Raw genomic sequence first — 88,085 nt, 5'->3', positions numbered from 1 at the left:
AGCACCAAAGCTAAAACAGCCCAATGATAGGAACCGTGTACCTATTAATAAAACAATCCCTGCCGAAATCAAGCGAGGAGACAGATGAAAACAAAACAAGTAAAACCAGTGAAAGCCGAACAACTTAGCAGTTATTATGAAGAAAGCCGTGGCTTAGAACGTGATCTTATCAATGAATTTATAAAGTCACGCAGAACGGCATGGCGTGTAGCAAGTACTGTTGGTCTTTTTGGCTTATTCGGTATGATATGTGGAGTCGTTGGATTTTCTCAACCAGCTCCAACTCCCTTAGTATTGCGCGTTGATAACACAACGGGTGCAGTTGATGTTATCTCAATCATGCGTGAACACGAAGAAAGCTATGGTGAAGTTGTAGATAGATATTGGCTAAACCAATATGTGCTTAACCGCGAAAATTACGACTACGATACCATTCAACTGAACTATGACACAACAGCACTTTTAAGTGCGGCATCTGTTCAACAAGAATATTATAAAATCTATGATGGAGAAAATGCACGGGACAAAGTGCTTTCCAATAAAGCACGTATCACAGTCAAAGTACGATCAATCCAGCTTAATGGACTCGGTCAAGCAACTGTACGTTTTACGACTCAGCAACTTGACAGCAGCGGTGCTACTACCGGACCAAAACAGCACCAGATTGCAACAATTGGTTACACCTATGTCGGTGCACCCATGAAATCATCTGATCGATTGCTTAACCCCCTTGGTTTTCAAATAACAAGTTACCGTTCTGACCCAGAAATACTGTTAAATGATTAAGGAATTGATTGTTATGAAAAAACTTGCGTTCGTTGTTCTATTGTCTTCGTTTTCTTCTCTTTATACGGTACCTGTGCAGGCGCTCAAAAGTCCATCAAATTCACAATATGATCACCGCATTCGCTATATAACATATAACGAAGCCGATGTGGTTCAAATTGAAACAGTTCTTGGTGTAGCAACACATATTATTCTTGAAGAAGGTGAACAGTATATCACTCATGCCTTTGGCGATTCAGAAGCCTATGCCTTTGCTCATAAAGGGCGGCATATTTTTATTAAACCAAAAGCAGAACTTGCCAATACCAATCTCATCGTTGTAACGGACAAACGGAGTTACAAATTCCGACTACAATTTCGAAATGACCGTGCAGGATCAACATATGAATTAGCTTTCCATTATCCCGATTCAAATGATGAAAAGTCAGAAGAAAACAACCGACGCCTTGCGATTGAACATGGTTTTCACCAAAGCGTCAAAGGCTATAATCTCAGTTATACTATGAGCGGTCACCAAGATATTGCTCCGATAAATGCTTGGGACAATGGGCGTATTACTTACTTCAAATTTCCCGCTAACATGGATATGCCATCGATTTATGTCGTAGATGCTGAAGGCAATGAAAGCTTAATACCACGCACCGTTATCGGCAGTTCTAATGATATTATCGCCGTTCATAAGGTCAATCCTAAATGGCTCATACGGCTTGGTAAACGCGCTCTAGCTGTTTTTAATGAAGCCTATGACCCCAATGGCGTACCAAACACAACAGGGACAGTATCTTCGGTGGTTTATCGTATCAATAAAGGAGGAAAATGATGTTTGACAATAAGGAAGGAGAGGGAAAAGGTACAAAACTGGACAACGTCGAGCAAAAACATATTGAAGGTACTTATGGAGGGTCGGAACTAGGTTCTGAACGTCGTCCGACAATTCCAGGTACCCGTGCATTGTTAGTGGTAGGACTTATTGTCATAGTAACGATACCGATTGCCTTGACTTGGAAAGCTTTTAAAATGCGTAATACCGTGGAAGTTGAGGAAGAAAAACCACAACAAATAGTACAGCAAATTATACCAAACTATGTCCCTCGGATTATAGAAGAGCCAAAGACTGTAGAAGAAGCAGAAAAATCAACACAAATAGAAGATTCAAACCTAGATATTCCACCGGCCTTGAGTAAGCTTCTTCAAACAGCCATTCCTCCACATATGCTCCAAGATTCTGAAGAATTAGCACGCAAACGTATGCTCAGTTCTAGCCTTAACAACGGTGGTAGCGAAGGATCTACAGATACAAATAATAAAGCATCGAATAAAGATAGAGGTAGTGGCGTATTATTTGATAACCTTCAGCCCGTGCGTTTAGGTCAATCACGTGCGATGCAACTTCGTAACCGTGACTTTTTGATTACGCAAGGAACGCAAATAGATTGCACGCTAGAAACAAAGATCATTACATCACAACCCGGAATGACGACATGTCATTTAACACGCGATATTTATTCCACAAGTGGTCGTGTTGTTTTGCTTGACCGTGGTTCTAAAGTCGTTGGTTTTTACCAAAGTGGCATACAACAAGGACAAACGCGTGTGTTTGTGCAATGGTCACGCATCGAAACGCCTTCTGGTGTTGTTGTCAATCTTGACTCACCTGGCACAGGTCCTTTGGGTGAAGCGGGTATTGGTGGCTGGGTTGACAGACGCTTTTGGGAGAGATTTGGTAGTGCAATTATGGTAAGCATTATCGGTGATTTAGGAGAATGGGTAAGAGGAAAAGTTAGTAAAATCAGTAAAGAAAATAAAGAGAACTCACAAAATAAAGGTGCTCAGAATGCTGAATCTATAGCAATCGATGTTCTTCAAAATTCCATCAATATCACACCAACACTTTACAAAAACCAAGGCGAACGAGTAAATATTTTTGTTGCTCGTGATCTGGATTTCAGCGATGTCTACAGTCTTGTCACACGTTAACCCGATACAGAAAGATCAAGCAGTTTTTCAGCTTCTACAACCGCTTGATTGTTTCTTAGAAGATCCCTCGATCACTGAATTATCGATTTGCCGCCCCTGCGAAGTATGGACGAAAAGCTTTAAGGGTTGGCAAGTACATAGCGTACCAGAATTAACAACCACTTTTTTGCAAACGCTCATTACAGCTATTATCGTTTATAACGGTATGGCTCCCAAAAGTATTAATTATGTGCTATTGCCTGGTGGACAACGTGGTACAATTATACAAACGCCAGCTGTCGTTGATGGTGCTCTTTCCTTTGTAATTCGTAAACATTCTCTTATAGTTAAGACGTTAGAAGAACTCAAAGAAGAAGGTGCATTTGATGATTTCTCCGACGTAAGTTTTAACAAACCTTCGGAAAAAGAAGCAAATAACTTGTTATCGAAGCAGGACTTCACACGGTTGGAGCCATTTGAAGTTCAACTTTTGCAACATAAACGTGATGGGAAAATTCTTGAATTTTTACAAGAATGTGTCTCTCACAAACGCAACATTATTATTGCAGGCAAGACAGGATCTGGTAAAACAACATTTGCTCGCTCTTTAATTGAAAAGGTCCCTGTAGAAGAGCGTATCATCACAATTGAAGATGTTCATGAGCTTTTTCTACCCAATCATCCCAATCATGTACATATGATTTATGGTAACAATGTAGGCCGTGTTTCAGCTGAAGAATGCCTAGATGCGTGTATGCGTCAGTCGCCCGACCGAATTTTTCTCGCTGAATTGCGAGGTAATGAAGCATGGGAATATCTCAATTCACTCAACACTGGTCATCCCGGATCGATTACAACAACGCATGCCAACAGCGCTTTGCAGACATTTGAACGATGTGCCACCTTGATTAAAAGATCAGAAGTTGGCCGGCAACTCGAGTTAGAAATGATAAAAATCGTCCTCTATACAACAGTTGACGTAGTGTTGTTCTTTAGAGATAGAAAACTCTCTGAAGTCTTTTACGACCCGATTTTTGCCAAATCAAAAATCGCTTAAGGGGAACTTCCTCTCTCGGTAATATGATGCAAACAAAAATAGCCGTCACTAATTATTACGGCTATTTTTTAACTTTTCCTATTCTCTTTACTTCTCCAATGCATTTTCTACACTCTTCATGAATAAAAGAAGAAAAAAGTTAATAGACAAAAACTTTACGAGAAAACCAAATTATACATAAGGCTCTCTCTATTTTCTTACCTTTAATCATTTTTTCCATTTATCTTTTGATAAAGGTATGTTTGATGCAAAAAAAATAGCTATAAAATAAATATTTCAACAAAAGAAAAGAATAAATTTTGAATCGCCTATCAATGAAAGCTTTGTAAAATAGATACTTTCGATCATCACAAACAATTATCGTCATCAAGACCAAAACTTATCGTTTAAAAATTCTAAGTGCTATTTTCAAGTGATTAATAAATGTGTTTTTTAATCAAACAATCTCCAGATACGGAAAACCTCATACGAAATAAACTATCATTTCGATTTAGCATCTATAAACCACTTTCTATTTGGTAATAAAAAGTATAGTGGCATATCAACGTCTTCTTCGGACGAAGAAAGATTCTTAACCTCCGGCTGTTCGTAAACAACCAAATTTCTCTTAAGCAAGCTTTGCTAACCATATCACGTGGCTTGTGTCCCTATCCTAAAGACGATATCCATAGATTACACAAGGTAAGCTCTACTCTGAATATTCCTGCTCTCTTCTCTGCACCTCAAAAAACGAAAATTCCTAAAAGCACAGATTTAAAATCCCTCTTCTTAAGATACATCACATTGATTTATAAAGAGTATTCATTATTCTGCATGTTGAATAAAAGATCTTAGTACCGTAGGATTCTCTCATTACATGTCTCTTGCACATTCCAAATAAATAAAACCGTGTAGAATGAAACTGTATAAAAAAGCACTAAAAATGCCTCTTATAAACCGTCCCAAATGCCAAAAACTGTCGCAACATTGGGAGTTGGCAAAGTGTATAATGGCGCCCAGCTTGCTCTTTTATGAAGTGTAAAGATAGAAATGCTCTACAAATTTTATATTGTTCATCGGGACTTTACCCTTATACCCTCCACAAGCCCTGTCGCGAAATGAGCTTGGGAACTTTAAAGAGAGGGTTCTTTAAAACAAGCACGTAAATTGACAAGCCAAATGTATTTGGTTTGGGACGTTCTGTTTTGCATAAGGGTTGTGATCTTTTTAAAGAACGAGAGAAACAAAAGCGTGAAGCAATGCGTAATCTCTATTATTTAAAAGGCATTACTCTAGACGCTTTTGAAAGTCATAAAACTGAACTAAAAATGACAACCAAAATGCAAACTGGTTTGCACCTTTACAGCTTCATATTCCCCAAAAATTAGGAAGCTGTATACCGGTTTCAGAGATTACGCCAACAGAGAGATACGTAATACTCTTAACTCCCATCTGATAGGTAAAAGCTACAACAGCAAAAGCTCTTTTAGAGAAACAACGCCATAAAGTCATTAATAAACCGACAATGAATTGGAGAAATGTTCTAGATTTTTATCAAACACTCTGCAAAGCAACAATAATGATACAACTGGCTTTGCGTCTGCTTATTCTTACAGGTGCTCGTACCCATCTCCTGCATCAATTCGTGAAGATCAGATTGAAGGGGATATATGGACAATTCTTGGCTCGAAAATATGAACGGTCTGCGTGATACTACAGGAGATTTTCGCGTGCCCTTATGATCAGAAGCATTAAAAATTTTAAAACAAGCACGCTTGTTTTTTCGCAATGATTTCTTTTTTCTGTAACCGGTCGTGGTCCTTATTAATGTGAATTTCCTATCACAATATATAAGAGAGATTAGACTAAAAACCTGTCCACGTAGATTTCGCTCTCATTTACGTAATTGGCTAACAGACTCCACCCATCACACCTCAAAGGACGAAACCTCTTAACACGCAAACTAATCTGCAAACAATCCGCCCCCTCGCCTAGAAGATTTCAGACCACTTTAATTACCACATCCTAAATACGATAGTGTTTTATAGCACAACAGAATAAATACCAAAACAATGACTGATTATACCGTTAATACTTGGAAACCTCTTTTTCATGTTAAGAAATATCTTTTATGCTGAAAAATAAAAAACACTTTTACTGCTTAAACAACTTTCTTAAGCATACATACAAGAACAATGAAATACCCTAACATAATAAATAAGATCTAAACCTAGAAATCTCTATTTTTGATAGATAAAAACATATAACATCAAAACCTCCGAAACTCGTCAAAATACAACATATTTTCTTTGATGATTGAATTTATTCAACTCAAACGAACCTACAAACACCGCTTATTCCACATTCGCAACATGTGTTCTTAGAATTCTTACTATCGTTTTCTAAATTTTTAGAGAAACCTATAAATTTGCTATTTTTTCAAACGTCTTATCTGCTCTTTAATGAATTTAAATCTATGACGTTACAATAATTTTAAATTACTTCCCCCTTAACTGTATGATCTATCTCTACAATAAATAGGAATTTTAAGTTCTCCATTTTTTAAGAACTATAAATTTTGTTTTTTAATGCTATTAACAATCCAATCTTTAAAATAAAAAATATGACCTTTAAATATATAAATGATGTTATCAAAAATTCCTAATCCCTGAATATTCGCAATGTTTTCGATATTATAATAAACGTATCGTAAAATGACAAACTGTCATAATGATCACTTCTTTGTATTTCATATGAATAATTTACATGCGTTATAATATTTGCATCAGCATTTATTTTTTGTGCTCTATTTATACAGAGTTATCTTTTTATAAAAATGATTAATTGAATCTGCATTAAAATGAAAATTTTGATACGAATTTAATAAAAATAAAAACACATGGCATATTGATTTTATTGTTTTTACACAGAACACTATTTAAAGTATAGTTTACCCGAAAGACTAATGCCTTTTTAAAGGCAATAATAACTATGGTAACCACCTCATAAAAGCCAATAAATTTTTAGAGATTAAACCTCAAGAAGCGCAAAAAACACGCACAATTTTCTGTTTTTCTTTTTACTGTTCGTTAATCGGTCAATTTTCAAAGTAATATCCAACTATGAGTTTTCTGCTCAGCCATTGCAAGGATTGCTTCTACAAGGATTGCTTAATTTTTAGAGATTACTTCGCTTTTAGAATGATTATAGCTACTGCACCCTCATAAGCAGCCGATCTTCTTTTAGAGATTTAATTGCTAAAAGGAGATACAATTTTTTACCTTGCGCTTCATTTTCATCAAGCAATAAATTTTCAAAGGCGGCGTTCAACCATGAGTTTTTTAATTTCAGCAATCGCTTTCGCTGGATTTAATCCCTTTGGACAAGTTTGCGCACAATTCATAATCGTATGGCAACGATAAAGACGGAAAGGATCTTCTAAATTATCAAGACGTTCACCACACATCTCATCACGTGAATCCGCAATCCAGCGATAAGCTTGAAGCAAAACAGCGGGTCCCAAATAACGATCACCGTTCCACCAATAACTTGGACATGAAGTCTGACAACACGCACACAAAATACACTCATAAAGGCCATCGATTTTTTGGCGATCGGAGTGACTTTGTAACCATTCTTTTGCTGGTTCAGGAGAAACTGTTTGCAACCAAGGCTCAATGACTCGGTGTTGCGCATAAAAGCGCTTCAAGTCAGGAACCAAATCTTTAACAACAGGCATGGAAGGCAAAGGATAGACTTTAATGGGGTGTTTTACATCATCCATCCCTTTGGTACAAGCCAATGTATTGGTTCCATCAATATTCATCGCACATGAACCACAGATGCCTTCACGGCAAGATCGACGAAGTGTCAAAGTTGGATCAATATGGTTTTTAATAAACAAAAGCCCATCAAGAATCATTGGACCACAAGCAGAACGATCTACGTAATAAGTATCCAGACGAGGATTATTCTCATCATCAGGCGACCAACGGTAAACATGAAATTCTATCAGCTTTGTCGCACCTTCAGGTTTAGGCCAAACCTTCCCTGGTTTGACTTGAGAGTTTTTGGGAAGCTTAATTTGTACCATAATTCGTGTCTCCCCTTAATAAACCCGTTTTTTAGGTGCAATGCGTTTTAAATCGATCCCACCATCAGCTTCAGATGTTAACGGGTCTACATGGACAGGTCGATATGATAACGTCACCTTACCCTCTTTTGACAAATGTGAAAGCGTATGTTTACGCCAGTTTTTATCATCACGCTCTGGATAATCTTCACGAGCATGAGCGCCACGGCTTTCTAGACGGGCTTGTGCAGAATGAACAGTCATGATTGCATTCGCCATGAGATTTTCAAGCTCTAATGTTTCAACCAAATCAGAATTCCATATCAGAGAACGATCTGTGACTTTGAGGTCAGACAATTCCCCCCAGATTTTATTCATCCGTTGACATCCTTGTTGCAAAGAATCTTCTGTACGAAATACAGCCGCATCTTCTTGCATCGTACGTTGCATTTTTTCACGCAATAGAGCTGTTGGTATCGCCCCTTGCGCAAAACGTAAACGATCAAAACGCGCTATAATTTCATCAACAGCTTCTTCATTGATGGGTGGAATTTCTGCATTCCGATCAATAACTTCACCCGCGCGAATGGCAGCAGCACGACCAAACACCACAAGATCAATTAATGAATTTGACCCTAAGCGATTAGCTCCATGAACAGAAGCACATCCTGCTTCTCCTACCGCCATCAGCCCTGGTTGAATACGATCAGGCGAATCAACCGTTGGATTGAGAACTTCCCCATAGTAATTGGTAGGAATCCCACCCATATTATAATGAACCGTTGGCAAGATGGGGATAGGCTCTTTTGTTACATCCACACCTGCAAAAATCCGTGCTGATTCCGAAATTCCCGGTAAACGTTCGTGCAAGATTGCAGGATCAATATGATTGAGAACCAAATGAATATGGTCCTTCTTAGGTCCAACGCCACGTCCTTCACGAATTTCAAGTGTGATACAACGCGAAACCAAATCACGTGAAGCCAAATCCTTAAAGGAAGGTGCATAGCGCTCCATAAAGCGTTCACCTTCAGAATTGATTAAATAGCCTCCTTCACCACGAGCTCCTTCTGTAATTAAGCAGCCAGAACCGTAAATCCCTGTAGGATGGAACTGCACAAATTCCATATCCTGAAGTGGCAATCCAGCGCGTGCGACCATTCCACCACCATCACCCGTACAGGTATGCGCCGATGTCGCGGAAAAATAAGCCCGTCCATAACCACCGGTTGCAAGAACAACCATTTTGGCAGAAAAACGATGTATTGTACCATCATCGAGATCCCATGCCACAACCCCCGTACAAACCCCATCAGTCATGATAAGATCGAGTGCAAAATATTCAATAAAAAATTGCGCATTATGCTTTAAGCTTTGTCCATAAAGCGTATGCAAAATGGCATGGCCTGTACGGTCAGCTGCTGCACAAGTACGCTGAACAGGTGGACCTTCACCAAATTGTGTCGTATGTCCACCAAAAGGACGTTGATAAATTTTGCCTTCTTGCGTCCGCGAAAAAGGAACGCCATAATGTTCTAATTCGTAGACAGCAGCAGGTGCATTACGCACCAAATACTCCATTGCATCGGTATCGCCCAACCAATCAGAACCTTTCACGGTATCATATAAATGCCACTGCCAATTGTCAGGTCCCATATTTGAAAGCGATGCAGCAATCCCCCCTTGTGCTGCAACCGTGTGTGAGCGAGTTGGAAAAACCTTCGTAATACAAGCTGTCTTTAATCCTTGTTCCGCCATACCAAGTGTTGCACGTAATCCTGCACCACCTGCCCCAACAACAACAACATCAAATTTATGATCTACAGTGCGATAAGGGGCGTTACCTGCTTTAGCGCCCAGAGATGATCCTGTACCCGCCATACTTGTTTAACCCCCTAATGCAATTTTCAAAAGAGAAAAAATAATGACACCACCTATGAGAAAACAAAATGAAATATTTAACGTCAAAAAGAATATCCGAAAACCTTCACGTGGAATATAATCTTCAATGACCACTTGCATACCAAGCTTCATATGATAAAGGACTGAAAAAGTCATTAATCCCATCAAAATAGCCACAACAGGATGTGCAAGCCGTGCACGCACAATGCTATAATCCTTGCCTACAAGCGAAAGAATAAGAACAATAAAAAATATCAAAAGCGGCAGATTGACAAGCCCAGTCAAACGCTGTAGCCAAAAATGCTCTGTTCCTTCATGAGCACTCCCACGCCCCCGTACTTTTCCAAGTTCCGTTCGAAAATCTTTTTTCATATCTCTTTTCACCCCCAGCTAAACAACGCTATATCCAATAATCCAAATTACAAAAGTAACAATAAGAGAGATAAACACTGTCGCCCAAGCAGTGACTGTTGCCTTTTCTTTTGCCAAAAGGCAAGGCATCATATCCCAAACAATGTGGCGAATACCACCAACCATGTGATGAACCCCTGCCAAAGTATAAAGAAACAAGATACACAATCCAAACCAAGAACTATAAATCTCGTGAACCGTTCTGAATGTCTCCTCCCCACAAGCAATAGCAATCAACCAAACAGCAAGAAAGACCATTCCAACATAAAGTGCCATACCCGTAACGCGATGCGCAATGGACATAGCCATAGTAATTGTCCAACGATAAATACTTATATGAGGGGAACGAGGGCGCTCTTTTATCCTAGTTGTCTCTGTCATAAAATATCCTGACCTGGTTTTTACTGCAACCGCAATGAACGAGAAAGTCCGCATAAAACGACTAAATATATTATCTCGTTTTTACTTGTTTGGCATCTCAAGATACCAATATTACAGGTCGGTTGTCTCAAATAACGGATTAAAGGTCACGCATAAAAAAAACCGATTACTCCACGGATATAATCCGCAAAACTCGCCTTAATCTAATACAATTTTATCTTCACGTCAAAGGTCTAACATCTTTTCTCAGATATAAATAGGCATTTTTTCAGATTAAACTTATCTTTTTGATTATCCACGATACATGCAATGATATCTAAATTCACCCGTTATTAAGAATAAAAAGAAGCAAAAATTGATAGATTAAACATTTTTATGTCCCCTCCAAGCCTTTTAAAAGACAAAACGAATCACAAAAGATACAAAAAAGCGGCATAAAAGCCGCTTTTGCATAAAGTTTAGCCGACATAATCTTTACTCAGCAACTTGCTTTTCAACATCTGTGCTTACAGCTGCTGCTTCTACTTTCGCAACAACCTTTTCAGCTTTTTTCCGATAATCTCTCTTTTCAGCGATACGTGCAGCTTTACCTCTCAAACCACGAAGATAATAGAGTTTTGCACGGCGCACTTTACCACGGCGCACCAGCTCAACACCTTCAACCAACGGAGAATAAACAGGAAACACCCGTTCCACCCCTTCACCATAAGAAATCTTGCGTACTGTAAAGGTCTCATTCAACCCACCGCCTGAACGCGCAATACAAACACCTTCGTAAGCCTGAACACGCGTCCGCGTACCTTCCGTCACACGCACCATGACACGGACTGTATCTCCTGGCTGAAAGGCTGGAAATTGGCGCTTTTCTTCAATTTTTGCACATTGTTCAGCTTCAAGTTGTGCGATAATATTCATTTCTTTTATCCTTCATGTTCTTTATCGAACAGTCAGAGCGCTCAACTCTTACCAAAAAAGCCTTTATTAAGAATAAGGAGCTCTTTAGGCTATGCCTTACACAGGAGCGAATACACCATTCCTTCATTTTAATTTTGGAACTACAGAAAACCTTTTATAAAAAACTCTCTAAAAAGAGAGCCATGCAATACACCACCTTATCATATGAATCAAGTTTTCTGATGATTTTTATCATAACGCGCATAAAGATCAGGGCGACGTTGACGTGTTAACAATTCGGCTTGACTTTGACGCCAATCTGCGATCGCTTTGTGATGACCTGAGAGCAACACAGGCGGAATACCCCGCCCTTCGAAAAGAGAAGGGCGTGTATATTGCGGATGTTCCAGTAAGCCATTTTCAAAACTTTCACTCTTCGCAGAAGCTGCATTCCCCATCACTCCAGGCAGAAGACGTATAACAGCATCTAAGATAACCAATGCGGCTGTTTCACCCCCTGAAAGAATATAATCACCAATAGAGACTTCTTCTAATTCTCGTGCTTCTATGACTCGCTCATCAACCCCTTCAAAACGTCCACAAACTAACGTTACACCCGTATCACGAGCCAAGCTATGCGCATAAGCTTGGTCAAAAGGGCGCCCACGTGGACTCATCAATAGTCTTGGCGAATCCTGTGGACAAAAATCAAGAGCAGCCGCCAATACATCCGCCCGCATTACCATACCAGCCCCCCCACCAGCAGGTGTATCATCAACGCTATGGTGTTTGTCCAAAGCAAAATCCCTAATCTGCACCGTCTCCAGTGACCAAATTCCGCGCTCTAAAGCTTGCCCTGCTAAAGAATACCCTAAAAAACCAGGAAACATTTCAGGATAAAGGGTTAAAACGCGCGCCTGAAATTTCATTTTATTTCTCATCCTTATTTTCTTAAACAGACTCTTAATAGCAAAAATAGCACAAACAAGACTTTTAACGTTATAGCGTTAGTCTGAATCTCCTTGATCTGCGCCATATTTAATACGATCCTTCTAAATACTTGCACTAAAAAAAGACTCTAAAAATTCAAGACTATCTCGAGATAAAGTGCTTACAATATCTGCTCAAAGGTGCATTTTTAATATTTCCACACTCTCCACTTTTTATTAACGAAATTCATCAGTTATTTTTACCTTCATCTTTATTTTTAGATTCAAGCTATTTCCTTTTTATCATTGTCTCCCCCATCACTTAAACCAGCTGCCATGGGATCAACAACAAGAAAACCAGAATCCATACAAATTTCTGGTACCACCGCCTTACTAAAGGGAATAAGAACTCTTTTACCTGTATTCAAACGTATTTCAAGCAAATCACCAGCCCCGAAATTAAAGAAACCACACACTTCCCCTACGACTTTTCCCCCACAGTCTTGAACACGCAAGCCTATTAAATCAACTTGATAAAACTCATCCTCATCCAGATCATCAATTAATTGATCACGCATTACATAAAGGCGAATACCTTTTAAAGACTCAGCAACATTACGATTTTCTACCCCTTTAAAACGTACAATCGCCTTATTTTTTTGTATGCGAAGAGTTACAATTTCATAAGAACGCCCCATATCATCATAAAGAGTGCTGTAGGACTTGAAACGCTGTGGCTCAGCACTTAGAATTTTAACAAAAACATCTCCTTTTATACCATGAGGCATACCAATAATGGCAAGATAGACTTTATTTTTAAGCTTTTCTTTATTATACTTCATGCGAAAATATTATCTCTCAAAAATGAACCCTTCAATCTTATAGTTTTCTATTCAATCTTGTTGCCATATGAGACAATCTTCTAAAAGACCTTTCTTGGTAACAAAAAACAAATTAATAAAGGAGAAAGTCTTATGGCAAATATTATGCTATTTTACAAAGATATCACACCAATCAACAAAGTTTCCCATAAAAATCTAAAATTTGCTCCTCCAAGTGATATGTCTTTTGCCAAGGATACTCACTGGGTTCCTTTAGCAAGTACTGAATATTTTCAAGCAGCACTAGACTATCCTATTTTATTTATGTGCGCCGAAGATGAACAAAAAAAACGGCACTACACATCCGCGGCTCTTGTCGGTCTTTCTAATGACGAAAATGACTATATCGCTTCTGATAAAAGTTGGAAAACCAATACTTATGTCCCTGCTTTTGTCCGTCGCTATCCTTTTGTTCTAGCACAAATTAGCAATGAAAAAGAACTTTCTGTTTGCTTTGATCAACAGTCAGGTATGTTTAATGAAGTTGCAGGAACAGAACTTTTTAATTCCGACGGCTCTATTTCTCCTTTTATGGAAGAACGTATTCGTTTTCTTGAAAGTTTTAAAATCGCTATGGAGAAAACCTCTGAGTTTATTGATGCTCTTGTGGAAATGGATCTTCTAAGCCAAAAATCCATCAATGTGAAAAACGATAAAGGACTCTCAGCGCAATTGGAACATTTTTGGGTTGTTGATGAAGAAAAATTGAATAAATTATCAGCAAGCCAACTTGCCAAACTTCATAAAAATGGCTTTTTAGGATTAATTTTTGCGCATTTGATGTCAACGCACAATCTCTTAAAAATACTCTCTCTCAAAGGTGAAAAGCAACTTATCAATCGTGAAGAGCAACCCCAAAACAAGAATGGTCATTCTAACGATGAAAAATCTAAAAAGAAAGAAACTCTCAACTAGATAATGCCTATCAAAAACGACAAGAGAAAAGATGAAAATATTCCTCTCATTCCAGCAGACCATGCAATTTTAAACGCAAGGAAAAATTGGTTAGAGTGTCTCGTCCAAACACGTCGTATGTCGGCACAAACAGTGCAAGCCTATGAACGTGATACGCGGCAATTTTTGTCTTTTCTCTGTCAACACTTAAGCCATACACCAACCCTTACAGATCTTGCTCATTTACGCATCAGTGACTTGCGTGCTTATCTTGCTTATCGGCGTACAAACAATGTAAGTGCTCGCTCTTTAAGCCGCGGAGTGGCAGGCATACGTTCTTTTTTCAAGTACCTATCACGTGAAGGAATCGTCAATGTTCCCGCGGCTCAACTTATCCGAAGCCCCAAACACCCAAAATCACTCCCAAAACCTTTAGCGATCAAATCAGCACTTCACATAGTCAAACAAGAAAACCAGCTAGAAAATGAACCTTGGATTAGTGCTCGTAATGCGGCTGTCCTCATGCTTCTCTATGGCTGTGGAATGCGAATATCAGAAGCCTTAAGCCTCACACCAGAACAATTTTCTGATCCTGAAAAAACAAGTTTATTTATAACAGGAAAAGGCGGAAAAACACGCCTTGTTCCTCTCATCAAAATTGTTTACGAAGCTGTACAAAATTATGTCAAATGTTGCCCATATCCTTTAGTGAATAACCAACCCATATTTCGCGGAGCACGAGGCGGTCCCCTACAACCCGCCATTATTCAGAAAACTGTACGCAACTTACGAGCAAGCCTTGGTTTACCAGAAACTGCAACGCCTCACACACTGCGTCATTCTTTTGCCACCCATCTTTTATCACGGGGGGGAGATTTGCGCACAATTCAAGAACTTCTTGGGCACGCTAGTCTTTCCACCACACAAATCTATACCCATGTCGATACAGACCATTTGTTAAAAATTTATCAAAAGGCCCATCCCCGTTCCTAAAAAACGCCTCATTAAAAAAATTAAAGAGTTTCAACCTCAAGTGCCAAAGCATGGACACAAGTAGCTAACTCTTCTTGTAAAACTTTATAAATCGCGCGATGTATTTCTACGCGTGTCATATTAGAAAAAGAAGAAGATAAAATTTTCACTCGAAAATGTGTTTCTCCTTTACCATCAAAAGCATGTTCATTATGAGGATGCCCCTCATGAAGATGACTTTCGTTAATCACTTCAAGCTTTTGCGGATGAAAAGCATCCTGAAGCTTTCTCTTGATTATTGTTTCTATAAACATTTTTCATTCCTCAAACAAAATGAACGTGCAAAAATACACCTTTTTCATAATAAAATAAGTGTGAAAACAAATTTTTCAAAAGTCAATTCTTGTAAAATTAATCAATTTTGCATAAACACAAGAGTATGACAATAACATCTAAATTATTCGATTCAATTCGCATAAGCTCAAATAAAAAACAAAAAGCTGAGCCAGAAGCGCAGCAGTGTCAGTGGGAAGGTTGTGAAAAAACAGGGTCCCATAAAGCACCAGCAGGTCGAAATCACGAAGGACAATATCTATATTTTTGTATTGAACACGTACGCGCCTATAATAAAAATTTTAATTACTTCTCTGGTCTTAGCAATAAAGATATCGCAAAATTTCAAAAGGATGCTCTCACAGGACATCGTCCGACATGGCCTACAGATCTGAGCAATGGTACATCGAAAAAAACAGCCGCTAATTATGCAAAAATTCGCTCTGGAACAGCTGCCTATCAAAATCGCATACGCGATCCCTTCACGCTTTTTACTGAGCGGCATTCAAGCAATAATTTCTCACGAAAATTAAAGCCCTTAGAAGCAAAAGCTTTTGATACACTGGGACTACAGGCAAACGCTTCAGCAGAAGACATCAAAATGAAATATAAAGAGTTGGTAAAAAAGCACCATCCTGATTCCAATGGTGGTAATCGTGCTTCGGAAGAGCGCTTTCGTGATGTTTTACATGCTTATAATTTGCTAAAAAAGTCTGGTTTGTGCTAAAAACATGTACTTGTATGAGCCCATTTTCATTTAGACCATCATTATTTGCGCAAGATATTATCTTTTTTTTGCAAAACATTATAGAATACGTAAAAATCTTCCTTCACATCTAAGGCTCTCATTATAGAGCATTGCATAAATGCTCTAACTCTTGTATCGTTTTCTGATGAATAAATAGCGTCCCTCCCTTCCAAAAACACAATGACAAATTTTACCGTTGAAAATTTACCCGATATTACACTTTGTGCTCGCGATCTATTTCATATTGAAACAGATATGGAAATCCCTGCTTTTAGCACAAAAAGTTCCCATGTTCCTGATATCGATCCTGATTATCTTTTTGATCAGCAAACAACTTTAGCGATTCTCGCAGGTTTTACCTTTAACCGTCGTGTAATGGTTTCTGGCTATCACGGTACAGGGAAATCAACGCATATTGAACAAGTTGCTGCACGTCTCAACTGGCCTTGTCTTCGCATTAATCTCGATAGTCATGTAAGTCGTATTGATCTTGTAGGAAAAGACGCTATCGTTTTAAAAGATGGCTTACAAATCACTGAATTTAAAGAAGGCATTTTACCATGGGCTTATCAAAATAATATTGCTCTTGTTTTCGACGAATATGACGCTGGGCGTCCCGATGTTATGTTTGTCATCCAACGCGTTCTTGAAACCTCTGGAAAACTAAGCTTACTTGATCAAAGCCGTGTCATCTCTCCACATCCAGCCTTTCGTCTTTTTGCAACAGCAAACACCATTGGTCTTGGTGATACAACCGGTCTCTATCATGGTACCCAACAGATCAATCAAGCTCAAATGGACCGCTGGTCTATTGTTACGATACTCAATTATTTACCCCATGATAAAGAGGTTAATATCATTTGTTCAAAGGTCAAATCTTTTCAAACGGCTGAGGGGAAAAAGACAATTTCACAAATGGTTCATGTTGCTGATATGGTACGCCAATCTTTTATCAATGGAGATCTTTCAACTGTCATGAGTCCACGTACCGTCATTACTTGGGCAGAAAATACAACAATTTTTCAAGATGTCGGCTTTGCCTTCCGATTAACCTTTCTCAATAAATGTGATGAACTCGAACGTGCCACTGTTGCAGAATTTTATCAACGCGCCTTTGGACAAGAACTTCCCGAATCACTCGTTCATGGTGTTTCGCCTTAAGGAATCTGTCACTCATGGCTACCGACATTAGCGACAACAAAAATCTGGCAAAGGACTCTTCCAACAACACTCTTAATGCTGAAGCTTTTAAAAAAGCACTTTCCACCTGTATGCGTGCAATTGCAGGCACAAACAACCTTGAAGTTTCCTTTAGTCATAACCGACCATCTTTAAGCGAAAGTTGTGCGCGTTTACCAGAATTACCTCAATACGCAACGAATAAAGACATCACCATTACCCGCGGATTAGGTGATTCCATGGCTCTACGCAAAGCATGGCATGATAACCGTATTCACATGCAATTTGCTCCACTAGAATCAGAAGCACGTGCTGTCTTTGATGCCCTCGAACAAACACGTGTTGAAGCAATTGGCACTTTAGCCATGGAGGGACTTGCAAAAAATCTTGATATCATGCTCGCCGATAAATACAAAAGAGCCCATTATCATAAAATTAGCAACCAAAGTGAAGCCCCCATCCAAGAAGCGATTGCACTTTTATTGCGTGAAAAAATAACAAAGCGCACAGCTCCAAAAGAAGCAGGTCCTGTCTTAGAATTGTGGCGTCAAGAACTCGAACAAAAAGCAGCAGCAGAACTCAATGAACTCCCACATCATATTTACAACCAACAAGCTTTTGCACAGATTGTTCGCCAAATGCTTGCTACACTCAAAATGACAGTGCAACAAGCTAAAGCTTCTGACAGTGAAAACAATAAAAAATTAAAAAACGAATGTGAACCTCAAGACCAAGCAGAAGAAGAGAGTAAAAACAAAAAACACGCTCAAAGTGAAGAACAAACCAGCACTGAACAAGAAAGTGATGTGCAAGACGACGGAAAAACACAAGCGACACAATCAAACAACAATGATCAAGCTGACGGCGAGCAAAAAAATGGACCTTGGCAAGAAAAGCCGAGCAGACCCAAACGCCTTTTTTCCGATTCGGAACAAATGGAAAGACTTGGTGATTATAAAATCTTCACTCGTCAATTTGATGAAATTTTGGAAGCAACAGATTTTTGTTCTGAAAACGAGTTAGATCACTTACGCCGTTATCTTGATAAGCAAATCAATCATCTTCAAAACATCGTTGGCCGTTTAGCAAACCGTCTCCAGCGCCGCTTGATGGCGCAACAAAATCGCAACTGGAACTTTGACCTTGAAGAAGGATATCTTGATACAGCACGGCTTCCACGTCTAATTATTGATCCTATGCAACCCCTTTCTTTTAAAATGGAAAGCAACACCCAATTTCGGGACACGGTTGTTTCACTCCTCATTGATAATTCGGGCTCAATGCGCGGACGCCCCATTAGCGTTGCCGCAAGTTGTGCTGATATTTTGGCACAAACTCTTGAACGTTGTGGTGTCAAAGTTGAAATTTTAGGTTTTACCACTAAAACTTGGAAAGGAGGAAAATCGCGCGAACAATGGCTTACCCAAAACAAACTTCATAATCCTGGACGCCTCAATGATTTATGCCATATCATCTACAAAAGTGCTGATACCCCATGGCGTCGCGCACGACGCAATTTAGGTTTAATGATGCAAGAAGGATTATTAAAAGAAAACATCGACGGAGAAGCTTTAATTTGGGCTCATCAACGCCTTTTATCACGGCGTGAACAACGTCGCATCCTCATGGTCATTTCTGATGGTGCTCCTGTTGACGATTCAACATTATCGGTCAATGCCAGCAATTATTTAGAAAAACACTTACGCGCAGTGATTCAAGAAATCCAAACACATTCCCCCATTGAACTCATTGCCATTGGAATTGGTCATGACGTCACACGTTATTATCAGCGTGCTGTAACAATTATGAATGCTGAAGAACTCGCTGACGCCATAACAAAACAATTAGAAATACTTTTTAGTGATAAAATGCCTCATATTCATAAGAAATAAACCTACCTTGAAACAGCCAACAGTTACATCTTAAAAAAATTATCTCTATCATTAAACCATTGGAATTTGATGACTAACAACCTGAGAAGATAATCCCACAAATTGAATATCGAACTTTAAGGAAGCTTCTACTTTACTGGATGCATTATGAATTCTAAAAGAAATGCTCCAACCATCTTCAAAAATTATAATGAGTTTGTTTTTACTTTCTGGTTTTATTGCAACTGATAAAATTTTGCTTGGAATTTTCCATTTACGACCATATCCCAGAGTGCCATTCAAATTAAAAGACTGAATAATAACCCGTTTTTGTTTAGATCTTGTATCTATCATAATCTTATAAAAATCATAAGAACCTATAACATACTGAAACAATAGCTTTACAAATTTATCTTGATAATCTAAACAAAGCCTTTGAAGTTCTTTAGAAAAAGCTTCTAGGATTGGAAGATAAACTCTGCTGTCTTTATCCTCTATATCTCTAAAGAACATTTTCTTGTCTCTGAGCTCTGCTAAATAATCAAAAATAGGTCTAACTTCATTGAAATAAAGGCTGCTACACGGGGTAACCTGCCCATTCTTTACCAAAATCTATTTTACCAAAAAGGTGAGGATGTTTGATAGCGCTATGATTATGTTTTGCAGAAATACCAATAGGATTTTCAGGAACTTTTAAAATAATATCACAGACATCTCCTTTGATTCCAACAAAATCTTCCTGAAGAACAATAGTTTTCGTGTTTCTAATATTTTTATCATGTAACTGTAAGAAAACAGCTGCTTCAATAGAAGCGAGATTTAAAAGCCTTTTTTCAGTATCATTAAATAAATTATAAAAAGACTCCGCTATTTGAAAGGACGAGTTAAACTCTACAGAAGCTTTTGTTGCTTTTTTAAACCCCATGGCCAAAGCATATTCAAAGGCTTTTCCATTTTCTACCTGATTCATACAATTTCCTAAAGATCCTTACTCAAAATTACGAGTTCATTTGATTTTTTATTGTTTCCCATACCGTAAGTCCATTCAGGATTAAGTATTGTATGTCCTTTATAAAGTTCTCTAACTTCCACACAATCATTATAAGATAAAACCCATCCTTGACGCTTTCTCAAAAGTTCAGCAAGAGCTTGATGATCAAAAGAATTATGTTTATCGCCTTTGTGACCGTAAAGTTTTTGATTAATAAGATATGGAGGATCACAATAAAGAAAATCGTTAAAGTGTTTAGGAGTACTTTTTGAAAAATCTCTGTGTTCCACTGTGAAATTTTCAATCTTAAAATCTTTAAGTCGTTCAATAGAATGATAATTGAATCGAGGATGTCCTAAAGACATACCGCCAGAAAGTGTTGTTCCGAAAAAAAGAGCAATTAAGAGTAAGAAAAAACGGCAGCAATTTCTAATTGATTTTTAATATTCCCAAAAGTTTTGTGGAGATTATAAAACATTACGGGAGTCATATCTTCATATTCTCTCACTTTTTCTGCAAGAGCTGAAGCATCCCTCTAAAGCATCTGCCAAAAAACAACAAGCGGCTTAAAAAGTATCATAAGCATAAACTTTTGTTCCTCTTTTTGCTAAGGTTAATTCAATTGATCCCCCTCCTACAAAAGGAGAACATAAAGTTTTTTGCTTCCTTATATAGTTATTAATAATCATAGGAACAGCACGACTTTTCCCTCCCAGATAACGAAGAGATAATTTTACAACAGGCAACTCCCTAGTCTCTCTCTGTTTTTTCGAGGAAGTTAAGACCAAATTATCCAATAAAGCTTTATATGATCTCTTTGATTTATCATTTTGTTCATATTATCAGCTCCAAGTATCACATTTTCTAACCTACAATTATCTAAAATAAATACTCGAAGCGTTTGCCAAATTCTACAGAGATCGCATTATAACAAATTGTAAATTCATTAACATATCTGCACAAACATTTGTTACTAAAATAATGATAAATACCAGTATAACCAAATTTTAAAACTGTCAAAAAGGACTTGATACCATTGGTATTTATTTTTCTATTTATATACTACCCAAATGTATATCGAAATATTTTTTCCTTTATAAGAACCAAGTTTCTTATAGCTCAAATAATCATAAGTAAGACATCACAATTCTTAACAAGACATTTTTTGGCCTTTATAAGAGCTTTATTACCTGTTTTTAATACTGATAAGATGCTCTTATCTCATACTGAATCAGTCAAAACTATCTCCTTACACATCATAAGCATAGATGATGTATGGATAAATACAACTTGAGAAAAGAAGCAAAATCCCTTTTTTGAATCCACTCAAATTCTGTTCTTAGAAGACATAACGCACAACCTTCTCTGCTTTAGCAAAACAAAAGGACAAAGATCATTATTTGTTACAAACAAAAGAAGAATCATCCTTTGAATGACTTTGATAAAGAGGAAGCTTTACAATATTAAGAATTGTTCCATAGGGAATCAACATAAACAGGCTCATAACAATTTTTACCGAAAAATCACCAAAAGCAAGCGAGAGCCAAACTGGCATGCCTATCCCTCCCAAAACAGTACTCTCCACCAGTGAACTATCAGCATAGCCTGTTATCTTATCAAGAACAGCAAAAGAGCTAGAAAAAGCAAGAGCAAAAAACAGCACTGTATCCAAAGCCGAACCAACCAACGCTGCTGCTAAAGGTGCTTTCCACCATGTTTTACGTCGCAAAGGAGTAAAAACAACAATATCAAGGAGTTGCCCAAATAAAAATGCAAAACTAGAAGCAAGTGCAAGCCGTGGTGTCGCCAATATCCAAGAAACAAAGATACCCGCAAAAAAACCAGCATAAACCACACGCCGCGCAGCAGATGGACCATAAAAACGATTGGTCAAATCATTAATCAGAAAAGCAAATGGATAGGTAAAAGCCCCATAAGTCAACAGCTCATTTAAATCAAACCAGTAGACAGGATATTGAACAAAAATATTAGAAGCAGTGACAGCAAGGCACATTGCTAAAATAGAAAAAACAATATACCTCTTCTTTTGCTGTTCTCGTAAAGGACTGCTTGAGGGCATTTTTTTAACCTATAATACGGAACCAATAAAATTAAACGATCAACCTGAAAAAAACTTAACTTCTAGAACAAAAAAACCGGAATAAAAGCGCCAATAAATCAAAAAGAATGGCGCTAACAATTACGCTGCTTGTTCAGCCTTTTGCTCACCTTCTTGCTCAGCTTTTTTCTTAATGATTTGTCGTTTTAGCAAACGCGCACGTTGCGACAACTCTTTATCGTCTGCTTTGACTAAAAAACCATCAAGTCCACCACGATGCTCAACAGAACGCAACGCACTTGCTGAAATGCGCAAGCGATAACTTTGCTGCAACACTTCTGAAATCAATGTCACATTGCAAAGATTTGGTAAAAAACGACGCCGAGTCTTATTATTCGCATGGCTAACATTATTACCATACAGAACCGTCTTCCCTGTCAATTCACATGCACGAGACATAAACTTCACCCTTAAACTCTAAGAAACTTTCAAATCCCCATACCCAAAGGACACAATGAACGTAAAACACGCACAATGCAACCTTGAACGGGCATCATTGGGAAGTCTCTTTCTAATAGGGGGTCGACAACAAAAGGTCAAGTCTTTTATAAAACCTTTTTCATATCTTACTGGCTCATTCTTCATCTTTTTCCTCAATAAGGCGTGCAAATTCCACCAAAAAGCGTACAAAATGTTTTTTTTAAATACATACCATGTTAGAATAAAAACTTATTGTCCCGAAAGGAAGCATAAATCATGAGCAAAAAAGAGCCCCCCATGACAAAGCTTCAGGAAGATTCTTGCCGTTTTTCTTCTTTTTTGTTTGGGACTTTATGTATTTGTTTTTTTCTTCTCTTCAGTGCATTAGGTATATGGCAAGTACAACGGTTAAACTGGAAAACAAATCTCATCACCAGTGCCAATCAGCGCATTCATTTGCCCCCCATAAAAGCCCCCCCAAAAAATCAATGGTCAGATGTTACTTTTGAAAAAAACGAATATCAACCTGTTGTTACCACAGGAAAATTTTTAACAGATAAAAATATTTTAGTCACTGCTGCCGCTCAAAATACTACAGGCTATTGGGTTTTGACTCCTTTACAAACTGCTGATAATACACTGATCTTTATCAACCGTGGCTTTATCCCCATGGATGAACGTAACAATTTTCAAAACTCAGAGCAATCGCATACAAATGCCTCATCTCAGCAAAATTCGACCACAGACACAGAACAAACAACAATTATAGGTTTATTACGCATGAGTGAAAAAAATGGATTTTTCCCGCGTAAAAATAATCCGGACAAGAATTTATGGTATACGCGCGATCTCCCTGCTATGGCACAAAAACTTGGTCTGTCCACTGTTGCCCCCTATTTCATTGATGCCAGAAAAACATCTCCACAAGCAAACCTTCCCGTCGTTGGTCTTACGATTGTCCATTTTCGAAATAATCATCTCGTTTATGCAATCACGTGGTTTATTTTAGCTGCTGGTGTGTTAGGAGCTTTTCTTTTTCTGCTACGGCAAAAAAACTAAAAAAAGACCTCTTCCATCTCAAGTAACAAAAATTTTTAGAATCTTGGAAACTGATAAAGAGAACAGAATCTACTAACTTGCGCCTTTGTTAAATAAAGATCATAGGCATACAATGAATCTTTATACCATCCACAAAAGATTTACGCGACACTCTTCAAAAAACCATCATAAAACGAGGGATGATTCATTAAAAATGTAATGCCCAAAAATGTGAAACAATGCATTATCTCCACTCTTAAAAAAAATTCATTCTAAAAAAACATTGTCATAAACGCTTTTGAAAAACATACAGCCAAATTTAAAAATGATAGGAAAGATAGGCACTCATTTTTGCCTTTATAATTTTATATTCTTGCTTCATTAGATTGTTTCCCATCTCAGAGATTACTCCAATTGATATACGCAATACTTTCGCCTTCATCTAGTATAAAAGCTAATATAGCAGAGAACATACGGATGCATTTTTTGTTTCAAAACTGCTATGAAGATGAGATGTTGAGTTATAAGCAACAAAAAAACATTTAATGTCTCAATGAGACTTTATACCTATCACCACATCTCAAATGAGAGTGTTTTTACAGGATAATAAAAAAAGGTGAGTCACCCTATATTCTAAAAAGACAGTTTATCCTTTCAGTGTATTTTGCTAAAGGCTTATGCTATAAATCTATAAGCTTGTTTTACTAGAATTTTAACTCTTTCATTTTTAAGGCTTCTGTTATGGGTGTTATTGCCAAAAATTTTCCCATACCTGATCTTCATCGGGTTCGTCGTGTTCTCTTTTCTGTGTCTGATAAAACGGATGTGGTTGCTTTTGCACAAGCCCTTCATACTACTTACAATGTTGAATTGATTTCAACAGGGGGAACAGCCAAAACCCTCATAGCAGCTGGTTTACCGGTAAAAGATGTTGCTGAAGTTACCGGATTTCCTGAGATAATGGATGGGCGTGTAAAAACACTCCATCCTTTGATTCATGGTGCTTTGTTAGGGGTAAGAGAAGATCCTAGCCATAGGGAAGCTATGGAAAAGAACAGCATTCATGGAATTGATCTTTTGGTGGTGAATCTTTATCCTTTTGAAGAGACGATCCTATCGGGAGCCGATGGGCAAACGATTCTTGAAAATATTGATATCGGTGGACCAGCGATGATTCGCGCCGCGGCAAAAAATTATGCTTATACTGGTGTTGTAACAACGATAAAAGATTATGATTCGATTCTAGCTGAATTAAAGCAGCATAATGGATGTTTAAGCTTATCTATGCGTCATCAGCTAGCAATGCGCGCTTATGCACACACCGCCGCTTATGATACGGCAATAGCATCGTGGTTTGCACGGGATTTAAAAATTGAAATTCCATCGTGGCAGAGTTTTTCTGGTCATCTTGAGAGTGTTATGCGCTATGGGGAAAATCCACATCAACAGGCAGCATTTTATCGCAATAATGAAAAACGTTTTGGTATTGCAACAGCAAAACTTTTACAAGGCAAAGCGCTTTCTTATAACAATCTGAATGATACAGATGCAGCCTTTGAGCTTGTGGCCGAATTTGATCCGCAAAAAACCGCTGCTGTCGCTCTTATTAAACATGCCAATCCTTGTGGTGTTGCGGAAGGAGAAAATTTGAAAGAAGCTTATTTGAAAGCTCTTATGTGTGATAATGTATCGGCATTTGGTGGAATTGTTGCTTTAAATCAAACCCTTGATGAGGAATGTGCTGAAGAGATTGTTAAAATTTTCACAGAAGTGATTATTGCTCCTGATGCCACAATGGCGGCACGTGAAATTATTGCCAAGAAAAAAAATCTTCGTTTGCTCATTACAGGTGGAGTTCCTGATCCACGCTGTGGAGGACTTCTTGCGAAAACACTTGCAGGAGGCATTTTAGTGCAATCGCGTGATAACGTGGTGGTTGATGATCTTAAATTGCAAGTAGTGACAAAGCGGGCACCAACTCAAGATGAAATGCGTGATCTTCAGTTTGCTTTTCGTGTAGCAAAACACGTTAAATCAAATGCTATTGTATACGCGAAAAATAGCGCAACAGTTGGAATTGGAGCCGGACAAATGAGCCGCATCGATTCAGCAAAAATTGCCGCAAGTAAAGCAGCAGAAAGTGCGCAAAGAGCAGGCTTAACAGAAACTCTCACAAAAGGATCGGTTGTTGCATCAGATGCATTTTTTCCTTTTGCAGATGGTTTATTAGCAGCAGCTGAAGCAGGAGCAACAGCAGTTATTCAACCAGGAGGCTCCATGCGTGATGAAGAAGTTATCACGGCTGCTGATGCGCAGGGTTTAGCGATGGTTTTCACAGGAACACGACACTTCCGCCATTAATAATTTTGCTGATTCTCTCTATTATATGAGACAAATGTTTCAAGGAACTGTTCATAATCATCGTATGACTATTGATAACTGTTGAAATGGAAGCAGTTATTCAATCCAAAGAATCTACTCGTGAAGAAGTTTATCACCACAGAAAATGCACATAATTTAATCATTATTTAGGGATAGGATATTGTCGTTGTTAATATTTTTAATGGTTTCCCTTTCACATGAGCAAAATGTTAAAGGGGTATTATCTTGTATGTAGATGCATACCTGTTATGATATTATAACACAACTCTTTTTAGTAATATGCTCTATTCTTAAACCAAAGAGTGAAATGAAAAGTTTGAGTAGAGGATATGAATATTCTACGTTTTTATAGTAATTGGCGCCGTTATCGTCGAACCGTTAATGCATTAAGTTGTCTTTCAACATATGAACTCAGCGATCTTGGAATTTGTCGCGGTGATATTGATTCGATTGCACGACGTTATTCGCGTAAATCTTTATAAAAGTTGTTTGAAGCATTTGAGAGAGTGCTTTGCTATGAAAAAGCACGCATTTTGTGGTTTGTTATTATGACTTCATTTTTAGTATAATAACAAAGAGTAGAAGGGTTGTCTTTCTCGGGCATTGCTATGTATTGTTTCTCGAACTCTCAGTGCTTCTATGATGTAAAACTTTTGATTTATAATGATAATTTAGCGTTATTCATATTGAATTAGAACCCCGAATACCGTAAGATTCTCCCATTCAAAATCTATGTATGTTGAATCAACCAAAACCATTCGCTTGCACGTTACAAGCGAGGGATCCTGTGTGGATAAAAACTATTAAGAAAAGGCTAAAAATGCCTCTTATGAATCATCTCTAGTGCCAAGAGCTGTTCAAAACATTAGGCACTAATAAATAGTGTGATGGTGCTGAATTGCTCCTTGCGTAAAGATGAGGTGCTTCATGGATTTACCGTTATACCCATCACAGACATCGTCGCGAAATAGGCTTGGAAGTATTAAGGGATTTTTCTTTAATATAAGTCCGTGAATATGCAATAAATAGCGCTCTGTTTTTCGTGAGGAACGTAACCCTATTAATGCAACTCTCTCAGAGATAAATATTAATCCCAACAGCACACTTAAGAACTTATAGAAGATAAGCAACAGCTTTATTTTCTCTCCACATCTTTAAAGAATGAAGATCCTTAACCAGTACTCATCTGTCAACAATGGTCTATTAAAAACTCTTTTTTCGAGAGCCAATCCCTCTTAGCATCACCTCATGAGATTCTATGAGCAAACCTTGCCTAAAAACATCCAACCTATACTCTAATAAAATGCTTCATGTATAAAATTTATATGATCTTCAAATTTTGAGAATATTACCACAATAAACGATGATGTTTTGCGACACGAAGATAAAACGCAATATACTATGGGTTGGAATAATGTTCTGATTTTTTATCAAACGCTTTACGGATAAAACGCCAACGAACTTTTTCCTGAAATGCAGGACGAAAATATAAAACAATCTGTTGTGTCCGCTGTGGACCTGTTAATTCTGCAAAATCAATCGAATCTTCAAGACAAATATCTGCGTCAGGCGACATAAAATACCATACTTGTTCGCTCTTCACGTTCTCGTTCTTTACAGCTAAACACACACGTTTGCCATCATAGTTAACTTCAACTTGTGGATGAAGATGAAACCGAACAGCAACATGATCTTGTTCATTTTGCACACTCTTGTGTCTCTTTCCCCCTTTATTTGGCATAAAAAAGCGATCAAAACCTTCGATCATATCTCCATTTGTTGCCAAAATAAGACCACGCTCATGAATAAGATTAAAGGGTCGCACATAACCATTATGACTCGCAATAAAACCCGTCTTCTCTGAATCCTCTATACGGCGCACTTGAACATCCGTTGGTCCATCAAACAAAAATGGCGCGCCATTTTTCTTTTTCTGATAAAAAGCACCCACTGAACAATCATTAAGCGTAGCTGTTGAATGTGCTGCAGTAACACGCCCTAAATGTCGATAATCTTCCCGACCATCAGGATTAACACCAGTATTGATAATAAAACGGTGCCCTTGTGAAGACATTTCAAAAGACAAACATCCCGAACAAGCCTGCTGTGCTACAAAGCGGGGTGGAAACTTTCCTGTATCTGCAAGCACTGTTGTTTGATTGGCTTTTAAGCGCTGAAATCCTGAATAACGGGCATAACTAAAAGGATGCCCTCCTGTTTCATCAAGCTCCAAAAGGGACGATAACCGTTCCGACACAAGGGGACCAACCCCATTAAAATGAGCCAACGTTTGATCCTCATGGATAAAGAATCGTAAAGCTGGCAACATACGCTCAACAGAATCAATCAAAATACGTGGTGCTGTTTCATTGCTACGCATAAAAAGATGCCGTAACGACAATAAATCCGATAACAAATTCAGCAAAATAACAGGACTACGAGAAATATGCCCACCATCAACTAGGATTTGACGGGAAAGCTCTTTTATAAGTGTGGTTTGTACCTTTTTTTTCACTGCCACAGAAACAGGCAAAGCAAGAGATGCGAACGTCAAAGCCGCTGCTGCTTGTAAACGTCGGTCATCATGCTCCATACTGCAAATTGTTACGCGCAAATAACGAAATTGCAAACCAAGCGCACGTAAAAAGCGTTTTTCAAACCGCTCACTTGCTCCTTCTAACAACATTTTCGAGTGACAAATCCATGAAATCAAGCGCCGCGCCACAACAGGACCACTCCAAGCAAGCCCTTTTACCTTCTTGCCAGCATGGTCAAACCAATCTTCTAAAAGAGAACGTGCGTGTGCAGAAGCTAAATCACTTCCTGCTGCCTCCATATGGCGCAACCAATGAAAATCATGTAGAGCTGCTTCCCATTCTAGCGTTGGTGGAACCAATGCAAATGGCGAAACAGCACCAGAATGAACAATGTGACCAGCAAAAGCAAAACGACCATGATAAAATTCATGCGCCATCATAGGATCAGCCACATGCAAATCCATGGGATGCGCTAAAATTTTATGAGGACGAAACCCTGAAAACCGCCAACGAAACAATGGTCCAACCCATAAACGCCGCATAACATTCTGTATCGTATCGATACAGGCTGCCACTTTTACCTGAGGAGCTTTTACCGCAACCGCCAAAATTTCATCTCCATTTATGCTGATTCAAATACAATTTCGACCATTTTTGTAAATGAAGAGTTAATTAAGCAATTTTTCGTAAGCGTGCAGCAAAAAAACCATCCATTCCTAAAAATGCGGTTTTCTCAGCATCAAAATTTTTATGACAAAAATCCGCAGGCGTTGTACGTAACATCCCCCCACAAAGCAAATGTGCCAGTGCTCCCATTTCCTCTGGATAAATAGGTTCTAAAACAATGTCATTGCGTGTCGATAAAATTTTTTCAATAAGATCTTCACCTTCTTCTCTTGCCAATGAACAATTGGAAAAAATAATCCGTCCCCCCACCTTTACCAAGGAAATTGCTGCGACAAGTAAATCATTTTGCAACGCCGCTAACTTGACAATATCATCCCTCGATTTCGTCCATAAAATATCTGGATGACGACGGATCGTTCCAGTAGAAGAACAAGGAGCATCGAGAAGAACCGCATCAAAAAGCTGTGTGGGATGGAAATTTCTCACATCGCCCTGCCAAATGTGAACTGAAAAATGAAGCCGTTCCATATTTTCTTTTAAACGCTTTACGCGGTTAGCAGAAAGCTCAATTGCTGTCACCTGCGCTCCTTGTAAAGCCAATTGTGCTGTTTTTCCCCCAGGGCTCGCACAAAGGTCAGCAACTCGTTTACCCCGAAGTGTTCCTAATAAACAAGCAGGCAACGCTGCAGCAAAATCTTGAACCCACCAAGTTCCTTCACTATAGCCTGGTAAATCAGAAACAGAACACTCCAGACGATTCAATCGAACAGAACCATTGGGCAACACCACACCGCCAAGCCTTTCAGCCCATCCAACACTATCAGATTTCACTGTCAAATCAAAAGGGGGTTCCACACTTTGAATTGCTATAATCTGATGCGCCTTTTCTGTTCCATAAGCTGACATTAAAAGCTGTCTAAACCACGCTGGCACACCTTCAATGGAAGGAATTTGTTGGCGTAAAGACACCGCCTCACGTGCAATATTGCGTAAAAGAGCATTCACCACCCCTGAAAAACGGCGCATTCGAGGGTCAAGTTTCGCCACACGCACAGCTAAATCAATAGCCGCATGATCTGGAATATCAAGATAAAGAATTTGTGCAACACTGATATGCAAAAGATGCTGGAGTGAAAGTGCTTGTGAAGGCAAAGGACGCGCTAAAAGGCGTGAGAGAGCTGCCGTAATCTGCCCTCGATGACGCAATGAAGCTGTTAAAATAGCCCGACATAACAAACGATCTCGTTGTGAAAGCTTTAAATATTGTGGATGTCCGTGTTCATTATCCGTCAAACCAGACAAAGGCGTGTGCTTATCAACTACCGCCCCCAAAAGACGCACACACACCTGCCGAACAGCTAATCCTGGAACATTTTTTTCAGACACATGCCCCGCTTTTTTGTGTTTCAAAACACCACCTTTATATCACTGTTTCCTTAAAAACTCCCTCAATAACTCTATGAACGAGATCTTTTTGAATTTTCATAACGAAGCCAAGAAGGACGTTTTGTAACACGCTGAAAAGAACTGTTTTCTTGCTCACCTAATGCATGAGCCTGACCACTATGAAAATCTCCATAGTTCATCCCGTTGCTTTTTTCATGTATAGTGTCTTCTTTATTCCATCCCACACTTTTGGCAAGAGCCCCTTTCATCTCTTCTGCTTGCTGATAAAGAGCAGCAATACGATTTGCAGTTGCTGGATGTGTAGAAAAAAGACTATCCGCTCCCTCACCACTCAAAGGATTAATAATAAACAGATGCGCAGTTGCTGGATTATGCTCTGCTTCTTCATTATATACTCCACGTCCCCCATCAGCAATCTTACGCAATGCCGAAGCCAACCATAAAGGATTACCACATATTTCAGCCCCTCTCCGATCCGCAGCATATTCACGCGTACGACTAATCGCCATTTGCACCAGCATCGCTGCAAAAGGTGCCACAAGCAGTGCAATAAATCCTCCAATTGCCCCAGCGCCATGAGAATCTTCTGAAGAGTTACGCGGTCCTCCCATAAAGAAAGCAAAATTACCAAGCATTGAAATTGCCCCTGCAATCGTTGCTGTTAGAGTCATTGTTAAGGTATCACGATGCTCAATGTGTGCGAGCTCATGCGCCATAACGCCGGCAATTTCCTCTGAGCTCAACCGCTCTAACAATCCAGTACTTGCAGCAACAGCAGCATTTTGCGGATTACGTCCCGTCGCAAAAGCATTTGGCTGTGCATTCTCAATAACATAAACCTTTGGTTGAGGAAGAGAAGCCCTTTGCGCTAAATCGCTTACAATCTTATAATAAACTGGTGCTGAATGCTGATCAACTTCACGCGCCCCGTACATGCGTAAAACGATTTTATCCGAATTCCAATAAGAAAAAAAGTTTAAACCACTTGCCATCAAAAGAGCAATGACCATGCCACCGCCCCCTCCAACAAGATAACCAACTCCCATAAAGAGAGCAGTTAAAAAAGCCAAAAGCATGGCTGTACGCATTATATTCATTACTCAAAAAACTCCATGATAAAAGTCAATCAATATTATATGATGGTGTTTTCTTTCTGCTTCTTCAATGGAATAGGTGTAAAATGAATAAAAAAGATGAGAATACAAGCAAAAAAAATGCAACTGTCGTTAAACAGCAATCTCTTTCTCCCGCAGCACAACGCGCCCTTAAAGAAGCTGAAGAAAGGCGAAAAAGCGCAGCAAAAAAAGAACAACCTTTAGAAAACGGCGGACGCGGCGGAAAAGACCCTTCCCGCTATGGAGACTGGGAAATTAAAGGCCGCGCTATTGACTTTTAAAACCATTGATTTTTAAAAAACCAGCGCTGTTTAAACAAGCAGCTTTTTAAAGAAAATCCGTTTTTGATAGACAAAAACGGATAATATTTATTTTTCTAAAGCTTTTAAAGACACGTTGATTAAACAATCATGCTTCTCATGCTGAAGCAGATTCTGCTTCAGCCGCTGCCGCTGCTTCTTCTGCCGCTTGCTTTGCTGCTGCTATACGTTCTTGTGCTTTTTTACCCGGTTCACCTTTATGTGGATTATTACGGGTTGGACGCTTTTTCAAACCAGCTGCATCTAAAAACCGTAAAACGCGATCTGTTGGTTGTGCCCCTTGCCCAAGCCAATATTGAATACGTTCTTCATTAAGTTTTACCCTCGGTCCATCTTTAGGCAACATTGGATCCCATGCACCAACACGTTCAAGAAACCGCCCATCGCGCGGACTACGAACATCTGCAACGACGATATGATAGTAAGGACGTTTTTTTGAACCTCCACGGGACAAACGAATTTTCAATGCCATATTTTATCTCCTATTGTCAGCTCTGGCTTTCGTTTAAATTAACTTTTTTTGTTTTTTGCTCTTCAGCAATAACTTCATGATGACGCACAACTTCTTTAATAATAAATTTTAAAAATCTTTCAGCAAAATCAGGATCAAGATGACTATCTATAGCCAATTGCCGCAAACGCTCTACCTGATATTGCTCACGCAGAGGATCTACTTTAGGCAAATCATAACGCGCTTTTAAGCGCCCAACAGCTTTCGTACAACGAAAACGCTCTGCTAAGATATGAATCAAAGTTGCATCAAAATTATCAATAGATGCTCGTAAATGTGCCAATTCGTTTAATACTGTTTCCTGCATCATATTCCTTTCCCTCTTTACATCTTATTTTTTCTTAGGATGCTGAGGAAATTTTCCCCTATCAGCAATGTCATTGGAAAGACCAGGAAATGTAGGTCCACGCTTGGGAAGTCCGGGCAAGAGCTTCCCTCCATTACCATTTTCAATTTGCTTTTGAAGTGTTGAGAATTGCTTTGGATCCAATCCCGACAAATCAGGCATAGCTGGAGAATTCCCCCCAAAATTTCCCATACCACCAAAACCCATTTTGGAACCAAGTCCTCCGAACATTTTTCCCATAAAACCACTTTTTCCTTTACCACCCATAGCTTTCATCATATCAGCCATTTGGCGATACATTTTCAAAAGTTTATTAATATCAGCTGCCGTTGTACCAGATCCCTTAGCAATTCGTTGTTTGCGGCTATGTTTTAAAAGCTCTGGATTCGCCCGCTCTTGCGGTGTCATAGATGAAATAATGGCCAATTGACGATCAAACAAACGATCATCAAGCCCCGCAGCCGCAATCTGCTCTTTGACCTTCCCCATTCCTGGCAACATGCCCATAATACCGCCCATTCCACCCAGTTTTTTCATTTTCTGCAACTGTTCTGCAAGATCATTTAGATCAAATTTTCCGGCTTGCATTTTTTTTGCAAAAGCAGCAGCTTTCTCATGATCCATTGTTTCAGCAGCTTTTTCAACCAAAGAAACAATATCCCCCATTCCGAGAATACGATCAGCAATACGGCTGGGATGAAACTCTTCTAAAGCATCTATTTTTTCACCAGTTCCAATTGCTTTAATTGGTTTACCTGTAACCGCACGCATAGAAAGAGCAGCACCACCACGCCCATCACTATCCATACGTGTTAAAATAATCCCTGTAATCCCTACACGCTCATCAAAAGAACGAGCAAGATGAACGGCATCTTGCCCTGTCAAACTATCAGCCACCAACATAATTTCATGAGGAAGGGAACATGCTTTAATTTCAGCCAATTCGAGCATCAAAGCTTCATCAATATGATTACGTCCTGCTGTGTCAAGAAGAAGCACGTCATAACCACCCAATTTAGCAGCCTGCACGGCACGTGATGCAATATCAACGGGCAGCTGTCCCGCAATAATAGGCAAGCTTGCAAGTTTCGCCTGTTCTCCCAATTGGCGCAACTGCTCCTGTGCAGCAGGACGACGTGTATCTAATGACGCCATAAGAACTTTTTTATTGTGCTTATCAGTGAACCGTTTCGCAAGCTTTGCTGTTGTAGTTGTTTTTCCGGAACCTTGCAAACCAATCATCATGATAACAACTGGAGCTGGTGCATTTAAATCACTCAGAACGCTTTCATTTCCAAGAATATGAACCAATTCATCATGAACAATTTTAACCACCATCTGGCCTGGTTTAATTGATTTAACGATTTCGGCCCCAACGGCTTTTTCCCGAACCCTATCGGTAAAAGAGCGTACAACATCAAGAGCAACATCAGCTTCCAATAAAGCGCGACGAATTTCACGCAGCGCCTCTACAACATCCTGATCCGATAAAGCGCCACGTCCCGTCAAATGAGACAGGATAGAACCAAGTCGCTCTTGCAAGGATTCAAACATCATTTACCTCATTGTTGCATAACAAACAAACCAAAATAGCATCCGAGAACGCATCGCGCCGTCGGATGTTGACCTCTGAGATCTCTTTATACCCTTAAACTGGGGTCTCAGTCGGTGGCTCCAAGTTAATTTTGTCACTGAAAGCTTGCTCCTTCAAACAATAAAACCCCAGCTTTGTCAAGTTTTATCATAAAATGTCTTTTTATACGAAGAAATAAAAACAGCAAATACTATACTTCAAAACTTTCAACTTCAACACGCATAAAACAACCTGTTTCCTGTTCCATACTCCATAATTTCCCGCTAGAGATATCAAACCAAACCCCGTGTAATGTCAAAAAACCTTGATCTTTGCGAAGCTTTATCCACGGAAACGTCTCTAAATTTCTCAACGAATGGCGAATAGAAAGCTGCTCTAATGCCGTCTGTTTTTCTGGCCAAGACAGCGACTTATTATTCAAAACGATTTCTGCTGCTGGTGCTAAGAGACTTATCCATTGACCAATAAAATCATTTGATGATAAAGATTTACATGTCTCTTTAAGAGCAGTACGAATGCCTCCACAATGGGCATGACCAAAAACGACAATATGTTTCACCTCGAGCAATTGCACAGCATATTCAAGAGCTGCTGATGTTGCGTGATATTGATCATCAGGAGAAAAAGGAGGAACCACATTTGCCACGTTGCGCAAAGTGAAGATTTCCCCTGGCTTAGCATCAAAAATCATTTCTGGCACTGCACGCGAATCACAACAAGCAATGACCAAAACTTCAGGTTTCTGCCCTTCAATCGCCAATTGCTGATAATGTGCTATTTTATATAAAAAATGATTGTTTATAAAATTTTGGTAACCACTTAAAAGTCTTGCTGGTAAACGCGCCATTCTCTCTTTACTTCTGCTTCTTTTTTTACTTTACATTTTGTATATTTAAAAAAACAAACTATTAACATACAAAAATACTAAAAATGCCCTTTCTCTGACGCAAAATATTTCTTTAAAGTACAAACTATTACTAAAAAATAGCAAAAACAAACTCATTCTTTCCAAATAAAGAGCTGTTTTCTTCAGGAAGAAGGTGTTACAGTATACAAAAATATGATGGTCTGCTTTAAAAAAGAGAAGGCCCCTAAGAGCAAAAAGGGAGAGTGGATGTGTTGCAACCAAAAAAAACAGAGACAAAAAACACCCAAGATAAAATAGAACAAATCCTTTTTGCTCAAACCGATGAAGAAGATATTGTTTATTACGAAAATAAAGAACTTCAAAAAGCCGCAGCCGTCGCAGTAAAAGCTTTTAATCTCCATCAGACGGGAAAAAATACTATCTACTTTGAACAAAATTTGACCCGTAATAACAAGCCTATAACCGCTATCACACTTGTCAATGATAACAAACCCTTCCTTCTCGATTCTATTTTAAATGTTTTCAATCAACACAAAAACCATATCTATTTGATTGCGCACCCTATTCTTGATTGTGCTTCTGGAAAACGCATCAGTCTGATGCAAATTCACATCGAGTCATTAAACAAACAGCAAATACAAAAACTTGAAAATGAACTCACCTTAGTTCTTGAACAGGTTAATGCTGCTGTACAAGACTGGAAGCCTATGCTTGAAGAAGTTAAAAAGCATATTCATGCCTACCAAATAAGTCTTCCCCCGCACTACAAACAAGAAGGCGAAAAAGCTATTGAATTTCTTCACTGGCTAATGGACGATAATTTCATTTTCCTTGGTATGCGCACCTACAACTTCATCAAAGACCAAAAACCCCTTAAATCCTTTACAGCGAGTAATATTGAACTTGGTATACTCACGGATGCTTCTATTCATATTGTTGACGATGAAAGTATGAAAGAACCTCCTCAAGAAGTTTTATCCTTCATGGAAAGCGATAATCTGTTTATCGTGACAAAAGCTAACAGCCGCTCCAAAATTCACCGTTCTGTCTGGCTCGATTATATTGGTCTTAAAATCTTTGATAAAGAAAAACAACTCTGTGGAGAATTACGCATTGTAGGGCTTTTTACCTCCTCAGCTTATACACGTTCTATTTTGCAAATTCCTTTCTTAAAAGAAAAAGCCCAAACTATTATTCAACGTCTTGGACACAATCACGCCGATTATTCAGGAAAAGCACTCATCAGTGCTTTAGAAACCTATCCAAGAGATGAAATGTTTCGCTCTGATGTTGATACATTGACAGAAAACACTAAACTTATTCTACAATTAGATGAGCGCCCACGTTTACGGGTTCTTGCCCACACTGATTCTTTTGGGCGCTTTGTTTCTATCCTTGTCTACGTACCGCGTGACCAATATAGCAGCAGCCTGCGTGAAAAAGTTGGCGAACATTTTGTTGAGCTCTATAAAGGCGACTTTTTTGAATCTTATCCGCTATTTTTGGAAAGCACCCTTATACGTGTCTATTATATCATCCATCGCAAAGGAAACGAAACTGTTCCCCTTCACGAGCGCTCCACACTTGAACAACATGTACGTTCGATTGCACGAAGTTGGGAAGACAGCGTTCAAGCCATCGCTCTTGCCCAGAAAACAACAGAGCAACAAACACGTCTAGCCAGCGAATTTCCCAACAGTTATCGTGATTTATTTTCAGCTGAAGACGCTATTAACGATGCCGGACATATTTTAAATCTTCATGATGAGAAGCCCCTTTTCGTGAACTTTTATCACGCACAAAACAAAGAAAAACGTACCATTTCTCTTCGGCTTTTTCACCGCCATGAAGCTCTTGCCCTTTCCAAACGTGTACCACTCCTTGAAAACATGGGGTTTCGCGTTATTGCCGAACAAACCCTTGAATTACCAGATGGCTATGGGCACTCTGTGTATCTTCATGATATGCAGCTGGAAAGCACTTTCCAGCTCTGTATCAATTTTGAAAAAAACGGTCAAAAACACGCCGAAACCTTTGAGGCCATTTGGGCACAAAATGCTGATAATGACGCTTTTAACGCGCTCACCCAAACAGCTGAACTTGATTGGTATGAAATTGTTATTTTGCGCCATTATGGGCGCTATCTCCAGCAAGCTGGTATTCCTTATTCGCAAGATCGCGTTGCCCAAACTTTAAATGCTTATCCTGACATTACCCAAGATCTTTATGCTTTATTTCATTTAAAATTTCACCAAAGCCATACAGAAAAAGAACGGGAAAAAAGCCAACAGGTTATTCAAAAGCGTATTGGAGAAAAATTACGGAAAGTATCTGGTTTAGATGATGATCTCATCTTACGCCGTTATTGCAACCTTATCGATGCAAGTTTACGAACGAATGCCTTTACGCCTCTTGACGATGGAAGTCCTCGACGTATTTTAGCCACCAAATTAAATCCGCGCCAAATTGAGGGTTTGCCTGAACCACGCCCTTACCGAGAAATTTTTGTTTATGGACCGGAAGTTGAAGGGGTGCATTTACGTTTTGGACCTATCGCTCGTGGCGGAATTCGTTGGTCTGACCGTGCATTAGATTATCGCACCGAAGTCCTCAGCTTAGTCAAAGCCCAACAAGTTAAAAATGCGGTTATCGTTCCTGCAGGTGCAAAAGGTGGTTTCTATCCCCATCGGCTTCCCCAAACAAATGACCGTGCTCTCATCGTAGAAGCAGCACGACAAGCTTATACAGACTTTATCACAGCTTTGCTCTCAATCACAGACAATCTGATTAACGGCAAAATCAGTTCTCCCCCCAATGTCATCTGTCATGATGACCCTGACCCCTATTTTGTTGTCGCAGCAGACAAAGGAACAGCAACTTTTTCTGATACCGCCAACGCCATCAGCCAAGCAAATCACTTTTGGCTCGATGATGCTTTTGCCTCTGGAGGCTCAGCAGGTTACGACCACAAAGCCATTGGTATTACAGCCAAAGGTGCATGGGAAGCTGTCAAAAGACATTTTAGAGAAACATTTGATCAGGATATTCAAACAACGCCCTTCACCTGTGTCGGTGTTGGAGACATGTCTGGCGATGTCTTTGGTAATGGAATGCTGCTTTCCAAACAAACAAAATTGATTGCCGCTTTTGATCACCGCGATATCTTTATTGATCCAGATCCAAGCATAGACGAAAGCTATGCAGAGCGTATGCGCCTTTTTAAACTTCCTCGCTCCAGCTGGCAAGATTACGATCAAAGCAAATTATCAAAGGGCGGTGGTATCTTCTCACGAAAAGAAAAAACCATTACTCTCTCACCTGAAGCAGCACAAGCCATTGGTTTTGAAAAACAAACAGGAACACCCTTTGAAATTATCTCTGCTCTTCTCAAAGCCCCTGTTGATCTTTTATGGTTCGGCGGCATTGGTACTTATATCCGCGCTGCAACAGAAAATGATGCCCAAGTAGGTGATCGTGCAAATGATGCGATACGCATTACCGGAGAGCAAGTGCGTGCAAAAATTATTGGCGAAGGGGCTAATCTTGGTGTTACACAACGTGGACGGATTGAATATGTCTTAAATGGTGGTCGATGCAATACGGATGCCATTGACAATTCTGCTGGTGTGAATTGTTCTGATATTGAGGTCAATCTCAAAATTGTTCTTGCATCAGCACTACGCGCCAAAACATTAACCCGCGAAGAACGCAATAAGCTCTTGAAAAAAATGACACCTCAAGTCGAGCAACTCGTCTTGCGCAACAATTATCTACAACCCCTTGCTCTTTCTTTGGCGGAAAATCAAAGCACTACTGATTTGCCCTATCAAATACGCTTTATGCACGATTTGGAACAAAAAAAGCTTCTAGATCGTAGAGTTGAAATACTCCCTGATGAGCAAATTTTACGACAAAGAACAACCCAAGGCAAAGGTCTTCTCCGTCCAGAACTCGCTGTTATTTTTGCATATGCTAAATTAACCTTAAAAGAAGAAATTGCTAATAGCCCCATTGTTGATGATCACTATTTCAATACAACCTTGCTGAACTATTTTCCAACACAAATTCAAGAAAATTTTAAGAAGGAAGTCATTAACCATCAATTGCGTCGTAATATTATAGCAACACTGATTGCCAACGATATTGTAAATCGTGGAGGCCCCACTTTTGTTAATAGACTACACGATGCAACAGAACAAAAAGCTGAAAATATTATTCGCGTTTTCATTGCCATTCGCGATGGTTTTGAAATTCCTCAATTGTCTGAGCAAATTGATAAGCTTGATAATAAAATACCCGGTCTTGTCCAAAACAAATTCTACGCAGCAATGACCCCAATGCTCTTTGAAACAACCAGTTGGGGTTTACACAACATAGATCTCTCACGTCCATTAGAAGAAATTGTAAAAACAATAAAGCAAGCCCGTAGCGTTATTGAAAAAGAGCTTATGCATTCTCACGACAACGATATTAAGCAAAAAATTGAAGAAAAAGCATTGCACTACAGCGAAGATGGAGCACCAAAAGCATTAGCGAAACAATTAGCTCTCTTAGAAGCTGCTTCAACAATCTGTGATATTTCTTTAATTGCAAAAAAAAGCAACAGTGATCTTATTAAAACCGCAGAGATCTATTTTTCACTTGCGCAAATCATTCGTATAAACCGCATTAACGAAGCAAGTCGTATAATTCCTGTAGTAGATTATTATGATAGTATGGCTTTAAGCCAAGCCAAAGAAAATGTTTCTGAAAGCTTACGGCAAATCGTTATGAAAATCCTCAAAAATTATGGAAAGAAAAAAGATCCTTTTGACACTTGGAAAAAAACAGAAGAAGATCATATTCACAAAATTACAAACCACATTAGTGCCCTTATTGAAAATGATCTCAATATTTCTCGTTTTACTTTTGCAGCAGGATTGATTTCTCAACTACAAAATACTGGCTTTCAAACCTAAAGCAAATACAAAACGACCCATTCAATCTCCCGTTCTATCCATCCATGACTAATCAGTAAGGAAAGAACGGAAGCGCTATCCCGCATTTTTAGACAAAGCACTTAAAATAAAAAATAAATTCAAATTTTACTGTCAAACATCCTTCAACATAAAAATATAATATATTGATTTACAATCATAATTTTATTATTTTTATGTTGAAGGAGAAGCTGATATTCTAAGTTTGTCTCATTTCAAATCTGTTTATATTCAATCAATTAAACGTATTTCCCCTTGCATATTGCAAATGGGAAAACCGTATAGATAAAAAACATTAAAGAAAGAACTAAATGCCCCTCATAACCACCTCAAATGCCAAAAGCTGTAGAAACATTAGGAGTGGGAAAATATAAATATGATGGCGCCCCCCTTAGCTTCTTACTCCATAAACGAAAAGATGGTGGTGCTTAATGGCTTTATCATTATACCATTCATAGGCAACATCGTGAAATAGGAAACACTGAGAAATATTTTTTTAACAAATGCGTAAAATCGAATAAAAAATGACAGTAAAAACGGACGTCCATTCTCCTCTTTACAACTTCATATTCTCATCCAACTAGGCTGTTTTACCTATTTCAAAGGTCACTCTAAACAGACATATGCAATATGCTCAAAACTCCATACATAAAGAAAAAAGGTTCCTAACACGGCACCACACTACCTGCACACTACCTGTATAAAAAGGCAATTCAGCATACTTTAAAATGCCACTTTTTCCACACAAACACTGTTGCTATATGTAGTTTGACATAAGATTTTGTACTAAGTGAAAAGAGGTGGGATTAGTTAGGAGTAAGTGGTAATTTTTTATTTTTACAGCTATTTTTTACCATTAAATACGCATTTTGTTAAAATAGATTTTGACACTCTAAAATTGCAAAAAAGTGTGAAAATCAGAAAAAATCGAAATTTGGTGGTAAAAATGAAAAAAGGCTTGGGTACAAAACCTAAAGTGGAGCGAGACGACCAAGTTTTAAAAAACCTAATTTTACCCACCCATTGTTAATGAGCAAGGGGAGAACGGGAGCGCCATCGGCATTTTTAGGCAGTGCACCCAAAATAAAAAATAACGCTTGAAGATTATTGTCCTGCGCGGGAAATAAGCGCTGCAAAGTGTTAAGAAGCTTCATGGGCTGAATATGGACAAGTTCGAATTCTGCTGTCAAATATCCTTCTTCATCAAAAGAAAAAGGTCCACTAATACGTAACCCACCACCTGTATGAAAAGTCAATTCACCTTGCTTTAAAAGCCCACTTTTTCCATACAGTCGCTGTTGCCAATTTTTTCCTTCATCTTCAGACAAAAAAGAGATGTCATTTAAAATCACTTTCAAGTTACCATCAATTTTTGGGACATCAACAAAAGAAGATGTAAAAACTAGAGAAACATCAAAACCGTCAAAAGTTATATTTCCCAATAAATCATTATTTTCATGTTTCAGATCAAAGCGCAAAAATTCTGCCGTTATTTTTTGAGGCGTATCTTTTGTCTCTACCGACTGAGTAATCATGTCATGCGTATTTTGCAAAGATGCTTGATCTTCTACATTTTCCTGTGTCGTTTTTTTATCTGTTGTTTGTGCTCCTAATGCTTCTTGAGGCTTTTGATCTTCAAGGGAAGAGGAAAGAGGTGAAATTTCAAGCCCTTCAGCTATAAACTTCAATGTTTTACCCGTTTTCCAATAAGGTTCTGTTTCAATAACCAAATTGCGCCAACGCGATACTATGGAAGTTTGTCCGGAAAAAACAATTGATGCAGGAGAATGAACATTAAACTCGACCAAATGAGGTGCATAAATTGGTGCACCAGCTGTCAAACGCCCCGTCGATACAGAAACCCCATGTAAAGGCCAAGAAAATTGAAAATTGTCGCAAACAACACCGATACGTAAAGGATAACCATCCTTGCGCACATTCTCACATACCGCCGCCATGTTATAGGAAGACGCTTTTGCAAATATATCAGAAACTTGCTCTTCTATTTTACGTGAAAAAAAAACCAGAGTGCGCTATAAATAAATATCAGAGCAAGACAAACGAGCCCACAAATTAAATAGCTCAAAGAAAATCTCTTTTGTGATGACGGTATTTGAAAGGATTTAGACAACATTAAAACTTTCTTTATCTCTTAACTTCCTCCCCACCCTAAAAAGGACAAAGATTCTTAACCACAGTCAGTTTATAAACAATCCAACTTCTTAATCGACCGGATTTTATCTACTGATCACTTCAAGGAGTTCCTATACATCGTTCTAAAGTACAGTATCTCATAAGTCCACCCACCAAGATCTTTTTAAGAAAATCCATTACACTTTCTAACAAAAAATACCTCATGTGTAAAGTTTTACATGAGTTTTCTATCTCTGCCTTAAACGATACTGTTTTACAGCACAACAAGAACGATAATAAATAGTGTTTCTAACACTCACACAAATGCGGTCGGTACACAAAAAATCTGTCGTAATGCACCTTCAAACCATTGGCTTAAAGCTTGATCATAAATTAAACGACCTTTCAAATGTGCACAAGCAGGTTGAGCACCTTTTTCAGTCAATTTATGTGCCGAACGCACGACCAAACGCCGCATCATAGCACGTGTAAACTCAGCATGAAATTGCAAACCCCATGCATTGTTTCCATAACGAAAAGCTTGTGTAGGATATGTATGCCCTGTTGCCAAAAGCATTGCCTCTTTCGGTAAATCATAAATACCTTCATCATGGAAATGGTAGACCATTTCTGGCCAATTCATCAATTCCTTCCCTTGAGGGGTTGCTTCTAGTGGATACCAACCGACTTCAACAGTCCCATCACTTCTTGTACCAACGCGCCCCCCTAGATTTCGCGCTAACATTTGTGCTCCAAGACAAATACCCAAAAAAGGCTTATTTTCCTTTAGTGATAACGAAATCCAATCAATTTCCTCACCAATATAGGCTTCGCTGTCATTCACACTCATCGGCCCCCCTAAAATAACAACACCGGCATAATGCTCTAATGTATCAGGGAGTTTTTGTCCAAAAATAGGACGATAAATATCAAGAACAAAACCATTTTGTTGTAAAAATTTTCCTAAACGACCAGTATAGGTAGACCGCCGATGAATAACAACAGCAATCCTTGGTTTGTTATTTTTTTGTTTTTTATCAAGACATCTCTGATTTAAAAACATTTTTTAACCAATCACCTCTGCAACCAAGCAAAACTTCATTTTTAAAGCATAAGAGAATAATTTTATTGGACAAGACTAACGATGTTTTTTCTTCTAGGTTAATTATTTCTTCTGAGAAAACACTCATATATCACATTGGCGCAATTTAAAATAAACGAAATTTTTTCCTCGATAAAGATGTTTCTTCTTCTGTTTTCACCCCTGGATCATCAACATTTAAGTGAGTTTGACTGAACATTTTTACATCTTGTTCTTTTATATCTTGTTTCTCCACCTGCACATTATGCAAAAGAGAATCGTCTATAGGTGTTAATTTTTCAAGCTTCTTATCTTCAACACCATCACTTTTTCCCGTAACATACTCTTTGTCTTGCTTTTTCGACACAATATTGTCCGCCTCTAATGTGAGAGAAGGCATACAGGGAGGCGCCTTCCATTCAAAACCGCCCAAACGTCCACTGATTGGAGAAACCGCTGACCAAGAAGAAAAAATTGACCCATCACACATCCATACTGGATCACGTTCAGCACGAAGTGCTAAAGAAAGCCATTGACGCACAGCACCTTGATTGTTTCCCTGTGCCTCTTCAATATCTGCCAACAATAAATAAACACTTTCCCGTGGATGATACTGTAATGCTTTTTTTGCCTGCTCTCTCGCTAATGCTGTTTCACCAGCATCTAAAGCTGCTTTAGCAATAAGGAAAGCCGATTCAAATGCATCTTTATTATAAGAAGCAAGCGTCTTAGCCCTTTTCAATCGCCCAATGGCTCCCTCTTCTCTTTCGAGATAAAGGGACGCCAAATCAGGATGAGGATCCTTTTGCCAAGCCGCTATAATCATTTTATCCGCTTTACGCGTTTCATTTAACTTATAAAGAATATCAGCAGCAATAACTATTATTGGAACAAAATCAGGCGCCAATTTATGGGCTTTCAAAATGGCTTCACGTGCTTGTACAGGATGTGTATCAAACAAAGAAAGTGCCTGCCCACTTAATAGTAAAACCTGTATATGCTGCCGCTCTGGAGTCGCGCGAACAGAACGCGGGAGAGCTTTTTGCGCTCTTTCAAAAATAGTAAGTGCCTTATCCCATTTACCCTCAGTACTTAACCGATCAAGCACCGCCTGATGCGCCCATAAAAGTGCTGGCGATAAAGTCAGTGCCTCTTCGGCATATTGTTGCGCTGCCTCATAAGCTTTACTCTTCATCGCTTCACGAAACAAACCATAAAGTCCAACCAATTTTGTCGAATCTTCCTTTCTCATCTCCTCATAAAGACCGATGGCGCGAACAGAATTATTTTGTAAAGACAAGGTTCGCGCTTGTAAGAGTTTTACCAATGGCTCTTGTTTTCCTGCAAGATATTTAGCAACCTGTGCTTCCATTTTTTGCGCAACCATACTATCACCAGCAAAAGTTGCAAGAATCCCCTTTGAAAGAGCTTCATAACCGCGCTTTTTATGGCGTTTATACAAATAATTGGAAAGAGCACTCGGTAAGGAAAAAAAGAAAGACAATAACCACCATAAAAGCACCAGCGTTACAAAAAGCAAAATAAGCACACTTAACACTGTAAGCAATGAAGCAGAAAATCTGAAATGCAAAAATGTAAGAACAAAAATACCATTGTGATTAGCAACCCACGCGAAAGCTAAACCGAGGATACAAACAACAAAAGTATAAATAAAAACACGTATCATCTTGGGCCTATTTACATCTTTGTTGCCTTAAAAGATCCTTGTTGCACAGACAATAACAATTGCTGCAACAACTGTTGAATAGCAATATGTCTTTCAAGCTGCTTAACAAAATCCATTGAAACATCTTTTGCACTTTGTGGCAATGATTGCCATTCGCTCAAAGCCTTTTCGTAATCACCAGCTTGAATAGCAACTTCCATGCGTGCCGCAATAGCCCCCAGCGTTGTCCCTTCAACATTGCCAATCGGTCGCGAAACAATAAGCCCTTTTATCCACGCTAAAATTCGGTCGAAAAAACCAGCATCTGACGCAACAATATTTTGCGTACCAACAATTGCATCGGCAACATGAGAAAAATCAACAGAAAGTTGTGCTGAACTTGGAAGACCCACAGTAGCTGTTTTTTGCAACACATCAAGTCCATCAATTGAAGGCGATAATTGCTGTAACAGCTTTAATTCATTATTATAAGATCCCCCACGCTCTATAGCATTTTTTAATGAACTAATTGCTGTAAAGAGTGCGGTATCTATTTCTCTTTTCTCACTATTTTTAACAGCAGTTTCTTCCTGTATAGCTTCTAACTGTTGTTTTAACGCAGCAAGATCATTTGCATTGCTCTGCCCAACAGACAAAGCCGTCTCTATCTCTTTCGAGTCTCTAACAAAAGTTTGTACAGTTTCTTCAAGAGCTTTTACTTTTTCCTCTAAAATCGCAAAAGCTTTTTTGCTTTCTTCTTTCGATAGTTCATCGTTTTTCGTTGTTTTAAACTGTTGTGCTGAGAAAGAAGAAAACTCTGTTTTTAACGCATCGATTTCTTGAAGTACCCGCCTCAATTGTTCCTTTGTGTCTTCACCTTGACTTTTTGCGGCTTCAGCAATCTGCAAAGCTTTTTCCCCCCCAACAGAATTTGCCACAAAAGGAGAAGGAAAAAGACCAGCCCATTGAAGCCCCATAAAAATTCCCAAAGCAATGAATCCCCCCAAAATTCCAGAAAGGGACAAGAAAAGCCAAGTTGTACTAGAGCTACTTTTATCCTGACCTTGCATATTCTGTTTTTCTCGCGCATGAGACTCTACAGAATCGTGGATTTTTTCCTCTGAATCATGGGGAACAGCTTCATGTTCAATAACTGGTTTCTTACGGCGCGTACCAGCATAATGTGGTTTAACTTTTGGTTTTGAAGAATCGACCATCTCTGTCACTTTTTGTGCACACTTTTTTTAATGATAAAATAATAAAATGAAAAAAGTTTTAAAAATGAAGCTTTTCTCAAATATCTTCGTTTGTTTTACATTCTTTTTATAAAGAGTATAACTTTATAGAAATTTTCCAAATATCATTTTGCTCAATAATATTTACAATTATAGACTTTAATAGACAAGTTTTAAAAAACACATTTGCATTTTATACTCAAAAATACAGCTTTATTTTTTAATCAACAATATCATGAAATTCAAAGAAAATGCCAAAACACATATTTTTTCATAGAAAAATCAATTCTAAGAGAAATACTTTGCATCTTTTTCTGTTCATGGTACGCACGCAGGAAAGAAGCTTCAATATAAGGTTTTGTTTAAAATGCGTCTGCTGGGAATAGAAACAAGTTGTGATGAAACGGCAGCGGCTGTCATTGAATATAACAATGAATCAAACAGCCGAATTCTTTCCAATGTTGTTTGGAGCCAAATTGATCACCATGCACCTTACGGCGGTGTTGTTCCTGAAATTGCTGCTCGTGCCCATGTTGAAGTTCTTGATCATTTAATTCTGCAAGCACTAACAGAAGCAAACACAAAATTAAAAGATATTGATGGCATTGCAGCCACCAGTGGACCAGGTTTGATAGGAGGATTGTTGGTAGGCGTTATGAGCGCAAAAGCTCTCTCTCTTGCCACTGGCAAACCATTTATTGCGGTAAATCACTTAGAGGGACATGCTTTAACAGCTGTGTTAACGCACAACGTTAGCTTTCCTTATTTATTACTTTTAGTTTCAGGGGGTCATACACAAACAATCATTGTTCATGGAGTAGGCAACTACCAACGTTTAGGAACCACCATTGATGATGCATTAGGAGAGGCCTTTGATAAAACTGCAAAACTTTTAGGTCTTCCTTATCCTGGTGGACCAGCACTTGAAAAAGCAGCTTTATTTGGTGATAAAAATCGCATCCCCCTTCCACGCCCTTTAAAAGGTGAAAAACGGTTAGATTTTTCTTTTTCAGGACTCAAAACTGCTGTTCGACAAGCCGCAACAGCCATAGCTCCTCTTACGGAAAATGATATTGCTGACATTGCCGCAAGTTTTCAAGCCGCCGTGACCGATACAGTACATGATCGTATTCACCTAGCCCTACAACACTTTACCCACCAATATCCTCTCTCTCATGATCAAGGAAAGCGTTCTCCTGCTTTGGTTGTCGCAGGCGGTGTTGCTGCAAACCAAGCCATTCGTTCTACGTTGCAAGAACTTGCCTATCAACATGGTTTTGAATTTATAGCTCCTCCTCTTTCCTTGTGTACCGATAATGCTGCAATGATTGCTTTTGCCGGTGCACAAAAACTCGCACGAGGAGAAACAAGCTCTCTTGACATTGCACCCCGCTCACGCTGGCCATTAGATGAAAAAGCCACGCCCTTGATCGGGATGGGACGCCGTGGAACAAAAGCATAATAAAACTGACACCCCCACACACATCTTAAAGAACGAAGATTTCTACTCAATCCGGTCTGTAAATAGTCCGAATTCCCTATCGAGCGGAATCCACCTGCTTCCCACTCACACAATTCACTTAACCCAAAGCTCGACAAGCAAACCTAAATATTCACCACACATTCTAAAAAATTTCATGTTTCAAAAAACTGCCTTATATCATTACACTTCAAATGACGGTATTTTACGGCATAATAAGATCTACTCTCTCCCACGAAGTATAGATATGAAAGCCATTCTTTGACCTCATCATCTTTGATCATCTATTCGTTTCGTTGCCATTGTGATCTTGAAGCTTTTTAGAATCAATTTTCTTAATTTTCTCCAACAAACTCTTATAGTGACCGCATTTCAAACCATAGCTGAAAAGATAAGCAAAGAGCAAAATACCCTTATACAACATGAAATATCAATGGATCGCGTTTCTCTGCTACACGTTATTTTGAAACAAGAAAAAACAGATAATGCCCGTTCTTTACCCCATTTTAAAAATCATCGTTGATGGTGTTACAAAGATGCTTATAAAAATGCACATGATGAATGCATAACAGTCTATGAAAAAGGAGAACTCATGGCTTATTGGCTTTTTAAATCTGAACCCCATAAGTGGTCATGGGAGATGCAAAAGAAAAAAGGAGCTGATGGCGAACAATGGGATGGTGTACGCAATTATCAAGCCCGTAATAATATGCGCGCCATGAAATATGGCGATAAAGGTTTTTTTTATCACTCAAATAAAGGTTTAGAAATTGTAGGCATTGTAGAAATATGTGCTGAAGCACACCCTGATTCTACAAGCTCTGATCCACGCTGGGAATGTGTGGATATCCGTGCACTTTGTGACATGCCAACACCTGTTTCATTAAAACAAATTAAAGCCAATCCCAAACTAGCAAATATGGTACTGGTTAAAGCCAGCCGCTTATCAGTACAACCCGTGACAGAAGATGAATGGAAAGAAGTTTGTTTGATGGGGAACCTTAAGAGGGAAATGCTTGTATCTTAAAACAATAATTTTTATTCATTAACTCATATAAAAAATGCTTCATAGCATTGCACAAAAAATCTCTTTATGATGCATCTTTTCGGCATTGCTAAATGCAAAGCTTACTCAACGATTATAATAAGCAACACCACGAACATCACACACAAAAACCCCTCGCACACAAATGCAACGAAAAAACAAAACTGAACGTGGATAAAAAACAATAAAAATGACCGTGAAATTCTCCTAAACAGTGCATATGTGTTAGGTGTTGCACAGTTCTCTTCAGGCTTAAACAACGCATCATATTGAGTGTTCATTGTTTTACATGTTGGATGGGAGCCCCTCATACCGCAGGATTCTCTCATTCCCAACCTATTTATATTGAATCAATCAAAATCTATTTTTTTGCACATTACAAGCAGAAAAAGTCCCGTATAGATAAAAAACGTGAAAGAAAGGACTAAAAATTCCTCTTATGAAGAGTCTCAAGTGCCAAAAACTGTCCGCAACACCCACGAACTGGCAAAGTGTATAATAGTGCCGGCTTTGTTTCTCCATAAACGTAAAGATGATAACACTCAATAGCTAAAACACGTTCTAAAGCATAAAAAAACACCTCCAACCAATACGTCAAATACTCTGCAGACGGAAATACCTTCTTTCCAGCAAGCAATCATAGAAATTATAAATGTGTATTTTAGAGACGCTCTTTTTAACTTTCCTCTTTTAATTTTTCTTGCATGAAATCTCATTTTTCACGAAACTACTCTTTACCAATCAGTGCATCAACATGCCTATAAGGAAAAACATGAACCACTATACTCTTTTAATTGTTGAAGACGACGATCTACGCCCCGTTTTAGTAGAACAATTGCAAATGCATCAAGAGTTTGAAATTTTCCAAGCAAAAACAGCAGAAGAGGGAATGAAAATAATCCAAGAAGAAAATATTGATCTCGCTATTTTGGGACTTAAATTTCCTGATCTTGATGGTTTCAAAGCCGTGAAAAAATTACGCATCCAAGGATTTCGTGCCCCCATTATTATGATAACAAATCATGATACAGACAGCGATAATATTTTAGATCTTGAAACAGGCGCCAATGATTATGTGACAAAACCCTTTCGCTTTGCGGTGTTATTAGCGAGAATTCGAGCACAGTTGCGCCAATATGAACAAAATGAAGACACAACCTTTCATATTGGCCCCTATACTTTTAAACTGAAACAAAGACTTCTTCTTGATCAATGCAACAATAAAATCTGTCTCACAGAAAAAGAAGCAGCAATTCTTAAATGTCTCTATTATGCCAATGATAAAATTGTCAGCCGTGAAACATTGTTAGAACAAGTTTGGGGTTATAATGAAAATATTGTCACCCATACTTTAGAAACCCATATCTATCGTTTGCGACAAAAAATCGAAAAAGATCCCTCCAATGCACAAATTCTCATGACAGATCAAAATGGTTATCGTTTAAATCTTTAATTCGAGATTTACTGTTTCAAAAATAATTTTAATATCTTAAATGAAAACAAAAACGAGATGAAAAAAACCTTCACATATAATGTGCAAAAATTGAAATAAGAAAATCCTTCTATATTTGCGGTTCTTATGCCAATGGCAAAATGATTAATTATCTTTATAAATTAAAATATTTCTCACTTGTGGAGATAAAGCAGGAATAAAAACACGTCGCGATTGACGACGCTGTACCAGCAAACCCTGATAAACACGTTTTTGTGCCTGACACATTAAGAGTCCCCCAAAATAAGGCAAAAGATAGCGTGCAAATGGCTCATAAAAAAATGAGAACAACCGCGAAACATAACCCGTAGAGGGCATATAATGTACAATTTCTTGTATTGACCCAGAAACAAAATTTGTTTTTTCGAACAAACGAGTAATTTGTTGCCGACTATAAGGCTCGCCATAACCAAAGGGCGTAGTAATATTGCGCGCCCAAAAACCAGAGCGATTAGGTACAATAACGATCAAGTGGCCATTGGGTGCTAAAACACGCCATATTTCATTCAACGTTTCAAATGAATTTTCTGTATATTCTAATGCATGTACCAATAAAATACAATCAACTGACGCATCAGGAAGCGGCAAATCTTCTTCAAAAACAAGCGCTGTAGCAACTTGCTCAGCACAAGGCCAAGGCGAAGCACCCTGGGAAGCTGGCATAAAAGCAAAACATTGTTGGGCACGTTCACGCAATGTAGAAAGATAAGGAAGTGCATAACCCAACCCCATAATCCGTTTATCTGTAAGATCAGGCCACCATAAATTCAATTGGTCACACAGCGTCTTTTGCACACGCAGCCCAAGTGCAGAAGCATAAAAATCTTTCAGCGTAACGATATCCAACTCAACATACCATGTAGAAACAAATTTCAAACATTACAGATTTTCATATACCAAACTTATATGGACTTCTGCTCTTTTTCCGCAACAGCGAACATTTCAATATTTCATATTTTAAACTTAAATGATTAAAAAATCAGTACAAAAGGATGATTATTGCATTACAAGCGCTTTAATCATTTTCTTGGAGATGAACCCCATAGAGGTTCTTCATACACTGTTTCTGACATCAATTAAGAAAAAAGCCAACACTGGTTAATTAAAATGAAGCAATCTTTCAAGATAGTTTTTTTCTTCTTCTGGAATATGCTCTTTACCAAGACGCTTGCGAATTTCATCCAAAATCTGCCGCGTACGCATTTGATCACTTTTTTGTGGTAGTGCCTCACCTTCTTGTTCTTCACCTTTTTTTGAAGAAAGTGGACGTCCTAACGGATCTTTAGGACCAGAATCAGCATTTTGATCATTTCCCGTTTCTTTAAGTGTTTCGCGCATTTTTTTCAAAACATTTTGTGCACCTTGCCTCAAAGATTCCAAAGCGTCAGACTGATTTTGTATAGATACCTGATGATTTCCATTATCAAGAGCATTTTCCGCAGAACTCATTTTTTCTTCTGCCCTTTTCAATGCGCCCCCTGTTTCAAATCCTTGTTCTGATAATTCTTTTTCTAATGTTGATAATTCAGACTGCAATTCAGCTTGACGTTTTTTTAAAGATTTTTTCTGTGTTTCCGGCACATTTTCTCCGCGTTTTTGTTCCATCTCTAACTGATGTGTTTCATTGAGAATTTCTTGCTGACGACGCATTAAATCTCCAAGCTGGTCCATCTTTTCTTTCATTTGTGCAGATTGGCTTTTTTCTCCCTCATTTTGATTGCCTTTTTGCACATGCAAATGATCAAGCGTCTGTTCAACTTCCGCCAAGAGTTGTTCAGCTGCTAAAGAAGAGCCCGTTTTAGCCATTTCCTCAATTAAATTTAGCTTTTCTTGTAATGTAGCTTCAGAAAGATTGGAGCTTTTTGAGCTTTTAGAATTTTTAGAAACTTGACTATCTGGTGCTTTTTCAGCCAAAGCACGAATATACTCATCCATAGCTTGACGTAAATCTGCCATAAGCCGTTCAATTTCTGCCGCTGAAGCACCGTAACGCAATGCATCACGTAAAGCAGCTTGTGCTTGTTTTAAATTTTTTTGCACGGATTCAAGCTGATTATCTTCAATACCCAAAGCAATTTGCCATAAATAATCCACCACACCACGCAAATCATCTTCTGTTTGTGCTAAAGAAAGTCTTGTCCACGCACTTTGTAGAACAAGAAAATGCTTTACATTTTGCAAACCTTTTTCTGGACGCACAAGCAAAGCAGAAAGCATATCCAATACACGCTCTCTCGCAGAAGCATCAAGCGCTAATAAACGACGCAATTCACTCACCGCACGCGCGACAGGATTTGAAAAAACGTGTTGCGGTAATGTCATAACAAAAGTTTTGCTACGCCCTTTCTGCCCAGCACCATCTTCTGCCACCAAAGTAATTTTGGCTTGCGAACCTGCCCATGGATGCGCTGATATATCTTGCACCATCCGCATTTTCCCCTTTCCACCACGCGGAAGAAGAAGCTCTATTTCCGGAGCATTATAAAGAGAAGAAGCACTTTTGTTCTGAGAAAGAAAAGGCTCTATTTCAACAAAAGCCTTTGTCACACCATAATCATCATCCACCACATATCGTAACTCTAACGATCCCGTTAAAATCCGCCCTGGTTTTTCCAGCCAATGAATTGTCGGAAGCGTATCCTTGATCATCTGCAAATGCCACTGCTGTTTTTTACGACGTGATGATACAAATAAATTCATTGAATGATTTAAATGTGTTTCAAAATGAGCGATTGGATCATTCAAAGCTGTTTGTTCCTTTTTCTCTGAAAACGAAACTTCCCTCCCATCTTCTACAGACTTTGCTTTTACTGTAACGCCAGCCCCATTGACAACACGCACAACAACATTACTCCCTTCAGGGATTTCTAGTTGTGTTTTCTCATCTTTTGTCAAATAAATCGGTGCCACACCGGTATAAGCCGGTGGTGTTACCCAAGCATCAATCCGCATGAATTTTTCATCAACAACAGGACGAAAATCAAAGGCATCAGCCAAATGCCCCCCTTGTGAACCAAAAGAAAAACTAAAAGCGCAAACAAAAAGAAGAACACACAAAGCCCTTAAAGCTAAAGGATCATAATCCGCACTATTAAGAGAGATAAATCCAGTTTTTAAATGGTATAATTGCTTTGCCATTCGGCGTTGATGTTCACGCCAAATAACAGCACTAAAATCTTCATCATTTTCAGAACATAAACGATCTGTCTGAATATTCAAAGGCTGGTGTCTAAGATCATTGACGCGTTCAAGACGGCAATTCACTTCCCGTATTGTGGGAAACCGAAAACGAACAAGAAAAAATAAACTCGCCCCAGCACAAACAAGTATAACCCCAAGTAAGAGCAAATGTGACCAATAGCCCAAAATGCCAAAAAGTCCCAACCAGCTAAACGAACAAAAGAGACTAACAACGAGGAAAAATGGCAACAACCGTACCCACATCCGTTCAAATGAAAGGATTCCCCACATCAAAATGCGCACACACAAAAGCTTCATTGCAAAGCCTTTGATGTTTTTATTTTTCATAAACAAGCATTTATCCCCTTTTATCGTGGTGCATTAAGATCATAAACCCCATACAAGACAATTTCTAGAAAATAAATTGTTTCATCAAAGTTTAGTAAAAATAAGACCAAAAACACTTAAGAATTCTCAACCCAATCAGGAATATGATCACATCCCATCAATTGAGCATAATCAAGACGTGGACGAATAACCGCATAACACGTATCTTGAACGAGAACTTCTGGGACCAAAAGTCGGCTATTATAAGTACTCGCCATCACAGCACCATAAGCTCCAGCTTGCGTAATTGCTAAAAGATCACCAGGTGCCAAAATCGGCAAGTAACGATCTAATGCTAAATAATCGCCAGTCTCACAAACAGAACCAACAATATCTGCACGAATAAGGGGAGCGTCTTTTGCTGCTTTTTTCACAAGGACGACATTTTGCCAAGCATCATAAAGCGTTGGACGCATCAGATCATTCATCGCCGCATCTACAATAACAAAATTCCGCCCTTGTCCCCTTTTTAAATAGAGAACAGATGTCATCAGTACACCAGCTTGACCCACAATGCTCCGCCCCGGCTCCACAACAATATTAATCCCTAAAGGAGCAATATATTTCTTTACCAGCGCAGCATAATCAAAAGGAGAAGGTACAGTATGTTGTTCACAACCATAGGCAATACCAAGCCCACCACCGATATCTATATGCGTTATTGCATAGCCATCGCTCCACAATTGACGCACACAATCTGCAATAAGAAAGAATGCCTCTTCAAATGGCTTTAAGTCACAAATCTGACTGCCAATATGCATATCAATACCGCAAACCTGCAATCCAGGTAAAGAGTCCGCTTTTTTATAAGCCTCTCTTGCCAACAACAATGGAATACCAAATTTATTTTCAGATTTTCCTGTTGTAATTTTCTTATGGGTCTTTGCATCAACATCTGGATTAATGCGTAATGAAACACGTGCTATCTTTGAAAGGGCAACAGCACGTTGAGATAACTGTTCAAGTTCCGGCTCTGATTCAACGTTAAAACAATAAATATCCTGAGCAAGAGCAAAATCTATCTCTCTCATGGTTTTACCAACACCAGAATAAACAATACGATGTGCCGGAATACCAACAGCAAGGGCGCGCCGTAATTCCCCTTCTGAAACCACATCAGCTCCCGCTCCATTGTTCGCTAAAAGCCGTAAAACTGCTTGATTAGAATTGGCTTTAACCGCATAAGCAAGCAGACTAGGCATCCCTTGAAATGCCTTTTTATAGTCTTTAAAACGTGTAACCAATGCATTGGCGGAATAACAATAAAAAGGAGTCCCCACCTCCTGCGCAAGAACAGCAAGTGAACAACCCTCAGCATGAAGCATACCTTGATGGTAAGAGAAAAAATCCACACTTTCCTCCTACTTTATCAAACGATCAAGAATAAAAGGTTTATCATCTTCACTTTGAGTAACAGATGTTCCTTGCACAGACTTTTCCACACTTGTAATAGGCATTTCCAATGACCCTTTACGCCCACACCCAGCGACACAAACGCCTCCTAAAAGGACAATCATCAACCCCTTTAATATAATTTTCATCTGTCCTCTTTCCTCATCTCGATCTCTTTTTTACCTTTAAAATACAATCACTCAAGCGCTCACAAGACGCTTTTTCCAATACGCAATTTGCCGAAGAACCTCTGAAGGTGCTGTTCCCCCAAAGCTTTTGCGACTTTCAACAGATTTTTCAACGGTCAAAACATCAAAAAGTGTCGCATTGATATTAGAACAAATTGCTTGAAGTTCATCTAATGATAAATCCTGAAGGCGACACTGTTTTTTTTCTGCCAATGCCACAGCACACCCTGTAATATGATGTGCTTCGCGAAAAGGAATCCCTGATTCGCGTACAAGCCAATCAGCAAAATCTGTAGCTGTTGCATAGCCAGAATCAGCGGCTTGTTTCATAGCTTCTTTATTAACTTGTAAATCACCAATAATCCCTGTCATTGCCGCTAAGGATAATTCTAAACTCATAGCCCCATCAAAGACATATTCTTTATCTTCTTGCATATCCTTTGAATAAGCAAGGGGTAACCCTTTCATCACCGTTAACAACCCCATCAATGCACCATTCAACCGTCCTACTTTAGCCCGCACAAGTTCGGCAGCATCAGGATTTCGCTTTTGCGGCATAATAGAGGAACCCGTTGAAAAAGCATCTGATAAACGAATAAAATAAAACTGTTCACTTGACCAAAGAATTATTTCTTCTGCTAAACGTGAAAGATGTGTTGCACAAAGAGCGCCAGCGCTTAAAAATTCCAATGCAAAATCACGATCAGAAACACTATCAATCGAATTGCGTGTGGGTTCTCGAAAGCCTAGCGCTTTTGCTGTCATAAAACGATCAATTGGAAAGCCTGTCCCCGCTAAAGCAGCCGCCCCTAAAGGCGATTCATTCATGCGCTCAAGAGCATCACGCATCCGCGATAAATCTCGACCAAACATTTCAACGTAAGCCATCATATAATGGCCAAATGTTACCGGTTGAGCCAATTGTAAATGCGTAAAGCCTGGCATAAAGGTATCAACATGTTGTTCTGCTCGAATAAGTAATTGCTCTATCAATCCTTTTAAAGCTTGTGCTATCTTTTGCGTTGCTTCACGCACCCACAAGCGAAAATCAACAGCAACTTGATCATTGCGTGAACGCGCCGTGTGCAAACGCCCTGCGACAGGACCAATCAATTCGCTCAGCCGCGCTTCAATATTCATATGAATATCTTCAAGCTTTCGTGAAAAAACAAATTTACCGTCTTCAATTTCTTGGCGAATAAGTTTCAAACCATGAACAATTTTTTCATAATCTGATTGTGAAATGATTTTCGTTTGCGCTAACATAGCCGCATGAGAAAGGGAACCTTCAATATCTTGTCGATAAAGTTTTTGATCAAAATCAATTGAGGCATTAATTTCTTCCATAATTGCAGAAGGACCTGCCGCAAACCGACCACCCCACATTTGGTTCTTTAACTTCTCATCTGTCATATTCTGAAAACACCCATACAAAGGACAAAATTATGATTTCTCAAATTTTCATCAGCGAAAAAAACAATAAAAAAAGGCAATTCTCCCTTGCATTCTTTATCATTGCATTGAGTTTATACGCAACCATAAACTACGATAACAAAAGAGAGTCTTTCCTTTTCAATTTCATTTCAGCAGCAAAAGCAGAAAAAATAAACACTGATAAAACACGAGCAGAAAAAATGATGGCGATCCGAAAAGCAGCAAAAGGCTTTTTTAGCCACATACGATTTGCTGATACGCCCTCAGATATGAAGAAACTCTCTTTCAAGGATATTCAAGGAAAAGAGCGCACACTCAGCGAATTTACTGGAAAACCGATGCTGGTCAATCTATGGGCTATTTGGTGTGCACCTTGCCGCACAGAAATGCCCGAACTTGCGCAATTAAAACATGAATTAGGTGGAGAAAACTTTGATGTCATAGCTATTAATATCGATAAAACTGCTTCTCCTGAAAAAATTCAGCAATTTTTACAGAATATTCATGCGGATAATTTGCTTTACTATCGCGATGAAACAATGGATATTTTCAACAATGTTAGAAAACAGGGGCTTGCTTTAGGACTCCCCATTACATTTCTCATCGATAAAGAGGGATATCTCATTGCTTCCTTCAATGGTGCAGCTCCATGGGCCAATGACGATGCCAAAGCACTTATAAAAGCTGTTATAAAAGAAGCCCTATAACCTAATAACCGCGCCTTTTTAAACGTTGTATAACGAGATCCAGTGCTGATAAAAAAGCAGAACGGTCTTTATGACAAAAAGGACGGGGACCACCTGTTATACTGCCCTGTCCCCGTAAATCTTCCATCAAATTGCGCATCGCCAGAGCTTGACCAATTGAATTTACATCAAAAATACGCCCCGTTGGCGAAAGACAAAAACCCCCAGCTTGCACAACCCGTGCTGCTAAAGGAATATCACTGGTAATAACGATACTTGCCTCATGCACATGTTCTACGATCCAATCATCAGCACAATTGAATTCACCAGCAACGACCACTCTTTCAATGAACGCTTCATCTGGAAGGGACAAAAAACGATTTGCTACAACAAATGTCTTAAGCTGATAACGATTCATCACACGATAAACTTCATCTTTTACAGGACAAGCATCCGCATCAATCAACAAAGTGATAGCAGGCTTTATTGGGATATTCATACCTTGGCTTTCACGCAATAGTTAAGTTCTTTCATATTCATCTGAATGTTGCAAATGCTTGCGATGAAACATTATCGCCGCGTTTATTTCTCCTCCCAAAATAAAAATTGCACTCAATATGTAAAGAAAAATAATAGCAACCATAATAGATGCTAACCCTGCATAGGTAGAAATATAATCAAACATTGTTAAATATTGAGCAAAAGCAATTGAAGCCATAAACCATACAAACATTGTCAGTACAATTCCTGGTAAAATATCTATAAACTTCCGCCGCTCTGCTGGTAGCCATTTATGAACAATCAAAAGGCTTACAAAGAGAACAACCGCTGCGATTATGTAACGCCATAGACGAATGACACCGATATATTCTGTAATGAAAAAAGGATGATTTTGCATAATCTTGATAAGCAGAGGTGTTAAAATCAACAAAACGCTGATCACAATAAGACCTACAGCTCCAAGAATCACAAAAAACAAACTTTGAAAACGACAAAACAACAAGCTACGCCGATCAACAACACGATAAGCTCTATTTAAAGCTGTACGTAATGCCTCTACCCCATTAGAGGCAAAATAAGCCGCCCCAATAACAGAAACTGTCAACACTCCTCCCCGCTGTATGGTTAAAACATTGATAATTTCCTGAGATAAAGGCTCTGCAATGACATCTGGTAATAACTGCACCAAAGCTTTGATTTTTTGCGGTGTATATGTAAAAGCACCAAGAAAACTGGCAAGAGAAGTTCCAAAAATAAAAAAAGGAAAAAATGCTAAAAGCCCAGAGAGCGCGACATGGCTTGCAAAAGCACTCCCATTATCACGCCAATAATGGCTTACTGCGTCAACAAGGATACGATAGCTATACCAAAAGATATTTCTTAACAAATCTCTATACTTTCTGGTAAAACTCTTCCTCTGTCTATTTCAAGCTTTATAAAAAACATCAAAACTCTGCAAACAAACATTTTCCGATGTTGCAATATAAATGGCAATAATCAATACGGTCAAGCCTAACTTTATACTAAAACAAAAACAACAACCCACTATATGAAATTCTACAACGACTTCATTTTTTTGTCTCTTCTATAGATCAGTAACCTCTTCTGTACATCATATGCCCTATAGAGAGTTAAGCACGATAATCTTGCACACATAAAACCTTTTGAAGTCATGGTTATCTGTATCGAAGCAATCGCCACTCTTTTTTATTGCAATCTATGACTGAATAGAGAAAAAACTTCTTATCGATTTCTAGAAAAAACCAATGAAATTCAACAAAAAACCCTTGCTTTTATTCACCCTTTTTTAGAAACACTCTGACGTCCAAAATCAGGAGCATCAATTTCCTGTCCAGCATCAATAATATTGCGACGTACAGCACGCGTACGTGTAAAAAAGTTAAACAATGTCTCACCATCTCCTAAACGAATTGCCTGCTCTAAAAAAGCAAGCCCCTCACTAAAACGGCTCAACATTTCTAAAATAGCATCCTTATTATGCAAACAAATATCGCGCCACATAACAGGATCAGAAGATGCTAAACGTGTAAAATCACGAAAACCGGAAGCGGAATAAGCAATGACTTCTGAATTTGTTACTTTTTCTAAATCACTCGCTGTCCCAACAGTATTATAAGCAATCAAATGCGGCAAATGTGAAACAATAGCCAAAACAAGATCATGATGTTTAGGATCCATCTTTTCGACACGCGCACCACAAGCTTCCCAAAACGCTGTTAATTGTGCGACAGCAGCAGCATCACTCTCAGCAAAAGGCGTTAAAATACACCAACGATTCATAAATAAATCAGCAAAACCAGCATCCGGTCCTGAATATTCCGTTCCAGCAATTGGATGCCCTGGAATAAAATGAACTGTTTTTGGCAATAAAGGTGCCATTTCCGCAATAACCAACGCTTTCGTAGAACCAACATCACTCACAATCGCTCCAGGTTTTAAATGATCACGAATGGTTTTTGCTACTTCTGCACTAGCCCCAACAGGAACAGAAAGAATAACCAAATCTGCTCCTTCAACAGCTTTTGCATTATCTGTCGTATAAAAGTCCCCAAGCTCCAATTCGCGTGCTCTTTTCAAGGTTTCTGAACGACGTGTTGCAATAGAAATCTGAGCCGCAAGATTTTTCTTTTTAATAACTCTTGCTAAAGAAGACCCAATCAGACCGATTCCAATGAGTGCTATTTTTTCAAATTGAATATGGGGCATCTTTCACCTTCAAAGATTCTTTGCAAATGGCAATAAAAACAATTGTAAAATCATAATTTTCCTGTCTGTTTGTTCAAGAGTTATGCGTAAAACATTAAAAAACGACAACTAGGAAATAAAGAATAACGCAATTTACCAATCATCACCTGCGCAAGCTGACAACAGATCATTTTACCTAGAAAATACATAAAAATTAAATGCACTCTCAATTAAGATAACAACGACTCTACATAAAATCTCATCAGTTTACTTTATCTTACTAATTTACTCACAAAAAACGCATCAAAAGCGTAAGCAGACACCAACTCTTTCCAAATTATCCCAATACGTTCATTAATTTGTACATCAGACCTATATAAGAATGTATTACGCCTCCACCTACAACATCAACACAAGTTTTATGAATATTGAAAACACCATAAAATAACCCATACAAAAAATACCATTAAAAACATTTTCCTCTCCCGACTCCTGATACCGTAAATCAAACAAATATGAGAAAAACACGCCCTCTCAATAAAGAAAAAGTTTGATAACAAAAACACCGAATATCCCTTTAATGGAGTCATACTCCTCACGTAAAACAAAGCGCCCTAAACAGGATAGATTTGGATTACAAATTCATGCGTTTGTTTTAAAAAGACATCTCTCTCCCCAACCTATCTCACGACAGTGTTTGTAAATGTTATAACTATAAATCCATTAAGCACGACCCTCTTCACACTTAATAAAACACTATCATTATATTTGCCTACCTCCAATGTTGCAAAAAACCTTGGAATTTGAGAGCATTCATAAGAGGCATTTTTAGTGCTTTCTTGCACAGTTTTTATCCACACGCCTCCACTTATGACGTGCAAAAGACATCGTTTTGATTGACTCAATATAAAAAATGATGAGTTATAATAATAAACAATGGCTTGCTCTGTTTATAAGACACATTCATTGCTAAGATAATCATCTCTGTATCAAAAATAAAAATCTCCCCATAGGTACTGTCGTTTTCATCATAATCTATTTTGACTTTCTCCTCATCCCACGAAGATTCTTAGTTCATACCGATCTGCAAACAATTCATTTTCTTGTCTAAAAGATTCCACTAATTCACTATTTTAAGTGATTCAATTAATCTGTAATATATTGATTTATAAATATAATAATTGTTTTTCAATTTGAATCATAACTTCAAATACGGTAAAATTCTTCCATCACAAATCCTCTTACCAATTAAAATCTCTTGTCTGCACATCACAAGAAGACATGTGAGAAAAAAATGATGCAAAACGCTCTCTAATACCAAAAACTGTAGCAAATTAGAGACCAGACAAATATATGATGATGCTCTGGCTTGCATTTTTATTAAGCGTAAAGATAGAGATGCTCTGTGGATTTTATATTCTTCACGGAGCACTTTACCGTTATACCATTCACAAAAGCCGTCGCGAAATAGATATGACGCGCATTGATAAATATTTCTAAGAAAGCCTATGAACGTGTCTTCTGTTGTTTGAGATGCTCTGTTTTGCCTGAAGGGTGTTACCCCATTAAGGCACTATGAACCAGCCTAAGATTCACCACATACTCACACAAAAACACCGAATGCGTAAAATTTTACCTGAGCTCTATATCACGAACCAACAGTGTTTTACGACACAACAAGATAATAAAACGGTGTAAAAACTGCCTTTCGAAGATAAATAATTTTTCTGAAGAAAAATTTCTATAAAACTTTCAAGCTCTTCAAGAGCATCCTCAAAACCACAACTAACCTCTACTTGATAACACAATAGTTTTAATTGCTGAAAATACCTCTTTGCCATATTAAAAAAATAAAAAATCATCATATTTCTAAACTGTTAAGCTACTATCTGGCGTCGTGCAATAATTGTAAGCCCTAACAAAACTTGACGAATGATAGCTTCACCCAAAAGTGGATTTTTACGACTGTCTAAAACAGCACTCTGAATTCTTTCCATTGCATAGGAAATCTGTTCTAACTTCCAATATTTTAAAGCTTGTTCAACTGTCTTTTTCCGTTGAAAAAAAATGGGAGGCCGTGCTTGAGAAACCACCGTAAAAGGCGATTTTCCTTCAACTTCTACCTGATAACGCAATAGCTGTAATTGCTGAAAATGCCTTTGTGCTGCACTCAAAATGAAAAAAAGCGCCCCATGCAATGCTGCATGTCGGTTAAAATGCGCTTCAAAGCCTGATATATCGCCCAATAAAAGAGCATCAATGACTTCATCTTGAGAAAGAGCACTGACATCGCTTACAACAGCTTTGACATCTTCAAGAGTAATATGAACATTTGCAGCGTAAAGACAAAGCTTTTCTAATTCACCTCGTGATACAAGGCGATCCGCCCCTAAACTTTCATGCAACCATCTACGTGCATCCAAAGAAAGAGTCTTTTTAAATTGCCCTAAAACCTCATCAATCAAACCGTCAAGAGAACGCATATCATCTGCAAAACAGGGCAGAGCCATTGCTTTTGACGCGGTTTCAACAGCATTGCGCAACCCTGTTCCTTTTTTTAAATCCCCTGCCTCAATGAGAATAAAACAGGCTTCTGGTGGGTTCTCAATTAAAAGTTTCAAGGCAGCAAGAAAACCTTTTTGGTTAGCAGCATTAGAGATCCATATCAAACGGTCTCCCCCAAAAAGCGATAACGTACGCGCTTCATTTTCCAAACGTGCAGGATCTTTATCAATTTCAGCAGCATCCAAACGAATTGTCGAAAATGGATCTTCTATTGCTACCTTTGTAAGTTTTGCAAAACATTGTGCACGCTCACAAATAAGACCACGATCTGGCCCATAAATGAGAACAATAGGAAAAGCACGTGAAAAACGCGTTAAAAACTGATCAACTTCATGTGCTTTTTTCTGAGCCACATTATTAATCCATTAACAGTTCATCATCATCAAGAACTTCCCCGCGAACTTTCTGAAACATGCCAATCAAATCATTGACATCCAAGCCCTTACGCTCTTCATGACAGACATCCAAAATCACTTTTCCACCATGCAACATCAAGGTGCGATCACCATAATCAAGAGCCTGACGCATAGAATGAGTCACCATAATAGTCGTTAACTTTTTATCTTTAACGATTTTTTCAGTCAACCGCATCACAAAATCAGCCATTCCAGGATCAAGCGCTGAGGTATGTTCATCAAGCAATAAAACATCCGCATGAGCTAATGTTGCCATCACAAGGCAAACAGCTTGGCGTTGCCCACCTGATAAACTGTCCATAGGATTATGAATATATGCTTCAAGACCAATGCCTAATTGAGCAATTTTTTCTCGAAAAAATTGCCGTTTCTCATGATTTAAAGCCGAGCGCAAACCACGACGACTTCCTCGAAGAGCAGCAAGAGCCAAATTTTCTTCAATTGTTAAAGAACCACAACTGCCTATCAAAGAATCTTGAAAAACACAAGCAACCTTTCCAGCGCGTTCACTGACTGACTGCCTAGAAACATTTTGCCCATTGATAACCACTTTCCCTGTTGAGGGAAGCGTTGCACCCGCTAAAACACTGAGCAAGGTTGATTTACCAGCGCCATTTGAACCGATAACCGTAACAAAACTACCCTGATCAATTTTAAGGTTAATATCAATTAAAGCCTGTTTTTCCAAAGGTGTTTGCGGTTTAAATGTAACCCCAACATGAGAAAACTCAATCACGTTTACGCCTCCTCCAATAGCGTGGCACAATAAGGGTTAAAATAACCAACAGTGAAGTAATCAACTGAAGATCTGTCGACGTATCAATACCAATTCCATTTGCCTCAAATGCAAATTGCACCGCCACACGATAAAGCACAGACCCCACAATACAGCTGATTATAATCCAAAAAATATTACGCGTACGAAATAAAGTTTCACCAATAATCACAGCTGCCAACCCAAAAACAATTGTTCCAATTCCACCGGTAATATCCGTTGCAATCGCAGTTTGAATATAAAGAGAACCGCCAAGTGCAACACAAGCATTTGAAAGCCCCATACCAAAATAAATTAACGCCGACGTATGAACCCCTTGAGCTGTAGCCATCCGTGGATTAGCTCCCATTGCACGCATAGCAAGACCTATTTCGCTTTCCAAAAAACGCCAAATCAAAAACGCCACAACCAGCAATACAGTACCAATGAAAAGAGGCCGCACAAAAATATCAGACAAACCAAACAGATTATAAAAGGGCGTTAACGCCGTATCAGCAAGCGCTAAATTAACATTAGATCCTCCCATAATTCCCATAATACGAAGATTAACCGTATAGAGCGCTGACATTGTTAAAATGGAAGCCAAAAGATTCAAAATACCAAAACGCAAATTCAACATAGCTGTTAATAAACCAGCTACCATGCCTGCAAAAAAAGCACATGCCATAGCTGCCCATGCATTAAAACCTAAAAGAATCAAAACACCACAGACACAAGACCCAAGAAGAAATGAGCCATCAACTGTTAAATCAGGAAAGTCCAAAACGCGAAAAGAGAGATAAACCCCTATAGCCACAAACGCATAAATAAGACCTAATTCCACAGCGCCAGAAAACGCAAATATATTCATGTAAAGACAATCCCCATGAAAACTTAACGTATTTTATTGTATCAACATCCTATCAATGAAAGTCATTGAATCACTTTTGTCGCACGATCAATAACTGCCTGCGGAATAACAATCCCCGCTTTTTTTGCTGCTTTCATATCAATTCGAATGTCATTATTAGCCGCCTGCACAACGTCAATATCACCAGGCTTTTCACCCTTTAGAATACGCACAACCAACTTCCCAGCATCAACCCCTACATCATAGAAATTCACACCTTGCGTCATAAAAGGACCGCGTCCAATAGAATTAGCATCAACAGTAAATATAGGAACATTTGCCTCCTGTGTGACCTTTACTGCACCCTCTAAAACAGAAAGAACCGTATTATCAGCAGGAATAAAAATGATATCTACCTTACCGATTAAAGCCCGTGTTGCTGCCTGAACATCTGAAGGCTTTGGTGCTGATGAAGGAATGATTTCAATTCCAACTTTTTTTGCCGCATCCTTTAACACCTTAAGTGTTGAAACCGAGTTTGCTTCAGAAGCATTATAAAGATAACCAATTTTTTTCAAATCTGGTTTTACTTCTTGTAAAAGTTTAATACTTTCTGCAACATCTATACGATCAGAACTCCCCGTCATATTACCGCCAGGTTTGGTAAGCGAAGAAACGATTTTAGCTCCGATAGGATCAGAAATCGCCGCAAAGACGATAGGAATTGTTTTTGTTGCCGCAAGCATTGTTTGTGCTGAAGGCGTGGTAATCGCTACAATAACATCAGGTTTATCACCAACAAATTTACGTGCAATTTGCGTTGCTGTTGAAATGTTGCCTTGCGCTGATAAAAAGGTGAGCTGAAAATTTTCACCTTGCTTATAACCATTTTCTGCAAGAACATCTTCCACACCTTTACGAACGGCATCCGCAGCAGGATGTACCATAATTTGTGTGAGAGCAACTTTAACCTGTTTAACTTGGTCATCCGCTTTTGCAACACTGTTCATCATAAAAACAGCTGCAATGATGATCCCTAATATATTTATTCTCTTCGACATTATACTCCACCCCTCTCTATGCAAAATTAAAAAAGGAATAATCTATTACTGAAGAATCTTCTAAAATCAATCTTTATTTCAATTTATTAAAACATGGACAAAATAAATCAAACTAAAATGATATTTTTTTGTTGCAATTCGTAGAAGCCTACGCCATACAAGCAAGATATATATCGAATCGGTCAGCGGGTGTAGCTCAGGGGTAGAGCACAACCTTGCCAAGGTTGGGGTCGTGGGTTCGAATCCCATCGCCCGCTCCATTGAATTTTGTATTTATTCGTTCTTGCGCGGAGCTGTAGCTTGCCGCTAGGTTTTTTTCACCAATTTATTTTTTCAAAGTTTTTTTTAAATTCGTAATTCCTTGTGAAGCATCTATTGGTTTGGGGGCTTAGATTATCAGATAACAATTTTTAACTTAGACGGATTTTTTCTGGAAGGTTGCTGTTGTCTGTTAAGTCGTTAAAGCCGTGTAAAATAAGCTTGAAAAGCGAAATGAACAATTCCCATTAGTTCATGACGTTATTTGGCAACAATAACTTTATTTCTTGCCATCCCGAGAATAATTTTTCACTATTGGCGGCAGATCTTTTACGACCTTAGCAGGTTATAGAAGCTTATATAAAAGAATTTGGGATTACTTTTGAATTGACAAATTTTTTACAGCCCCAGTATTAAAAGATCAATTTAAAATGATGGATAATGACAAAGAAAACAAATGTTAAACAAATCAAAAATTGACTTATCATTAGAGAATAATTTTTGCTCGAAGGTACGTTTTTTTACCAAAATCATGCCCTAAAATGAAGGTTGTTGATTTTCCAAATGGAGTATCTTCTGTTAATTCAACATTTGCTTCAGACACATTCAATACTGTCTCTGCTAAAAATTTACAAGAAACTATACCTACAAACCAAGCAAAATCCATAATCCATTCCTTTAATGCACAAAAACTACCTTTAGCTTGGTGGGTTGGACCTCATTCGTCTCATTATAAAGTTGATGAAGTTCTCTTATCTATTGGTTTAGAGCATGTTGAAACAGAGGTAGGAATGGCAGCTTTAGCACAAAATATAGACTCACATGTTACTTCTACGCCAGATAATTTCAAAATCAAGGAAGTTGAATCACTTCAAGATTTTAGAGATTACGGAAATGTTATGGCATCAGTCTTCGAGACTTTTGATGAAGAAGCGGTTATATTTTATGAAACAATAGGCCGTTGTTATAAAAAAGATCCCGATGTAGAGATGTTCGTTGGTTACATAAATAATAATCCTGTAGCAATATGTTTTTGTATTAAAGCAGATGGAGTTGGTGGAGTGTATGATATTGTCACCAATCCAGATTTTCAGAAAAGAGGTGTTGGGACATTCATGACAAAAATTGCTATTGAGCATTTAAAAAGAAAGAAATGTCATGTTATTGATATGCAAGCATCTCACGAGGGAATTGGCATTTATAAAAAATTGGGTTTTATAAACTTTGGTGAATTTAAAGTTTATTCCAATAAACACATGATCATTGAGCGATGAATTCTTTTCATCGATAAGCGAACTTATTATTTTCAGCAAAACTCAAATACAGAAAACCAATCTATACAACCAAGAAAGTTTAGCCAATCTCCTTTAATACTGATAGTGAAAAGCTAAAAAGTTATTACAAATATAATTGTTTCAAATGACTCACTCAAATTTTCTTACTTTTATAATTTTCAGGATCATTGTCTTAAAAAAGATATCTATCACAGATCTAAGTTGAACAAGTGAAAATTTTATTTGATATGATTGATAATTTACTGTCTGTTACTGATAATTATAAAAAACTCGAAAAAGCAAATATTTAAAACTACAGTTATATCATAGTTTGTTAGATGGTTAGTCTGTTAGTCAATTAATAGAAAAAATCTTCGCTTTATACAATAATCAAAGGAGCATCAAAACCCTTTTAAAGGTCCTTTATGTATATTGTTTCTTTTTTTATATCACAGTTGATGATGAGAAATCTCTCACGCTAATTGTATTATTTTTACACGAAATAAACTGTTTTCACCTACTATTTGAATAAATTAAGTTTTTGAGATTTCTGGAGCATCATTTGAAATGACAAAAGAAATCTTCCCTTGTACTTGTGCAAACAGCGTGAACATCCTTTGATAATTCTCTTGCTTGAACAAATTCTTATCCAGAATAATCTTCAACACAAAAATAAATCAATAATTTGATTCATAGAGGTAATTTATCATTATTCATATTAAGCAATCGTCTCAAATATCATAGGATTATCTCATTTCAAATCTCTATATATTAAATCACTCACAATCATCTGCTTACACATCACAAGCGGAATTGACGTATCAATAAAATTCACTTGAAGAAAGGAATAAAAGTTCTTCTTATAAACGCTCTAAAATACTAAAGCTTATCGCAACATTGGGAGCTAAAAATAGTATAGGGGGTACCCCTTTCACCTTAAAAACGTAAAAATGGGAAGCATAATAGCTTTACACTTCATAGAGGCTTTAGACCATTCACGAACGTTATTATAAAATGGATGTGACACACCTTGAGAGAAATCTCTTTAAAATAAACATGTTAATTAACAATATAAGTGCATTCTATTTGAAGCATACTATTTTACGTGAGGAACATAACTTCAATCAACGTAAAATAAGGCGTTGAACAGTCATAGTGCACAATAAAATCAGATCAGTTTAAATACTTAATGATGAAATCCATTAAATGACAGAATAAAAATTCAAGTTTGAAAAGATTAAACTACACGCTACAGATCTATTGAAGCTCCGATTGTGCAATCGACTACCTTCTTGCTAGAACTAAATCACTATAAATATAAAAACCTTAAATCCCACTCTAAATCCGTAAAAGTTTCTAGATCTTGCTGTATTAAATGTTGAAACTCCTCATGGCTGCTCATCTGAAACGCCAATAATTCCATAAAGCAGTTCCATAAAAAAAGGATAATGACGTTGTAATATCCGAAAAAATTCACTTCATCACCTAAAAGATCATTGATAACTCCATCAGGACGTATCAATTTCTATTTAGAAAACCCTACCCATGCCGACAAAAACTCTGTAAATGTTAGATATATTCAATAATTTTTATAACGATTTTGGCTCATCCTGTTTTGCCACCAATGTAAGAAACAGCAAATATAGTGGAATCAGCCAGCTTTAATATAGTCTTGTAAAAAGTCTTTCCTTCTACTCTTTTTGCTATAAAATCATGATTTTACAATTCCTTGCTCTCTTTTTTATACTCAAAATTGCCTCTGAAACAGGATAGATTAATCGTAAAAAATATATAAAAGAAATGAATTATAACATTTTTTTCTCATCCTTCTTAATACAAAATAACTGTTAAGATACAATGCGCTAACACTTATCAGTCATAAGTTCAAAATAGCATATAATAATGAAACAAATTCATAGAGTGAAGATTTTTCACAATCAATTATTGTATTAATCTTTCCATAATGCATAAAAATGATGAAGCGGCCCTCGCCCTTTCCCTACTTTTAAAGCATTTGAGGCAGTTAAAGCGCCATGCAAATAATCTTTTGCTTGTTTAACAGCGCAATCCAGAGGTTGGGTAGGTAACAGAGCTGCAATGGCGGCAGAAATGGTACACCCTGTCCCATGATCATGAGTGGTTGAAAGACGAGAAGCTTCAAGTATAACAAGGTTTTCACAATCACAATAAAGATCTGGACTAGAACAATCATAATTTTCTGTACTATTTCTGGTAAGCGTATTCAAATGTCCTCCTTTTAACAAAACTGCATGACACCCTAGTGCCAAGAGTCGTGGAGCATATTGATACATAGTCTCTAAAGACCATTGCACTTCATCTCCCAATAACAGTGCAGCTTCAGGCAAATTTGGCGTGATTAAAGTTGACATCGGCACAAGAACATCACGCATAATTTCAATTGCATCAGACTTTAAAAGAACATCACCACTTTTTGCAACCATAACCGGATCAAAAACAATGGAACGCGCTTTATGATAAGCAAGACGTTCTGCAATAACCTGTGCAATCTGAGCATTTGCAACCATACCAATTTTAACGGCATCAACATGTATATCCTCAAAAACAGAATCAATTTGATCTGCAACAAAAGAAGCATCTAATGCCTGAAAAGAACGCACACCCTGAGTATTTTGTGCAACAACAGCTGTAACCACACTCATACCATAAGTTTTCATAGCTGAAAAAACCTTTAAATCCGCCTGCATTCCAGCGCCACCAGAAGGATCTGTTCCCGCAATAGATAAAATCCGTGGAATAAAAAGTTTATCTTTTTGTAATTCCATCAACCTCTTTCCTTCTGTTTTTAAATATCGGAAAATGAGTTACCGAAAAAATAGATGCTTGAAAAAACATAAAGAAGATGTTTTCTCATGTGAATTATATTATATACGAAGTCTTCTTATAGATATAAAATGGAAAATGTAGTGCTTATCCTTCGTTCTATTCTTTTTACGTTCGCTTTTTATACAACAACTTTCATACAAATGATTCTTTACGCTCCCGTTTATTTTTTAATGCCCCGCAAAAAGGCATGGATTGTCCCTAAAACATGGGCGCGCGTTACACTCTTTTTGCAAAAATACATCGCAGGTACAAGTTATGAGATTGAAGGTTTAGAAAATCTTCCCAAAGGAGCCTATATCATTGCTCCAAAGCATCAATCGGCTTGGGAAACTTTCAGTCTTGTTCCCTATTTAGATGATCCCACTCTCATTTTAAAACGTGAATTGATGTGGATTCCATTGTTTGGCTGGTATATGGCAAAAACACAAATTATCCCCATTAACCGTACAACGCCCATCAAAGCCTTAAAAATGGTTATACAAAAAGCAAAAGAGAAAGTAAAACAAGGGCGCCAAATCTTGATTTTTCCCGAAGGAACACGCCGACAACCCGGTCAAGAACCAGATTATAAGTCAGGAATTGTCGCGCTCTATAATGAATTAGGGCTTCAAGTTGTGCCCATTGCACACAATGCGGGTTTATATTGGCCACGCAATAATTTTCGCCGCTATCCCGGAACAATTCGTGTCCGTATTCTTCCCCCGATAGAAGCTGGTTTAAGCAAACGTGATTTTCTAGATCAACTTGTCCAAAAAACTGAAAAAGCGTGTGATGAACTGCTTCTCTTAGCAGCTCAAGATCCTACCCCTCCTCCTATGCCACCATACGCTGTTCAAAAGCTTCAAAAACTAAATCATCATGAAACAATGCACTGATTGATCAGAATAATGCATCACTTTGTATATTGAGCAGAGTATATGGAACAAAAATATAAGAAAGATACTTCAAACTTTCTAATTCAAAATTATAAAACACATGTACATTACAAGAAATGATTGATGTGTGAATTTTTTTGAGAAAGAATTCTTCTTCTCTTTAAAATCGTTTAAATAACATAAATCATATTGATTTATAAGGATATTTTATCGTTATTCAACTTGAATGAGAACCCTGAATACCGTAAGATTCTCTCATTTCAAATCTATTCCATTTTGAATCAATTAGAATCTTTTGCTTGCACATTACAAGCAGGGATATCTGTGTGAATAAAACGATACAAGAAAAGATTAAAATGCTTTTTACGACCCCTCTCAAGTGCCAAAGGCTGTCCTAACAGGAGGACAAGAAAAATGTATGATTATGCCGATTCGTTCCTTCCTAAGAAACATCAATCCCCCAAGAACCTGAAATCTTGTACAATCTTCATTATTTAAAAAGTATTTCTTGAGATACTGTAAGTCATCAAACCAAATTCAAGGGGAAAATAAAAATGAGTATTGGTTTTTATCTCCGAGATACAACGGATACAGCAATTAACCATCTTTCCTTCCTAACCTAGACTTAAAAGCTTTGTGTGCTACATTAAAACAATTCTAAATAACGAATAAGAAGGAACTAGATTTAAATTAATGCAACGTCTCTTCTATAATTTATTTTTTTCTGTGATTTTGAGTTTATTCAGCGCTGTTGCTCTAGCGCAGCCTTTTATTTCTGTTGATGTTACAACGGGGCATATCTTAAAACATAATCAAGCTTTTGAGCGTTGGTATCCTGCTTCCTTGACAAAATTAATGACCGCTTATGTTATTTTTCGTGCCATGAGCCGAGGGGAAATTTCACCAAACAAACATATCACCATCAGCGAATACGCCGCAAAAGCTCCCTCATATCGTTCAGGCTATAAAGCTGGTTCTGTACTCACACTTGATACAGCCTTAAGTATCACCATGGTTAAATCTGCCAATGATTTAGCCATTGCCATGAGTGAAGCTGTTGCAGGTTCACAGAAAGATTTTGTACGTAAAATGAATAGCGAAGCTAAACGTTTAGGCATGTTTGGAACGCATTTTGCGAACGCAAGTGGTTTACCAGACCCTCAAAACTACTCCACGGCGCGCGATATTGCTCTTTTAGCCGTTCAAATACGTCGAGAATTTCCGCAATATGCTCATTATTTTTCTATTCCAGCCATTGATTTTGGTCATAATCGAAAAATCCAGCATAACTCAAACAACCTCATTGGCCGTTTTTATGGAATAGACGGTATGAAAACAGGCTTTATTTGTGCCTCTGGTTTTAATCTTGTTGCCTCAGCCACCCGCAATAAACGTACAATTATTACTGTCATTCTAGGTGCTAACAACATAACTGAAAGAGAAGAAAAAGCTGCACAACTTCTTGAAACAGGATTTTTGCACCAAGGAAGACCCCAATTAACACTAGCAACATTAAAACCTTATGGGAGAAATATAACACAAGCCAACAATATGAGACAACAAACATGCACACCTGAAGCCATAAAAATGCATGCAAATTCATATGATGATCAAGGAAATATTATTCTCACCTCACCTTTTATCACTGCTCCACCTCCTTTTTCTCATCCTTTACCAGTACACCTCATTCGTACGCCAAAAACACCTAAAATAACAGTAAAGCCACTAAGAAAGCCCCATGGTTCGTATAAAAGACGCGCAAACCATTCTATAAAAAAGCCATAAATCATAATCTACGATTAATTATAATACTTTGATTTATAATGATAATTAATTATTTTGTATCTTATGTTAGAACCACAAATGTTGTAAGATTCTCCCATTTCAAATCTGTATTTGTTGAATCAATAAAAAACCTGTTTCTTGCACGTCACAAGGTAGAGGAACATGTAGATAAAATAATTAAAACAAGGAATAAAAATTCCTCCTATAAGTTCTTTCAAGAACCAAGAATTATCATAACATTGACGCTAAAAAAGTGTATGATATACCCCGCATACACCTACCTTTATAAGTGTAAAGATAGTGGTACAATGGATTTCATAGGGCGTTAACCATTATATCCCTCACGGACACCATTATAAATTGGTTAAACGTACTGAAATATGTTTTTTTAAAACAAAACCACGGTTGATGATTAACATGAAAATAAAGCGCATCCCTCTCACGCTTATTACTGGTTTTTTAGGCTCTGGCAAAACAACTTTGCTCAACCGTATGCTACAAGACCCTCTTTTAACAGAATGTGCTGTTATCATCAATGAATTCGGCGAAATCAGTATTGACCACCTTCTAGTTGAAAAAACGACAGAAGGAATTATTGAGCTTGCCAATGGTTGCTTATGCTGCAATTTACGCAGTGATCTCATCGACACATTAATTGATTTAATAAATCGCGTTCAAACAGGACAGATCAAACAACTCAATCATATTATCATTGAAACCACAGGGATGGCTGATCCCGCCCCTATTTTACAAATACTTTTAAGCCACCCGTTATTTATTCAAACATTGTCCATAAATGCTGTTCTTGCAACATTTGATACACTAAGCACACTTTCCATATGTGAGCGCTACCCTGAAATATATAAACAATTAATATTTGCTGATAAAATTATTCTCACCAAAACAGATCTTAGAGACCCACAAACGCTTTCAGATACGCTTTTTAACACACTTAAAACGATCAATCCTACAGCACAAATCATTGACGCCCATTCTGAAGATTTTTGTTCAAATCTGTTAATAAATAACACATTATGGGATGAAAAAGTAGAAAATACAAAACTTAAACAAAATCTTACGACTACCCCACATGATCATCCCCCCCATAAAACCATTCGTACCTTTTCACTCAACTGTGAGGGTCCTGTTGATTACGCCACAATTGAAGCTTTTTTAGATCTCCTACAAGAGCGTTATGGTACAAAACTATTACGTATTAAAGCAATTATCGCACTGCATGATGACCCTTATCGCCCACTTGTATTACATGGCGTACAAACATTTTTTCATCCTCCCATAAGATTGCCAGCATGGCCAAAAGGAATAAAACAAACACGTTTTGTCATCATTGCCGATGGTGTTGAAAAAGAAGCAATACAAAAGCTCCTCAATGCTTTCTTTAATAAACCAGCAATAGATACTGCAGACAAAACAGCTCTCTTAGAAAATCCTCTAGTCATTCCAGGAATAAAATTTTAATTTTTTCTCCCCTTCAATGATATAACATTAAATTCATTGGCACCACCATCTTTATGCTTTTAAAGAAGCAAACCAGCATCATCACACACTTTGCTAATCCCCAATGTCGAACAGCTCTTGGCACTTGAGACAGTTCATAAAAAGCGTTTTAGTCTTTTCTTGCACAGCTTTACCCCCGCGGCTATCCCCGTTTGTAATGCGCAAGCAAATGGTTTTAATTGATTCAACATGGAGAAACTTTGAAACGAGAGAATCTTACGGTATCCAAGATTCTAATTCAAGTTGAATAATGCTAAAAATATCCTTATAAATCAATATGATATAAATCTATAAACATTCCTATTCAAGTTTATTCACATAATGGAATAAAAAATAAGAAAATACACATTTTTAACAATGCGTTCTAAACAATAATGCCTCCCATAAAATTATTCGTACCTTTTCACTGAACGGCAAAATCACTATAGACTACCACAATTGAAACTTTTTAGCTCTCTTACAAAACCGCATGACGCAAAATAACTACGTATTAAAACACTCCAGCGCTAACATATTACCCTTATCTGTAAAATAGTCACCCTCACACAAAATAGAACATCATTTTATCGCGAATTCACGCACTCGTTTAAAAACACCGTCTCTCAATACGCATCATTCCTATTTCAAGACGCTACCCATAAATAATATAATACAAAATTCTCCATCTTTACTCTATAAATATGCAAACTGGTAGCCTCATACTCTTGCCAGTTAAAAATGTTTTAGAAAACTTGGCACTTTAGAGTACTCATGAAAACTATCTGTGCTCTTTTCTTTAAGAGTTTTATTCACATGCTAATCCAATTTTATGGTGTGCAAAAAATGGTTTAGATTGATTCATTATAAACAGATTTTAAGATAAAAGGATCTTATGATATTGAGTCCCTCAATTCAAACTGAAGATAATAAACTGTCATTGTAAATCAAATTGTTATGATAAAAATTTTAATACCCATAAATCTGTAATCAGATTGTTTTCTCTCTAAATGCACTTCATCTGCGAACCACTTCATGTGACTCATTTCACAAATCGATTGGATAAATTCTTGGTTCTAAAATGTTCTGTTCAACTCTATATTTACTCCAGCTAAGTGAAATCAAAATCCCTGTTAAGAAAAAAACAAAATCATACAGAGGCAATATCGCATTTTAAAATGTATGAATATATCTTATATAGTAGCACGACGAGATAATATTTTACAGCATGAAAGAAATAAAAAGAGAAGTACATTTTATATTAACTTACTCTTCACTAAAAATGAAGATTGATACCAGTACCGATGTGCAAACAATCCAACTTCTTTGAGAAAATTCCTCTTGGCTTCCCACTTCATCTAATTTACTTACATAAGACTCTATGAAAAAATTCTAGGCTTTAAAAGATTGACTACTCACTTAAACACCGTATGCGTAAAGTTTTTGCATATCCTGTATCGCCATTTATAAGTGATAGTGTCTACGGTGCAGCAGGATACAATAACACTCACTGTATTAGAGAAACTGAAGTTTTATCAATATCGCGATTAAAAACGTAACGTTTTCCATAAACTTCAACAGTTGGAGGCTGACGATTTTTTTCAAAAAAATCATAACCTTTCTTAAGCATAACCCAGAATTGATAATGAGGATCATTGCTATGACGTAACATATTATCCTCGGTCATGCGGAAAGGAAAAGCCTGCAACTGAAACTCTCTTTGTCCTCCTTTAAAAGCATCCCGTGCAAACGCATAAATCTGAGCCATATTCTTATCACTCATAGAATAACAACCTGCGGAAAAGCAAGAACCATGCACCATAAGATTGCTTCCTGTACGACCATTTTCCTGATCATAAAGGTTAGGAAAACCTATATTAAAGGAAAGATAATATTTTGAATACGGATTCATTTGGTTTGCACTAATAGTATAAAAACCTTCTGGTGTCTGAAGGTCCCCTTCCTTATATTTAGGTCCAAGCTGCCCCGACCATTTACAAATGCCATAGCGAGCAACCAAGATAAAAGGCCCTGAACGAGATTGCTTCCAAACTTCAGCAAGATTTTCTTCCTTGAAAAATCGCATTACAATTGGTGCATAAGGATCAATATCGTATAAAGCCATTCTGTTCTGGATTTCTTGTGGCAACGGCTGCTCAACTTTGGCACGAATAGAAGCTGGCAATCTTCCTCCACATGCCGTCAATATTCCCACTACAAACAACACACACACAGCGAAGAATCTGCTAAATGTCATCGAATAAAACTCCAATCAATCCCCTCACAAAAAATAACCTATGTTAGAGATCGACCAATTTGAAGGTATTTTTCCCTTCGTTCTTGTTTAAGAACTTCACCATCTTTTCCAACCATAGCTTTTAAAGCCTCTGAAATAACATCACCCGTTGCATCAATGACAATCTCTTTGCCACGATGCGCTCCCCCTAAAGGTTCCGAAATAATGCCATCAATAATCTTTAAGCGATACAAATCTTGAGCGGTAATACGCATATTCATTGCAGCATCTTTTGCACGAGCTGGATCACGCCATAAGATAGAAGCTGCTCCTTCTGGTGAAATAACAGAGTAAATTGCGTGCTCCAACATATAAACTTTGTTGGCAGCCGCAATTGCTATCGCTCCCCCTGAACCGCCTTCTCCAATAACAACCGAAACTACAGGAACTTTCAAACGCAAAGTTGCAGCTGTTGATTGAGCAATTGCTTCCGCTTGCCCACGTTCTTCAGCGCTTACCCCAGGATAAGCACCTGCTGTATCAATAAAAGTGAGGAGTGGCAAACCAAAGCGGTCAGCCATTTCCATAATACGTACAGCTTTACGATATCCTTCTGGGCGCGCAGAACCAAAATTATAGCGCAAACGTGTTTGCGTATCGTGACCTTTCTCTTGACCGATATAAGCAACTGCTTCTCCCCTAAAGCGTGCAAACCCAGCTTGAATAGCCTCATCTTCAGCAAACTTGCGATCTCCTGCCAAAGGTGTAACATCACTCAATAGGCGTTTAGAATAGTCCATAAAATGGGGACGATCAGGATGACGAGCCACTTGTGTTTTTTGCCACGGCGATAATTTTTTATAAATATCGCGCAACGCTGTTTGAGATCGCGCTTCAAGACGAACAATCTCATCGCTCATATCAAGACTGCCTTTTTCCTGAGAAATTTTTTTTAATTCAAGAATTTTCCCATCAAGATCAGCAACTGGTTTTTCAAAATCAAGATAATTATACATTTGTACCAACTCATTCAGTGTCACTTATACACTTATATTTTGCTTTATAAAGTCTTTTTCAAAAACATCACCTTTTCTTTAACGAGCCTTTTGCTCATCGGCAAGTGGATGATGCTCATTAACTAAACGATAAAGTCCCTCTTCCAACACATGCGTATAAATCTGAGTGGTAGCAATATCAGAGTGACCTAACAAATGTTGAACTGCACGCAAATCAGCACCATTTTGCAAAAGATGACTAGCAAAAGCATGGCGCAAAACATGGGGAGAAAAGCTATCACTTTCTATTCCTACCCTTCTAGCGAGATTTTTCAACTCCCGTGCAACAACTTGACGCGCAATATATCCTGTCTCGGAATTCGCAGGAAAAAGATAAGGACTTGCGGCATCCTTTCCCTGATCACGTAAATTTAACCACTGCAAAAGAACTTGATATGCTTTTTTTGATAACAGCACCATTCGTTCTTTTTTGCCCTTACCACGAACCAAAATGCTGTATGCTTTCCCCCGAACAGCCTGCACAGGCAAACTCACCAATTCACTAATACGCAATCCTGTTGCATAAAGCATTTCACTCAATAGCTGAAGACGCAATGCACGCAGATAATCCTTAGACCCATAATCTGCTTGATTGACTTCTAACTGTGCTAAATCAAGCAATTTTATCACTGCATCTTCACTCATGATTTTGGGCAAAGGACGCCCCTGACGAGGTGCATCAATATCATGAGAGGGATCATCTGCTCTCAACCCTTCAGCATAAAGGAATTGATAAAACTGACGCAAAGTCGATAAACGGCGCGCTTGCGACGATGCCGCAAAACCAAAAGTATGCATAAGCGACAAAAGAGCAATTAAATCTTCTTTTTGTGCTGAAAAAAGCGAAACAGAGTGTGAAGACAATTCGTCTTGTGCCCACTGCAAATCATGCTGATAAGCCGCAAGCGTATGAGGTGAAGCCCCTCTCTCCGCGCTCATCATCTCAAGAAAATGATCTATCACAGCACCACTTTTCATTTCATTGATTCGCTTCCGTAGAAAGATTCCATGAATCCAAGGGAACATCGATGTACATATCCACAGTTACTGGTTCAACCCAAACCACAAGAGCACCCATTATAATGAAAAGAACAGAAAGCAAAATGAAAAGAATCATCAAAAATCTGGTCAATGTTGGCATAAGATAATAACCTACCCAAAAATATTCTATCTCGTATTATGCCTCACAAAGATTAACAGGAATTGACTTTAAGATGGATAAATGCCGAAATAAAGTTATGAAAAGCAATCGACCAAAACGCGTCCCCATAACACAAATAAAGAATCAGCTCTTATCGTCCCTTGATAAAAAAGCACTTGTCCTTGTTGGTCTTATGGGAGCAGGCAAATCAGTGATCGGAAAACGCGTCGCCACCATGCTCCGTTTACCCTTTTATGATTCTGACCAAGAAATTGAAAAAGCTGCGCAAATGACAATCACTGAACTCTTTGAAATTTATGGTGAATCAGAATTTCGTGCTCTTGAACAGCGTGTTATTCTAAACCTCATAAAAAAAAGTCCCCTTGTTTTAGCAACAGGTGGTGGTGCCTACATAAATGAAAATATCCGAAAAGCCATTCACCAAAATGGTATATCCATATGGCTAAAAGTCGATCTTGATATCCTCATGCAACGTGTCTCAAAGCACCCAACACGCCCCCTGCTTCAAACAGCCAATCCTAAAGAAACCATGCAAAAACTCATGGAACAGCGTTATCCTATCTATGCAAAGGCAAACTTAACAATTAACAGTCATAAAGAAAGCCGTCATACCGTAGCACAAAATGTTATACGATCTGTACAGCACTACCTATACACAGAAATTAACAATAGGGAAAACCAGCATGCAAACAAAGACCGTCACTGTTAAACTGGACAAACACTGTTACGATATCATCATTGGTCCGAGTCTGATTGCCCAAGCTGCTTCACAGATTAAACATGCTCTTAACAAAAAAGATCCTCATCCAACGCGCTTGGCACTTGTTACAGATACAAATGTTGCTTCTCTTCATTTGGAGATATTACAAGCAGAGTTAACAAAAAATAAAATTCATACTGTCCCTATTATTGTAGAAGCGGGAGAACAATCAAAATCATTTTCAACCCTGCAAGTTGTCATCGATCAAATTCTTGCTGCGCGTTTAGAAAGAGGCGACTGTGTTATTGCTTTTGGCGGTGGTGTCATTGGCGATCTAGCAGGATTTGCGGCAAGTATAATCCGCCGTGGTATGAACTTCATTCAAATGCCCACAACGCTTCTTGCACAAATTGATTCCTCCGTTGGTGGAAAAACTGGAATCAATAGCCAATATGGTAAAAATCTTATTGGTACTTTTTATCAACCGCAATGCGTTATTGCTGACACATGTCTTCTTGATACCCTACCACCGCGCGAATTTCGTGCTGGTTACGCAGAAATGGTCAAATATGGACTCATTAACCAGCCTAATTTCTTTGAATGGCTTGAAAAAAATGGACAAGAAGTCTTTTCTAATGGCCCTATGCGAACAGAAGCCATTGTCCGCTCATGCCAATTTAAAGCTGCCATTGTAGCACGTGACGAACAAGAAACAGGAGAGCGCGCGCTCTTAAATCTCGGACATACATTTGGACACATGCTTGAAACAGCAACGGCTTATGAATCAAAGCGTTTAATTCACGGTGAAGCTGTAGCAATTGGAATGATTCTAGCGCATCAATTTTCTGCTCAACTAAATTTGATAAGCCCCACACTTACACAACGCATTGAAGCACACTTTAAATCTATAGGGTTGCCTACACAATTAAAGGATATCCCAGGGAACTTACCAGATGCTGAAACTTTAATGACTCTCATTGCCCAAGATAAAAAAGTTTCGCAAAACAATTTGACCTTCATCTTAACACGCGGACTTGGTCAATCATTTATTGCAAAAAATGTCTCTCCGGAAGCAGTTTTGACTTTTCTGGAACAAAAATTAGCAGAAATTCGTTAATTCATATTGAATATAATTGATTCGTTTTTATACTTCTATTAAAGGAATAAGTATGATGATGTCTGCGTAGCTCAGTAGGATAGAGCACAGGATTCCTAAAGAAATTGGGCATTTTGAGGAGAAATCCTCAAAGTGAATCTGCTCAAATTCGGGGAAAGCTTCATGGGAGACTATATGCCAATCCCGAGCCAAGTCTCTCTTCAAATGAGAGAAAGGTGTAGAGACTGAACGGGCAGCACCTAAAGAGCAAAAGCTTCAAGGTGAAGAGACAGTCCAGACCACAAACAGCCTATAAGGCTGGCGGTGAAAATCGAAGTGGTATGAATCCTGGGGTCGCAGGTTCGAATCCTGCCGTAGACACCATCGTATCAATCAAATTATTCTTTGTGCGCAATATAGGAATATAGGGAAGCATCATGAAAAAAACTTTACATATTTTAGGATTTTTCACCGCTTTAAGTTTATCAATCTTCAGCTCAAACAATAGCTTAGCTGGTTCTTTTATCATTGAGGTACCAGACAATCCAGAGCCAAAAACTGAGACCATTACCTACCAGTGCGATACTGGAACAAGTAAAGAGCGCGTTGAGGCAGTCTATCTTAGTGCTGACAATATTTCGTTGGTTGATTTCAAATGGAACGGTGATCGTGTCATTGCTGCTAATGTCATCGCGGCGTCAGGAGCAAAATTTGCAGGAGCTCAGTATATCTGGTGGGAGAAGAACAAAGAAGTCATGCTTTATGACCTTGCTCAGGATCCAGAAGAAAAAAAACCTATCCTCTGTAAAGATGAGTCAACATTATTATTTTAAATAACACGGGAAATATTATGAAAAAAATTTCTTTTACTAAACAATTTTTCATTACTTTAAGCGTGTTCCTCCTAGGTTCAATTAATGCATTAGCAAGTTCTTTAGTCATTGAAGTACCAGATGATCCAGAACCAACAACAGAGACCGTCTCCTATCAATGCGATATGGGAACAAGCAAAGAGCATGTTGAGACAACTTATCATAATGCTGGCAATATTGCGCTTGTTGATTTAAAATGGAACGGTAAGCGCATCATTGGTTCTAATGTAATTGCCGCTTCTGGAGGAAAATATGTAGGTGGTCAATACATTTGGTGGATAACTAAAAATGAAGCCATATTTTACGATCTTATTAATGATCCAAAAGAAGAAAAGCCCATCCACTGTGTAGAAGAAAAAAGCACAGAATAAGGAAGGTTCTTACATTTCAAGAACCGCGCTGGCTCTCATCGCTTGATGTTCCTTCTGACGTAGGTAACTTTTCCTCCGTCTGGTTTAATAAAAGAGCCAGCGGTTTTTCTGACTGTTCTTCTGAATGATGTCGATAAGCTGCTGTATGTGAGAGCAACATAGAAGCTACCGGTGCTGTTAAAAATAAAAAAAACATCAGCAACACTTCATGAAAAACAAAATAATGGTCCACAAATATTGAATAAAGAAATGAAGAAATAAGAATGCTACCAACGCCCCAACTCGTACATACTGAAAGCATATGCAAACGCTCATAAAAACTGGAAAAACGCACCAAACCTATCGTTGCGATCAGTGTCAATCCAGACCCTAATATTAAGAAAACCGTGATAGCAATAGCCACCACAAGCGATACGTCATCTTTCATTCAATAATCTCCCCCCGCATAAGAAACTTCGCTAAAGCGATGCTTGAGACAGACCCCAACAACCCAATAATGAGAGCAGCAACAAAATAAATGGTTGTTCCTGAACGTATATCGAATGTAAGAAACAAAAGAACAGTGGTTATATAAAGAGCATCCAAACCAACAATTCTATCCTGTGCCCGTGGACCACGAATCAACCGAAACAATGCGAAGATCACCGCCAAACTTAAAAAAAACTGTGAAAAGAAAAGCCCCCAATAAAGGATCACCATACTCATAAGAAAATCTCCAAAAGTAATTGCTCATACCGTTGTTTTATCAATCGTTGATAATTATATCCTTTTTTTAAATTTAAGACATGGAGCAAAAGCTCACCCTTTTTACTATTATAGGCAACCCAAGCCGTTCCAGGAGTTGCCGAAAGGATGCACGCTAAAATAGCTAAAGCAGTGCGATTATGAAGCAGAAGAGGCACTACAATAAAGCCAGATCGCTGTTTTCGAGACCTTTTTGTTAAAACAAACCAAGCCACCGAGATATTTGAGGATATAGAATCTATTAAGACTCGAAAAATAAGACGAAAAACCGCACTCCAGCTTTTAATAGCAACCTTCTCCGGCTCAAGGAGCCGTATCATCCAACCACAAAACAAAGCGGTTATAATGGCTAAAAGCAATTGCCCTAAACTAAAACCATTTAAAATAAGCCACATAAGGACAATGACACCACTGAAAAAAGGAGAAGGACAAAAACGACTCATTTATTCATCTCCCTCTTTTCGAGAGAAAAATCCGTTAAAACGCTCCCAATATAATTCTGAGGTTCATACAAAGTCTTAGCAGTTTCAGACATATAATGACTAACAGGACCGGCTACAATTGTTATAAGAAAACACAAGGCAAGAAGAACAGCAATAGGCGCAAATTCTATCACCTGCACACGGGGAACGCGACCTTCAAGAGAAACCCAAAAAGTTCGAATCCCCGTTCGTGTCAGTGCAATCAAAGCTGCAAAACCTGAGAGGGTGACAAAAACCACAAAAAGCCAATCATGATAAACCGGAAGAGAAGCAAAAAAATCCTCTCTACTATGGTTTAAAACTGCCATGAACATCATAAGTTTAGCAACAAAACCAGAAAAAGGTGGCAATCCAATAATCAAAATGGCACAGATACCAAAACAAGCCCCAAGAATTGCCAAGGTTACAGGGAGATATGTGCCAACTTCATCTTCTTCCTCCTCTTCATCGTCACCATAAACCTCCATTGTGACAGCCAGAACATTAGCAGCCACATCTTGACAGCGTTCAACCAACTCTACCAAAAGAAAAAAAGCTCCCAGTGCTAAAGTTGAAGAAACAATATAAAAAAGTGCACCTGCTGTCAGTGCTGCATTGCCAATCCCTATTGCTGCCAACAATGTACCAGAAGAGACAAGAACACTATAAGCTGCCAAACGCACCAAAACTTGGCTCGCTAATATCCCAATAAAACCAAAAATCAAAGTGGCAAGCCCACCATAAAACAAAACGGTATGACCAAAATGGTTAAAATATTCACTTTCAGGACCAAACCACAGCAGCGTTAAACGTAAAATAATATAAATACCCACCTTGCTCAAAAGCGCAAAAGAAGCTCCAACAGGCGCTACTGCTGCGCTGTAAGTTGGCACCAACCAAAAATTAAGCGGCCACATACCAGCCTTAAGCAAAAAAGCAATACCTAGAAGTGCAACACCTACTTCGAACAAAACAATATCTGTAGAAGATATATATTTTATTTTAACAGCCAAATCGGCCATATTAAGAGTACCAGCAACTCCATAAATAAGTGCTGTACCAACTAAAAAAAGTAATGAAGCAACAAGATTAACCACGACATAATGCAACCCTGCGCGCACGCGTGCCTGACCAGAACCATGCAAAGCAAGCCCATAGGAAGCTGTTAACATAACTTCAAAAAATACAAATAAATTAAATAAATCACCGGTCAAAAAAGCGCCATTTATCCCCACCATAAAAAATTGCATCAGTGACTGAAAATGAGAACCCGCTTTGTACCAATGAGCCCGCGCAAAAACCAGTACGCTAGTCACCAACAAGCTTGAAAGTAAAAGCATCATGGCGCTTAAACGATCAAGGACCAAAACAATTCCGAAGGAAGAGGGCCAATTGCCAAGCCGATAAACATCACAAGCCGGCGCTATTTCAAGAGTACGTATAATTAATAAAACAGCAATAACGACCGACAATCCCGCCGAAAAAAGACTAATCAATGATTTAAATTTCGAACGCCGTTCATCATAGAAAAGCAGAGCAGCTCCAGTGATTAACGGCAAAAGAATAGGCAAAATAAGGAGATGATGCACCCCTACTTCCATCACTGCACCTCACGTCCATCAACGTGATCTGAACCCGTTAAACCGCGTGAAACCAAGAGAATAACTAAAAATAAAGCTGTCGTTGCAAAACCAATCACAATCGCAGTTAAAACCAAGGCTTGAGGAAGAGGATCGACATAATTAGCTGGATTAATAACAGTAGTAGGATCAACAATTGGCGCGGCATTACTACGCGGTCTACTCATTGAAAACATAAAAAGATTGACACCATAGGAAATCAAAGACAAACCAAGAATGACTTGAAAAGTGCGTGGACGTAAAATAAGCCAAATTCCTGATCCAACAAGAATACCAATACCTAAAGAAAGAACAATTTCCATTAATTTTCCTTCTCTTTCAAAACAGGTTTCTTACCGATTCGGTAACTCCGAATTGACTGGTGTGCAAGTGCAATTAAAATGAGAACAGTTGCTCCTAACACAAGAGAAAGCACACCAAAATCAAACAAAAAAGCAGATGCCATGGGAACTTTTCCAATTAACGGAAAATGAATATATCGAAAAAAGGATGTTAAAAAAGGATATCCAAAAAACCAAGAGCCCATCCCCGTTACGACTGACAACAATAAGCCAAAGCCCATCCAACGCAAAGGTAAAACTCTCAAATGCGTTTCCACCCACCGAATATCGCGTGCAAGATATTGTAAAATAAATCCTATCGCCAAAGTAATACCACCGACAAATCCACCTCCTGGCAGATCATGCCCTCGCATGAATAAATAAATAGCAAAAGCGATAATAATCGGAAAGAGCCAACCCATAATAACAGCAGGAACAGCTAAATAATTCAACACTGTATCTCCCACATTTCGATTAGGCTGTGCCATATCAAAGGCTTTCTGGACACGTTGCTGAAAAGGTGCATCAATACTTTCAGGGGCAGGACGAAACCGCCGTAAAAGGGCAAAAACAGTGAGTGATACAACACCCAAAACGACAATTTCTCCCATAGTATCAAAACCACGGAAATCAACCAACAACACATTCACAACATTGCGACCACCAGCATCAGAGTAAGCCTTGGTGAGAAAAAAATCAGAAATCGTCGTACCTTGAGGACGTGTCATCACTGCAAAAGAGAGCCATGCTACACCAGCACCTCCCACAAGGGCTATGATAAAATCACGGATACGACGCAAGCGCACGAAAAAACGAACAGGCGTTGGTGTAGGATTATGCAAACGTTTAGGCAACCACCGTAAACCAAGCAATAATAAGACGACTGTAACAACCTCAACAACTAATTGTGTTATTGCTAAATCAGGAGCAGAAAGCCATAAAAAGGTTGCACAAGTCATCAAACCAGCTCCCCCCGACAACATGAGTGATGCAAGACGATGAAACTTTGCTTGCCAAGCAACTAAAAGCGCACATAATCCGCCGACTAACCAAAGAGCAAGAAAAGGAATATCAACTGGAAAAAGCGGTAACGCCCCCGCTGAAATGAAACCATCGCACCAAAGTAAAAGACCAACAAATGCAAAACACACCCAAAAAATCCAGTGCAACTGTATCTGCAAACGGCGTGTTGATAAAATAGATTCCACCGCACGAGCCCATTTCCAAGAAATAATCACGAGAATGCGTTCAAAAATACGCGGTCCATTTAAGTGACGAAAAAAAGGTGCTCCATCATCACAGGATAAAAAATAACGGTGCCCGACAGCGTAGAGCAATCCGCCTCCTAATAACGCAACAAAACTCATTACTAATGGAGTATTGAACCCATGCCAAACGGCTAAACTATAAGGGATTGTCATTGATCCTAAAACAGACACGACCGCGTTATCTAAAATAGGTCCTATTGTTAAATTAGGAAAAATACCAACTGCTAAACAAATAAACACCAAAAGCTCCATTGGTAAACGCATGAAATGCGGTGGTTCATGGGGAATTTTGGGTAAATTGACAGGTTTTGGTCCTAAAAAAACGCCATGAATAAAGCGTATAGAATAGGTTACACTAAACAAACTAGCCAGCGTTGCTACATAAGGTGCAATCCAATCGAGCCATGATTCCATATGCGTTTCAACAGCTTCAGCAAAAAACATCTCTTTCGATAAAAAACCATTCAACAAGGGAACTCCAGCCATCGCTGCACTCGCAACTAAAGCGAGAGTTGCTGTAATAGGCATAAAGCGATAAAGCCCTGACAATTTACGCATATCACGTGTTCCCGTCTCGTGATCAATAATACCAGCAGCCATAAATAAAGAAGCTTTAAAAGTAGCATGATTAGCCATATGGAAGATCGCTGCAACACAAGCAAGTGGACTACCAAGGCTTAAAAGCGTGGTAATCAATCCAAGATGACTAATAGTCGAGTAAGCAAGAAGCCCCTTCAAGTCTTGCTGAAACATGGAAAAATAAGCACCAAGAAGCAATGTCGAGAGTCCTGAAAAGCCAACTAGCCAAAACCAAGATTCTGTCCCAGAAAGCACAGGCCATAAACGAACAAGTAAAAACAATCCCGCTTTTACCATGGTTGCTGAATGCAAATAAGCCGATACGGGGGTTGGAGCAGCCATCGCATTAGGCAGCCAAAAATGAAAGGGAAACTGCGCACTTTTTGTTAATCCCCCCAATAAAATACAAATAAGGACAGGACTATAAAGAGAACTTGATCGGATCATATCTCCAGACTGCAGCACCTTATCCAAATCAAAACTGCCAACAATATACCCAATCAATAAAACCCCAATAAAAAGAGCAAAACCGCCAAAACCTGTGATCGTTAGAGCCATACGCGCACCCTCACGCGCACTTGCATTATGGTACCAATAGCCGATCAACAAAAAAGAAAAAATGCTGGTGAGTTCCCAAAAAATAACCAAAAAGACGAGATTGCCTGATAAGACTATTCCCGTCATTGATCCCATAAAGGCCAAAAAAAAGGAAAAAAATCGCGGTACAGAATCTGCTGGATCCATGTAATAACGTGAATAAATGACAACAAGCAGCCCAATTCC

The 88,085-nt window shown here is 38.4% G+C and carries 74 protein-coding genes, 1 tRNA gene and 2 pseudogenes (1 of these 77 cut by a window edge); 29 read left to right on the top strand and 48 right to left on the bottom strand.

From position 1 onward, the window contains the following. The 6 genes and pseudogenes from ACFIJQ_RS01275 to ACFIJQ_RS08935 all read left to right on the top strand — a co-directional run. Positions 1-88, top strand: a pseudogene (locus ACFIJQ_RS01275) (TrwH protein); the annotation flags it as partial. Continuing rightward, positions 85-786, top strand: a complete 702-nt coding sequence (locus ACFIJQ_RS01270) for a virB8 family protein (protein ID WP_273787619.1) — start codon at positions 85-87, stop codon at positions 784-786. The pseudogene ACFIJQ_RS01275 and the gene ACFIJQ_RS01270, both read left to right, overlap by 4 nt. 13 nt (positions 787-799) lie before the next feature. Then, entirely contained in the window at positions 800-1,606 is an 807-nt protein-coding gene (gene virB9, locus ACFIJQ_RS01265; protein ID WP_026500187.1) for a P-type conjugative transfer protein VirB9, read from the top strand. Continuing rightward, entirely contained in the window at positions 1,606-2,763 is a 1,158-nt protein-coding gene (gene virB10, locus ACFIJQ_RS01260) for a type IV secretion system protein VirB10 (protein WP_375628138.1), read from the top strand. Before virB9 ends, virB10 begins: the two co-directional genes overlap by 1 nt. Then, a complete protein-coding gene (gene virB11, locus ACFIJQ_RS01255; RefSeq protein ID WP_375628127.1) occupies positions 2,738-3,799 on the top strand; it encodes a P-type DNA transfer ATPase VirB11 in 1,062 nt (353 codons plus the stop codon). The genes virB10 and virB11 overlap by 26 nt, the downstream gene beginning before the upstream one ends. 945 nt (positions 3,800-4,744) lie before the next feature. Further along, positions 4,745-5,733: pseudogene (locus tag ACFIJQ_RS08935) on the top strand (integrase). Between the two features lie 1,358 nt (positions 5,734-7,091). Here the strand turns inward: ACFIJQ_RS08935 and ACFIJQ_RS01250 are convergent. The 7 genes from ACFIJQ_RS01250 to rimM form a co-directional block, all read right to left on the bottom strand. Beyond that, complete coding sequence (locus tag ACFIJQ_RS01250) at positions 7,092-7,871, bottom strand: succinate dehydrogenase iron-sulfur subunit (RefSeq protein WP_273787617.1); 780 nt, start codon at positions 7,869-7,871, stop codon at positions 7,092-7,094. A 15-nt stretch (positions 7,872-7,886) separates the two neighbouring features. Beyond that, complete coding sequence (gene sdhA, locus ACFIJQ_RS01245; RefSeq protein WP_375628126.1) at positions 7,887-9,731, bottom strand: succinate dehydrogenase flavoprotein subunit; 1,845 nt, start codon at positions 9,729-9,731, stop codon at positions 7,887-7,889. Between the two features lie 6 nt (positions 9,732-9,737). After that, positions 9,738-10,124, bottom strand: coding sequence for a succinate dehydrogenase, hydrophobic membrane anchor protein (gene sdhD, locus ACFIJQ_RS01240; protein WP_015857036.1), 387 nt, complete (start codon positions 10,122-10,124; stop codon positions 9,738-9,740). Between the two features lie 18 nt (positions 10,125-10,142). Further along, positions 10,143-10,544, bottom strand: coding sequence for a succinate dehydrogenase, cytochrome b556 subunit (gene sdhC, locus ACFIJQ_RS01235; protein ID WP_015857037.1), 402 nt, complete (start codon positions 10,542-10,544; stop codon positions 10,143-10,145). 474 nt (positions 10,545-11,018) lie between these two features. Next, entirely contained in the window at positions 11,019-11,459 is a 441-nt protein-coding gene (gene rplS / locus ACFIJQ_RS01230) for a 50S ribosomal protein L19 (RefSeq protein ID WP_015857038.1), read from the bottom strand. A 209-nt stretch (positions 11,460-11,668) separates the two neighbouring features. Beyond that, the gene (gene trmD, locus ACFIJQ_RS01225) at positions 11,669-12,367 is read right to left on the bottom strand and encodes a tRNA (guanosine(37)-N1)-methyltransferase TrmD (RefSeq protein ID WP_375628123.1); all 699 of its coding nucleotides are present in this window, start codon (positions 12,365-12,367) and stop codon (positions 11,669-11,671) included. A 284-nt stretch (positions 12,368-12,651) separates the two neighbouring features. Further along, positions 12,652-13,209 (bottom strand): ribosome maturation factor RimM, encoded by a 558-nt coding sequence (gene rimM / locus ACFIJQ_RS01220; RefSeq protein ID WP_375628122.1) that lies wholly within the window; start codon positions 13,207-13,209, stop codon positions 12,652-12,654. 132 nt (positions 13,210-13,341) lie between these two features. On the opposite strand from rimM, the gene ACFIJQ_RS01215 reads away from it, so the two are divergent. Both ACFIJQ_RS01215 and ACFIJQ_RS01210 read left to right on the top strand, forming a co-directional pair. Beyond that, complete coding sequence (locus ACFIJQ_RS01215) at positions 13,342-14,163, top strand: SapC family protein (protein ID WP_015857041.1); 822 nt, start codon at positions 13,342-13,344, stop codon at positions 14,161-14,163. Positions 14,164-14,166: 3 nt separating this feature from the next. Beyond that, a complete protein-coding gene (locus ACFIJQ_RS01210; RefSeq protein ID WP_375628121.1) occupies positions 14,167-15,135 on the top strand; it encodes a tyrosine recombinase XerC in 969 nt (322 codons plus the stop codon). 20 nt (positions 15,136-15,155) lie between these two features. Here ACFIJQ_RS01210 and ACFIJQ_RS01205 read toward each other — a convergent pair whose 3' ends face one another. Next, the gene (locus ACFIJQ_RS01205; RefSeq protein WP_015857043.1) at positions 15,156-15,428 is read right to left on the bottom strand and encodes a BolA family transcriptional regulator; all 273 of its coding nucleotides are present in this window, start codon (positions 15,426-15,428) and stop codon (positions 15,156-15,158) included. Positions 15,429-15,553: 125 nt separating this feature from the next. Here ACFIJQ_RS01205 and ACFIJQ_RS01200 point away from each other — a divergent pair, with 125 nt between their 5' ends. The 3 genes from ACFIJQ_RS01200 (at position 15,554) to cobT (ending at position 19,266) form a co-directional block, all read left to right on the top strand. Then, the gene (locus tag ACFIJQ_RS01200) at positions 15,554-16,174 is read left to right on the top strand and encodes a J domain-containing protein (protein WP_015857044.1); all 621 of its coding nucleotides are present in this window, start codon (positions 15,554-15,556) and stop codon (positions 16,172-16,174) included. Between the two features lie 201 nt (positions 16,175-16,375). Then, a complete protein-coding gene (gene cobS, locus ACFIJQ_RS01195; protein ID WP_273787614.1) occupies positions 16,376-17,356 on the top strand; it encodes a cobaltochelatase subunit CobS in 981 nt (326 codons plus the stop codon). Between the two features lie 14 nt (positions 17,357-17,370). Next, entirely contained in the window at positions 17,371-19,266 is a 1,896-nt protein-coding gene (gene cobT / locus ACFIJQ_RS01190) for a cobaltochelatase subunit CobT (protein ID WP_375628118.1), read from the top strand. A 51-nt stretch (positions 19,267-19,317) separates the two neighbouring features. Here cobT and ACFIJQ_RS01185 read toward each other — a convergent pair whose 3' ends face one another. From ACFIJQ_RS01185 to rpmB, 7 genes are all read right to left on the bottom strand, one after another. Beyond that, the gene (locus ACFIJQ_RS01185) at positions 19,318-19,854 is read right to left on the bottom strand and encodes a HaeIII family restriction endonuclease (RefSeq protein WP_375628116.1); all 537 of its coding nucleotides are present in this window, start codon (positions 19,852-19,854) and stop codon (positions 19,318-19,320) included. After that, complete coding sequence (locus ACFIJQ_RS01180; protein ID WP_375628114.1) at positions 19,823-20,215, bottom strand: HaeIII family restriction endonuclease; 393 nt, start codon at positions 20,213-20,215, stop codon at positions 19,823-19,825. The genes ACFIJQ_RS01185 and ACFIJQ_RS01180 overlap by 32 nt, the downstream gene beginning before the upstream one ends. A gap of 8 nt (positions 20,216-20,223) precedes the next feature. After that, on the bottom strand, positions 20,224-20,601 hold the full coding sequence (locus ACFIJQ_RS01175; protein WP_375628112.1) for a DNA adenine methylase: 378 nt from the start codon (positions 20,599-20,601) through the stop codon (positions 20,224-20,226). A gap of 201 nt (positions 20,602-20,802) precedes the next feature. Further along, the gene (locus tag ACFIJQ_RS01170) at positions 20,803-20,982 is read right to left on the bottom strand and encodes a DNA adenine methylase (protein ID WP_375628110.1); all 180 of its coding nucleotides are present in this window, start codon (positions 20,980-20,982) and stop codon (positions 20,803-20,805) included. 133 nt (positions 20,983-21,115) lie between these two features. Beyond that, the gene (locus ACFIJQ_RS01165; protein ID WP_372440006.1) at positions 21,116-21,283 is read right to left on the bottom strand and encodes a transposase; all 168 of its coding nucleotides are present in this window, start codon (positions 21,281-21,283) and stop codon (positions 21,116-21,118) included. Positions 21,284-21,632: 349 nt separating this feature from the next. Next, positions 21,633-22,316: a VUT family protein gene (locus tag ACFIJQ_RS01160; RefSeq protein ID WP_273787610.1), complete on the bottom strand. Its 684-nt coding sequence runs from the start codon at positions 22,314-22,316 to the stop codon at positions 21,633-21,635. A gap of 120 nt (positions 22,317-22,436) precedes the next feature. Continuing rightward, the gene (gene rpmB, locus ACFIJQ_RS01155; protein WP_273787609.1) at positions 22,437-22,754 is read right to left on the bottom strand and encodes a 50S ribosomal protein L28; all 318 of its coding nucleotides are present in this window, start codon (positions 22,752-22,754) and stop codon (positions 22,437-22,439) included. 297 nt (positions 22,755-23,051) lie between these two features. On the opposite strand from rpmB, the gene ACFIJQ_RS01150 reads away from it, so the two are divergent. The 3 genes from ACFIJQ_RS01150 (at position 23,052) to ACFIJQ_RS01140 (ending at position 26,677) form a co-directional block, all read left to right on the top strand. Further along, entirely contained in the window at positions 23,052-23,834 is a 783-nt protein-coding gene (locus ACFIJQ_RS01150; protein ID WP_273787608.1) for an SURF1 family protein, read from the top strand. Positions 23,835-24,554: 720 nt separating this feature from the next. Then, a complete protein-coding gene (gene purH / locus ACFIJQ_RS01145; protein ID WP_375628107.1) occupies positions 24,555-26,174 on the top strand; it encodes a bifunctional phosphoribosylaminoimidazolecarboxamide formyltransferase/IMP cyclohydrolase in 1,620 nt (539 codons plus the stop codon). Positions 26,175-26,524: 350 nt separating this feature from the next. Then, entirely contained in the window at positions 26,525-26,677 is a 153-nt protein-coding gene (locus ACFIJQ_RS01140) for a DUF1127 domain-containing protein (protein WP_273787606.1), read from the top strand. Between the two features lie 917 nt (positions 26,678-27,594). On the opposite strand, the gene ACFIJQ_RS01135 is transcribed toward ACFIJQ_RS01140, so the two are convergent. The 3 genes from ACFIJQ_RS01135 to htpX all read right to left on the bottom strand — a co-directional run bounded on the left by ACFIJQ_RS01135 (position 27,595) and on the right by htpX (position 31,863). After that, positions 27,595-29,340 (bottom strand): heparinase II/III family protein, encoded by a 1,746-nt coding sequence (locus ACFIJQ_RS01135; RefSeq protein WP_375628105.1) that lies wholly within the window; start codon positions 29,338-29,340, stop codon positions 27,595-27,597. A gap of 64 nt (positions 29,341-29,404) precedes the next feature. Next, positions 29,405-30,769, bottom strand: coding sequence for an RsmB/NOP family class I SAM-dependent RNA methyltransferase (locus ACFIJQ_RS01130; RefSeq protein ID WP_375628103.1), 1,365 nt, complete (start codon positions 30,767-30,769; stop codon positions 29,405-29,407). Positions 30,770-30,816: 47 nt separating this feature from the next. Beyond that, positions 30,817-31,863: a zinc metalloprotease HtpX gene (htpX, locus tag ACFIJQ_RS01125; RefSeq protein WP_273787603.1), complete on the bottom strand. Its 1,047-nt coding sequence runs from the start codon at positions 31,861-31,863 to the stop codon at positions 30,817-30,819. 83 nt (positions 31,864-31,946) lie between these two features. Between htpX and ACFIJQ_RS01120 the strand changes: the two genes are divergently transcribed. Further along, positions 31,947-32,162, top strand: coding sequence for a DUF1674 domain-containing protein (locus ACFIJQ_RS01120; protein WP_015857055.1), 216 nt, complete (start codon positions 31,947-31,949; stop codon positions 32,160-32,162). 136 nt (positions 32,163-32,298) lie between these two features. On the opposite strand, the gene rpsP is transcribed toward ACFIJQ_RS01120, so the two are convergent. The 4 genes from rpsP to ACFIJQ_RS01100 form a co-directional block, all read right to left on the bottom strand. Further along, positions 32,299-32,673, bottom strand: a complete 375-nt coding sequence (gene rpsP, locus ACFIJQ_RS01115) for a 30S ribosomal protein S16 (protein WP_273787601.1) — start codon at positions 32,671-32,673, stop codon at positions 32,299-32,301. A 16-nt stretch (positions 32,674-32,689) separates the two neighbouring features. Next, complete coding sequence (locus tag ACFIJQ_RS01110; RefSeq protein WP_273787741.1) at positions 32,690-33,019, bottom strand: chorismate mutase; 330 nt, start codon at positions 33,017-33,019, stop codon at positions 32,690-32,692. A gap of 24 nt (positions 33,020-33,043) precedes the next feature. After that, entirely contained in the window at positions 33,044-34,612 is a 1,569-nt protein-coding gene (gene ffh / locus ACFIJQ_RS01105) for a signal recognition particle protein (RefSeq protein WP_375628136.1), read from the bottom strand. A 230-nt stretch (positions 34,613-34,842) separates the two neighbouring features. After that, positions 34,843-35,499 carry a carbonic anhydrase gene (locus tag ACFIJQ_RS01100; RefSeq protein ID WP_208439374.1) on the bottom strand — a complete coding sequence of 219 codons (657 nt, stop codon included), beginning with the start codon at positions 35,497-35,499 and terminating at the stop codon, positions 34,843-34,845. Between the two features lie 269 nt (positions 35,500-35,768). Here ACFIJQ_RS01100 and ACFIJQ_RS01095 point away from each other — a divergent pair, with 269 nt between their 5' ends. Further along, positions 35,769-40,478, top strand: coding sequence for an NAD-glutamate dehydrogenase (locus ACFIJQ_RS01095; protein ID WP_273787599.1), 4,710 nt, complete (start codon positions 35,769-35,771; stop codon positions 40,476-40,478). A 989-nt stretch (positions 40,479-41,467) separates the two neighbouring features. On the opposite strand, the gene ACFIJQ_RS01090 is transcribed toward ACFIJQ_RS01095, so the two are convergent. The 4 genes from ACFIJQ_RS01090 to ACFIJQ_RS01075 form a co-directional block, all read right to left on the bottom strand. Continuing rightward, positions 41,468-42,523, bottom strand: coding sequence for a DUF2125 domain-containing protein (locus ACFIJQ_RS01090; RefSeq protein WP_273787739.1), 1,056 nt, complete (start codon positions 42,521-42,523; stop codon positions 41,468-41,470). Positions 42,524-42,945: 422 nt separating this feature from the next. Beyond that, entirely contained in the window at positions 42,946-43,692 is a 747-nt protein-coding gene (locus ACFIJQ_RS01085) for a glutamine amidotransferase (protein ID WP_375628100.1), read from the bottom strand. 145 nt (positions 43,693-43,837) lie between these two features. Next, a complete protein-coding gene (locus tag ACFIJQ_RS01080) occupies positions 43,838-45,397 on the bottom strand; it encodes a heme biosynthesis protein HemY (protein WP_375628098.1) in 1,560 nt (519 codons plus the stop codon). An 11-nt stretch (positions 45,398-45,408) separates the two neighbouring features. Beyond that, positions 45,409-46,593 carry a COG4223 family protein gene (locus ACFIJQ_RS01075; RefSeq protein WP_375628097.1) on the bottom strand — a complete coding sequence of 395 codons (1,185 nt, stop codon included), beginning with the start codon at positions 46,591-46,593 and terminating at the stop codon, positions 45,409-45,411. Positions 46,594-46,978: 385 nt separating this feature from the next. Here ACFIJQ_RS01075 and tsaD point away from each other — a divergent pair, with 385 nt between their 5' ends. From tsaD to ACFIJQ_RS01060, 3 genes are all read left to right on the top strand, one after another. Continuing rightward, positions 46,979-48,073 carry a tRNA (adenosine(37)-N6)-threonylcarbamoyltransferase complex transferase subunit TsaD gene (tsaD, locus tag ACFIJQ_RS01070; RefSeq protein WP_015857065.1) on the top strand — a complete coding sequence of 365 codons (1,095 nt, stop codon included), beginning with the start codon at positions 46,979-46,981 and terminating at the stop codon, positions 48,071-48,073. Between the two features lie 610 nt (positions 48,074-48,683). After that, on the top strand, positions 48,684-49,118 hold the full coding sequence (locus ACFIJQ_RS01065) for an EVE domain-containing protein (protein ID WP_015857066.1): 435 nt from the start codon (positions 48,684-48,686) through the stop codon (positions 49,116-49,118). A 790-nt stretch (positions 49,119-49,908) separates the two neighbouring features. Further along, on the top strand, positions 49,909-50,589 hold the full coding sequence (locus ACFIJQ_RS01060; RefSeq protein ID WP_375628095.1) for a response regulator transcription factor: 681 nt from the start codon (positions 49,909-49,911) through the stop codon (positions 50,587-50,589). 144 nt (positions 50,590-50,733) lie between these two features. On the opposite strand, the gene ACFIJQ_RS01055 is transcribed toward ACFIJQ_RS01060, so the two are convergent. The 5 genes from ACFIJQ_RS01055 to argH all read right to left on the bottom strand — a co-directional run bounded on the left by ACFIJQ_RS01055 (position 50,734) and on the right by argH (position 57,188). Then, positions 50,734-51,504: a class I SAM-dependent methyltransferase gene (locus ACFIJQ_RS01055; protein ID WP_375628093.1), complete on the bottom strand. Its 771-nt coding sequence runs from the start codon at positions 51,502-51,504 to the stop codon at positions 50,734-50,736. A 222-nt stretch (positions 51,505-51,726) separates the two neighbouring features. Further along, on the bottom strand, positions 51,727-54,156 hold the full coding sequence (locus ACFIJQ_RS01050; protein WP_375628091.1) for a TIGR02302 family protein: 2,430 nt from the start codon (positions 54,154-54,156) through the stop codon (positions 51,727-51,729). Positions 54,157-54,272: 116 nt separating this feature from the next. Then, on the bottom strand, positions 54,273-55,547 hold the full coding sequence (gene lysA / locus ACFIJQ_RS01045; RefSeq protein ID WP_375628089.1) for a diaminopimelate decarboxylase: 1,275 nt from the start codon (positions 55,545-55,547) through the stop codon (positions 54,273-54,275). A 9-nt stretch (positions 55,548-55,556) separates the two neighbouring features. Beyond that, complete coding sequence (locus tag ACFIJQ_RS01040; RefSeq protein WP_273787590.1) at positions 55,557-55,736, bottom strand: LPS translocon maturation chaperone LptM; 180 nt, start codon at positions 55,734-55,736, stop codon at positions 55,557-55,559. A 51-nt stretch (positions 55,737-55,787) separates the two neighbouring features. Continuing rightward, positions 55,788-57,188, bottom strand: a complete 1,401-nt coding sequence (argH, locus tag ACFIJQ_RS01035) for an argininosuccinate lyase (protein WP_375628087.1) — start codon at positions 57,186-57,188, stop codon at positions 55,788-55,790. A gap of 32 nt (positions 57,189-57,220) precedes the next feature. On the opposite strand from argH, the gene ACFIJQ_RS01030 reads away from it, so the two are divergent. After that, positions 57,221-57,916, top strand: coding sequence for a TlpA disulfide reductase family protein (locus ACFIJQ_RS01030; RefSeq protein WP_375628085.1), 696 nt, complete (start codon positions 57,221-57,223; stop codon positions 57,914-57,916). 1 nt (position 57,917) lies between these two features. On the opposite strand, the gene ACFIJQ_RS01025 is transcribed toward ACFIJQ_RS01030, so the two are convergent. From ACFIJQ_RS01025 to ACFIJQ_RS00995, 7 genes are all read right to left on the bottom strand, one after another. Continuing rightward, complete coding sequence (locus ACFIJQ_RS01025) at positions 57,918-58,394, bottom strand: YaiI/YqxD family protein (RefSeq protein WP_375628135.1); 477 nt, start codon at positions 58,392-58,394, stop codon at positions 57,918-57,920. A gap of 21 nt (positions 58,395-58,415) precedes the next feature. Continuing rightward, complete coding sequence (locus ACFIJQ_RS01020; protein ID WP_015857075.1) at positions 58,416-59,282, bottom strand: YihY/virulence factor BrkB family protein; 867 nt, start codon at positions 59,280-59,282, stop codon at positions 58,416-58,418. Positions 59,283-59,692: 410 nt separating this feature from the next. Further along, entirely contained in the window at positions 59,693-60,622 is a 930-nt protein-coding gene (locus tag ACFIJQ_RS01015; protein WP_273787586.1) for a prephenate/arogenate dehydrogenase family protein, read from the bottom strand. Between the two features lie 1,856 nt (positions 60,623-62,478). Then, positions 62,479-63,519 carry a DNA polymerase III subunit delta gene (gene holA / locus ACFIJQ_RS01010; RefSeq protein ID WP_273787585.1) on the bottom strand — a complete coding sequence of 347 codons (1,041 nt, stop codon included), beginning with the start codon at positions 63,517-63,519 and terminating at the stop codon, positions 62,479-62,481. A 4-nt stretch (positions 63,520-63,523) separates the two neighbouring features. Further along, on the bottom strand, positions 63,524-64,318 hold the full coding sequence (locus ACFIJQ_RS01005; protein WP_273787584.1) for an ABC transporter ATP-binding protein: 795 nt from the start codon (positions 64,316-64,318) through the stop codon (positions 63,524-63,526). Beyond that, positions 64,311-65,207, bottom strand: coding sequence for an ABC transporter permease (locus ACFIJQ_RS01000; protein WP_273787583.1), 897 nt, complete (start codon positions 65,205-65,207; stop codon positions 64,311-64,313). The genes ACFIJQ_RS01005 and ACFIJQ_RS01000 overlap by 8 nt, the downstream gene beginning before the upstream one ends. Before the next feature lie 62 nt (positions 65,208-65,269). Next, entirely contained in the window at positions 65,270-66,247 is a 978-nt protein-coding gene (locus ACFIJQ_RS00995; protein WP_273787582.1) for an ABC transporter substrate-binding protein, read from the bottom strand. Between the two features lie 185 nt (positions 66,248-66,432). On the opposite strand from ACFIJQ_RS00995, the gene ACFIJQ_RS00990 reads away from it, so the two are divergent. Together ACFIJQ_RS00990 and ACFIJQ_RS00985 are read left to right on the top strand one after the other, a co-directional pair. Further along, positions 66,433-66,507: transfer RNA gene (locus ACFIJQ_RS00990), tRNA-Gly, on the top strand. A gap of 540 nt (positions 66,508-67,047) precedes the next feature. Further along, the gene (locus tag ACFIJQ_RS00985; protein WP_375628081.1) at positions 67,048-67,779 is read left to right on the top strand and encodes a GNAT family N-acetyltransferase; all 732 of its coding nucleotides are present in this window, start codon (positions 67,048-67,050) and stop codon (positions 67,777-67,779) included. Between the two features lie 1,949 nt (positions 67,780-69,728). Here ACFIJQ_RS00985 and thiD read toward each other — a convergent pair. Further along, entirely contained in the window at positions 69,729-70,583 is an 855-nt protein-coding gene (thiD, locus tag ACFIJQ_RS00980) for a bifunctional hydroxymethylpyrimidine kinase/phosphomethylpyrimidine kinase (RefSeq protein WP_375628079.1), read from the bottom strand. A gap of 129 nt (positions 70,584-70,712) precedes the next feature. On the opposite strand from thiD, the gene ACFIJQ_RS00975 reads away from it, so the two are divergent. The 3 genes from ACFIJQ_RS00975 (at position 70,713) to ACFIJQ_RS00965 (ending at position 74,783) form a co-directional block, all read left to right on the top strand. Then, complete coding sequence (locus ACFIJQ_RS00975; protein WP_375628077.1) at positions 70,713-71,519, top strand: lysophospholipid acyltransferase family protein; 807 nt, start codon at positions 70,713-70,715, stop codon at positions 71,517-71,519. Between the two features lie 693 nt (positions 71,520-72,212). Then, entirely contained in the window at positions 72,213-73,304 is a 1,092-nt protein-coding gene (locus ACFIJQ_RS00970) for a D-alanyl-D-alanine carboxypeptidase family protein (RefSeq protein ID WP_273787578.1), read from the top strand. Between the two features lie 417 nt (positions 73,305-73,721). Beyond that, complete coding sequence (locus tag ACFIJQ_RS00965; protein ID WP_273787577.1) at positions 73,722-74,783, top strand: GTP-binding protein; 1,062 nt, start codon at positions 73,722-73,724, stop codon at positions 74,781-74,783. A gap of 1,522 nt (positions 74,784-76,305) precedes the next feature. Here ACFIJQ_RS00965 and ACFIJQ_RS00960 read toward each other — a convergent pair. The 3 genes from ACFIJQ_RS00960 to ACFIJQ_RS00950 form a co-directional block, all read right to left on the bottom strand. Continuing rightward, a complete protein-coding gene (locus ACFIJQ_RS00960; RefSeq protein ID WP_375628075.1) occupies positions 76,306-77,055 on the bottom strand; it encodes a L,D-transpeptidase family protein in 750 nt (249 codons plus the stop codon). A 38-nt stretch (positions 77,056-77,093) separates the two neighbouring features. Then, the gene (locus tag ACFIJQ_RS00955) at positions 77,094-78,050 is read right to left on the bottom strand and encodes an acetyl-CoA carboxylase carboxyltransferase subunit alpha (RefSeq protein ID WP_375628073.1); all 957 of its coding nucleotides are present in this window, start codon (positions 78,048-78,050) and stop codon (positions 77,094-77,096) included. A gap of 78 nt (positions 78,051-78,128) precedes the next feature. Next, positions 78,129-79,067 (bottom strand): site-specific tyrosine recombinase XerD, encoded by a 939-nt coding sequence (locus tag ACFIJQ_RS00950; protein WP_375628071.1) that lies wholly within the window; start codon positions 79,065-79,067, stop codon positions 78,129-78,131. Positions 79,068-79,327: 260 nt separating this feature from the next. Between ACFIJQ_RS00950 and ACFIJQ_RS00945 the strand changes: the two genes are divergently transcribed. The 4 genes from ACFIJQ_RS00945 to ACFIJQ_RS00930 all read left to right on the top strand — a co-directional run bounded on the left by ACFIJQ_RS00945 (position 79,328) and on the right by ACFIJQ_RS00930 (position 82,290). Beyond that, positions 79,328-79,960, top strand: a complete 633-nt coding sequence (locus ACFIJQ_RS00945) for a shikimate kinase (RefSeq protein WP_026500165.1) — start codon at positions 79,328-79,330, stop codon at positions 79,958-79,960. Continuing rightward, positions 79,935-81,068, top strand: a complete 1,134-nt coding sequence (gene aroB / locus ACFIJQ_RS00940) for a 3-dehydroquinate synthase (protein WP_273787572.1) — start codon at positions 79,935-79,937, stop codon at positions 81,066-81,068. Before ACFIJQ_RS00945 ends, aroB begins: the two co-directional genes overlap by 26 nt. A gap of 416 nt (positions 81,069-81,484) precedes the next feature. Further along, positions 81,485-81,880: an MliC family protein gene (locus ACFIJQ_RS00935; RefSeq protein WP_273787570.1), complete on the top strand. Its 396-nt coding sequence runs from the start codon at positions 81,485-81,487 to the stop codon at positions 81,878-81,880. Between the two features lie 17 nt (positions 81,881-81,897). Next, a complete protein-coding gene (locus ACFIJQ_RS00930; protein ID WP_375628069.1) occupies positions 81,898-82,290 on the top strand; it encodes an MliC family protein in 393 nt (130 codons plus the stop codon). Positions 82,291-82,306: 16 nt separating this feature from the next. Here the strand turns inward: ACFIJQ_RS00930 and mnhG are convergent, their stop codons facing one another. The 6 genes in view from mnhG to ACFIJQ_RS00900 are tightly spaced (each overlapping or abutting the next) and all read right to left on the bottom strand, a layout consistent with a single transcriptional unit that may run on beyond the window. Then, entirely contained in the window at positions 82,307-82,717 is a 411-nt protein-coding gene (gene mnhG, locus ACFIJQ_RS00925) for a monovalent cation/H(+) antiporter subunit G (RefSeq protein ID WP_015857092.1), read from the bottom strand. Beyond that, positions 82,714-82,995 (bottom strand): K+/H+ antiporter subunit F, encoded by a 282-nt coding sequence (locus ACFIJQ_RS00920; protein WP_273787568.1) that lies wholly within the window; start codon positions 82,993-82,995, stop codon positions 82,714-82,716. Before ACFIJQ_RS00920 ends, mnhG begins: the two co-directional genes overlap by 4 nt. Continuing rightward, positions 82,992-83,477 (bottom strand): Na+/H+ antiporter subunit E, encoded by a 486-nt coding sequence (locus ACFIJQ_RS00915; protein WP_273787567.1) that lies wholly within the window; start codon positions 83,475-83,477, stop codon positions 82,992-82,994. Before ACFIJQ_RS00915 ends, ACFIJQ_RS00920 begins: the two co-directional genes overlap by 4 nt. Beyond that, positions 83,474-85,096, bottom strand: a complete 1,623-nt coding sequence (locus ACFIJQ_RS00910; RefSeq protein WP_273787566.1) for a monovalent cation/H+ antiporter subunit D — start codon at positions 85,094-85,096, stop codon at positions 83,474-83,476. The genes ACFIJQ_RS00915 and ACFIJQ_RS00910 overlap by 4 nt, the downstream gene beginning before the upstream one ends. Next, the gene (locus ACFIJQ_RS00905) at positions 85,096-85,437 is read right to left on the bottom strand and encodes a Na+/H+ antiporter subunit C (protein WP_015857096.1); all 342 of its coding nucleotides are present in this window, start codon (positions 85,435-85,437) and stop codon (positions 85,096-85,098) included. Before ACFIJQ_RS00905 ends, ACFIJQ_RS00910 begins: the two co-directional genes overlap by 1 nt. Then, positions 85,437-88,085, bottom strand: partial view of a monovalent cation/H+ antiporter subunit A gene (locus tag ACFIJQ_RS00900; protein WP_273787565.1) — the 3' portion only. Its footprint extends 273 nt past the window's final position; only the last 2,649 of its 2,922 coding nucleotides appear in the window; its start codon lies off the right edge, out of view; the stop codon is at positions 85,437-85,439. The genes ACFIJQ_RS00905 and ACFIJQ_RS00900 overlap by 1 nt, the downstream gene beginning before the upstream one ends.

Origin of the sequence: Bartonella sp. TT67HLJMS, assembly GCF_042193375.1 — a bacterium.
In the GTDB taxonomy this organism is placed as follows: Bacteria; Pseudomonadota; Alphaproteobacteria; order Rhizobiales; family Rhizobiaceae; genus Bartonella; species Bartonella grahamii.
This window is presented reverse-complemented; position numbering and strand designations above follow the sequence as displayed.

Excerpts from the sequence above, each read along its gene's own strand:
- ACFIJQ_RS01270 (WP_273787619.1), top strand. The coding sequence starts at position 85 with ATGAAAACAAAACAAGTAAAACCAGTGAAAGCCGAACAACTTAGCAGT.
- virB9 (WP_026500187.1), top strand. The coding sequence starts at position 800 with ATGAAAAAACTTGCGTTCGTTGTTCTATTGTCTTCGTTTTCTTCTCTT.
- virB10 (WP_375628138.1), top strand. The coding sequence starts at position 1,606 with ATGTTTGACAATAAGGAAGGAGAGGGAAAAGGTACAAAACTGGACAAC.
- virB11 (WP_375628127.1), top strand. The coding sequence starts at position 2,738 with ATGTCTACAGTCTTGTCACACGTTAACCCGATACAGAAAGATCAAGCA.
- ACFIJQ_RS01250 (WP_273787617.1), bottom strand. The coding sequence starts at position 7,871 with ATGGTACAAATTAAGCTTCCCAAAAACTCTCAAGTCAAACCAGGGAAG.
- sdhA (WP_375628126.1), bottom strand. The coding sequence starts at position 9,731 with ATGGCGGGTACAGGATCATCTCTGGGCGCTAAAGCAGGTAACGCCCCT.
- sdhD (WP_015857036.1), bottom strand. The coding sequence starts at position 10,124 with ATGAAAAAAGATTTTCGAACGGAACTTGGAAAAGTACGGGGGCGTGGG.
- sdhC (WP_015857037.1), bottom strand. The coding sequence starts at position 10,544 with ATGACAGAGACAACTAGGATAAAAGAGCGCCCTCGTTCCCCTCATATA.
- rplS (WP_015857038.1), bottom strand. The coding sequence starts at position 11,459 with ATGAATATTATCGCACAACTTGAAGCTGAACAATGTGCAAAAATTGAA.
- trmD (WP_375628123.1), bottom strand. The coding sequence starts at position 12,367 with ATGAAATTTCAGGCGCGCGTTTTAACCCTTTATCCTGAAATGTTTCCT.
- rimM (WP_375628122.1), bottom strand. The coding sequence starts at position 13,209 with ATGAAGTATAATAAAGAAAAGCTTAAAAATAAAGTCTATCTTGCCATT.
- ACFIJQ_RS01215 (WP_015857041.1), top strand. The coding sequence starts at position 13,342 with ATGGCAAATATTATGCTATTTTACAAAGATATCACACCAATCAACAAA.
- ACFIJQ_RS01210 (WP_375628121.1), top strand. The coding sequence starts at position 14,167 with ATGCCTATCAAAAACGACAAGAGAAAAGATGAAAATATTCCTCTCATT.
- ACFIJQ_RS01205 (WP_015857043.1), bottom strand. The coding sequence starts at position 15,428 with ATGTTTATAGAAACAATAATCAAGAGAAAGCTTCAGGATGCTTTTCAT.
- ACFIJQ_RS01200 (WP_015857044.1), top strand. The coding sequence starts at position 15,554 with ATGACAATAACATCTAAATTATTCGATTCAATTCGCATAAGCTCAAAT.
- cobS (WP_273787614.1), top strand. The coding sequence starts at position 16,376 with ATGACAAATTTTACCGTTGAAAATTTACCCGATATTACACTTTGTGCT.
- cobT (WP_375628118.1), top strand. The coding sequence starts at position 17,371 with ATGGCTACCGACATTAGCGACAACAAAAATCTGGCAAAGGACTCTTCC.
- ACFIJQ_RS01180 (WP_375628114.1), bottom strand. The coding sequence starts at position 20,215 with ATGAATCAGGTAGAAAATGGAAAAGCCTTTGAATATGCTTTGGCCATG.
- ACFIJQ_RS01175 (WP_375628112.1), bottom strand. The coding sequence starts at position 20,601 with ATGTCTTTAGGACATCCTCGATTCAATTATCATTCTATTGAACGACTT.
- ACFIJQ_RS01160 (WP_273787610.1), bottom strand. The coding sequence starts at position 22,316 with ATGCCCTCAAGCAGTCCTTTACGAGAACAGCAAAAGAAGAGGTATATT.
- rpmB (WP_273787609.1), bottom strand. The coding sequence starts at position 22,754 with ATGTCTCGTGCATGTGAATTGACAGGGAAGACGGTTCTGTATGGTAAT.
- ACFIJQ_RS01150 (WP_273787608.1), top strand. The coding sequence starts at position 23,052 with ATGAGCAAAAAAGAGCCCCCCATGACAAAGCTTCAGGAAGATTCTTGC.
- purH (WP_375628107.1), top strand. The coding sequence starts at position 24,555 with ATGGGTGTTATTGCCAAAAATTTTCCCATACCTGATCTTCATCGGGTT.
- ACFIJQ_RS01140 (WP_273787606.1), top strand. The coding sequence starts at position 26,525 with ATGAATATTCTACGTTTTTATAGTAATTGGCGCCGTTATCGTCGAACC.
- htpX (WP_273787603.1), bottom strand. The coding sequence starts at position 31,863 with ATGAATATAATGCGTACAGCCATGCTTTTGGCTTTTTTAACTGCTCTC.
- ACFIJQ_RS01120 (WP_015857055.1), top strand. The coding sequence starts at position 31,947 with ATGAATAAAAAAGATGAGAATACAAGCAAAAAAAATGCAACTGTCGTT.
- rpsP (WP_273787601.1), bottom strand. The coding sequence starts at position 32,673 with ATGGCATTGAAAATTCGTTTGTCCCGTGGAGGTTCAAAAAAACGTCCT.
- ACFIJQ_RS01110 (WP_273787741.1), bottom strand. The coding sequence starts at position 33,019 with ATGCAGGAAACAGTATTAAACGAATTGGCACATTTACGAGCATCTATT.
- ffh (WP_375628136.1), bottom strand. The coding sequence starts at position 34,612 with ATGTTTGAATCCTTGCAAGAGCGACTTGGTTCTATCCTGTCTCATTTG.
- ACFIJQ_RS01100 (WP_208439374.1), bottom strand. The coding sequence starts at position 35,499 with ATGGCGCGTTTACCAGCAAGACTTTTAAGTGGTTACCAAAATTTTATA.
- ACFIJQ_RS01085 (WP_375628100.1), bottom strand. The coding sequence starts at position 43,692 with ATGTTTTTAAATCAGAGATGTCTTGATAAAAAACAAAAAAATAACAAA.
- ACFIJQ_RS01080 (WP_375628098.1), bottom strand. The coding sequence starts at position 45,397 with ATGATACGTGTTTTTATTTATACTTTTGTTGTTTGTATCCTCGGTTTA.
- ACFIJQ_RS01075 (WP_375628097.1), bottom strand. The coding sequence starts at position 46,593 with ATGGTCGATTCTTCAAAACCAAAAGTTAAACCACATTATGCTGGTACG.
- tsaD (WP_015857065.1), top strand. The coding sequence starts at position 46,979 with ATGCGTCTGCTGGGAATAGAAACAAGTTGTGATGAAACGGCAGCGGCT.
- ACFIJQ_RS01065 (WP_015857066.1), top strand. The coding sequence starts at position 48,684 with ATGGCTTATTGGCTTTTTAAATCTGAACCCCATAAGTGGTCATGGGAG.
- ACFIJQ_RS01060 (WP_375628095.1), top strand. The coding sequence starts at position 49,909 with ATGAACCACTATACTCTTTTAATTGTTGAAGACGACGATCTACGCCCC.
- ACFIJQ_RS01050 (WP_375628091.1), bottom strand. The coding sequence starts at position 54,156 with ATGAAAAATAAAAACATCAAAGGCTTTGCAATGAAGCTTTTGTGTGTG.
- ACFIJQ_RS01040 (WP_273787590.1), bottom strand. The coding sequence starts at position 55,736 with ATGAAAATTATATTAAAGGGGTTGATGATTGTCCTTTTAGGAGGCGTT.
- argH (WP_375628087.1), bottom strand. The coding sequence starts at position 57,188 with ATGACAGATGAGAAGTTAAAGAACCAAATGTGGGGTGGTCGGTTTGCG.
- ACFIJQ_RS01030 (WP_375628085.1), top strand. The coding sequence starts at position 57,221 with ATGATTTCTCAAATTTTCATCAGCGAAAAAAACAATAAAAAAAGGCAA.
- ACFIJQ_RS01025 (WP_375628135.1), bottom strand. The coding sequence starts at position 58,394 with ATGAATATCCCAATAAAGCCTGCTATCACTTTGTTGATTGATGCGGAT.
- ACFIJQ_RS01015 (WP_273787586.1), bottom strand. The coding sequence starts at position 60,622 with ATGCCCCATATTCAATTTGAAAAAATAGCACTCATTGGAATCGGTCTG.
- ACFIJQ_RS01000 (WP_273787583.1), bottom strand. The coding sequence starts at position 65,207 with ATGAATATATTTGCGTTTTCTGGCGCTGTGGAATTAGGTCTTATTTAT.
- ACFIJQ_RS00995 (WP_273787582.1), bottom strand. The coding sequence starts at position 66,247 with ATGTCGAAGAGAATAAATATATTAGGGATCATCATTGCAGCTGTTTTT.
- ACFIJQ_RS00985 (WP_375628081.1), top strand. The coding sequence starts at position 67,048 with ATGAAGGTTGTTGATTTTCCAAATGGAGTATCTTCTGTTAATTCAACA.
- thiD (WP_375628079.1), bottom strand. The coding sequence starts at position 70,583 with ATGGAATTACAAAAAGATAAACTTTTTATTCCACGGATTTTATCTATT.
- ACFIJQ_RS00975 (WP_375628077.1), top strand. The coding sequence starts at position 70,713 with ATGGAAAATGTAGTGCTTATCCTTCGTTCTATTCTTTTTACGTTCGCT.
- ACFIJQ_RS00970 (WP_273787578.1), top strand. The coding sequence starts at position 72,213 with ATGCAACGTCTCTTCTATAATTTATTTTTTTCTGTGATTTTGAGTTTA.
- ACFIJQ_RS00965 (WP_273787577.1), top strand. The coding sequence starts at position 73,722 with ATGAAAATAAAGCGCATCCCTCTCACGCTTATTACTGGTTTTTTAGGC.
- ACFIJQ_RS00960 (WP_375628075.1), bottom strand. The coding sequence starts at position 77,055 with ATGACATTTAGCAGATTCTTCGCTGTGTGTGTGTTGTTTGTAGTGGGA.
- ACFIJQ_RS00955 (WP_375628073.1), bottom strand. The coding sequence starts at position 78,050 with ATGTATAATTATCTTGATTTTGAAAAACCAGTTGCTGATCTTGATGGG.
- ACFIJQ_RS00950 (WP_375628071.1), bottom strand. The coding sequence starts at position 79,067 with ATGAAAAGTGGTGCTGTGATAGATCATTTTCTTGAGATGATGAGCGCG.
- ACFIJQ_RS00945 (WP_026500165.1), top strand. The coding sequence starts at position 79,328 with ATGAAAAGCAATCGACCAAAACGCGTCCCCATAACACAAATAAAGAAT.
- aroB (WP_273787572.1), top strand. The coding sequence starts at position 79,935 with ATGCAAACAAAGACCGTCACTGTTAAACTGGACAAACACTGTTACGAT.
- ACFIJQ_RS00935 (WP_273787570.1), top strand. The coding sequence starts at position 81,485 with ATGAAAAAAACTTTACATATTTTAGGATTTTTCACCGCTTTAAGTTTA.
- ACFIJQ_RS00930 (WP_375628069.1), top strand. The coding sequence starts at position 81,898 with ATGAAAAAAATTTCTTTTACTAAACAATTTTTCATTACTTTAAGCGTG.
- mnhG (WP_015857092.1), bottom strand. The coding sequence starts at position 82,717 with ATGAAAGATGACGTATCGCTTGTGGTGGCTATTGCTATCACGGTTTTC.
- ACFIJQ_RS00920 (WP_273787568.1), bottom strand. The coding sequence starts at position 82,995 with ATGAGTATGGTGATCCTTTATTGGGGGCTTTTCTTTTCACAGTTTTTT.
- ACFIJQ_RS00915 (WP_273787567.1), bottom strand. The coding sequence starts at position 83,477 with ATGAGTCGTTTTTGTCCTTCTCCTTTTTTCAGTGGTGTCATTGTCCTT.
- ACFIJQ_RS00910 (WP_273787566.1), bottom strand. The coding sequence starts at position 85,096 with ATGGAAGTAGGGGTGCATCATCTCCTTATTTTGCCTATTCTTTTGCCG.
- ACFIJQ_RS00905 (WP_015857096.1), bottom strand. The coding sequence starts at position 85,437 with ATGGAAATTGTTCTTTCTTTAGGTATTGGTATTCTTGTTGGATCAGGA.